We start from the raw sequence: 115,343 nt of genomic DNA on the forward strand, positions 1-115,343 counted from the left end.
CCCTCGGCGATCTTCTTGCTCATGATGGAGCTGGCGATCAGGGGGATGGATTCCACCGTCCCGGTCACGTCACGCAGCGCGTAGAGCCGTTTGTCGGCGGGCGCCAGGTCGGCCCCGGCCGCGCACACCACGGCCCCGATCCCCGGATCCGCCAGGATCTCCCGCATGCGCGCGGCCGAAAGGTCGGCCTGCCAGCCCGGAATCGCCTCCAGTTTGTCGAGAGTGCCGCCGGTGTGCCCCAATCCGCGCCCGGACAGCTGCGGCACCGCGGCCCCGCAGGCGGCGACCAGCGGGGCCAGCGGCAGCGTGATCTTGTCGCCGACCCCGCCGGTGGAGTGTTTGTCCACGGTCGGGCGGGGCAGGTCGGTGAAGTCCATCCGGCTGCCGGATTCGATCATGGCGGCGGTCCAGCGCGCGGTCTCCCGGCGCGTCATCCCGCGCAGCAATATCGCCATGGCCAGCGCCGACATCTGTTCGTCGGCTACCTCACCGCGCGTGAACGCGTCCACCACCCAATCGATTTGCGCGTCGCTCAGCTCGCCGCCGTCGCGCTTGGCCCGGATCACGTCCACCGCAGAGTGCACACTCACCCCTCCACCCTGGCACGCCGCGCGCTCCCCCGTCATGCGCGGCGCGGCGGAAAGGACTACAGCTGCCCGGCTTCCAGGTCCTCGGGCCCGAAGTAGTCGGGCAGCAGCATCTTCAGCGGGGTCGGCCCGCTGCGATGGTCGACGAGCAGGTCGGGTCCGCCGTGCTCGAGCAGGATCTGCCGGCACCGTCCGCAGGGCATGAGAATTTCGCCGCGCGAGTCGCACACCGAAACGGCGATCAAGCGCCCCGCTCCGGCGGAAATCAAGTTACCGACCAGTACACATTCGGCGCAGAGGCCCAGTCCGTATGAGATATTTTCCACATTGCAGCCGCTCACAACGGCGCCGGAGGAAGTGAGAGCGGCCGCCCCGACGGGGAATCGGGAGTACGGTGCATACGCTTTCGACATTACTTGTAAAGCGTTGTCGCGCAAGGTGTTCCAGTCAATTTCGGACATATCAGACCATCCTCCCGAGGACGCGGGGCAACCCTTGCGCATACCTTCGCACACTGTGTGAAAAATCAGGAAAGGCAAACCTAAGTCGGTCAATTTTCGGCCAACGAGCGGCACGCCGAATTAGTTCCCCCTACACGCGGGGATTAGAGTCCTCCTCAGATCGGTTCAGGTACCCGAATGCGGGCCTGCAGCACTGCCACTGGATTTTCGATTCCACGTGTGAGCAGGTGTTATCGACAGTCCAACGGCTCCGCGGCCGGATCTGACCGGGTCCATCAACGACGTTGGAGGCACCGCACTCTATGACCACGCTAGAAGCTCCGGCCAAGCCGAAGCGCAGCCTTTACCGTGGCGACCCCGGCATGTGGTCGTGGGCGCTGCACCGCATCACGGGCGTGACGATCTTCTTCTTCCTGTTCGTCCACGTACTGGATACCGCGTTGGTGCGAGTCAGCCCGGACACCTACGACCGCGCGATCGAGACCTACAAGAACCCGCTGGTCGCCCTGATGGAGATGGGTCTCGTCGTCTGCGTGCTGTTCCACGCGTTCAACGGCATTCGCGTCATCCTCGTCGACTTCTGGTCGCAGGGCCCGCGTTTCCAGCGTCAGATGCTGTGGGTCGTGCTGACCCTCTGGATCCTGATCGCGGGCGCCGGCATCGGCCGCCAGCTCTTCTACCTGCTGACGGAGCACTGACATGACCGCACCTGTTCTCGGTAAGTCCTACGACCGCCCGGCCAGCCTCGACGCCCCCCGCGCGCCCCGCCGCGCGAGCGGCAGCAACTTCGAGAAGTACGCGTGGCTGTTCATGCGCGCCTCCGGCCTGCTGCTGGTGTTCCTGGTCATCGGCCACATGTTCATCATGCTGATGATCGACGGCGGCGTGCAGCGCCTGAACTTCGCCTTCGTGGCGGGTCGCTGGGCCTCCCCGTTCTGGCAGATCTGGGATCTGAGCATGCTGTGGCTCGCCCAGCTGCACGGCGGCAACGGCCTGCGCACGGTCATCGACGACTACGCCCGCAAGGACTCCACCCGGTTCTGGCTGAAGACCCTGCTGGTCGTCTCCATGATCCTGGTCGTGGTCACCGGCACGTACGTCATCTTCACCTTCGATCCCAACATCAGCAGTTAGGAACAGGCCACCTCGCATGAGTGAATCCCGACCGATTCAGGAGCACCGCTACGACGTCGTCATCGTCGGTGCCGGTGGCGCTGGAATGCGTGCGGCGATCGAGGCCGGTCCTCGGGTGCGCACCGCCGTCCTGACCAAGCTCTACCCCACCCGTTCTCACACCGGTGCGGCGCAGGGCGGCATGTGCGCCGCGCTCGCGAACGTCGAAGAGGACAACTGGGAGTGGCACACCTTCGACACCGTCAAGGGTGGCGACTACCTGGTGGACCAGGACGCCGCGGAGATCATGGCCAAGGAGGCCATCGATGCCGTGCTCGATCTGGAGAAGATGGGCCTGCCGTTCAACCGCACGCCCGAAGGCAAGATCGACCAGCGGCGCTTCGGCGGCCACACCCGTGACCACGGCAAGGCGCCCGTGCGGCGCGCGTGCTACGCGGCCGACCGCACCGGCCACATGATCCTGCAGACGCTGTACCAGAACTGCGTCAAGCACGACGTGGAGTTCTTCAACGAGTTCTACGTGCTCGACCTGATCCTCACCGAGGGCTCCAACGGCCCGATCGCGACCGGTGTGGTGGCCTACGAGCTGGCGACCGGCGAGCTGCACGTCTTCCACGCGAAGTCGATCGTGTTCGCCACCGGCGGCTCGGGCCGCATGTACAAGACCACCTCCAATGCCCACACCCTCACCGGTGACGGCATGGCGATCGTGTTCCGCAAGGGCCTGCCCCTGGAGGACATGGAGTTCCACCAATTCCATCCGACAGGTCTGGCGGGCCTGGGCATCCTCATCTCCGAGGCGGTCCGCGGCGAGGGCGGCATTCTGCGCAATGCCTCCGGCGAGCGCTTCATGGAGCGCTACGCGCCGACCATCAAGGACCTGGCGCCGCGTGACATCGTCGCGCGCTCCATGGTGCTCGAGGTGCGCGAGGGCCGTGGCGCGGGTCCGAACAAGGACTACGTGCTCATCGACGTGACCCACCTCGGCGAGGATGTCCTGGAGGAGAAGCTCCCGGACATCACCGAGTTCTCCCGCACCTACCTGGGCGTGGACCCGGTCAAGGAGCCGGTGCCGGTCATGCCGACCTGTCACTACGTGATGGGTGGCATCCCGACCCGCATCCGCGGCGAGGTGCTGCGCAACAACACCGATATCGTCCCGGGCCTGTACGCCGCCGGTGAGTGCGCCTGTGTCTCCGTGCACGGCGCCAACCGTCTCGGCACCAACTCGCTGCTCGACATCAACGTGTTCGGCCGTCGCGCCGGCATCGCGGCCGCCGAGTACGCGCAGCGCGCCGAGTTCGTCGACATGCCGGAGAACCCGGCGCAGATGGTGCAGGACTGGCTGGCCGGTCTGCTCTCGGATCACGGCAACGAGCGCGTCGCCGACATCCGCACCGATCTGCAGAACTCCATGGACGACAAGGCCGGTGTGTACCGCACCGAGGAGTCGCTGAAGTCCATGCTCGAGGAGATCCAGGTGCTCAAGGAGCGCTACTCGCGGATCACCGTGCAGGACAAGGGCCGTCGCTACAACAGCGACCTGCTGGAGGCCGTCGAGCTCGGCTTCCTGCTGGAGCTGGCCGAGGTGACGGTGGCGGGCGCGGTGAACCGCAAGGAATCGCGCGGCGGCCACGCCCGCGAGGACTACCCGGATCGCGACGACGTCAACTTCATGCGCCACACCATGGCGTACAAGACGAGCCCGGAGCTCATCTCCGAAATCCGTCTCGACTACAAGCCGGTCGTGCAGACCCGTTACGAGCCGATGGAGCGTAAGTACTGATGACTGCCACACTCGACCAGGCGGCTCCGCAGAAGCCGGCTCCGGTGCCGGACGGCTCGACCATGATCACGGTCAAGGTCGCCCGCTTCAACCCGGACGACGACAAGGGCGCGCACTGGGACGAATTCAAGGTGCCGGTGCTGCCCACCGACCGGTTCCTGAACGTGCTGATCTACATCAAGTCCTACCTGGACGGCACGCTCACCTTCCGCCGCTCCTGCGCCCACGGCGTCTGCGGCTCGGATGCCATGCGCATCAACGGCGTCAACCGTCTGGCCTGCAAGATCCTCATGAAGGACATGCTGCCCAAGAACGGCAAGGACATCACCATCACCGTCGAACCGATCCGCGGCCTGCCGCAGGAGAAGGACCTCGTGGTGAACATGGAGCCGTTCTTCGACGCGTTCAAGGCGGTCAAGCCGTACCTCATCACCACCGGCAACGAGCCCACCTACGAGCGCATCCAGTCCCAGCACGACCGCGCCCGTTTCGATGACACCACCAAGTGCATCCTGTGCGCCTGCTGCACCACCTCCTGCCCCGTGTACTGGAGCGACGGCAGCTACTTCGGCCCGGCCGCGATCGTGAACGCGCACCGCTTCATCTTCGACAGCCGTGACGAGGGCGCCCGCGAGCGCCTGGACATCCTGAACGACGTCGAAGGCGTGTGGCGCTGCCGCACCACCTTCAACTGCACCGACGCGTGCCCCCGCGGCATCGAGGTCACCAAGGCGATCCAGGAAGTCAAGCGCGCCCTGCTCTTCGCGCGCTAGCCAACTCTCGGGACTCTCAGGGGCGCAGGCCCCTGAAACCCCTGGGTCGGCGGGCAGATTCGCCCGGACAACCGAAATACGCTGACCGCCCGCAGCTTCGGCTGCGGGCGGTCTTTCGTATGCCGGGCGCCTTTCGCGTGTCGGGCACACTGAATACAGAGATCGAGAACGAGGGGGAGTCGATGGTCGCCCAGGGTCGGCGAACGAAAGCTGGTTCATGGCTGCGTATCACGGTGGCCGGGGTGCTGCTGGCCGCCGCCGGATGCGAAAGCACCGATGGTAAGAGCGATTCGGGAATGAATCTGTATTACGAGCAGGAAGTGCATTGGGGGTCCTGTGCCGGATTCTCCGGTGAGAAGGAGCTTTCCGCGGCGGGGATGCAGTGCGCGAAGGTCACCGTACCGGTGGACTACGAGAAGCCCGGGGGCGCTACGGCGCAGATCGCCGTCTCGAAATTGCCCGCGAGTGGGGCGAAAGTCGGTTCGCTGCTGACCAATCCGGGTGGGCCGGGCGGGCTCGGGCTGGCGTCGATTCCGGTGTTGCTGTCGAAAACGGCGGTGGCGCAACGCTTCGACCTGATCGGGGTGGATGTGCGCGGGCTCGGGTCTTCCACACCGAAGGTGGTGTGCCATACGCCGGAGGAGACCGCGGCCGAGCGGGTGGATCTGGATATCGACTACTCCCCCGCCGGGATCGCGCAGACCGAGCGCGAGAACCAGGACCTGGTGAACCGGTGCGTGGAGCGGACCGGGCTGGATTTCCTCGCACATGTCGGAACCGCCGACGTGGCAAGGGATTTCGATGTCATCCGGGCGGCGCTCGGTGACGAGAAGCTGAATTTCTACGGCGGGTCCTACGGGACGCGGCTCGGCTCCACCATCGCCGAGCTGTTTCCGGCGCGAGTGCGGGCCATGGTGCTCGACGGCGGAGTGGACCCCAATGACTACATGGTCGATCCCGTGACCTATCTGGCGGGCTTCCAGCACGCGTTCGAGGCGTACGCGGCGGACTGCGCGAAGACCGCCGACTGCCCGGTCGGCACGGACCCCGCGCGGGCTACCGAAAGGTTCCGTGCGCTGGTGAATCCGCTGATAGAACACTCGGTTCCGGCCGGCGGCGAGCGCACCCTGGGCTATGCGGACGCGGTGATCGGCGCGAAGGGCGCGCTGTTCAGTTCCCAGAGCTGGCCGGCGCTCACCAAGGGATTGACCGAACTGAGCCGAGGCCGCGGCGACCTTCTGATCCGGCTGTCCGACGTGTTCTTCGATGGCGGGGCCGTCGAATTGGACCTGAACCAGGCGGTGCTGTGCCGCGAGGACAAACGGATCACCGATCGCGCGGCCGCCGCCGACCTCGACCACCGGATCCGCGCCGCCGCACCGATATTCGACGACGGACATGCGCCGGGCGATCAGGCTCCGCTGGACGTCTGCGGACTGTGGCCGCTGCCGGTGACCGGGCAGCCGCACGTCCCCGATGTCACTGGCCTGCCGAAGGTCGTGGTGGTCGGCGTGACCGGCGATCCGGCGACGCCGTACGCGGGCGGGGTGAAGCTGGCGCAAGCGCTCGGAGCGTCCATGGTGACCTACCAGGGCGTGCAGCACGGGATCTACGGTCAAGGTGTGGCGTGCGTCGACGATCCGGTGACACGCTATCTGGTGGATCTCACGCCGCCGCCCGCCGATCTACACTGCCCCGCACAGCAGTAGCGGATCCGCTCCCGCCCCGTCCTCCGGTTCCGGGCACCATGGACCGGACCAGGATTCGAGGGGGAGCCGATGATCGAAGAGCACGATGGGGCCGGACGACCCGGCCGGTCGCGTGCGACAGCCGCGAAACCGTGTGCGTTGGGGACGAGATGGCTGCGGCTGTGCCTGACGGCGCTCCTGTTCTCGGCCGGATGCGGAATCGTGGGCGGCGCTTCGGATTCGGGGTTGGAGCGGTTCTACAGCCAGCACGTCGAGTGGGGGTCGTGCGACGGGTTCGCGGGCGCGCAGGGGTTGGCGCAGTGGCGGATCACCTGTGCGCGGATCACCGTGCCGCTGGATTACGACGATCCCGGGGGCGCTACAGCGCAGATCGCGGTGTCGCGGGCGCCGGCCTGGGGGCAGCGCATCGGTTCGCTGCTGACCAATCCGGGCGGGCCGGGAGGGGCGGGGCTGACCCGGCCGCTGCTGCTCGCGCCGACCGCCCTGGCGGAACAATTCGATCTGATCGGCATCGATGTGCGCGGGGTGGGCGCGTCGACGCCGAAGGTCATGTGCCGCACCGCCGAGGAATTCGCGGCCGAGCGCAATGACGCCGACCTCGACTACTCCCCCGCCGGTATCGCCGCCACGGAGCAGCGGCGCAAGGACTTCGTCGCGAAGTGCGTGGAGCGCACCGGAACCGAAGTGCTGTCCCATATCGGCACGATCGAGACGGCGCGGGACATGGATGTCATTCGCGCCGCGCTCGGCGACAAGAAGCTGACCTATCTCGGTTCCTCGTACGGCACCCGCATCGGTTCCACCATTGCCGAACTCTTCCCGGATCGCGTGCGCGCCATGGTGCTCGACGGCGGCATCGACGCGACGGCCGACATCGACGACGCGGAACGCCGCCCCGCGGCCATGCAGCGCGCGTTCGACGCCTACGCCGCCTGGTGCGTGAAATCCCCGGACTGCCCGCTCGGGTCCGATCCCGCCCGCACCACGGAAACCTTTCGAGCCCTAGTGAATCCGCTGCGCGAGCATCCGGCCGCCGGCGTGGGCCGCACCCTCGGCTACCGCGATGCCGTGGATGCGGTGAAAGTGCTTCTCTACAGCCCGGTTTCGTGGCAGACCATCAACGCGGGACTGCGCGAGCTCGCAACGGGCCGCGGCGACACCCTGTTGTACTGGGCCGATTTCGCCGCCACCGGCACCGCCGACCGCGATATGCAGAAGGTGGTGCTGTGCCGCGAAGAGCACACGCCCACCGACCGCGCCGGGGCCGTCGAGCGCGATCGCAAGACCCGCGCCGCCGCCCCCGCCTTCGACGACGGCCGCGCCACCGGCGAGGTGCCCTTGGACGCCTGCGCTTTCTGGCCGCTCCCCGCAGACCGCCTCCCGCACACCCCGGAGATCTCCGGCCTGCCCAAGACGGTCGTGATCGCCGCGACCGGAGATCCGGTGGCCCCGTACAACGGTGGCATCGCCCTGTCCGAGCAGCTCGGCGCGGCGCTCATCACCTACGAGGATTACCGGCACGGCGTCGTCGGCGTCGGCTCCACCTGCATCGACGAGACCGTCACCCACTACCTGACCGTCCTCACCCCGCCCCCGGCCGACCTGCGCTGCCCCGCCGCCTGACGGGGTTCGACGACATCGCCCGTCGCGGCGTCAGGACGAGGAATCCCGATGCGGGGCAAGCGATTCCCACGACCAGGTGAGGGTTCCGGCGGCAAGGTCGGCGACCACGCCGTCCACCCAGCGCAGTTCGGCTTCGGCGATGGCGCGCAGGTATTCGTCCTCGAGTACGACGACCCGCGGGAGATTCATCTGCGCGGCCTGAGCGGCGTCGGCGTCCATCTCATCCAGTTGGGCGCGTAGGGATTTCGCGCGGCGTTCGAGTTCGATGCGGGCTCCGCCGGGGCCGAGGAGCATGACGAAGGACAGGGCGGCGGGGAACTCCGGGAATTCGTTGCGGGGCTTGGCGATCATGTCGGCCAGCCAGGTGCCGCAGGCGGCGCGGCCGGCGTCGGTGATCTCGTAGACGGTGCGTTCCGGGTACTGCTGGTCGCGGCCGGTTTCACGGACGGCGACCAGGCCGGCGTCCTGCAAGCGGGCGATGGTCTTGTACAGCTGGGCGCGCTGGCCGACGTTCACGACCTTGTCCTTGCCCCATTCCTTGATGCGCCGCTGGATGGCATAGGGGTGCATGGGCTCGAGGTGCAGGATGCCGAGCACCGCCATGGCGAGCGGTGAGCTCTTGATCTGCGTCTTGGCCTGCGCCGATGCCGTCATACCCCCATCCTACTAGGTTGCGGACAACTAGATTCCCATAAACTAGTTGCTTCGAAACTAGTTCATATGCCACTATTGATGAGCAGGCGAACTCGACCACACCGCATCCGAAAGGACCGAGGCCATGAGCACCACCACCCCCGTCAAGATCCACACCGATCACGAGACCACCAAGCACCTGGGCGACTGGACCGCCGCCGACCGCTTCGACGTGAAGGCCCGCTACGGCTCGGCCGTCATCGACCTCCGCTCGCCGCGCATCGCCGGCGAGGACGAGATCGTCATCCACGCGGACCTCGACCACGCCATGGTCAAGCTGCTGGTTCCCGACGACGCCGTCATCGACCAGTCCGAGCTGGAGTGGACCGGGCGCGGCCGGGTCAAGGACTTCGCCCGGCCGAAGGCTGCCGCGGGCCGCGTCATCCGGCTCACCGGCACCGCCAAGACCAGCGAGTTCCGGGTGCATCGCGCCGGAATCGCCGTACTGTCCGCGCTTTTCAGCCGCGAGTTCTTCGAGGACGCCAAGCGCGCCCGCAAGGAAGGCCGCACCCCGACGCTGGTCGACCCGGCCAACGCCCCGCGCTGATCCCGGCGGCGGAACGGATTCGGCTGCAACCGATTCCGGGTCGAAGACCGCAGCAGGCGCTCGGAAATGAAGAGCCACAATGAAAGCCGCTCGCGTCCGATGACGCGGGCGGCTTTCGTTCGCCGCCGGACCGCACCGCCACCTCCGGCGCATCCGCCGTCGACAGCGCTGGCGCTTCCAGGCACGCCCCATCCACCTCACAGCGCTTCAGCCGCCCGCCGATGGGTACACCCCCAACGGTGCTGGGGCGTAGCGTGAGGTAACCAGGGCCTACCTATCGAGAGGAGGCCCGGTATGGAACCCGCTGATCTGATCGTGGTCGGCGCCTCGGCCGGTGGTGTCGAAGCGCTGCGGGAGTTCGTGCGCGGCCTGCCCGAAGATCTGGCCGCCGCCGTCCTGGTGGTGCTGCACATGCCGCCACGCGGCGTGAGCGCGCTCGCCCCCATTCTCGGCCGGTCCGGCCCCTTGCCCGCGGTACCCGCCGGGGACGGCATGGTGCTGGAGCGGGCGCGCATCCACACCGCCGTGCCGGACCACCATCTGCTGGTACGCGACGGCCGTATCCGCTTGTCGCGCGGCCCTTCCGAGAACGGGCACCGGCCGGGCGTGGACGCGTTGTTCCGTTCGGCGGCGGTGGAATGGGGCCCGCGGGTGGCCGGCGTGGTGCTGTCGGGTTCGCTGGACGACGGCACGGCCGGGCTGATGCTGGTCAAGCGCCAGGGCGGGCTGGCCGCGGTGCAGGATCCGGAGGAATCGCTGTATCGCGGGATGCCGGCGAGCGCGCTGGCGCACGTGGCGGTGGATCTGGTGCTGCCGGCGGCCGAGCTCGGCGGAGCGCTGGCGGAGATCCTGAAGCAGCGCCGGTCGGTGCTGCCGCCGCCCCCACTGTCCGAACTGGACCGAATCGAGGCCTATATCGATGCCGGTTCCCACACCGGCCGGAACGGGGTGGAGGCAATGGCGACACCATCCGGATTGACCTGTCCCGACTGCAGCGGTTCGCTGTACTCGCTCGCCGACGGCCTGCGCTACCGCTGCCGCGTCGGCCACGCCTGGTCGGCCGAAGCCTTGCTGACCGAACAGGACCTGGAGGTGGAGAAGGCGCTGTGGACGGCGCTGCGGGCGCTGCAGGAGAAGCAGCAGCTGGCGGAGCGAATGCACGACGATGCCAGGCGTTTCGGCGATTCGGCCCTGGCCGCGCGCTTCGCCGATCAGGGGTCCGAACACGGCCATGCTGCGGAAGTCATCCGGAAGCTGCTGGTCGGGCGTGGAAACGAGCGGCCGGGCTAGTACGTTATGCCTGTGGACCAGGAAAACCCGCCCCGCCCAGCGCACGGCTTCGAGGAGATCCTGCAGTACCTCAAGGAAGCCCGTGGTTTCGATTTCACCGGCTACAAACGCAGCAGTCTCATGCGCCGGGTGGACCGGCGGCTGTCCCAGCTCGGCGTGGAGGACTACGTCGAGTATCTGGATGTGCTGCAAGCCAATTCGGACGAGTTCGTGGCGCTGTTCAACACCATCCTGATCAATGTCACCGGCTTCTTCCGCGATGCCGACGCCTGGGAGTACCTGCAGACCCAGGTGGTGCCGACCATGCTGGCCGAACGCGGTCCGGAGGAACCGGTGCGGGTGTGGTGCGCGGGCTGCGCGTCCGGCGAGGAGGCGTACGGGCTGGCCATCGTGCTGGCGGAAGTGCTCGGCATCGACGAGTTCCGGCAGCGGGTGAAGATCTACGCCACCGATGTGGACGAGGAGGCGCTCACCACCGCCCGGCACGCGGTCTACAGCGAGAAGGAAGTGCATCCGCTGGGGCCGGATCTGGTTCAGCGCTATTTCGAACCGATCGGCGGGCGCTACTCCTTCCGCAAGGATCTGCGCCGCTCGGTCATCTTCGGCCGCAACGATCTGGTGCAGGACGCCCCGATCTCCCGCATCGACATGCTGGCCTGCCGCAACACCCTGATGTACTTCAATGCCGAAACCCAGACCAAGATCCTGGACAAGTTCCATTTCGCCTTGGCCCCACGGGGAATGCTGTTCCTCGGCAAGGCGGAGATGCTGCTCTCGCACAGCCGCATCTTCGATCCGGTGGACCTCAAGCGCCGCGTCTTCCGCAAGGTGCCGACCTCGCGGGTGGATGTGGGATCGGTGTTCGGTCGCGCGCTGGTGCCCGACCGCCGCGAGATGGATCAGGTGGAGACATTGCGGAGCATGGCCTTTTCGACCGGCCCCGTCTCGCAGGTGGTGCTGAACGGCGACGACGTGGTGGCGCTGGCCAACCAGCAGGCGAAGCATCTGTTCGGGCTGACCGATCGCGATATCGGCCGTCCGCTACGGGATCTGGAGCTGTCCTACCGTCCGGTGGAACTGCGCGGCTACATCGATCAGGTGCGGACCGAGCGGCGGGCGCTGCGCATCAAGGACATCGAATGGCAGCGCGGGCCGGGCGAAGTGCTGGCCTTGGAGGTACATGTGAGTCCGCTGGTGGCCGACGATATCGCGCTCGGGGTGTCGCTGGTCTTCCACGATGTGACGGCGACCCGGCGGCTGCTCACCGAGCTGAATCGCGCCAATCAGCAACGCGAGTCGGCGTACGAGGAGTTGCAGTCCACCAATGAGGAGCTGGAGACCACCAATGAGGAACTCCAGTCCACGGTGGAGGAGCTGGAGACGACGAACGAGGAACTCCAGTCCACCAATGACGAGTTGCAGACCATCAATCAGGAATTGCGGGAGCGCAGCAGCGAACTCGACGAGGTGAACGAGTTCTTCGCCGCCGTGATGAGCTCGTGGCCGGCCGGTGTGGCGGTGATCGACAGCTCCATGCGGATCGTGGTGTGGAACAGCGGAGCCGAGAACCTGTGAGGCATGCGTTCGGACGAGGCGGAAGGCGAGCATCTGCTGAATCTGGATATCGGATTGCCGGTGGCCGAACTGCGTCCGGTGGTGCGGCCCGCGCTCAGCGATCCGAACTATCACTGCGAGATCAAGCTGGACGGGGTGAACCGGCGCGGGCGCAGCGTGACGGTGCGGGTGGTGTGCACCTCGCTGCGCGATCGGTCCGGCGCCGCCACCGGAGCGATCCTGGTCATGGAACCGCTCGGCAGCGGAGATGCGGAAACCGCTACGGCGGCAGGGAATTGAGACCGTGCAGGTACCGGCGGCGCGGGCCGGCGGCCAGCACCGCCCACACCACCTTGCCGGTCGGCCAGCGCGGCGTGCAGCCCCAGGCGCCGGCCAGCCGGGCCACCACGTGCAGGCCGTAGCACCGTGACGAGCCGGGTGCGGGCTCGCGCAGCACGGCTTCGCGCGGGTCGGAGTCGGCCACCGCGACGGTGAACAGGCCGGAGCGATATTCCAGCCGCACCTGTATATCGGCGGCGACCCGGCTGTGCAGGAAAGAGTTCTCGACCAGTTCGGTGACCACCAGCAGGGCGTCGGCGCGCACCTCGGCGAGCTCCCAATGCGCGCAGGTCTCCTCGACGAAACGGCGCGCGAGCTGGGCGCTTTCGGCGGTCGGCGGCAATTCGATACCGCTGCGCCGGCGCACCGGCGGATGACCGAGCGTCGCGAAGGCTTCGGTCAGCGAACTGTAGACCGGTACGAACCGATGCAGGGCGGTGTGGCGCAACCTGGCACACCGGTCTGGGTCCTTGGCGACCAGCACGATGGGCACGCCTGGCCAGTCACCGACTCGCATCCAGGCGCTGGAGAAGGCGGTCAGCAGCGGCTCGGCGCGTATGACCAGCTCGTCCAGTACGACGATCACCGCCCGCGGCTCGTCGACGGTGAATTTAACCAGGTCATCGGTGAAATTCCGATAGACAGCCGAGTTCAGCTCACCGCGTGGCGTGACGACCGCGCAGCCCCATAACTCCAATCGATCCCACCGGATCTCCGGCCCACCCAGCACTTGCCCCACCACATCACTCTCGCGTACCGCTTCGCGACTGCCCGCGAACGCCGTTGTCGCGCGGGCGATTCCGGTAAATCTCACCGTCGACTGCACCGAAAGGATCACTCCGGGTGCATGCGGTTCACAGTAAGGAGATACCCACCCGATCGGCCCACAACCGGAATTCGCCCGATAACGCCGGTCTCGGCCGCTCGTACGCGCAGTGCACAGTCGCCGGCCGGAGTACCGCCGTCACCGGCTCGCACCGAGCCGCCCAGCTAGACAAATTGTCCAGCTACACGGGGGTTTGTTGTCGCGATCACATTACGGTGCTTGCATCGAGGTATGTTCACCGAAGCTCAGCTGTATTCTCCGGTCACCACAGGGGCCGACGGCGATGTCACCGTGCATCTGAGCGACGAGCATCCCGGTGTGCACGACGCCGACTATCGCGCCCGCCGCAATGCGATTGCCGCTCTCGCCCTGGGCTACCGAGCCGGCGAACCGGTGCCGCGGGTCGAATACACCGGCGAGGAACAGGAAGTGTGGCGGATCGTGTCCGCCGAACTGGCGCGCAAACGCGCGAAATACGCGTGCGCCGAAGTGATCGAGGCGGCGAACCGGCTGGGGCTGCCCGCCGATCGCATTCCGCAATTGGACGAGGTGTCGGCGAAACTGGTGCCGCTCACCGGCTTCCGCTATGTGCCGGCCGCCGGGCTGGTGCCGCTGCGGGAGTTCTTCGGCTCCTTCGCCGACCGGGTGTTCCATTCCACCCAGTACATTCGCCATCATTCCGCGCCGCTGTACACGCCCGAACCGGATGCGGTGCACGAAATCCTCGGGCACGCCAATCAATTGGCGAGTCCGCGGTTCGCGGCGCTGTACGAGACCGTGGGCGCGGCGGTCGCCCGCCTCACCTCCGACACCGCGCTCAAGTTCCTGGCCGACGTGTTCTGGTTCTCGATGGAATTCGGCGTGCTGCGCGAACACGGTGAAATCCGTTGCTACGGTGCGGGCCTGCTGTCCTCGTACGGCGAGATCGAGGAATTCCGGGAGGCCGAACTGCGCCCGCTGAACATTCGCGAGATGGGCACCCGGGTCTACGACATCACGCACTATCAGCCGGTGCTGTACTGCGCGGAATCCATCGGCGAGATCGAGGACGTGGTGGGGGCGTTCTTCGAATCCATGACCGACGACACGGTGGCGGAGCTGACCGCGACCGCCTAGAGCGGCATGCCGGCGGCCAGGAAATCGATCACGCGCAGGATCTGGTCGCGGTCGAAGGTGAGCGTCTGCGCGGTCAGCGCGCCCAGCATCGCCCCCGTCATGGCCCCGGCCATCGCCCGGATCTCGAAATCGTCCGGGCTGCGGCCCAGGCGCTCCGCGGCGATGCCCGACATGAGCTCGATATTGCGCTCGAGTTCCCGGGCCATGGCGCCGCGCAGTTCCGGCACCGAGTAGACCAGCGCCATCCGTTCCCGCTCGAATTCCAGTTCCGCGGTGGTGATCTCGTCGAACGCCTCCACGATCGCGGCCCGCACGGCGGCGATGAGCGGCAGCTCCCGTGGCTGCGTGGCGATGGCCCGGACCATCAGCGGATCCAGGTCGTCGGCCAGCACCACCTGTTCCTTGGACGGGAAGTACCGGAAGAAGGTGCTGGGCGAGACCTCCGCGGCCTCGGCGATCTGCTCGACGGTGGTCTCGCCGTACCCCTGTTCCCGGAAGAGCCGGAACGCCTCGGTGCGGATGGTGCGCCGGGTGCGTTCCTTCTTCCGTTCCCGCAGGGTCGGCTTGTGCCGCCCCGCGGGTTCCACGGTGATCTGGGGATTGGACTCAGCCGGCATGCACTGATTCTGCAACATCGGTCTCGGACTCCGGTGCGACCGGCCGGCGGGTGAGCAGGGCGGCCAGCACGGTGGCCGCGAGGCAGATGGCCGCGCAGACCCAGAGCATGGCGCTCATACCGTCGAGAAACGCGCTCTGCACGTGGTGCAGCACGGCGGGATCGCCGAGCTTACGAGCCACTCCGACACCGGCATTGACGCCGTCGGCGATCGGATCGTGGTTCAGCTCGCCCAGGCTCGAGCGGTACTGCGTGGACAGCACGGTCCCCAGCACCGCGACGCCGATGGTGCCCGAGGCCTGCCGGAGCGCCTGCAGCAGTGCCGATCCCGAGCCGGCGCGGTCGGCGGCCAATTCACCCATGGCCAGGCCCATGGCGGCGGGCATGACGAATCCCATGCCGAATCCGAGCAGGGCGATGGCGAGCGCGGCGAACCAGTACGCGCTGTCCACGGTGATCAGCGCGCCCAGCCCCAGCCCGATGGCCAGCAGCGCGAAGCCGGTGGTGAGCACGACCCGCAGCCCGGCCTTGGGCAGCACCTTGTCGACCACCCGGGAGCCGATGGCCAGACCGCCGATGAGCGGCAGCAGCCGCAATCCGCTGCCCAGGGCGTCCGCGCCCAGCACCGCCTGGAAGTACTGCGGCATGGTGAAGAACAACCCGAACATGGCGAAGTTGACGATCACCGAATAGACGGTCCCCCAACGGAATCCGGGTGCGGCGAAGAGACCGACGTCGATCAGCGGATTGGCCGAGCGGCGCTGCCAGAGCAGGAACCCGCCGAGCACCAGCACCCCGGCCGCCACCGCCGCCCAGCCCGCGCCATCGCCCCAGCCCTGCTCGCCCAGCCGGATGAAACCGTAAGTGAGCCCGAGCATTCCGGCCGCGGACAGCACCACGCCCGGCAGGTCGATGCGGAAGTCGTTGTCGCTGCGGGATTCCGGCACCAGCAGCGCCACCGCGGTCGCGCCGATCACCACCATGGGCACATTGAGCAGGAACACCGAGCCCCACCAGAAGTGCTGCAGCAGCCATCCGCCGACGATCGGCCCCAGCGGCAGCCCGATGGCGGTGGAGGTGATCCAGATGGTCAGCGCGCGCTGCCGCTGCGCCGGTTCCGGGAACAGCCCCGGCAGCACCGCCATCGACAGCGGGATCATGGCCGCGGCCGCCACGCCGAGCACCACCCGGGCGGCGATGAGCTGTCCCGAGGAGGCGGCGAAGGCACAGGCGAGCGAGGCCGCGCCGAACACCAGCAGCGCCCCGAGCAGGAACTTCTTACGCCCGTAGCGGTCGCCGAGCGCGCCCGCGGGCAGCATGACGGCGGCCAGGGCCAGGGTGTACGCGCTGCTGAACCACTGCAGCGCGGCGGTGTCGGCGTGCAGGTCGACGGCGAGGGTGGGCAGGGCGACGGTGAGCACGGTGACGTCGAGGCCGATGGTCAGCATGGCCACGGCCAGCGCACCGAGGGCCAGCCAGCGGCGCACTCCGGGATCATTCATGACAGTTCCAATCAAGTGATGGTAACTAGATAATGAGAGAGTCTCTCATTTGCTACACGCTGTCAATTCTTGACGCGACATGAACCTTGCAGCCTGCTAACGTGCACCGGTCTGTTTTTGAATTACGGGACCCCGCAACGGGTCTGGGAACACGAGGCTCCAAATGACCGCTGAAGCAACCGAATCCGCCGCCACCCCCCTGCACCTGCAAGGACGCGACGCCGTCATCGCCGCCGCCGCCCCCGAGGACTGGCGGGAGGGCGCGCCCGATTACCACTTGAGCGCGCAGGTGATTCCGGTCGAGCGCAGCACCCAGCACGCACCCGATTCGCTCGAGCACATCGTCGAAGAACTCGTGAAGGTCTTCGAGATGGAGGTCTCGCACAAGAAGGACCCCGCCAAGTGGGTCTCCCTGGTGGCCGAGCACTACCGGGGCCGGGTCAACGGCGGACCGTGGCAGGACGCCGAGGAATTCGCCCGCATCGGCTCCTACAACATCCTGATCGGCGAGAACCCCTTCTACGACGTCGCGGGCGAGACCTTCGAGTCCTCGCACGACATCTTCCACACCGCCTTCCCCGGCGGTTTCTTCTGGGAGGTGCTGGAAGTGCTGGCCGGCCCGCCGACCGTCACCTTCAAATGGCGGCACTGGGGTCGCTACACCGGCGAGTACAAGGGTCACCAGCCGACCGGGGAAATGATCGAGATGACCGGCATCACCATCGCCAAGGTCTCCGACGACCTGCGCATTCTGGAACTGGAGCACTTCTACGACAACAACAAGCTGCTCGGCCCGCTGGCGCACGGCTGCCCGGTCCAGCACCAGAGCTGATCACACCCGCGAGGCGGGCCGCATTTAAGCTCATGATCGATGAGCATCCGCAGGAGTAACCGCGCCTCGCTTCGCATCGCCGCCGTGGTGGCGGTGGGCCTGTCCGCCCTCGCCGGCGGGTCGATCGCATCGCTACCCGGTGCGGCGCACGGCCAACCGTCCACCACGACAACGCCTTTCACCACGCCGAACACCGACGGCTGCCCGCAGAAGACCGCGCCGCCGCCGCCCATCGACGCCTCCGAGGTGCCCGCGCCCGGGCAGACCGCGCCCGCCGCGCTGCCGGTGCCGAGCACGCCGATCGGCGGCAAGGAACTGGGCGGCTGCGGACTGGTGCTGCCCAAGGGCGCGCCCGCGGTGCCGGAGGGCATCTCGGCCACCGCGTGGATGGTGTCGGACCTGGATACCGGCAAGGTCCTGGCGGCCAAGGATCCGCACGGACGCTACCGGCCCGCCTCCACCATCAAGGTGCTGCTCGCGGATGTGGCGCTGCGGGTGCTGGATCTGAACAAGACGGTGACCGGGACCCAGGAGGACGCGGACGCCGACGGCACCCGGGTCGGCATCGGGCCGGGCGGCAAATACACCAACCGGCAGCTGTTCCAGGCGCTGATCATGGCGTCCGGCAACGATGCCGCCCATGCCATCGCGGCCCAGCTGGGCGGGGACGAGGCCGCGGTGGCCAAGATGAACGAACGGGCGAAAGCCTTGCAGGCGTTGGACACTCGCGCCGCGACACCGTCCGGGCTGGACGGGCCGGGGATGAGCACCTCGGCCTACGATCTGTCCACGATCTTCCGCGACGCCATGACGCTGCCGCTGTTCGCCGAGCTGATCCACACCGAGGAAGTGCAGTTCCCGGGGTATCCGGCGGATCCGAAGAACCCCGAGGACAAGGATCATCCGGGCTATCCCATCGCCAACGACAATCACCTGCTGTTCGAGTACGACGGGGCGATCGGCGGCAAGACCGGGTTCACCGACGACGCCCGGCAGACGTTCGTCGCGGCCGCGCAGCGCAACGGCCACCGGCTGGTGGTCACGCTGCTGAAGGCCGATGTGCGGCCCTTCCGGCCGTACGAGCAGGCGGCGAAGCTGCTCGATTACGGCTTCGCGCTGCCGTCCGGGAGCAGCGTGGGCACGCTGACCGCAGCCGGGACCAAATCCAGCGCCGCGCCGGAAACCAATGTGGCGCTTGCCAGTCCGCCGCAGTCGACCGGCGGCGAGGCCAGCGGGCCGAGTTCGAGCCACGGCGATCTGCGGGTGACGCTGATGGTCGGCGGCGTTATTTTAGTGGTCGTTTTACTGGCCGGCGCGCGGCGGCTGAATCGGCGCCGCTGAGGTTGTCATACCGTCCGGCACGGTTCATTGGTTTGCCGTTGGTAGGTCATTGGTGGCCGCTCGCACAGTGATGACAAGCCCGAACAGGCCCGTCACCCACAGGAGCAGAGCAATGAAATCCACCACCCAGACCCGCCGACTGGTTACGTTGGCGGCCACCGCGATCGCCTTCGGCGCCATCGGAGTGTCCGCGTCGGTGGGCACCGCCGCCGCCGGCCTGGCGTCCGCGCCCATGCCGCGCACCGCCGGCTGGAATATCGACAATGTGTCCGGCGGCTTCACCGCGCCGGTCCAGGCGACCGAGCCCGACAATGCCACGCCCAGCCCGGTGGCCGCCGGCGCGGACGGGGTCGGCGCGACCTCGACCCCGAGCATGACCGGCCGCTGAGCCTCAGCGGCGGCGTCGTGCCGAAACCAGCGCTCCCGCAATCGCTCCCGCACCGAACAAGGCCGCACCCGCGCCGGCCGTGAGCCCCGGCCCCGCCACCCGGGGTTCGATCACGGCCGGAGCGGGCGGCGGAATATCCGCGGGCACTTCGTTTTCCGAGGCCGTGGCCGCCCAGGCGGTGGCGAACAGGATGATGCGGGCGGTGATGTAGCTGAACACCATGAGGCCGATGATCGGGCCGAACACCGCGCCCGCCGGGCCGGTGACCACCGATTTCAAGATGATCGAGGCCAGCTGCTTGAACGCCTCGAAGGCGATGGCCGCCATCAGCGCCGCCCGCGCGGCGCTGCGGAAGGTGACCGGATGGCGCGGCATGCGAGCGATGATCCACACCAGCACCGCCCAGTTGGCGCCGATGGCCAGCAGCAGCGACAGCAGCGTGAGCAGCAGTGTGATCCAACCGGATTCGGCGATATCGAACTTCTTCAGCAGGGTGCGGATGAGGCCGCTGGAGGCCAGCACCGACAGGCCGAGCGAGACGCCGATGGCGAAGAACAGGCCCACCAGCGCCAGCAGATCCGACAGCTTGCTGACCACGAAATTGCGTTCCTTGGCCGGCTGATCCCACTGCTCGGTGAGCGCGGCGCGCAGGTTGGCGATCCAGCCCAGCCCCGCGTACGCGCCGGTGAGCAGGCCGATCACACCCACCCCGGTGCGCGATTCCACCGCCTGGTTGATCAGATCGTTGACCGAATCGCCCGCCGCGCCCGGAATGTTCTCGACGATCTTGTTCTGAATGTCGGTGAGCCACTCCGGGTTTCGCGCGAGCACGAAGCCCGCCGCCGCGAAACCCACCATCAGCAGCGGGAACAGCGACAGCACCGTGAAATAGGTGATGCCCGCGGCGTAGTAGTCACCACGCTGCCGCTGATAGCGGCCCGCCGCGCGCACCATGTGATCGAGCCACGGCCGGCGCTGGATCTGATGCTCGATCCACGCCTTGACCGACCCGACGACCTTGCCGAACAACCCGCCCACCTTCCGCACTTCGGCGCGGCGGGCGACCGGATCAGCGGGCCAGGAACCCGACCCGGTCGTACACCTGCGCTAGCGTCTTCCCGGCAACCTCCCGTGCCCGCTCCGCGCCGGCGGCGATGATGCGGTCGAGTTCGCCCTGGTCGGACATGTATTCTTCCACCTTCGCGCGCAGTGGGGTGACGAACTCCACCAGAGCGTCGGCGGTATCCGACTTCAGGTCACCGTAGCCTTTACCGGCGTAATCCTGTTCGAGCGTGACGATCGGGGTGTCGGTGAGCGAGCTGAGGATCACCAGCAGGTTGCTCACGCCCGGCTTGGTCTCCGGGTCGTACTTGATCTCACGCTCGGTGTCGGTCACCGCGGAGCGGATCTTCTTGGCCGAGACCTTGGGATCGTCGAGCAGGTTGAGCAGGCCGGCATCGGTATTGGCCGACTTGCTCATCTTCGAGGTGGGATCCTGCAGGTCGTAGATCTTGGCGGTGCCGGTCGTCATGTACGGCTCGGGCACCACGAAGGTCTTCTTGAAACGAGTGTTGAAGCGCTGCGCCAGGTTCCGGGTCAGCTCCAGGTGCTGGCGCTGATCCTCGCCGACCGGCACCAGGTTGGCGCGGTAGAGCAGGATGTCGGCGGCCATCAGCACCGGGTAGGTGAACAGGCCCACGGTCGCGTTGTCCGCGCCCTGCTTGACCGACTTGTCCTTGAACTGGGTCATCCGGCTGGCCTCGCCGAAGCCGGTGATGCAGTTCAGCACCCAGGCCAGTTCGGCGTGCTCGGGCACCTGCGACTGCACGAACAGCGTCGACTTCTTGGGATCCACGCCGAGCGCGAACAGCTGCGCCGCCGAGATCTTGGTCCGCTTGCGCAGTTCCTTCGGGTCCTGCGCCACCGTGATGGCGTGCAGGTCCGGAATGAAGTAGAAGGCGTCGTAATCGTCCTGCAGGCGCACCCAGTTCTGCAGTGCGCCAAGGTAATTGCCGAGGTGGAACGAATCACTCGTCGGCTGGATCCCCGACAGGACCCGCTGCTTGCGTTCGGCGGCTGGTACAGGACTCGACATGCCCCGATCTTCGCATGTGGGCTAAGCGGAGTGTCGATCCACCCAGTTGCGCGGGTCCACTCCCGGCATGCTCGGCTTGCCGGAGCCGACGAGCCGCTGTTCGCGGCGGGTGGCGAGCTTGTAGAGCGGGTAGCTGGGGCCGGTCATCGGAGCGTGCAGCGGGTTGCCGACCAGGGGCGGGGACAGGTGGGCGGTGCGGACGGCGCGGGCCAGGGCACGGAAGGCGACCTCCTCCTTGATGCCCCAGGTCAGGTGGTACATCTCGCGGACGCGTTTGGGGAGGCTGCCCTGGACCAGCAGGGCGAAGCCGGACATGGCCTGCTGGACGGGGGCGGGTAGGGGGTGGGCGACCTGCTGGCCCATGAGGTAGCCACCGACCAGTCGGGCTTCTTCGGTGAGGAACGGTTCGTCGGAGGCCAGGTAGCCGTCGAAGTACTCACGGAATTCGCGATAGGTGGGCGGGGCGGCTTCGCGGGGCATGCCGAACAGCTCACCCCATCGGATGTAGTCCTGGTACAGCCCTTCACGTTCCGTGCCGGTCAGTTTGCGCACCAGCAGGTCGTGCATGACCTCGGCGGAATCGAAGGTGAAGGCCATGGTCATGAACATCAGCTGCGGGTCGTGCGCGGAGTAGTCCGTGCCCGCCGGATTCCGCTCGCCCGAGTCCTCGGGCAGCTTTCCTTGCACCGGCGCGTGCCGCTTGCGCGTGAACGCCCGCGCCCGATCGGCCTCCTCGCGCGTCCCCAGCGATACCGCCTCGAACATCCGCCCGGTCAGCGCGAGCCGGGTGTACGGCGTGGTCCGGTGCTGGGTGTTCTCGGCCGTCCCCACGTACAGCAGCGGATGCACCGCCCCGATGACCAGCGCCCGCTGCCCGTAGGTGAGCCCCACGGCCCGCCGGCGCATGACGCGCCTGATCATCGAATCCTCGCCGAAATAGCCGGCCTGTGCAGGCATCGTTGCCTCCCGAGAACACCGTGTGATGCAGCCCACCACATCTGAAAGACAGAGTCCCCCACGCTCCCCCAATCTGGCAACCCCTACTACCAGAATCGCTGCCGTGCCAGAATCGATCCGTGACCGGCCAACGGACCTACGGCGGCATCTCCGCCGAAGAACGCCGCACGCAACGCCGCGCGGCCCTGCTCGACGCCGCCCTCGACATCCTCGGCACCCAGCCCCTCGAGAAGCTCACCGTCGCCGCCCTCTGTTCCGGCGCGGGCCTCAACGAGCGCTACTACTACGAGAACTTCGACAGCCGCGAAGCCGTCCTGTCCACCCTCTTCGACACCATCGCCGAAGAACTCGCCGCCGCCCTGATCGTCGCCGTCCAATCCGCCCCCGCCGACACCCGCGGCAAAGCCCACGCCGCCATCACCGCCGGCATCCACGTCCTCACCGACGACCCCCGCAAAGCCCGGGTAGCCCTCCTGGTCACCTCCGCCACCCCCGAACTACGCACCCGCACCGCCCACACCATTCGCGCCTTCGCCAATCTCGTTGCCGCCGAAGGCATCGACTTCTACGGCCTCACCGACACCACCCCCTCCCCCACCATCACCTTCCGCGCCACCTACCTCGTCGGCGGGCTCGTCCAAACCCTCACCACCTGGCTCCAGGGGGACCTCCCCATGACCCGCGACGAGCTGATCGCCCACACCACAGACATTTTCGTACTCCTAGGCGAGGACTCAGCACGGCAATTGCAGACCCCGGATCAGCGTCACGCGCCGGGAGGTCCACACCCGGGCCACGGCGCGCGGGTGACGTAGATTCGTCAGTCATGACAGAGAACCGCGACTACGCGCCCGGCACGGTGCGGTACCGGTGAAGGTTTCCCCGAAGCTGCGCGCATGGTTGTTGCTGGGCGTCGCGGTGGCCATGCTGCTGGTCGCCGTCCTGGTTTCACGGGGCGGTGATCACAAGGACTCCGATGCCAAGAGCGGGCCGGTGGCCGCCTCCACCACCACCGCGCCGAAACCCGGTGGCGCCAGGCCCGATTCGACTACGACGGTCAAACCGGGCGGCAATGCCGTCGATACCAGCACCCTCGCCCGCGCGCCCGGCGTCCCCGATCGCGCCTACCAGACGCTGATCGAGATCGACGCGGGCCGCTGGCCGGATTCCGCCAACGCGCCCGGCACGCAGGGCGGCGAGACCTGGATGAATCGCGATCGCACCTTGCCCACGCAGGACGCGTCCGGCAAGAAGATCACCTATCAGGAATGGGACGTCAACCCGAAGCGCCGCGGCCAGACCCGCGATGCCGAACGCATTGTCACCGGCAGCGACGGCACCGCCTGGTACACCGGCGACCACTACAAGACCTTCACGAGGATGCGCTGATGCCCAAGCCCATGCCGCTGTCGCAGTTCCTCTCCGCCCCGGCCGTTTCCGCCGCGGCCGCCGTACCCGCGCCGACCCTGGGCGTGCTGCCCGTCGGCGCGGCCGAATTCTCCGGCGTGCGCAGCCGCATCCCCGCCGACTACCGCGCCCGCGAAGTCCGCGGCCGGCGCATGCGCACGGTCGCGGAGGTCTTCGACGAGTTCGCCGCCGCGTTCCAATTCCCCTACTACTTCGGCGAGAACAAGGACGCCTTCGACGAATGCCTGCGCGATCTCGATGAATTCATCGGTTCCGCGGCGGGATACGTGGTCGTCGTCCGCAATGCCGCGCTGCTGCTGGACGAGCAGCCCGAGGACCGCGACTGGTTCGCCGAGGCGATGGCGGATGCGGCGGCCGCCTGGGCCAAGCGGGGCATCGCCTTCCGGGTGGTCCTGCAGGATGCCGTCCCGCCCGGTCTCGAGGCGGTCCCGCTGACCCTCGACGCCCCGTCCGCCTGACCCGCCAAGATCAGGAAATTCACCGAAATCGGACTGCATTCGCGCGCGGTCCTCATATAGTCAGGCCGTGCTAGAACCTGTTGCAGTTTCGCTGCTCAGCCGTCGAAAACTCCTGATGAACAGCGCTTTTCTGCTGGCGGGCGGTCTCTCCGCGACCTCTTGCGGTCCCGCTCCGGCGCTCGGCGAGACAGCTGCTTCCGGCACCATCGTCTGGCGCTACGGCTTGGAGAACGAACAACTCCGGGCCCTGCGCTACAGCAAGGGAGTCGTACTCGCCGACACCGGCACGGGCATCACCGGCATAGACGCGAAGACCGGCAAGAAGCTCTGGCAGGCGACGATCGCCGGGCCTGGTATCGACCGCCACGCGTTCATCGCCGAAGGCACCCTCTACCTGTGCGGCGCCGAACCCGACGGTGAGCGCGCCATCGCCCTGGATGCGGTTTCCGGCCAACGCAAATGGACCTTCGACGCCCCCGCCGACACCGCCCTCATCGGCATCCACGGCGTACGCGACGGCATCGCCCACCTCTTCACCCTGAACCGCGCCACCGCCCACCACGAAATCCTGGCCGTCGACACCACCACCCGCGCCATTCGCTGGACCGCGCCCTGCCCCACCGACAACACCGCCCTCCACATCCCCGCCACCGGCGCACTGATCTACAGCTCGCGCGAAAACGGCGGCGACCTCATCGCCTTCGACACCGAAAACAACGGCGCCACAGTCTGGTCCAAACAAGACGACCCCACCGCCGCCGCGACCACCATCGCCACCGGCCTGGTCGCCGGCGCCATCCTCGCCACCGACGGCTCCCGCATCGTCTCCGCCCTGGACCCGAAAACCGGTGCCCCCCTCTGGAAAACCCACGAACTAGCCACCCCCGCTGACACCCTGTTCGCCGACGCCGACGCCTACTACCGCTGCGACGGCACCAAACTCCAGGCCCTCCGCCCCGGTCCCGAAGCCGCCGTCCTATGGACCCTCACCGTCTCCGACAGAGCCGAAGCCCGCAACGCCACCGCCTACCTCACCTCCGGAACCTGCTACTTCCTGGCCGCGAACACCCTGCGCGCCATAGACGCCCGCACCGGCAACCCGCGCTGGTCCCGCACCATTGACACCCCGGCCCCCGCCACTCCCTTCACAGTCGGCGAAACCCACTGCTACCTCGGATCCTCCTCCGACCCAGCTACTTCCGGCCTGATCGCCATCGCCCGCTGACCAGCCGTCCCGCCATGCCGGCGCGACATCGGATTCCCGTGCTCAGCGGGTGATCACGTGGATCTTGTGGTTGTCGATCGCGTACACGCGGTGGGTGATCGGGTCCAGGGCCAGGGTGGTTATGCCGCCGGCTTCGCTGCCTGTGGCGAAGACGATCGACGTGGTGCCGGTGCCGGTTCGGGAATCCAGTACTCGGACCAAACCTTTGGTGCCGGTCGGGTCGGTCTTCGCATAGGTCTGTTCGATCGTGTAGACGGTGTGGTCGGTGGTGTCGACGGTGATTGCCCAGGCGGATGGCGACAGTGGCAGGGTGGAGCGGAGGGCGCCGGTCTCGGTGTCGATGGTCTTCAGGTATCGGAATTCGTCGGCGAGCGAATTCTCGTCGCCGATCGCGTACAAGGTGCTGGTCGTCGGGTCGAGGGCGAGGCCGCGAACTCGGGCGCCGAATGGGATCGTGGACTTCACGGTCATGCTCACGGGGTCGATCACGTGAATCGGTGTGCGACGTTCGAATCCGACGTACAGCGCGTGGGTGGTGGGGTCGATGGCGAGGTCGCGGGCCTCCATGGGGACGGTCACGCCGCCGATGACGGTGTTCGACGTGGTATCGATGATCCTGATCGCATCTCGTGGGTCCGATATCAACCGGAAGCCGATCTCCACGGCGTAAAGGCGGTGGGCCGCGGTGTCGATCGCCAGCCGCCATATTTGCTCGGTGAACGGGATGGTGGTGGTGACGGCCTTCGTATCGATGTCGATCACGTTGATCCGGCTGTCGGAACCATCGCTGCGGCCACTGGCCACGTACAGCTTCCGCGCGGCCGGGTCGAGCGCGACGCCGGCCGCGTTCCCGACGACCGGAATAGCGGCGGTAGCCTGGCCCGTCCGTGCGTCGATGAACTGGACCACGCCATCCCACCTGGCCAAATATGCGATATCCGCGTAGACGACGGCGGTGTCGGTGCCGTCTTCGATCGGAAAGCTATTGCGCAGGACCGGTGTGGCCGCGACCGCGTTGCTGTCGTGAAAGTTCCGGAACAGCAGCCCGGACGTCGCCAGCAGCACCGCGACGACAGCCGCGGAACCGAGGACGATCGCTCGCCTGCACCCGGTTCCGTCGCCGTCGAATTGCCTGCCCATCAGCCGTAACGCCTGTTCCGGGAATAGTCTTCGCGGCAGCGTGATTCCGTGCGTGCCGCGTGCCCGCAGATACACCGTTCCGCCGATGGCGAAGAAGTCGCGGATCCGGTCGTAGGCGATCACTGTCGTTCCGGTCACCAATTCGACCTCGAGCGAATCCCGCAGATAGCGAACGGTCATCACGGCTCCGGGCGACGCGTATGCCATGACGCGGCGATTCCGCAGAAACATTTGCACGACGGTCAGCAGCAATCCGATCACCACCGTGACTGCCAGCAGACCGAAATACAGTTCGATCAGGTCCAAAACCCAAGCGTCGGAACGACTGGCGGCGGCCACCACATTGAAGATCCGCCGTCCCATCAGAATCAGCGGAACCGCCGCGACGAAACCCAGTCCGGCCGGTGAGCGCCACCGCGCCACCGCCGCAGTCCGGCTCAATCGCAATCCCGACTCCGAATCCGCCACCACCGCAGCGGAAAAGAGCACGTCGTCCATCGGCAATGAGGGCGCTTCCTGCGATGTCCGGCCCATGACCCCCCTATCGGTACTGCTCGACTACCAGGGACGAAGCCTATCGGTCCCCACTTCGGTTGGCCCGCACCACCATCCATCGATATTGCGGCATCGGCAAGCGGTCCCATAGGTTGTCGATGCCTGTCACTCGTGTGAGTGGCGGGACTCGATCCGGAGGTAATTCTCGATGTTCGTCAAATTCCTGGCAGCCGCGGTGATCGCCACCGGCGCAACGGCAGCCCTTACCGCGACCGCCGGCGCCGACGCGCTCACCGACGGCCCCTACGCCAACTACGGCGACTGTGCCGCCGCGGCGCAGCAGGCGGGTTACTCCGACTCGGGCTGCCATCTCGGCCAGGGCCCGCAGGCCGGCAACTGGTACTTCTACAAGACCGGGGGCACCGGAAGCAGCAGCGGCAGCTGATCACGGCGAGGATGCTGCGGACGCAGCCCGCAGCATCCTCGAAAGCGGTTCACCGGTACTGAACCGTCACCGGGGCGTGGTCCGACCAGCGCTCGGCGTAGGTGGCGGCGCGCTCCACCACGGCTTGTTTGGCGCGGGTGGCGATTTCACCGCGGGCAAGCTGGTAATCGATGCGCCATCCGGCGTCGTTGTCGAAGGCGCGGCCGCGGTAGGAGTGCCAGGAGTAGGGGCCGGGGACGCCGGAGTGGAGTTCGCGGACCACGTCCACGTAGCCGGCGGCGAGCATCGAGGAGACCCAGGCGCGTTCGCCGGGGAGGAAACCGGCGTTCTTGAGATTGCCTTTCCAGTTCTTGATGTCGAGTTCGGTGTGGCCGATGTTCCAGTCGCCGCTGATGACGAAATCGCGGGTGATGGCGGTCATGCGGGCGCCGACGGCGTCGAGGAAGCGGTATTTCTCGTCCTGCATGGGGGTGTCGGCTTCGCCGGTGTGGACGTAGACGCTGGCCACGGTGAGATCGCCGAAGTCGGCTTCGATATAGCGGCCGGTTTCGGCGAATTCCGCTACCGGGGTCCAGGTTCCGTCGACGTCCGTGCCGACGCCGATGCGGACGGCTTCGGGTTCGCGGCGCGAGAGGATGGCGACGCCGGCGCGGCCCTTCACGCCGGGTTCGGCATGGCTGAGAATCCAGCCGGCATCCAGGGCGGGAGCCAGCGCGCTACGCGTTTGCTCGTCGGTCGCGCGGGTCTCCTGGAGGCAGATGAAATCGGCTTCGGTGGCCGCTAGCCAGGGGAGCAGTCCTTTGCCTGCCGCCGCACGGACCCCGTTCACGTTGACTGTACTGAGGATGTTGGCCACCCTACGACCGTACAATGCGGTCATCCACACTTCTCCGCGGACATCGAGGTCCAGGAAGGGGTGACGACGATGACGTCAGGCACCGCTCAGCCCACACCCCCGCTCGCGCCCACGAAGGCGATTCACATCGGGTCCGGAGACCCGCTGCTCCTGTTGCACGGGTTCATGATGTCGCCGCACTGCTGGGAGCAGGTGGCGCAACGCATGGCCGGGCATTGCGAGGTGTTCGCTCCGGCGTTCACGGGGCATTGGGGCGGACCCGATTTCGAGGGCTGGTATCTCGATGTCAGTACCCTTGCCGACCGGGTCGAGGACCAGTTGGACGAATTGGGCTGGCGGACCTGCCATATCGCCGGCAATTCGCTCGGCGGCTGGGTGGGGTTCGAACTGGCCCGGCGCGGGCGCGCCCGCACGCTCACCGCTATCGCGCCGGCGGGCGGCTGGCAATCGCCGTCCGTCACCCAGTTCCGGATCGGGGCCAAGTTCCTGTCGCTGGTGCCGTTCGTGGAGATCGGCAAGCATCTGCCGCACGCCATCGCGTTCAGCGCGCCGGTGCGGCAGGCGGTGGCGATGATCTTGAGCAAGAACACCGGCAATGCGCCCCGGCGCGCCATCGAAGCGGCCATCACCTCGGCCATGAACTGCAAGGCCATGCTGCCGATGATCGCCGGTTCGGTGCGGTATCCGGCGTTGGAGGACCTGTCCACGCTGAAAACGCCGGTGCGGCTGCTCATGTGCGAGAACGACCGGGTGATCCCGAATCGGGTGTACGCGCGGCGGTTCCTGGAGGAGCTGCCGGAGTGGGCGGATCGCATCCTGGTACACGATGTCGGGCATGTGCCGATGCTGGAAGCGCCGGACCGGATCGCGACGCTGATCGCTGAGCACGTGTACGCGAGCCGGACTCGGCTGCGGGCGGTCTGACCTTCGCGGCATTCGGCATCCCGCCGGAATCAGCCCACCGCGTCCCGCGGCGGAATCACCTTGCGGTCGACGAAATCGGCGATCAGCGCGGCGATTCCGTCCGGGTCGTCGAGTTGCGGGCAGTGCCCGGCGTGCGGCAGTACCGTCAGTTCGCTGTCCGCGAGCCGGGCGTGCAGGTCGCGGCTCGCCTGTACGGGAATGATCCGGTCGCGCGCACCGTGTACGACGGCCACCGGGCAGCCGACGACGAGTTCGGGATAGCCGGCCACCGTCTCGTGGGCGAAACGGGTGGCGTACTCCGCCAGCCAGGACAGTTCGGACATGGTGCCGTACTTGGCGGCCCAGATCGCGAGCAGTTCGCGGTCCGCCGTGCGAGGGCGGCCCCACAGCAGATAGCGACCACCCGTGGTGATCACGCGGCGGACCAGTGGCGCGGGTACCGGCAGGCGTCGCAGCGCCCGGGCGGCGCGGGGTGCGATGCGGCCGCGCGCGAAACGGGCCAGCCAGTCGCGGGAGAGAATCGGCTCGTCCAGGGCGACTATGCCCGATACCGAAGCGGGGTGGCGTCGGGCGGCCCGCAGCGACATGGCGACGCCGAGGGAATTCCCCACCAGCACAGCGGGTCCCGTGGCGGCGAGCAGGCCGTCCACGAAATCGTCGAGCTGCGGCAGCAGCGGACCGGCGGCGAAGGGGTCGGCGCGGCCGAAGCCGGCGGCATCCACCGCCAATGCGGTGCGATCGCGCCGCGCCAATCCGGCGAGCACACCGCGCCAGGTATCGGCGTCGTCGGCGAAACCGTGCAGCAGCACGATCGGCAGGCCACGGCCGTCGACCCGCAGCGCGCGGGTGCGAGTGCGACCGTAGGTGACGAGTTCTTCGGTGACTCCGGCGGATTCGCCGTTCATAGGTGACGGCATTGTCACTCCCGTTGTGCGAGAAGATATTCGGCGAACGAGACGACTGCCCGGCCGATCAGGCGTACATCGCCTCGATGGCGTCGGCGTAGGTGGCGGCGATCGGCTTGCGGCGGAGCTTGCCGGTCGGGGTGAGGTGGGTGGTGCCGGGCTCCCAGCTCTCGCCGATCACCGTGTACTTCTTGATCTGCTCGACGCGGGAGAGGGTGGCGTTGGCGGCGTCGATTCCAGCTTGAATTTCGGTGCGCACCAGCGGATTCACCGCCAGTTCGGACAGCGATCGATCGGTGACCCCGTGTCGTTCGGCGAAGGCCGCTGCCGCGTCGGGATCGAGGCAGATCAGCGCGGTGTTGTAGGGACGGGCGTCGCCGATCACCGCCACCGGTCCGGCCAGCGGGGTGGCGACGGCGATGGCGTTCTCGATATTGGCGGGCGACATGTTCTTGCCCGCCGCGTTGATGATGAGTTCCTTCTTGCGGTCGACGATCGAGAGATAGCCGTCCGCGTCGAGGGTTCCGATATCGCCGGTGTGCAGCCAGCCGTCGGCATCGACGGCGGCGGCGGTCTGTTCGGGATCGTTGCGGTAGCCACGCATTACATTCGCCCCGCGCACCAGCACCTCGCCGTCTTCGGCGAGCCGGATCTCGGTGCCCGGCAGGGCGGTGCCGACCGTGCCGATGCGGATCCGGCCCGGCCGGTTGACCGTGGCGCCCGCGGTGCATTCGGTCATGCCGTACGCCTCGCACACCGTAATGCCCAGGCCCAGTACGAATTCCAGCGCCTCCGGGGCGAGCGGGGCCGCGCCGGTCACCCCGAGCCGCACCTGATCGAGTCCCAGCCGGGTGCGAATGCGCGACAGCACCAGACGATCGGCGACGGCGTATCGCAATGCCGGCGCCGCTCCGGGTGTCCGGCCCGCCGAAGCCAGCCGCGCCCGCGCCCGCCCCACACCGATCGCCCATTCGGCCAGCGCTCGTTTGACGGGGCTGGGCTCCGCGGCGATCTGCGCTTCGATGGCCGCTTTGACCTTCACCCAGATACGCGGCACGGCAAGGAAAACCGTGGGCCGCACCTCGGTCAGGGTCGCGATCGCCTGCTTGGGGTCGGACAGCGTCGTCAACTGCACGCCTTTGAGCAGATTGCCGTAGTGCGCGAACCATCGGTTGGCGGCGTGCGCGTCCGGCAGGTACGAGATGACCCGGTCCCGCCCGTCGACCCCGCCGAACTCCTCGACGATGCGGGCATTGGCGAGGAAGTTGGCGTGGGTCAGCTCCACCCCCTTGGGCGGGCCGGTGGTTCCGGAGGTGTAGACGATGGTCAGCAGATCATCGGGACGCACTGCGCGCCAAGTGCTTTCGAAGTCGAACTCCGCAGCCGGAGCGGCTTCCACCGCGTCCAGTCCGATGGTCCCGTCGAGCGCGCCGTCGACGCACACGATGTGCTCGACCTTCCCGCCCAGCCCCTTGGCCGCCAGCACCACCGGCACGAACTGGCGCTCGCACACCACGATCCGATTGCCCGCGTTCCCGAACAGGTAGGCGAGCATTTCCGCCGGATTGGTGTTGTACACGGAGAACGGCGTCGCCCCCGCGTGCAGCACGGCGGTATCCACCAGATGGAACTCCGGACGATTGGTGAGCATGATCGCCACCGTGTCGCCCGGACCGACGCCGAGTCCGGCCAGCCCGGCGGCAATGGCGCGCACCCGCCGCGCGTACTCCCGCCAGGTCACCGTGACGCCGCCGCCCGCGTCACGCAGGGCGATGGCATCGGGATCACGGGCGGCGGTGATTTGGAAAGCGTGGCACAGCGTGGCCGGCTCCGAGGTCACGGGCGGTGACTCCGTTTCGTGAGAGATGTTGTGGTTCGGTGGTTCTCGTCCCCTACTGCGCCAGCAGCCCCTTGGCCACGTGCGTCACCTGGATCTCGTTGGAACCCGCGTAGATCATCAGCGACTTGGCGTCCCGGGCCAGCTGCTCGACGTGGTACTCGGACATGTACCCGTTGCCGCCGAAGAGCTGCACCGCGTCCATGGCGACCTCGGTGGCGATCTCCGAGCAGTACAGTTTCATCGCCGAGGCCTCGGCCAGCGTCGGCGGCTTGCCGGCGCGGGACCGCTCCAGGGCCATGAACACCATGTTCTGCACATTGATCCGCGCGACTTCCATCTTGGCGAGCTTGAGCTGCACCAGCTGGAAGCGCCCGATCTCCTGACCCCACAGCTTGCGGGTCTTCGCGTATTCCACACAGCGCCGGTGACATTCGTTCACGATGCCCAGCGCCATGAACGCGACGCCGATGCGCTCGGCGGTGAAACTCGAACGGGCGCTTTCCCGTCCGTCGCCGCCCTTGTGCTCCTCGGTCTCCCCCAGCAGCCGGTCCTTGCTCAATCGCACATTGTCGAAGAACAATTCGCCGGTGGGCGAGGCGTGCAGGCCCATCTTCTTGAACGGCCTGCCCTGGGTGAATCCCTCCATGCCCTTGTCGAGCACGAAGGTCAGCACCTTGCGATCGCGTTTGTCCGCGCCGTCGCCCTCGTCGAGCTTGGCGTAGACGATGACGGTGTCGGCGTAGGGACCATTGGTGATGAAGGTCTTCTGGCCGTTGAGGATGTAGTCCTCACCGTCGCGCCGCACATAGGTCTTCATGCCGCCGAAGGCGTCAGATCCGGAATCCGGTTCGGTGATGGCCCAGGCCGCGACCTTCTTCATGGTCACGATATCGGCCACCCAGCGTTCCTTCTGGGCGAGCGTGCCGCGCCCGAGAATGGTGGTGGCGCCGAGACCGATGCTCACGCCCATGGCGGTGACCAGGCCCATGCAGACCCCGGACAGTTCGCTGACCAGCACCGCCATCAGCGATTCCTGGCCGGAGAAGGCGCCGCCGTCGCCACCGCCGGACTTCTTCTCCGGCAACGGTTCTCCCGCGGCCAGCGCTTCCTCCCGTTTACGCTGCTTTGCGAGCAGTTTGGTGACCGACTCCTCCCCCAGGGCGTCGATCCCGAACTCGCCGAACAGTTTCCGGATGATCGGGTACGGCAGCATCTCGCCGCTGTCCAGGGCATCCAGGTGCGGCCGGATCTCCTTGTCGATGAACCCGCGCACCGCGTCGCGGATCAGTTCATCGGTCTCGGACCATTCGAACATCGTTGTTCTCCAACCTGATTCAGGGCAGGCGCGCGCCGATATCGTCGACCGACCACGGGCCTTCGGTTTCGATGGTCTTCACGTCGTGCCAGCCCGCCAGTTCCGAGATGGCGCCGCCCTGCACCGCGAACACCTTGCCGGTGATCGGGCACTTCTCGGTGGCCAGGTAGGCGACCAGCGGGGAGATATTGGCCGGGCTGAAGGCGTCGAACTCGCCTTCAGCCAGGCCCGCTTCCTGCGCTTTCATCATGTCACCCATGCCCGGCGTGGCCAGCGTGAGCCGGGTACGGGCGATCGGCGCGATGGCGTTCACGCGCACCCCGTAGCGGGCCAGTTCGTCGGCGGCGACCAGGGTGAGCGCGGCGATACCGGCCTTGGCGGCGCCGTAGTTGCCCTGCCCGGCATTCGGCACGGTGGTGCCGGACGCGGAGGCGGTATTGATGACCGCGGCACTGGGCTGATTGCCCGCCTTGGACTGTTCCTTCCAGTACCCGGCGGCATGGCGCAGCACGGCGGCGTGGCCCTTGAGGTGCACGGCCACGACCGCGTCCCACTGCGCCTCGTCCATGCCGGCGATGAAGGCATCGCGCAGGATGCCCGCGTTGTTCACCACCACGTCCAGCCGGCCGAACTCCGAAACCGCCTGGTCGACCAGGTTCTTCGCGCCCTGCCAGTCCGCCACGTTGTCGGAGTTGGCGATCGCCCGCCCCCCTGCGGCGGTGATCTCCGCGACGACCTCGTGCGCGGGCCCGCTGTCGGCGCCCACCCCTTCGTTGCTGCCGCCGAGATCGTTGACGACCACGGCCGCGCCTTCGCGGGCGAACAGCAGCGCGTGCTCACGCCCGATGCCGCGGCCCGCGCCGGTGATGATCGCGACCCGTCCCTCGAGTGCACCCATGAATATCTCCTCGATAAAGAATCAGTCGGCAATGACGGCCAGGCCGTCGCCGAGAACTACGTCGTCACCGCGCACGGTGCGGAAGGCGTAGGTGGTTTCCCCGCCCTTGCTGCCGGTCACCCAGATCTGGGTCTCCAGGTCGTCACCGGGGAAGACCATCTTGGAGAACCGGACGGCGAATCGCTTGAGCCGCTGTACATCCGAGCCACCGACCGTGGTGAGCACGCCCCACGAGGACATGGCCATGGTGCACAGGCCGTGCGCGATGATGCCCGGCAGACCGGCGTCCTTGGCTACCTGCTCGTCCAGGTGCAGCGGCACCGGATCGCCGGACGCCGGGGAGTACCGGTACGTCTGATCCAGATCGACGTGCGCCGGAACAGTATGCTGTGCAGGCGATTTCGTCAGCTCGGCGTCCAGCCGGTGCGCGGGGGCGCTGTCGCCGACCTGCTCACCGATATCGATATTGCGGAAGAACGCGGTCAGGTACTGCTCGTTGACCAGTTCCCCGTCCTCGGCCCGGCATTCGATGAGAATGGTGATGGTGGAGCCGTTCGGCTTGCCCTCGTACCCGATGGCCTTGGCCCGCGAGACCAGCTGATCACCGGGCCGGATCGGGCGGTGGAAGTGGAAGTCCTGCTCCCCGTGCACGACCCGGCCGAAGATCTCCATCGGCACCACTTCGAGCACCGGCATCATCATGGCCTCGAAGACCGGGACGATGCCGAAGATCGGCGGCGCCACTTCGCCTTTGAGATGCGCTTCGATGGGGTCGTTGGTGGCGGCGGCGTATTCGGCGATGCGCTCCGCGGTGACCTCGAACCGTTCCTCGTCGCTCCAGACGTTCAGCCCGGCGGGATCGAAGCGAATGACCTTGTCGGTCATGGGTTTTCCCTTCGCGATCAGGCCGCGGTGGCCAGGGCGTCGAGGGCGGTGAGGGTCTTGTCGAGCTGGGTCAGCCCGTCCTTCTCGACGGCCTTGCCGAGCGCGCCCTTGATCAGCGCGCCCTCGAAGTCACCGGAGACGGAGAACTTCGAGCCGCTGCCCTCGGGGGCGATGTCGAAACCGAACTGCACCTTGACGCCAGCCATGCCGGTGCCGCTGAGCACCAGGCGATTCGGGGTGTCGACGCTCTCCACCACCCACTCGATCTTGTTGGCCATGCCGAGCATGAGGATCTTGGCGGTCAGCTTGGCGCCCGGGGCGAGCACGGCCGGCGGCTCCTCCATCCAGCGCTCGTGGATGGAGAACCACTTGTCCCAGGTCTGCGGATCGGAGACGACGGCCCACAGGGCGTCGGGGGTGGCGGTCAGTTCACGGCTGGCTTCGATGTGGCCCATGATGTGCCTCTTTCTTCGGCGGCGGATAAGGATTGAGGGATTCGATCAGCGGTCGGCGCGCTGGTAAGCGGTGACGACGGCCGCGCCGCCGAGCCCGATATTGTGCTGGAGGGCGGCGGTGACGTCGTTCACCTGCCGCTTGTCGGCGGTGCCGCGCAGCTGCCAGGTGAGTTCACTGCACTGCGCCAAACCCGTTGCGCCCAAGGGATGTCCCTTGGAGATGAGCCCGCCGGACGGGTTCACCACCCATTTGCCGCCGTAGGTGGTCTGGCCCGCGTCGATGAGATGACCGGCCTCGCCCTCCTTGGCCAGGCCCAGGGCCTCGTAGAGCAGCAGTTCGTTGGCGGAGAAGCAGTCGTGCAGCTCGATGACCTGGAAGTCCTCGGGGCCCAATCCCGCCTGCGCGTACACCTTCTCGGCCGCTTGCACGTTCATGTCGTAGCCGATGAGGTTCTTGGCCGAACCATCGAAGGTGGACTGGAAGTCGGTGGTCATGGCCTGGCCGACGATCTCCACCGCCTGCGCGGACAGGTCGTGGCGGTTCACGAAGTCCTCGGAGGCCAGGATGACCGCGCCCGAACCGTCGGAGGTGGGCGAGCACTGCAGCTTGGTCAGCGGGTCGTAGATCATGCGCGAGCCCAGGATGTCGTCGAGCGAATACTCGTCCTGGAACTGCGAATACGGGTTGTTGACCGAGTGCTTGTGGTTCTTGTAGCCGATCTTGGCGAAGTGTTCGGCGGTGGTGCCGTACTTCTTCATGTGCTCACGGCCGGCCGCGCCGAACATCCACGGGGCCACCGGGAACAGCACCTCGGAGATCTCGGCGAGGGCCATGATGTGCTTGGCCATCGGCTGCTCGCGGTCGTCCCAGGTGGAGCCGAGCGAACCGGGCTGCATCTTCTCGAAGCCCAGCGCCAGGGTGCAGTCGGCGAGACCGCCCCGGATCGACTGTGCCGCAAGGTAGAGCGCGGTGGAGCCGGTGGAGCAGTTGTTGTTGACATTGACCACCGGGATGCCGGTCATGCCCAGTTCGTAGACCGCGCGCTGGCCGGAGGTGGATTCGCCGTAGACGTAGCCGACGTAGGCCTGCTCGACCTCGCGGTAGTCGATCCCCGCATCGGCGAGGGCCTTGGTCCCGGACTCGCGCGCCATATCGGGGTAGTCCCAGTCGCTGCCGTCTTCGTTCTTGCGCCGCCCCGGCTTTTCGAACTTCGTCATGCCGACGCCGACGACGTAGACCTTGTTCGTCATCGAACTCCCTCAGGTTCAGGGTCGGTCCCCCTGGACCGAACAGAAACAAACATACAAAGCTGTATGTAAGTACGCAAGAGGGCGGCCGGGACTCTCAGCTTTCCGGGCGTGGCGGCGGCCGGAGGTAGTTGTGTCGATACATACAGTCGGCGTTGTACGTTTCGCGCACACGAAAAAGCCGCCGGGACGACATCCCGGCGGCGCTCGGCGCGGCGACTATTCGGCGTTAGGCCCCAGGCCAGGCACGCTTCCGTCGGCAATCCGGCGCAGGTGCGCGGCGGCCCGCTTCCAGCGCCGCTGCGCGCGATCGGGATCGGGAGAGACGAAGTTGGACATCAGAATTCCGCGCATGACGTCCATGGCGGTGTAGACCAGATCGCGAGCTTCCTTGCGCTGCATGGCATCCGGCACCAATTGCGCCACCGCGACCAGCACCGCGTTGTTGACGAACGGCTCGACCTTCTCCATCTCGGCAGCCAGCAGCGGGTCGGTACGCCCCGCCACCCAGAGTTCGATCGCCGCGATGAACAGCGGCCCCTGATGCAGCTCCCACATGAAGTCCAATGCCGCGTCCAGCGGATTGTCGCCGGTGCGCACCCGCTCCAGCTCCTGCATCGCCGCCTGGGTGCGCCGCTGCGCGAGATGACTGATGGCCGCCACGACCAGGTCCGTCTTGGAGCCGAAATGATGCACCTGCGCACCCCGGGTCACCCCGGCGCGCTCGGCCACCCGCGGCGTGGTGGTGCCCGCGTACCCGTACTCCACCAGGCATTCGATGGTGGCGTCGAGCAGGCGCACCCGCATCTCGTTGCTGCGCTGCTCCTGCGTGCGGCGCTGCGGTTTCGAGACGGCGGACCTGGTCATGCGACGATCTTACACTTACATACAGTCGTGTATGTTCACGCCTCGTCAGTTCTCCGAGTTGTACTCACAGGCGTCGCAGGTCCACCCCGCATCGGTCCGGACACAGTCCTGCAACCGGATCATCGGATTCCCGACCGTCTGCTCGCACTGGGTGGCGCAACTGTTCAGATCGGACCCGCAACTTACCGGGTCCGCGGAGGCCAGAGCGGGAATCGTCAGGGAGAACAGTACGCCGGCAGCGGCCACGGCAATACGAATGATCTTCATTTTCGGGTCCTTTCGCAGCGAGGGCATCGCCTCGGACAGGCGAGCACACACGATCGGCCGATCGAAAGTCAGCCTAACAATGAGATAGCCGGGATTTTGCTAAGGTTCGCTATCGATTTCCGCGACCGGAACGTGAGGAAACGCCGCAGTGCGGGGCCCCTCCGTCGTCTACCATGATCGCGTCGCGGTCGGGGCAGGGCGCGGCGGATCGACCGGGGCCGGGTAGTCATGAGCGTATTGGCCGGAGTGCCATTGCATTCCACCGTGATCGCTGCGCTTCGCACTGCGAGCCAACGAATCTCGCACTCCATCGATACCCGCGACCTCCTGGTAGCGCTGATGCGCGTCGACGAATCGGCGAACTGGTCGCGAATTCGGCTGCACGCCGGTGATATCGACGCTATCGCGGGGAAAGTCGCGCTGGATCCGCTGAATCGCAGCACGGCTGACTGGAACGGCACCCCCGTCACCGGCAGCTGCGCCGCCGCCCTCGACGTCGCCGCCCGCCTGGCCGGGCATTACAACCTGTGGCCGCTACCACCCGGCATGCTGGCGCTCGGCTTGGTAGCCGACGAATCCAGCTCCGCCGCACAGGTTCTCGGCAACGACCTGGGACACGGCGAACTGCTGCGCCTCATCCAGGACGAGGTGCTCGGCGTCGCGCTCCACGGGCTCGACGCCGTCCTGCCCGCGATGGTGGCGGCCGCGCGTGAGACTGCTCGCCGACGGCCCGCGGCGATACGGCCACCACAGCAATATCCGGTCGCACAACCGGCTCCGCCACCACCGCCGATTCCGGCCCAGCCACAACGCCCGGTGCCGGTGGGGACGCCCGGTCGCCTGTACTGCCGGGTGTGCGGATCAACGCCGGCCGTGCAGGTCGGGTTCTCCGGCCATCAGGGCTTCCTCATCCGCATGGCGTTCCTGTCGGTGACGGGCCCGTTCTGCCGGGATTGCGGACTCGCCACCTATCGATCGATGACCGCGAAGACCCTCTGGCAAGGCTGGTGGGGGCCGCTCTCGGCATTCATCAATCCCATCGTGGTGCTGTCCAATGTGGTCAGCGAGCGGGCCGTGCTGCGACTGCCGCCGCCCATCCCGGGCGCCCCCGGCATCCCGCTGGATCCGGGCAAACCCGTGCGGCGGCGGCCGAGCGCCATCGCCGGCATGCTCGCCCCGTTCCTGGTCGTCGCCGCCGTCGTCACGAATATCGAATTGCACGAACGCGCCCCTGATCACGCTCCGGCCGCGGCCGTGACGAAAACACGCGAGACGAAAACATACGACGTGAACCGTGCACAGGTCGGCGACTGCCTCGATGTCACCGCCTCGGGCGTCGTGGCCGACGCCGAGAAGGTTTCCTGCGCGGATTCGCGTGCGCGTAGCCGGGTCATGGCGCGGCTACCCCAATCAGCCGACAGCACCGAGTGCTCGGCGCGCGGGGCGGCGGGCTACTACCGAACCGCCGACGCCCTCCTGTGCCTGCGGAAGTGGTGAGGCGGGCAGGCATCATCAGCCGGGATGCTCGTCGTCAGTCCGTCAGGCCGAGGGCGGCGAAGACCCGGCCACGCACCTCCTCGACCGATCCCACGCCGCAGACCCGGCGCAGCAGGCCGCGGGCTTCGTAGAAGGGCAGCAGGTCGGCGGTCATCGTGCGGTAGGTGGCGATGCGGTCGCGGACCACGTCCTCGCGGTCGTCGGCGCGGTGTTCGAGTTCGGCGCCGGCCGGTGGGGGGTTGTATTTCAGGTGGTAGATCCGGCCGGTGCGCTTGTCGATGCGGCGGAGGACGGCGCGTTCGATCAGCAGGTCTTCCGGAATGTCCAGGGCGACAACCGCATTCAGGGTGAGGTCGTGCTGGGCGAGGACGGTGTCCAGGCCGGCCGCCTGGGGTGTGGTGCGGGGGAAGCCGTCGAGCAGGAAGCCGGGTGCGCAGTCGGGTTCCTCCACGCGCTTCGCCACGAGTGCGAGCACGACCTCGTCCGGCAGCAGACCACCGGCGGCCATCAGATCGATGTGCTCCGGCGCCAGTTCCCCCGCGGCCTTCGCCGCGCGCAGCATGTCACCCGTGGAGATCTGCGGAATCCCCAGCCGTTCACAGAGGAATGCCGCCTGCGTGCCCTTGCCCGCGCCGGGCGGTCCCACCAAGACGAGTCGCATGATCACACGGTACGACGGGGCGGGGCTGGCAGGATGGTTGGATGACGAAGCTGACCAGGAAGCAGATCGCCGAGGCTGGGCTGGACGGGTGGGTTTATGTGCCGGGCGGGTTGCAAACCCGGATTCGGACAAAGGATTTCGCGGGCGGGCTGGCCGTGGTGAACGCGATCGGGGCGGTCGCGGAGGAGCTGGATCATCATCCGGATCTGAATTTGCGGTACGGGTTCATCGATGTGCGATCCAGCAGCCATGATGTGGGCGGGGTGACCGAGCGGGATGTGCGGCTGGCGCGCCGGATCTCCGTCATTGCCGCCGAGGCCGGGGCGGTGCTGGAACCGGAGCGGGTGTCGCGGTTGGAATTGGCCCTCGATACGCCGGATCGGGCTGCGGTGCAACCGTTCTGGGCCGCCGTGTTCGGGATGGAACTCCCGTCCGGGGCCGCGCTCGCGGACGAGATCTCCGATCCGGCCGACGCATTGCCGACCGTGTGGTTCCAGCAGTCCGGGTCCGAGGAACCCCGGCAGCGGTGGCATCCGGATATCTGGATCGAACCGGCTCAGGTACAGCCGCGCCTGGAAGCAGCGCTCGCCGCGGGCGGCGAGTTGGTCAGCGACGAGGCCGCGCCGAGCTTCTGGGTGCTGGCCGACCCGGAGGGAAACCGGGTTTGCCTGTGCACCTGGCAGGATCGTGAACCGCCGCAGAGCTAGGCGGATGCCGCGCGCCGGGCGAGGGTCACGGTGACCGTGAAGAGCAGGACGCCGAGGATCGCCAGGCCGGTGCCGACCAGTGCGGGCGCGGTGTAGCCGAGTCCGGCGGCGATGACCAGGCCGCCCAGCCAGGCGCCCGCGGCATTCGCGATATTGAGGGCCGCGTGGTTGAGGGCGGCGGCCAGGGTCTGGGCATCGTGCGCCACGTCCATCAGGCGGGTTTGCAGGGCCGGGCCCAGTGCCGCGCCGGACGCGCCGACGAAGAACGCCGCCACCGCTGCGGTGAACGGATTGTGCGCCGCCGCAATGAAAGCGGCCAGGATGACCACCATCGAGAGCAGGGCGGCGTACACCGAGCGGTCGACGCCGCGGTCGGTGAGGATGCCGCCCAAGATATTGCCCGCCACCATGCCGAGACCGAACAGCATGAGCACGATCGGGACCAGGCCGAGGGACATGCCGGCCACATCGGTGAGGGTGATGTAGGTGTAGACGGCGAACATGCCGCCGAAGCCGACCGCGCCGACCAGCAGGGTCAGCAGCACCTGCGGGCGGCGCAGCGCGCCGAGTTCGGTGCGGGGATCGGTGAGGACGATGCCGGTGAGCTCCGGCACGAAGCGCGCGATGGCGGCCACCGTGGCCAGACCGATGACGGCGACCACCACGTAAGCGTCCCGCCAGCCCAGATGCTGACCCAGCCAAGTGGCGGCGGGAACGCCGACAACGTTGGCGGCGCTCAGACCCAGCATAACTGCGGCAACCGCTTTGGCCCGTTGCCCCACCGGCGCCAGCGAGGCCGCGGCCAGCGACGCGACGCCGAAATACGCGCCGTGCGGGAGGCCCGAGACGAAGCGGGCGGCGGTGAAGGTCAGGAAGGTCGGTGCCACCACCGACGCGGCATTGCCCACGGTGAAGGCCAGCATCAGCACCATCAGCAGGCGTTTGCGCGGCACCCGGGCGCACAGCGCGGCGATCACCGGGGCGCCGATCACCACGCCGAGCGCGTACGCCGAGACGGCATGCCCGGCACTCGGTTCCGAGACGCCGAAGGTCTTCGCGATATCCGGCAGCAAACCCATGGTGACGAATTCGGTGGTGCCGATGCCGAAACCGCCCAGCGCCAGCGCCAGCATGGCGGGGATATGCCAGCCGCGCTGTCGCACGACCGGCGTGGCATCGGACGCGGTCATGGTGGGCGCGGCGGCCTCGGAAACTGATTTCGGCACAACCAATCGCAACACCGGAGCGAACCCGCCCGAAACCCCCGAACGCGGTGATCTCACTCACCACGCGCCGATCTTCGTCACGTCCGGGCGGGTTACCGGGCTCGCTCACTCTGCCGCGAGCCGCATCCGGCTGACCAAGCGATGACAAGCCGTGGCGGCCGCCACCTCCCCCGTCTATCCGGCGGCGGCGTTCGCGACCGGGTAGCTGGAGCGGAAGGTCGCGGCGGGGTCGTATTTGCTCTTGATCTGCTGTAGGCGGGTCAGGGTTTCCGGGTCGAAGGCGGCCGCGGCGGATTCGCCGGAATCCAAGTAGGTCAACGGTTTCCGGCCGGACAGGTGCGGGCGCAGGGCGGCGGTGACGGCGTCCTGGCGGGCGGAGACCACGGCGGTCAGTTCCGGGGTCGGGATCGGGCCGAGGAGGGAGAGCAGGTAGGGCTCGTGGATGCCGGCCGCGCAGCCCGCGTCGGGGGCGGGGCGGGCGATCGCGCCGCCGAGGTGGCGGAGCTGGGCCAGCGCGAGCGGAGCGGGGGTGCCGCCGGGGGCCACGGCATCGAGCAGGGTGGCGGCGGTTTCGGGGGCGAGGTCGGTGAGGAGTTCGCCGCGGATGCGGGCCGGGGTGGGAGCGGTGGGTTCCATGCAGATGGAACCGATCTCGGTGGGCAGCAGCGGGCGGCGGGTGTCCAGCACCAGGCCGGGCACCTCCTCGAACCAGCGCAGCGGCGAGGTGACCGCGCCCTGGGCCAGCACATCGATCGCGACCATGGCGCTTCCGCGCAGCAGTTCGGGAAGCTGTGGGAAGGGCGGGAATTGGATGACGGTGTACCAGATGCTCAGGCCCTCGGGCGCTTCCACGGTGGCGCGGCGGAAGGCCGCCAGCACCGCTTCCGCCTGCTCGCTCGGCCACAGCATGCGACCGCCGGACAGCGAAACCGCTTCGAACAGTTCGAGTTCCAGCTCCGTGACGAGCGCGAAATCACCGCCGCCGCCACGCAAGGCCCAGAACAGGTCTGGTTCGGAGTCGGCACTCACCCGGGTCCGGACGCCGTCCGCGGTGATCACCTCGAACGCGCGCACCGTGTTCGCGGCGTACCCGTGACTGCGCGCGAACCAGCCGAGGCCGCCGCCGAGCGTGTAGCCCGCCACGCCCACCACATCGGAACTGCCCACCGCACCGGTCAATCCGCGTTCGGCCGCCGCGCCCAGCACATCCAGCCAGGGCATGCCCGCGCCGATCCGGGCCGTCCGCTCCCGCGCGTCGATCTGCACGCCCTGCAAGGCGCGCGTCTTCACCAGAATCGTCCCGTCGGCCGCGGTGGACGCCCCGTGCCCGGTGGTCTGCGTGCTCACCGCCAGCCCCGCCCGGCCCGCACACCGCACCACGGCCGCCGCGTCATCGGCATCCGCGACCTCGACCACGGCCACCGGCTGCTGCGCCACCGCCACATTCCACGGCATCCGAGCCTGCTCGAACCCGTCCTCCCCCATCGCGACGACCCGCCCGCGCACCGCACTCCGCAGCTCGTTCCCGATTCCCGTCATCATTCCTCCTCCGATACACCGTTCCCCGCACCGGTTTCCCGGTGGACGATGCACATCCACGACCGCACATGCCGATCGGCATGCCGGGCAAGCACTTCCGGCCAGCCGTCCAGTAATCACCCGGCCACCCACCCCGCGTTAACCGCGCCCGCCAGCTACTCCCCCGCCATCTTCACCGCGCCCCGATGACCGTTTCATGATCACGCCCGCAACCGCCCCCGGAAACCAGTTCGGGCACCCGCCCACCCACCGGATTCGGTGGAGGCAGGTGCCCGTGCGGAGCGCGGCGGAAGGATGGTCATGGCCGGGACGGTAGTCCCGGCCCCCATCGTTCGCCGCTGCGGCGCTGTTCACGTTGCATCAGCGCAAGCTCCGGACCCAGTTCGGCCCGTCGCCTTCGGCTCCGGAACGCCTCCACGTCCCGTCGCCCCCGAGCAAGCCCTCGCAGCTCACTCAGGTCGTAGGTGAGACCTCACGGCCTCACCCCAGTTTCGGAGGCGAGACCTCATGCCTCCATCCCGGTTCGAGACCGACGGCGCTCCCTGGTTTCCGGGGCAGAACCTCACGGTTCGTCCACGGTTTCAGGAGCGCGACCTCACATCTCTCCCTGGGGTTTCAGGGGCTTGCCCCTGAGAATCACTTCTTTCCCGCTGAAAGCGGGGCTCAGCGCAGCTCGCGCGCCAGGTTGGCGTCCAGCACGCCGAGGAATTCCTCGGTGGTCAGGTAACCCTGGTCCCCGCCGACCAGCAGCGCGAGGTCCTTGGTCATCTGCCCGTCCTCGACGGTCTTGATGACGACGTCCTCGAGGGTCTGCGCGAAGCCGATCACCTCGGGGGTGTTGTCCAGCTTGCCGCGATGCGCCAGACCACGCGTCCACGCGAAGATCGAGGCGATCGGGTTGGTGGAGGTGGGCTTGCCCTGCTGGTGCTGACGGTAGTGCCGCGTCACGGTGCCGTGCGCCGCCTCCGCCTCACAGGTGCGGCCGTCCGGGGTCAGCAGCACGGAGGTCATCAGACCCAGCGAGCCGAAGCCCTGCGCCACGGTGTCGGACTGCACGTCGCCGTCGTAGTTCTTGCAGGCCCAGACGTAGCCGCCCTCCCACTTGAGCGCGGAGGCGACCATATCGTCGATCAGGCGGTGCTCGTAGGTCAGACCGGCCGCGTCGAACTCGTCCTTGAACTCGGTCTGGTACACCTCCTCGAAGGTGTCCTTGAACATGCCGTCGTAGGCCTTGAGGATGGTGTTCTTGGTCGACATGTACACCGGGTAGTTCTGCTGCAGGCCGTAGTTCAGCGAGGCCCGCGCGAAGTCCCGGATGGACTCCTGGAAGTTGTACATGCCCATGACCACGCCGCCGTCTTCCGGCATGCGCACGACCTCGTGCTGGATCGGCTCGGAGCCGTCCTCGGGCGTGAAGGTCAGGGTGACGGTGCCCGCCTGGTGCACCTTGAAATCGGTGGCACGGTACTGGTCACCGAAGGCGTGGCGGCCGATGATGATCGGCTTGGTCCAGCCGGGAACCAGACGCGGGACGTTCGAGATGATGATCGGCGCGCGGAAGATGGTGCCGCCGAGGATGTTGCGGATGGTGCCGTTGGGCGACCGCCACATCTTCTTCAAGCCGAATTCCTCGACTCGCGCCTCGTCCGGGGTGATCGTCGCGCACTTGACGCCCACGCCGTGCTTCTTGATGGCGTTCGCGGCGTCGATGGTGATCTGATCATCGGTCTTGTCGCGGGCTTCGATGCCGAGGTCGTAGTACTCGAGGTTCACATCGAGATACGGATTGATCAGCTTGTCCTTGATGAACTGCCAGATGATCCGGGTCATCTCGTCGCCGTCGAGTTCGACGACGGTGCCTTCAACCTTGATCTTGGACATGGATCTTCGTGTCCTCCTAGGAAGGTGGTGCTCCCATTGCACGGCCGGTGAGCACCGCTTGTAGCGGACCCCAGCTGTTCAACAGACAACGTATACGCCCGGCGCCCGGCCGGGGGCCTCTGGTACCAGGTCCACGTCCGATGTGGCGTCAAGCATGACAAGCGTACTGCTGGTCCCATCCTCACCGCGCGGCCAGCCCCCGCTGTGCGGGAACGTGCCCTCAGTTACTCGCAAGTAGGGTGCAAGTGACCCAGCCCACTGTTTCCAGTATGCCGACCGAAACCACCGGGCCCGACCTGCTGGGTATGCGCCTCGCCCACCGGGCCATGCTCGCCGACACCCAGCGCCTGTGCGAACTCACCCGCGACATCGCCGCCGGGCGCGCCGACTGCACACCCGCACGCGCGGCCGCCATCACCGATTACCTGCTGCTGCTCTGCGACAGCATCCACCATCATCACAGCATCGAGGACGAGGTGCTCTGGCCGCTGCTGCGCGGCACCGGGGCGGTCGACGTGCGCGAACTCGAGGACGATCACGCCCAGCTCGACCCGATCCTCGACGCCGTCCGCACCGGGGCCCGCGCATTCGCCCGCTCCGCCACCGGTTCCGCCGCCGTCCTCACCGGCCGCCTCTCCCAACTGCACGCCCTGCTCGCCGAGCACATCGCAGACGAGGAGAAAACCGTCTTCCCGGTGATCACCGGCTACCTGGACGCGAAGCAGTGGAGCACCGTCGAAGCCGCGGCCAGGAAGGGCGCGAAGATGGGTTTCGAGTTGCCCCGCATGTTCGCCATGTGCACGCCCGAGGAGTGGGAGCGCGCCACGGCCGAGGGCGGGCTGGTGCTCACCCTGATGCTCCGCTGGTTCGGGCGATCGCATCGCCGGCGCGAAGCCCTGATCGCCGGGGACTGATCGAGGGGTGAGCGGGAACCGGCTGCGGCGCACGCCCGCAATCGGTTTCCGCTTCGTTCAGGCCGGGAGGGCGGCGAGCTGGTCGGCGATGCGGGCGTTGAGCTGTGCCGCTTGGAGGCGGTGCGCGGCAGCGGCGACGGGATCGCCGAGCGCGTCGGCGAGTTCCGCCAGGATCGTGTCCATCGGGCCGTAGACCACCGAACCGGTATCCAGGCCCGCCATGGTGCCCGCGCGCGGCAGCATGTCCCGATAGCAATCGCGCATGCCGTCGAGGTCGTTCAGCCGGAGGGCCGCCCGAGCCCGGAATACCACCATGACCGACCAGTAGTGATCCCGCTTGATCGGCCCGGCCTGCTCGAAAACCGCTCGCGCGCGGTCGTTTTCACCGGCGTCCAGCAGCGCGACGACGTAGGGATGGACCAGGACGCCCGGGGCGGCCGCGTGGAAACGACCCATCGGTTCGACCAGTTCGGACAGGTCGCCGCGCGCCCAGCCCAGCACCATGGCGGCGGCGATCATGAGTTCGGCGCCGTTGGCCGTCCCCGACGCCACCATATCGGCGCTGCACTCGGCATAGATCCGCTCGGCGGCGGCCAGATCGCCGCGCAGGATGGCCAGCACCGCCGAGAACGTCGACAGCACGGTGAGCAATTGCCGCAGCTGTCCACCCGTCGCGCATTCCAGACCGCGCTCGGCCTCGTCCCGCGCTCGCGCCAGATCGTTCGCGCCGCACGCGATCAGGCAGCCCAGAAAGTGCGCGACCGCTTGGAATTCGACCAGCCCGGCCGCGCCGGCGAGCGACCGGAGTTCCGTGGTCAGCGCTTCCCGCTCGTCCCACAGATCCGGCCCGAGCGCCAGGAACGCCCTGGCATTCAAGGCCGCGCACAGCAATTCGGCATCGCCGAGCGCTCGCGCGGTGGCGAGCGCCTCGGCCGAGGCCGCGAACGCCAGCGGATCGTCGTCGCCCTCCACCTCGAACACCGTGGTGATCAGCAGGCGCACCCGGGTCGCGGGCGGCAGCGGACGGTCCAGCGCCGCCGCCAGCGCCCGGACCATCCGCTCGTCCGGGAGGCGTTTGTCCCGCGTACCCCAGATCAGCGGCGACCGCCAGGATCCCAGCGCCGCCGCCATCGGATCGCCGACACCCGGTCGCGCCGCGGCCAGCCGTTCGGCCACCGCCAGCGCCTGCTCGCGCAAGCCCCGGGCGGCGGAGTCGTCGCCCCGGTAGGCGAGTGCATTGACCAGGGCGCACATCGACTCCAAAATGCCCGCGACGGCTTCGCTTTCGAGCCCGGCGGGCAACCAGGACGGACCGGAATCGCCGCCGGAGCCGGGCACCGGTGCGGCGGTAGAAACTGTCTCGCCCGCGACCCGATGACGATCGACCAGCCCAGCGGTCAGAACCGTCTCGCCCGCGGTGCGGTGGTGATCGGCCGGCGTGAGCGCGGGCGGCAAGGCGGTCAGATATCCGGCGAGCACGTACAACTCGAGAACCGCGCGCCACAGTGGTTCGGCGTCCGGGAATTCGCGGCGCGCGCCGGCCTGTAAGGCGGCGGCGCGCGCATAACCCAACGCTTGCAGCGCATTCGCGGAGTTGGCTCCGACGAGGGCGTGATGGGCGAGCGCGTCGAGATCGGGCGCGCTCGCCCGCTCCGCGACTGCCAATGCCGTCCAATGCATGCGAGCCCGCCGCAACGCCGGAATCCCCGCATAGACGGCGTCCCGGGTCAGCGCGTGCCCGAATCGGATCCGCCCACTCCGCTCGATCCGCAACAGCCCCGACACGACGGCGGTATCGACCAGATCGACCAGCGTCTCCTCGTCCTCACCGCTCAGCTCCAGCAGCGAGTCGAAGTCCGCCCCTCCACCCCAGACCGCCAGCAGCCGCAGCAACCGAGCCGCCGCCGCGGGCAGCCGGGCGATCCGCCGCAGCAGTACATCGCGCGCCCCCGCCGGCACGGCGAGCAAATCCCCCTCCGCCGCGGCGAGTTTCGCCAGCTCCGCCACGAACAACGGATTCCCGCCGGTGCGATCCCGCACCAATTCCACGGTCCCGTCATCGATTCCGTGTAAACCCGCGGCCTCGGCCACCACCCGCACCGCCGCGGCGTCCAGCCCCGTCAGCTCCAGCCGCCCGGCCGTCGCCGCCGCCAGCGCCGCCGAAGTCCCCCGCACCTCCTCCCCCGCCTCCGAACCCCGCATGGTCACCACGAACAGCACCGGCAGCCGCGCGGACCACGCCACCACCTGCCGGAGAATCTGCAGTGTGGCGCTGTCCGCGCGATGCGCATCCTCGAGCACGACCACGACCGGGACGGCCTCCGCCGGATCGGCGGTGGTCAAGCAATCCGCCACGGCGCGAGCCAAACCGAACGGAGTGGGGTGCGCCGCGAGATCGGCGTTGCCGCCGCCCAATTCGTCCAGCAATTCCATCCAGGCCCAGGCGGCGGGTGCGCCGTCCACCTCGGGGCAGTGACCGATGACCACGCGCCAGGCAGTGGCGGCCAAATGCTCGGTGACGGTTCGGACCAGGGTGGTTTTGCCGGCTCCGGCTTCGCCTTCGAGCCACACCAGGCGGCCGTGCCCGATGGCCGCTTCGTTCGCGGCGGCGAGCAGCGCGGCGCGTTGTCCGGGGTAGCCGACCGGCGCGGAGGAGGTTGCCGATCCCGCTGTGCCGGTGCCGGATTCGGCAAGGTGTGCCGACGTGACGCGACCCGGATAGGAATTCGCAGTCGCATCGATCGCGGGAGGCGGGGGCGAGGGAAGTGGCAGGGTGAGGGACGGGTCGTGGGCGAGGATGGCGGCTTCGAGGTCGCGCAAAGGCGGGCTGGGGTCGACGCCGAACTCGGTGTTGAGAGTGGCGCGGAGGGCGCGGAGGGTGGCCAGGGCCTCGAGCTGGCGGCCGAGGCGGTACTGGGCGAGGGCCAGGAGACGAACGGCGGCTTCACGTTCGGGGTATTCGTCGACGAGGCGGCGGAGACTGGCGGCGGCCTCGTCGGGGCGGCCCAGGGACAGGGCGGCTTCTGCTCGTTGTTCGACGGCGGTCCGGCGCAGGTCGGTCAGGCGGGCGATCTCGGCCGCACTCCAGACGGTATCGGAGTAGGGGGCGTAGGCCGGCCCGCGCCACAGGGCCAGGGCCGCGTCCAGGGTGCGATGGCGGGCGGCGGGGTCTGCGGTCGCGGTGGCGGTCGCCATCAGCTGGTCGAAATGCCAGGCGTCGACGGACGAAACCGGCAGGCGCAGGGCATATCCCGGCGCCTGGGAGACCAGGATGCGAGCCGGAGCGCGGGGCGACCGCTCCGGTTCGAGGGATCGGCGCAGGTACGAGATGTGCGCCTGTAACGCACCGGATGCCTTCGGCGGCGGTTCGCCCTGCCAGAGGTCTTCGATGAGCCGATCGACCGAAACCACTTCGCCCCCGGCCGAAACCAACCGCGCCAGTACCGCGCCCTGCATCGGCCCGCGCAGTACGGCGGTCCGGCCGCCGACCGATACCCGCAGCGCGCCCAGCACTTCCACCAACACCACGGGTGGTACATCGGCGGGATCAGTGCATTCGCTAACAGTGCGAACGACCAGCGCGGGCCCGGTATCGCGACCGCCGGATCAGTTCCGCAGCGCGCGCACCCCGGAGGCGGCGAGGACGAGGCCGACCGCGATAGTCCCGGGGATGATCCAGAAGCCCTCCGCACCCGGCAGCGCTTCGGCCGCCGCCATGGCGAATACGGCCAGGATTATCACCGCGGCGGCGGGGCGGCCGAGCAGTGGGCGCGGGGCAGCGAGGGCGCAGGCGGCCAAGAGCAGGAAGCCGAGCAGGAAGGCCGCGGCGAGCGGGCCGTTCACCGGGAGGGCCGCGTCTTCGATGGCGGTCTGCTCGTGGTGGGACAGGCGCGGGGCGACGAAGGCCTCGTGGTACGCGCCGACCGGAATGGCCAGGGTCAGGCCGACATAGAGCAGGGCGCCCGCGAGCGTGGACACCCTTGCCACCCAGCCGGTTCCAGGACGATCCGAAGCCGGCCGCACGTCCGCCGGGGCCGGAAGCACTCCCGTGTGCGCACGCATACCGACGGGCGAGTCGGCGTGCGGTCCATGCTGCTCGACGCCGAACGTTTCGGAAGCCGTTGGGGACGAGTGTTTTCCGGCGAACCGCCAGGCGGCCGTCACGAGAGGCAGGCCGACGGCCATGAGGACGGCGCCGGCGCTGAAGGTCAGGTGGGCGGCGACCCAGGTCGGGGCGTGTTCGGCGGTTTCGGAGTGTTCCAGCGGGTGCAGGCCGTTGCCGATCGCGAACAGCACGCCGCCGGCGATCAGTGCGGCGGCGCGCGGCCGGAGGTCTCGGTCGGCCACGGTGGGGGCCGTCGTCATCGTCATGGGCACAGGATCGGTGTGCGGTATTCACCGCGACTTGCGGCCGACTTGCGGCGGGCGGCCGGATTGCCCGGCGGCGGTACGGAATCCGGCGCGCCGACCGAGCGGGAGTACGGGTCCGGGCCCGCCGCGAGGTGCGCGGCGGGCCCGGAGCGGTGGGTCAAACCGCCACGTGCACCTGGTGTTCGGGTCCTTCCAGGAGGTTCTCCGGCTTGTCCCGGATCATGAAGGCGATGATCGGGATGCAGGCCAGGAAGAAGCCCGCGCCGATGTAGAAGGCCACGTCGTAGCTGTGGATGGCGGCCCGGGCGACCACATTGTCGATGGTCGGGTGGTTGCGGGCGTAGCGTTCGGCCGCCTGCACCGAGAGAGTGGTCAGCAGTGCCGTGCCGATGGATCCGCCCACCTGCTGGGCCGCGTTGAGCAGGGCGCTGGCGACGCCGGAATCCTTCTCCTCCACCTGATGCAGTGCGGTAGCCTGCATGGCCACGAACAACCCGCCCATGCCGAGGGCGATGAGGATCATGGCGGGCAGCAGGCTGGCCGCGTAACCGTCCCCGAATTCGAGCTGCGCCAGGTAGATCAGGCCCGCGGTGCCGAGCACCGCACCGGCGAGCATGATCGGGCGCGGGCCGATGCGCGGCAGCAGGGTGCTGGCGATACCGGCCGACACCACGATGCCCGCGGGGAACGGCAGGAACGCCACGCCCGCCTTCAACGCCGAGTACCCGAGCGTCATCTGCAGGTAGAAGCTGAGATTCAGGAACATGGCGAACATGGCGATGGGCACCAGCAGCGCCACCAGGAACGAACCGCCGCGATTGATCTCACCCGGAATGCGCAGCGGCAGTAGCGGATCGGCGGTGCGCGCCTCGATCACCACGAACGCCACCAGCAGCGCGGAGCCGGCGATGAGCAGGGCCAGGGTGCTGGCCGCGCCCCAGCCGTCCGAGGCGGCGCGGCTGAAGCCGTAGACGATCGAGATGAGGCCGAGCGTGCCGGTGACCGCGCCGGGCAGGTCGTAGCCGCCGGTGCGCGGCGCGGGCACGTCCTTGATCACGAAGGCGAAGGCCCCGGCCAGGGCGAGCAGCGCGATGGGCGCGTTGACCAGCAGGCTCCAGCGCCAGTTGGCGTATTCGGTGAGCGCCCCGCCCGCGATCAGGCCGATGGCCGCGCCACCCGCCGACACACCCGCGAAAACGCCGAAGGCCCGGGCGCGTTCCTTGGCTTCGGTGAAGGTGATGGACACCAGCGACAGTGCGGCGGGCGCGAGCAGTGCGCCGAACGCGCCCTGTAGACCGCGGCCCGCGAACAATTGCCCGGCGTTCTGCGCCAGCCCGGCCAGCGCCGACGCCCCGGCGAAACCGATCAGGCCGATCATCAGGATGCGGCGGCGGCCGAGGTAGTCGGCGAGCCGGCCGCCGAGCAGCAGCAGACCGCCGAAAATGAGCGTGTAGGCGGTGAGCACCCACTGTTTGTCGCCGTCGCTGATGTGCAGGTCCTGCTGCGCGAACGGCAGTGCGATGGTGACGATGGTGGCGTCCAGCACCACCATGAGCTGCGCCATGGCGATCACCGCCAAGGCCCACCAGCGTCTGGAATCTGTTGTCCCGCCGACGTTTTCGCCGGTCTCGAGTGTTGCCGTCCCAGCGGACATGAGCCTCTCCTCAGGGTTTCGAACAGCTGCGACCATCGTGGCACCAGCCGACATTTGTCGTCAAGAGAAAAATGTCTGAGTGCGACACTTGTCGGAAGAAGACACCATCGCCCGGGATCGGTCTAAAATGGGCCCATGTTCGACTCGTCAACGCTGACCGCGCGCCCGGGCCTGCGCGAACGCAAGAAGCAGCAGACCCGAACCCGGATCATCGACGTGGCGCTGAACCTGTGCGACACACAGGGTTTCGACGCCACCACCGTCGAGCAGATCGCCGCCGAAGCCGACGTCTCGCCCCGCACCGTGAACCGGTACTTCGCGAGCAAGGAAGACATCGTCATCGCCCCGATCGAGGACTGGGGCCAGGCACTCGCGGAACAATTGCGCGCCCAGCCGGTCACCGGCAACGAGCTGCAAGCCCTGCTCGACGCCTTCCTGCTGGTGGTCGAGCAGATCCTGGGCGGCGACAATCCGGTGCCGTTCCGCTGGTTCCAGCAAATGCAGCGCGTCACCCGCGACAATGTGGCCGTGCGCGCCCAGAGCCTGGAAGCCGCCGACACCAAGACCCGGGCCATGGCCGAGGTGCTCGCCGAACGGCTGCGGACCACCCCCGACGCCGCACCGGTGCGAATGATCGCGGCGACCTGGCACAGCATCGTGCGCGTGGGCATGGAGTGCGAATTCGACGCCGATTCCGAGTTCCCGGACTGCACCACGGCCGGTTCCGCCCGTCAGCTGGCCGATAATGTGCAAGCCGCCTACGACGAATTCGTCCGGGTCTGCGCGACTCCGACTGTGGCCAGCCCCACTTCGGAGACCGCCGCCGCATCCCGTTAGAATCTCGCAACAGGTCAAGAGCATCAGCGCCAAGCCCCGGCTCGCTGATCGGCAACCCTCCAGCTGCGGTGGGGTGCTCCGGGTGAAGACCGGGCGCTCGACGGCCGAGCGCAAGCGCACTGTAGGAGGTCTACCGAAATGTGTTGTTGTCGAAGCCTATTCGCCTCCCGATAACGTCAGAATTCCGCCATTCGGCGACCTTGTTTTTTTGGAGCAGCACATGAGTGACTCGACCGCGCCCATCGACCCTGCCGCCTGGTCCTTCGAGACCAAGCAGATCCACGCCGGTCAGGCCCCCGATCCGGCCACCGGCGCGCGCGCCCTGCCCATCTACCAGACCACTTCGTACGCTTTCCGCGACACCGACCACGCCGCCGCGCTCTTCGGTCTCGCCGAGCCGGGCAATATCTACACCCGCATCATGAATCCCACCCAGGACGCGGTGGAACAGCGCATCGCGGCCCTCGAAGGCGGCGTAGCGGCGCTATTGCTGGCCTCCGGGCAGGCGGCGGAGACCTACGCGATCCTGAACCTGGCCCAGGCCGGCGATCACATCGTCGCCAGCCCGCACCTGTACGGCGGCACCTACAACCTGCTGCACTACTCGCTGCCCAAGCTCGGCATCGAGGTCAGCTTCGTCGAGGACCCCGACGATCTGGCCCAGTGGCAGGCGGCGATCCGGCCGAACACCAAGGCTTTCTACGGTGAGACGGTCGCCAACCCGTCCAGCTCCATCCTGGATATCCCGGGCATCGCGGGCGTCGCGCACGCCGCGGGCCTGCCGCTCATCGTGGACAACACCGTCGCCACCCCGTACCTGATCCAGCCGCTCGCCCAAGGCGCGGACATCGTCGTGCACTCGGCCACCAAGTACCTGGGCGGCCACGGCGCGGCGGTCGCGGGCGTGATCGTGGACGGCGGCAACTTCGACTGGACGGTCAAGGACGCCGACGGCGTGTCGCGGTACCCCGGCTTCACCGTCGCCGATCCGAGCTATCACGGCGTGGTGTTCGCCGATCTCGGCGCGCCCGCCTTCGCGCTCAAGGCCCGCGTGCAACTGCTGCGCGATCTCGGCGCGGCCGTGTCGCCGTTCAACGCCTTCCTGATCGCCCAGGGCATCGAGACCTTGAGCCTGCGTGTCGAGCGGCATGTCGCCAATGCCCGAGCGGTGGCGGAGTTTCTGACCCAGCAGGCCGGCGTCGAGAAGGTCTACTACGCGGGCCTGCCCAGCTCCCCGTGGTTCGAGCGCGGCAAACAACTGGCACCCAAGGGTGTCGGCGCCATCGTGTCGTTCGAACTGGCCGGCGGCGTGGACGCGGGCAAGAAGTTCGTGGACGCGCTGGTGCTGCACAGCCATGTCGCTAACATCGGTGATGTGCGTTCGCTCGTCATCCACCCGGCCTCCACCACCCATTCCCAGCTGACCCCCGAAGAGCAGCTCGCTTCCGGCGTCACCCCTGGTCTGGTGCGGTTGGCCGTGGGTATCGAGGGCATCGACGACATCCTGGCGGATCTGCGCGCCGGTCTGACGGCGGCAGCGTCTTGACCGTGAGCATCGAATCCAGCACCTCCCGTCCGGCGGCCGAGCTCCTGCTCCCGCCGCCGGACGGGACGCTCGGCAGCATTCACATCGGGGAGGTGGCGCTGGAGAACGGCGCCGTCATTCCCGAGGTGAGCCTGGCCGTGCAGCGGTGGGGCGAACTGTCGGCGAACGCGGACAATGTGGTGCTGGTCGAGCATGCGCTGACCGGCGACTCGCATGTGGTGGGCGGCGTGGACGTGCATCACGCCCAGCCCGGCTGGTGGGACGGCATCGTCGGACCGGGTGCGGCCATCGACACCCGGGAATGGTGTGTCATCGCCACCAATGTGCTGGGCGGCTGCAAGGGCAGCACCGGGCCGGCCTCGCTGGCCGCGGACGGCAAGCCCTGGGGCGCACGGTTTCCCGAGATCTCCATCCGGGACCAGGTGACCGCCGAGGTCCAGCTTTTCGACCTGCTCGGCATCGATCACCTGGCCGCCGTCGTCGGCGGGTCCATGGGCGGGATGCGGGTACTGGAGTGGATGGTCGGCCATCCCGACCGGGTCGGTTCCGCGCTGGTGCTCGCCGTCGGGGCGCGCGCCACCGCCGATCAGATCGGCACCCAGACCACCCAGATCGCCGCCATCCAGGCCGATCCGGACTGGCAGGGCGGGAACTATCACGGCACCGGGCGCACGCCCATGACCGGGATGGGGATCGCGCGGCGCATCGCGCACCTGACCTACCGCACCGAGTTCGAGCTGGACCATCGCTTCGAGAATCACGCTCAGGGGGACGAGAACCCTTGGGAGGGTGGGCGTTACGCGGTGCAGAGCTACCTGGAGTACCAGGCCGACAAGCTCAAGTCGCGTTTCGATCCGGCCACCTACGTGCTGCTCACCGAGGCCATGAACCGGCACGACGTGGGCCGCGGGCGCGGTGGCGTCGAGGCGGCGCTGGCGGCCACGCCGGTGCCGTGCGTGATCGGCGGCGTGGATTCGGACCGGTTGTATCCGCTGCGGACCCAGCAGGAGCTGGCCGATCTGCTGCCCGGTTGCAAGGGGCTGGAGATCGTCCGCTCGCGCGACGGGCACGACGGGTTCCTGACCGAGACCGAAGCGATCGGCAAGCTGATGACCGAGACCATGGATCTGGCGCGCGCGGCCCGGGCCGAGCGCGCCTGATCGCACCCTTTGAGCGGATTGACCGGCGCGTCCCAGGTGTCGTGCCTGTTTCATCCGAATTGTCCTGAGCCGCTGCCGGTTTCACCCAGATGACGCCTCCGTAACCAGCGGCCCGGAATTTGCGCGTACCGCGCCGCGCCGCCGTAATGTGTCAGACATGCCAGCAGCATTCGATGACATGGATCTCCGCGACCTCGTCGACCTGCTCTCCGACGACGAGCAACGTGAACTACGCCCGGCGATATTGCGGGTGCTGAACCGCCTACCCGCGCAGGAAGTGCTTCGCCGCGAGTTAGGACGCCGGATGGCGCGAGTCTGACGCACCCGATATCCGAGATCCGCTAGCCCCCCGAATCCGATAACCCCCGTGGTGGGTCGCCCGGTGCGCCGCCCACCACCACGTCCCGCCGTGCGCTAGGTGACGCCGAGGCTGCTGATCGTCGCGGCCAGCGCGATGATGGCACTGCCCAGCACGGTCAGCCAGATCACATCGAACGGCTTGCTGCGCACCGCCAGCAGCCCCACCCGCTCGGTCGGCAACACCATCCGCAGCGCCGCCGCCAGCAGGGTCGCGCCGCCGAAGAAGAACGTCCCGCGCCGCCAGCGATCCCAGGCCAGGAACACCACGGCCACCACCATCACCGCTGCGATCAACAGCATCGGCAGATTGTCGCGCACGAACTCACCGAATCGGCTGCTCCGGCTCGCGGGGGCGGCATGGGCTGGGCTCACGGGGCGAGTCTAGCCATCACCCGGCCACCGCACCGCCCGCCCCGGCCTTCTGAGATGCTGTAGCCCGTGTTCCATCTGGTGTTCTTCGAGCCGCGCATCCCACCGAATACCGGCAATGCCATTCGCCTGGCCGCCGGTACCGGTTGTCAGCTGCACCTGATCGAACCGCTCGGTTTCGACCTGTCCGAGCCGAAGCTTCGCCGCGCCGGGCTGGACTATCACGATCTGGCGGTGGTCACCGTGCACGAGAACCTGGCCGCCGCATGGGATTCCATCAAGCCGGAGCGGGTGTTCGCCTTCGCCGCGAGCGCCACCACCCGCAGCACCGACGTGGCATATCGCGAGAACGATGTGCTGTTGTTCGGACCCGAACCGACCGGCCTCCCCGAAGAGGTGCTTACCGACCCTCGCGTCACCGACCGCGTGCGCATCCCCATGCTCCCCGGCCGCCGCTCCATGAACCTGTCCAATGCCGCCGCCGTCGCCGTCTACGAAGCCTGGCGGCAGCAGGGGTTCCCGGGCGCGGTGTAGCCACTCAGTCGGCGATCTCGAAGCGTTTGAAGCGGGAAGTGGCTCCGGCGGTGAGGATTACGGTGGATTTGGGGACGCCGAGGTGGGCGGCCAGCAGGTCGATGGCGGCCTTGTTGGCCTTGCCTTCGGTGGCGGGGGCGCGGACGTAGAGCTGCAGGGTGCCGTCCTCGAGGGTTTCGACGAGGGGGCCCTTCTTGCTGTTGGGTTTGATGGTGGCCCGGATGACGGTGGGCACGGGGCTCCCTTCTGCGGTGGACGAGTCATTGTCGCGCGGGGTCAGCGGAAGTCGCGGGAGCGGGCCTCGATGCGCAGATCCATGCGCTGCAGGTGGTCGGCGACGATGGTGACCGCGCCTTCGGCTTTCTGCACGCGGCCGCGGACCAGCAGGGCGGGGGCGGATTGGGCGAGGCGGCGGTAGCGGGCCCAGAGTCCCACGGAGCACACCACATTGACCATGCCGGTCTCGTCCTCCAGGTTGAGGAAGGTGACGCCGCCGGCGGTGGCGGGACGCTGACGATGGGTGACCGCGCCGCCGACCAGCACGCGGGTGCCGTCGCGAATGTCGAGCAGGTGGGCGGCGGGGACCACGCCGAGGGCGGTCAGGCGGTCGCGGAGGAATTCGGTGGGATAGCTGCCCGGGGAGACGCCGGTGGCCCAGACGTCGGCGGCGGCCAGTTCCAGATCGCTCATGCCGGGCAGGGCGGGGGCGTCGGTGACCGCGCCGGTGCCGGGGAGCCGGTCGGGACGTTCGCCCGCGGCCGCGCCGGCCGCCCAGAGGGCTTGGCGGCGGGTGATGCCGAGGCTGCCGAGCGCGCCCGCGGTGGCCAGCGATTCCGCCTGCGGGACGGTCAATTCCACGCGGCCGGTGAGATCGGTGAACGAGGTGTAGGGGCCGTGCAGTTCGCGGGCGTCGACGATGCGGTCGGCCAGTTCGGTGCCGATCTGCCGGACCGCGGCCAAGCCGAGGCGGATCTGCAGGCCGCGCGCTTCCAAGGTCGCCTCGGCCAGACTGTGATTGATGTCCGGGCCGTGCACCACCACCCCGTGCCGGCGAGCATCGGCGACCAGCGATTGCGGGGAGTAGAAACCCATCGGCTGGGCGCGCAGCAGGCCCGCGCAGAACGCCGCCGGATGATGCAGCTTGAACCACGACGAGTAGAACACCAGCGAGGCGAAACTCTGCGAATGGCTTTCCGGGAAGCCGAAATTCGCGAAGGCGTACACCTTCTCGTAGATGCGGTCGGCGATCTCGCCGGTAATGCCGTGCAGGTCGCGCATGCCCCGGTAGAAGCGTTCCCGCAGGCGCTCCATCTTCTCCGGTGAACGCTTGGAGCCCATGGCCCGGCGCAGCTGATCGGCTTCGGCGGCGGTGAAGCCGGCGATATCCACCGCCATCTGCATGAGCTGTTCCTGGAACAGCGGGATGCCGAGGGTGCGTGCCAGTGAATTCTCCAGGGCCGGATGGTCGTACACCACCTTCTCCTGCCCGTTGCGGCGGCGGATATAGGGGTGCACGGAACCGCCTTGAATCGGTCCGGGGCGGATCAGCGCCACCTCCACCACCAGGTCGTAGAAGTTGCGGGGCCGCAGGCGCGGCAGCGTCGCCATCTGGGCGCGGGATTCGACCTGGAAGACGCCCACCGAGTCGGCGCGGCACAGCATGTCGTACACGGCCTGTTCGGTGAGGTCGAGCTGGAACAGTTCGACGGTCTCGCCCTTGTGCTCCTGCACCAGGTCGATCATGTAGTGCAGGGCCGACAGCATGCCGAGGCCGAGCAGGTCGAATTTCACCAAACCCGCTGCGGCGCAATCATCCTTGTCCCATTGCAGGACGCTGCGCCCGGCCATGCGCGCCCATTCGGTCGGGCAGACATCGGCGATGGGCCGGTCGCAGATCACCATGCCGCCGGAGTGAATCCCCAAATGCCTCGGCAGGCCCTCCAATTCACCGGCCAGCGCCAGCACGTCACCGGGGATGCCGGTGTTCTCCTCCTTCGCGACGCCGCTCCACCGGCTCACCTGTTTGCTCCAGGCATCCTGCTGACCGGGCGAAAACCCCAGCGCGCGAGCGGCATCGCGGACCGAGGAGCGGCCGCGATAGGTGATCACATTGGCCACCTGCGCCGCGTACTCGCGCCCGTATTTGGCGTAGACGTGCTGGATCGCCTCCTCGCGCCGATCCGATTCGATATCCACATCGATATCGGGCGGCCCGTCCCGCTCCGGCGCCAGGAAGCGCTCGAACAGCAGTTTGTTGGCGACCGGGTCCACATTGGTGATGCCGATGGCGTAGCAGACCGCGGAATTGGCCGCCGAACCCCGGCCCTGGCAGAGGATGTCGTTGTCCCGGCAGAAGCTGACGATATCGTGCACCACCAGGAAGTAGCCGGGAAAACCCAGTCCGGCAATCACTTTCAGCTCGTGTTCCAGCTGCTGATACGCCTGCGGATTACCGGCGGGCGGGCCGTAGCGCCGGGCCGCGCCGGTCATGGTCAGCTCCCGCAGCCAGGAGTTCTCGTCGTGCCCTTCCGGCACGTCGAAGGGCGGCAGTTTCGGCGCGATCAGGCGCAGGTCGAACGCGCATTCCCGGCCCAGCGCAACGGCATTCGCCACCGCCTGCGGGCTGGCCGCGAACAGCCGCGCCATCTCCGCCCCGGACCGCAGGTGCGCGCCGCCGGTGGGCGCCAGCCAGCCCGCCATCTCGTCCAGGCTCTGCCGGGCGCGAATCGCCGCCAGCGCCATGGCCCGGCGGCGTTGCGGGGGCGCGGCGAAATGCGCGCCGGTGGTGGCGAGCACCGGCAGCCCGACCCGGTCGGCGACCGCGATCAGCCGGGCATTGCGCTCGTCGTCCTCCGGGATCCCGTGATGGGTGAGCTCCACGCTCACCCGCTCCCGCCCGAAACGCTCCACCAGCTCCAGCAATTCGGCCTCGGCGGCGGCTTCGCTCTGCTGCAGCGCCTGCCGCACGGTGCCTTTGCGGCAGCCGGTGAGAATCTGCCAGTGCCCGCCCGCCGCCTCGGTCAATCGATCCAGGTCGTAGCGCAGGATGCCCTTCTCCCCCGCCGCCATGTGCGCGGCGGCCATCTCCCGGGACAGCCGCCGATAGCCTTCCTGCCCGCGCGCCAGCACCAGCAGGTGCGGACCGGCCGGGTCGGGTGCGCCGGTGCGCGGGGCGGAATCGGTCCAGGCGGAGCCGCCCGGTTCGAGCAGGGCGGGCTGGGCGTTCCCCCGATCGGCGCCGGAGTTGCGTTGACCGGCTTCGGAATCCGCCTCGGGCAGATCGCGCCGGCCGCCGCGCGGCTGGGTGACGGCCGCACGCCGGCCGCGACCGCGGGGCGCCAAGTGCGCGCCCGGGCGGGCGGCGGTGCCGAGGGACAGTTCCGCGCCGAAGATGGTCGGCATACCCCATTCGCGGGCAGCTTCGGCGAAGCGGACGACGCCGTAGAAGCCGTCGTGATCGGTGAGGGCGAGAGCCTCCAGACCCAGGCGCACCGCTTCCTCCACGAGTTCCTCGGGCTGGCTCGCGCCGTCGAGGAAGCTGTAGGCGGAGTGGGTGTGCAGTTCGGCGTAGGGCACGACGGGTTGCGCGGGCCCGTGCAGTTCGCCCGCCTGATACTTCTCCCGCTTGCGCGACCACGCCGGGCTGTCGCCGCCGTCGCCGTCGATCTCGCGCCGGGCGGGGTCGGGCCGTCCGGACAGGACGCGCTCCATTTCCGCCCAGGACGGCGGGCCGTTGTGCCAGCCCATGACGCACCTCCTCACCCACGACAGCCGACCGATCAGTATCGAACATACATTCGAGACCGAGAGGTCTCTACAGCGAGGTGGGCCGGACTGCTCGGCGTGTCGCGGGAATTCATGCGTGCGCCGCCGTCGAGGTGACACCCGGCACAAAGCCGGATCTGGCCGGTGAACTTACTTTGGAGTAAGTTCTAGGCAACTCATCCTTCAAGGGAGCAGCGATGACAGATACGCCCGCCGCCAATGGCTCCGGTTACCTGGCCCGCCGGCGCGCCCGCCGCGACCTGACCGGCAAGCACGTGCTCATTACCGGAGCTTCCTCCGGCATCGGCAAGACCGCGGCGTACGCGGTGGCCGAGAAAGGCGCGACGGTCATCCTGCTGGCCCGGCGCGGCGACGAACTGGCCGCCGTGGTCGACAAGATCAACGCCAATGGCGGCAAAGCACACGGCTATCAATGCGATGTCACCGACGCCGAATCCGTGGACCGCGCCATCACCCTCATCCTCGACGAGCACGGTCACGTCGACATGCTCGTCAACAATGCGGGCCGCTCCATCCGCCGCGCCGTGCACCGCTCCACCGATCGCATGCACGACTTCGAAAGGACCATGGCCGTCAACTATTTCGGCGCGGTCCGCATGACCCTCGCCCTGCTGCCGCAGATGCGGGAGCGCAAAGACGGTCACATCGTGAACATTTCGAGCGCCGGCGTCCAGGTCGCCACCCCGCGCTTCGCCGCCTACCTCGCCTCCAAGGCGGCACTCGACAAGTTCGCCGAGGTCACCGCGGCCGAAATGCTCGCCGACAACGTCACTTTCACCACCATCCACATGCCGTTGGTGCGCACCCCGATGATCACGCCCAGCGGTGACCAAGGCGCGCCCACGCAGTCGGCGGAATGGGCGGCGGCGCTGATCGTGCGCGCGCTCACCGAACGCCCCCGCCGCATCGACGTCCCGCTCGGCACCCTCGCCGAGTACGGCAACTTGGTCGCGCCGGCCATCAAGGAGCGGGTGCTGCACCGGTACTACCGCGCGAACCCCGATTCGGCCGCCGCCAAGGGTGAAGCGGTCGAGCCGACCACGCCCGTGGAAGCCGTTGCACCGAAACGCCGCCGGCGTCAGGTGCCGCCGGCCGTCCGTGTCACCGGTACGGCGTTGCGCCGCGCGGCGCGATTGGTGCCGGGAACCCACTGGTAGCCCGCTGATTGGAGTTTCGCTCCACTTTCGGCCGGATGCTGTCGGGTTCCCGACGGAGGGGCGGTGAAAGTGGAGCAAAACTCTGATCCACCCATGGACACCGAATTGACCGATAGGTAAATTACCCACAACTCAATTCGATGGCAGGAGGCCGCAGTGGCGACTCGATCTTGGTGGGGCTGGGGCACCGACGCGGGCGCGATCACCGGGAATGAGCGGGCACGGCTGCTCTCGCGCGTGAAAACGCTACTGCCGCAGGCCGAACTGGCGGACCATCAGCCGCCGGAACTCGCCGACCTGGCCTTGCCCGCTCCGCGTATCGCCCCGCCCGCGACATTGGCGGCATTGTGCTCGACCGAACTCACCGATCGCGCGGCGCATGCGCACGGCAAGGCATTCCGTGATGTAGTGCGCAATCTACTCGGGCAGCTCGACGCCGTCCCCGACCTGGTGGCACGCCCGGAATCGGAGCAAGACGTCGTCGATCTGCTCGACTGGTGCGCCACCGCGGGCTTCGCCGTAATTCCTTACGGCGGCGGCAGTTCCGTCGTCGGCGGCGTCGAGCCGCGGCAATTGCACGACGCCTACCCAGGTGTGGTGACGCTCGACCTCGGGCGGCTGGATCGAGTACTCGAAGTCGATCGCACCAGCCGCGCCGCGCGCATTCAAGCGGGCGTGCTCGGCCCGGCGCTGGAAGACCAATTGCGCCCCGCCGGACTGACTTTGCGCCACTTCCCGCAGTCCTTCGAGTTCTCCTCACTCGGCGGCTGGCTGGCCACGCGGGCGGGCGGGCATTACGCCACCGTGCTCACCCACATCGACGATCTGACCGAATCATTGCGGGTGGTAACGCCTTCCGGGGTGAGCGAATCGCGACGGCTGCCCGCTTCCGGGGCCGGACCGTCGCCGGACCGGCTGTTCCTCGGCTCGGAAGGGACGCTCGGGATCATCACCGAGGCGTGGATGCGATTGCAGGACCGGCCGCGCTGGAAGGCCGGGGCGTCGGTGCTCTTCGACGATTACGCGCGCGCCGTGGACGCCACCCGGGCGATCGCGCAGTCCGGGCTGCGGCCCGCCAATTGCCGATTGCTGGATCCGGTCGAGGCGTTCATCAATGCCGGGGCCGACGCGGCGGGCGGCGTGCTGGTGCTGGGCTTCGAATCGGCTGCGGTGCCGGTGGATTCATCGCTCGAAGCGGCGCTGGAGCTGTGCCGGGAATTCGGCGGCAAAGCGCAGCTGTCCGCCGATACGGTCACCGAGGGTGAGCAGGCCGCCGACACCTGGCGGTCGTCGTTCCTGCGGATGCCGTATCAACGTGACGCCCTCGCCGCGCACGGCATGATCGTGGAAACCTTCGAAACCGCCTGCACCTGGGATCGATTCCCGGCGCTGCGCGAAGGCGTGCTGCAATCCGCCTACGCCGCAATGGCATCGGCGGGCGTGCAAGGCGTGGTGACCTGCCGGTTCACCCACGTCTATCCGGACGGTCCCGCGCCCTACTTCGGCATCTACGCGAGCGGCCGCTGGGGCGCCACCGTCCAGCAGTGGGACGAGATCAAGCAGGCGGTGTCGGAGGCGCTGCTCGCAGGCGGCGGCACCATCACCCACCATCACGCGGTGGGGCGCGATCATCGGCCCTGGTACGACCGGCAGCGGCCGGACGTGTTCGCGGCCGCGCTGGACGCGGTCAAGACCCGTCTGGACCCGGCCGGGATCCTCAACCCCGGCGTGCTCATCGACCGCCGATAGGGTTGACGCATGCCGGCCGCCACCGCCGCGGGAGCCAAAGGGACCGCGGGAACCAAGGGAGTCGCCCGCCCCGAACGGGAGGCGCAGATCCTCGATATCGCCACCGATCTGTTCGGGCGGCACGGGTACGCGGGGGTCTCCGTCGCCACGGTGGCGGCCGCCGCCGGCATCTCCAAACCGCTCATCCACACCTACTTCGCCAGTAAATCCGGACTCTTCATCGCCTGTGTGGAACGGGTCGGCAACGAACTCGCCGCCGCCATCGAAGCGGTCCTCGCGGGCAGCGACGCCGACCTGAGCATGGCGACCGCCACCCTGCGCGCCATTTTCACCACGCTCGAAAAGCGCCCGCACGGCTGGAATGTCGTCTTCGATCGCACCGTGCCGGAAGACAGCGAAGCGGCGGCGGCCGCCCGAGCCGTCATCGACCGCATACAGGGCCAGGGCGCCCGCGGCGTCTCCACCGTCCTCACCGCCGCGGGATTGCGCGACCCGCTGGACGCTTCGGCTCTCACCCGCGTCTGGATCAGTTCGGTTACCGCCCTGGTGAACTGGTGGCTGGAACATCCCGACCAGACCGCCGAGCAAATGACCCAGCGCAGCGCCCGCCTCGTCGCCGCGATCAGCGCGCCTGGCTGACAACGCCGTGCGCATCAGGAAGATGCCGAAGCACTCCTGAACGCTAGGGCCCGGGAGGCTGCCGCTTCCCTGCCCGCAGTTCCCCGCACACGACTCCCGACCGCGGCTTCTCAGCTGCCGCTCCCCACTGGATCAGGCCTGAACGCTAGGGCCCGGGGTGGCTGCCGCTTCCCTGCCCGCAGCTTCCTGCGCGTGACTTCTGACCGCGGCTTTGCCTGCCACCGCTCCCCCACGGGATCAGGACAGTGGACGGACCGTGTCGGCGACTATCGCGGTGGCGGGTTTGGGGGATGCGCCGCAACTGGCTTGGCGGGGAGCGTGCGCTTCGGTGCGGGCGGTGACCAGCCAGCGGCGGCCGTCACGGTGGGTGACCACGGCCGCCCCGGCGAAGTTGGCGGGATCGTGGTCCGGGACGGTGCCGGCCGCGGCGGCGGTGACCTGCAGGGCGTCGATGCGGGTGGTGTCCGCCGTAGGTGCGGTGGCATCGCCGGTGCCCGGCGCACCCGCTGCCGGCGAATCGGGCTCGCCCGCACTCGGATTCCTGGCGGTCGCCGAGCCGTAGTCATCGGATTCCGGGGTGTGGCTGGTGTAGTCGTCGTCGGCGAGCCGTTGGCGGACAGCGATTTCGGCGACCTGTTCGACGGGGGTGTGGTGGCTGCGGCCGCGGAAACCGGTGAGTTCGAGTTCGCCGCGGCGGGCGGATCGAACGACTCGGGTGGCCGAATCACCGTTCAATCGGCCGTAAGTCAGTCCGGTGGGCAGCACCACCAACGCGGGGGCGAAGCGGTGGCCGCCGGTGTGTGAGCACTCCCAGACCTGGTCGGGGAATTCCTCGGCCAGCCGGGCGGCGATGGGGCGGCCGAGCAGCGCGCAGCATTGGTCGCGTTTGCCGTGCGCGCAGACGAGGACGAGCGGATCTTTCACTGCCACACCGAGTCCCGGCGCGGGGCCGTTGATCAGGTGCAGGTCGATGTCGAGGAGTTCCTTCAGATCGGTGATGGCGATCCGCTCGCACCACGACCCCTCCGGCCGCGAACTGGCCAGCAATACCGTTCGGATGCCGGTGAATTCATTGCGCCCCGGCCGCCGGATGAGCGTGGGCCGCACCTTCGCGGCCTTGGTGCGCGCGGCCAGTTCGGCGGTGATCTCGGGCCCGAGCACTTCGTCGCCGATCACATCGCGCCCCCACGCACCGGGCTGTTCCACGCACAGCCATCCGGTGACCTGGGTCGCGCTGCCGGGTAGTGGAATGTCCTGCGCCGCCGCCGAACACGGCAGCCCCTCGAACTCCGTCACAGCGGCTTCCCGTCGATCAGATTCCGGATCATCCGCTCCAGCCGCCGCGCCCGCGTCTCCGGCCGGGCCGCACTGCTCAGCTCATAGCCGACGGTGTAGCGCGACAGCGGCGGCAAGGTCTCGAAGAAGGCCGCGGCCTCGGGATGTTTGGCCAGCTCGTCCAGGAAGTCCTGCGGCACATCGCGTTCCTCGGCATTGCTCCACCGCCCGTCCGCCTTGGCCTGATCGATCTCGGCCTGCCCGGCGGGATGCATGAGCCCCTGCGCGATGAGCTCCTCGGCGACCGCGGTGTTCCGGGTCGTCCACGGGCTGTTGCGCCGCCGCGGCGTGAACCCCTGCAGGGTGAATTCGTCATCGGCGCGGCGGGCTTGCCCGTCGATCCAGCCGAAGCACAGCGCCTGCCGCACCGCCCCGTCGTACCCCAGTGATTCGACGCCGGGATCCTTGGCGAACTTCACCCAGATGCCGTCCACGGCGGCGTGGTTGGCGGCCAGCCAATCCCGGAACGATCGTTCATCCGGGAAGAACAGGACCGGGCGCTCGAGTGCGGACACAGCATCACTGTAGAAGGGCGCAAATCGCCTGCGTGCGGCGGTCGTGGCATTTCACCGCGCGGCCGGTCCGCGCCGGAAAAGCGCGACCCGGCGGACCGCTGCGCCGGGCAGGTCAGTGGCCCAGGAAAGGCAGCACCGCGGCCTCGAATTCGGGGTAGCGATCACGGTGAATGCTGTGGCCGCAGGTGAAGGCCCGGACCGTGCAATCGGGCAGAGCGGCGCACAGCAGCTCCAGTTTCACCGGATCCACCATGCCGCCCGGCCCGCCCCGCAGGAACAGCGTCGGCGCGCTGATCTCGGCCAGCCCCTCCCACCATTCCGGATACGGTTTGCGGAACTGCTCGAGCGCGGTCCCGGTCATGGTGCGATCGAAGGCCAGCACGGCGCGCGGATGCCGCAGCAGGCTGGTGGTGGCGTGCCACAGTTCCGGCACCGACGGCAGCCGGCGGGTGAAGGTGACCTGTTCGTCCCCGGACCGCAGCGGCAGCGGCTGCTCCTCGATCACCAAGCGGCGCACCAGCTCCGGCCGTTGCATGGCCACCCAGGACACCGCGTAACCGCCGAGCGAATGCCCGACCAGATCCACCCGGCCGAGTTCGAGGCGCTCGCACAGGCGCAGCACATCGGAGCCGAACTCCGGGAAGAGATACGAATCGGCGTGCCCGCTGCGGCCGTGCCCGCGCAGATCCGGAATGATCACCCGCCGCCCCCGGCGCACCAGCCGCGCCGCGAACCGGTCCCAGGTGTGCCCGTCCCCGCCCATCCCGTGCACCAGCACCACCGGCGGTCCGGAGTGCCCGGTCCCCGCCCCCGAATCCCGGTAGGCGATCCGCGCGTCCCCGAACGCGACTTTGCTGACCGTCGACTCCACGAAGAACCAGCGTACGGACCGCCCCGCCGGCCCGCCGCAGGATGTGCGCACCGCCATAAACCCGCGACCTGCGCGAAACAAATCGGACCCGCGAAATTCCCGGCCATGCTCGGCATGCACTCGGACGCCGGGGGCGAAGGGCGGTGCGCTCGGAGTGCTTCGGGACGGCGGGTCCGCGTGGCAGTGCACTCGGAGCGCCTTCCGGACGACGGGTCCGCGTGACAGTGCACTCGGAGCGCCTTCCGGACGACGGCCTACTCGTAGAGACCTTCCACATGCCAGGTGTGTTGATAGCCGAGCAGCAACAGGACCCGGCGGCGGTGGTGTTCGTCGGCCTCGTCCAGTTGTACCTGGGCGCGGGCGGCGTAGCCGTGTGGGAGGTGCGGGCTCCACCAGCGGTCGTCCAGCGGCCACGGGCCCGCCCAGGCGGTCAGGTGCCAGGAGCTGCTGCCCCAGTGCAGCCGGGCCGGGTCAGCGGTGAACAGGCCGCGGTCGCTCACCCACACCGGGGAGCCGTCGGCGGCTTCGAGCCGGACCTCCGGGCGATTCGCCAGGATCATGGCCGGTGCGGGTTCGGGGAGGCGGCCGGGCCACGGCTGGGCGGGATCGGCGGCGGGCACCGGTTCGTCGCCCAGATTCACCATGGTGATGCGCTCGCCCGGCCCGCGGCCGCCGCTGAGCACGCCCATGCGCACGGCGTCGCCGCCCAGCAGGCCCTGCACCCGGATCAAAGCCCGGCGCGCCCGCTCCTCGTCCTCGCCGACCCCGCCCCACAACCCGAGCTGCAGCGCGCCCGCCGACACCACTTCGATCGGCTCCAGCCGCAGCAGCGTGATCGCGCCGCGCTCGTCCCATTCTTCGTGCGCCGCATCGAAATCCGCATTCGCTCGCGACTCCGCGCCGCGCCCGAAGACACTGCCCGCGCCGGGGCGCACGCCGATGGACTCGGCGCGGGAACCGCCGGGCGTCGTATCGGGAGCAGCGCCGGAGGTCGAATCGCGCGCTGCGGCGGGGGGCGGGGTGCGCCCGGTGGAACGTCGGGCGCGGCTGTCACGCAGGGCGCGGCGGGTGAGCCAGCCGTCGAGCTGCCAGCGGATGCGGTCGGCGGTGCTGTCCGGGGTGAGGGGTTCGGCGCAGCGCCAGATGCGGGAAAGCTGTTCTCCCGTCTCGGTTTCGGCGTAGATGGCCAGGCGGGTGCAGGCCACCGAGGCGGCGGAGAGGCGCTCGTGCAATCGGGTGGCGAGGCGGCGGCCGGCGAAGGCGGCCATGTCCACGCGTTCGATCGCCGGATCGCAGCGGTCCTGCACCGTCAGATCCGGTGACGGCGGGCGGGCCGAGGGCGGGCGTTCGGGTTCGGCGCGGGCACACCGGTGCGCGGCAATGGCATCCGCCCCGAATCGCGAGGACACCTCGGCGGGGGTGAGCCGCGCGAAGTCCCCGATCCGCCGCAGCCCCAGCCGCCACAGCAGATCCACCAGCTCCTGCCGCTCGGGCCCGGCCAGCGAAGACTCCCCCGCCAGCTCCGAAACCGGCAGCGGAGCAAGGAATTCCGCACCCGCACCGGCGGGCACGATCCTCGCGTGCCGGGCCGCGAACACCGCCGTCGACAGCTCATCGGCGATCCCGATCTGGCATTCCACCCCCACCGCCGCCACCGCGTCCACCAGCCGTTCGGCCGCCGCCTCCTCCGACCCGAAGAACCGCGCCGCGCCCCGCGCCGTCAAAGCCAGCACCCCCGGCCGCAATACCTCCACCCCCGGCACCGTGGCGTCCACCGCCGCCACCACCGGCTCGAACAATCGCGCGTCCCGATCCGGATCCGCCTGCGCCACCAGCAGATCCGGCACCCGCCCCTGCGCCTCCCGCCGCCGCAACCCCCGCGTGATTCCCTCGGCCCGCGCCACCGCCGAACAAGCCACCACCCGATTGGCCGAGAACACCGCCACCGCCCGCGTCACCGGCACCCCCGCCTCGGCCCCCGCCGCCACCGCGGGCCAATCCGGGCACCACACCACCAGCACCCGCGACCGCGCCTTCACACCTGCTCCATCCCCACGGCGCCACCGCCTGTCCGAACCGAAACCCGCTGCCCTACAACCCGATACCGCCCATCCGAACGCCTCCGGAACGGTCAGGAGACCGCATGACGGTTCAAGGTGAGGGACTGCGGGCCGGAATTCGTGGCCACCCATTCGACGCGGCCGTTGCCCGGGGCGAGGTTCAGTTCGCCGCGGCGGGGCTGGGTGGTGCGGCCGCGGATGGCGACGTCGAGGCGGACGGTGCGCAGGCGGCCGCAGCCGCGACCGAGGCCGGTGTAACCGGCGACGCGGGTATCGATGCGCAGCGAGGGTCCGGCCCAGGCGCCGCCGGTGACGACGAGGGTGGAGTTCTTGCCGCGGGCGCGGGCGGCGAGCACGCGGGTGCGGGCGGCGGGGACGGAACGCCCGTTCAGGTCGAGGACGACCAGGTCCAGGCCATCCAGCAAAACCGAGGCTACTTCCAAGGGGTCGGAGCCGGGGTCGGAGATGACGGCCAGACGGTCCAGGCGGGCACCCATTTCGACGGCGGCCAGCAAGCCCAGGCGCGGCAGACCGACCACCGCGGCATGCCCGCCGGCGCCGGTCACGGCGGCCAGCAAACCGGCGAGCAGGGAATTGGTGCCCGCGTACTCCACGACCGAGCCCTTCGCCAAACCACCGTCCGGCAACAGACTTTCGAGCGCGGCCGGAACCGGCAACGACTCCCGCCGCAACTCTTCCGCCGCCGGTACGCGGGCTGCCCGCTCCGCACCGCGCGCCGGTACGGCGGCCATGCGGCGGCGCAGCTCCGCCAGCTGTTCCTGCCTCGCCTCGCCTGCCGAACCCATCTATCGACCACCTCTCCCGATGAACGGACCCCATTTGGACGGAGAATCAGCACCGCTCCAGCTACTTGAATACTAGAACATACGTTCGACTCCTTGCCACAGTAGAACTCGAGCCCGGGCGCGCGTCAAGGGGCAGTGGCGCAAACGACGAGTTTCGAACCAGGCCAGTCAGGATGGTTTTCCGCTACCCTGCACCCTTGTGACCGAACGCGCCCGTCCCATCGTCGGCCCCGATTACCTGGTCGCCGGCCGCTATCGCCTCCAGTCGAAGCTCGGCGGCGGCGGTATGGGCGCCGTCTGGCTCGCCACCGACCGCCTGCTGCATCGCGATGTGGCCATCAAACAGGTGCTCACCACCGCCGGACTGAGCGAGGAAGAAGCTCACGAGGTCCGCAGCCGCATCATGCACGAGGGGCGGGTGGCGGCCAAGCTGTCGCACGAGCACGCCATCGCCGTGTACGACGTGGTGCTGGAGGCCGGTGAACCCTGGCTGGTGATGGAGTACCTGCCCTCGCGCAGTGTGGCCAAGGCGCTCTCACTGGCCGACGCCCTCTCCCCCATCGAGGTGGCGCAGATCGGCGCGCAGGTCGCCGACGCGCTGGCCGCCGCGCACGCCGCCGGCATCGTGCATCGCGATATCAAGCCCGGCAATATCCTGGTCGCCGATCGCGGTGACGAGGTGGGCATGGTGAAGCTCAGCGACTTCGGCATCTCCAGCGGGGCCAACGACACCTCCGAGGAGATCGGCGACGTCATCACCGGCACGCCCGCCTATCTGCCGCCGGAGGTGGCGCGCGGGGCCCGGCCGACCACCGCCAGCGACGTATTCTCGCTCGGCGCAACGCTGTACACCGCCATCGAGGGGCAGCCGCCGTTCGGTTTCGACGAGGACAGCAATGTGATCGTCGAGCGCGCCGCCATGGCGCAGATCATTCCGCCGCAGCGCAGCGGGCCGCTCACCGAAGTCCTGCTGCACATGATGGAGCCCGCGCCGCAGCGCCGACCCACCATGACCGAGGCGCGCAATGAAATCCTCACCGCCGCCTTCGGTCCCGGGACCGCGCCCTACATTCTCGGCGCGCCGGTGCGCACCGAGGACGGCACCATTCCGGCCTGGGCGGCGCGCAATTCCGCGGCCGGTCTGCGCAGTCCCAACTCCAGCCCGCTGCCGCGCCCGCAGCGCACACCGACCGCGGCTCCGGCTGCCCCGCAACGCAAATCGGGCGGGTTCGACCTGTCCAAGCTGGGGCCGAACGCGGGCCCGCTGGCGGTGGCGGTCGGCCTGCTCATCGGCCTGCTGATCATTATCGTGATCTTGGTTGCGCTGTAGAGCTTCTCAGTCGATGCGACGGCGGTGCGCCCAGCGGGTGAGCGCATTGCGGTTGGACTGCTGGGTCTTTCGCAGCACGTTGGAGGCGTGCGTCTCGACCGTCTTCACCGAGATGAACAGGGTCTCGGCGATCTCGCGGTAGGTGTAACCGCGGGCCAGCAGGCGCAGTACCTCCAGCTCACGCGGGGTCAGCGAATCCAGTTCGGGGTCCAGCGGCGGTTCCGGCACTTGCGATTTGCCGGTGAAGGAATCCAGCACGAACCCCGCCAGCCGCGGGCTGAACACCGCGTCGCCGCCGGACACCCGGCGAATCCCGTCCGCCAGTTCCGGACCCGAGATGGTCTTGGTGACATAGCCGCGCGCCCCCGCGCGAATCACCGCGATCACATCCTCGGCGGCATCGGACACGCTGAGCGCCAGGCACACCGGACCCGATTCGATGCCCTGCAGCACCGCGACCCCGCCGCCGTCGGGCATGTGCACGTCCAGCAGCACCACATCCGGTGTCATCGCCTTGATCCCGGCGATGGCCTCCGCGACCCCGCCCGCCTCGCCGACCACCTCGATATCGGATTCCCGGCCCAACTCCGCCCGCACTCCCGACCGGAACACGGCATGGTCGTCGACCAGAAAAACCCGGATGCTCAACTACCTCTCCTCACTGACGAACCGGACCCACCCCATAGGTATCACCGTTTCACAGCGGGGCGGCGTCTTCGGGGATGTCGTTCTGCGCGACCAGGCGGTCGTCCTTGCCATCCTTGCGCGGCATGATGATTCGCACCTCGGTGCCGCGGCCCGGGGCGGAGTCTATCTCCACGTGCCCGCCGCGCCGCTCGATCCGGGCGTGAATGGATTTGGCCAGGCCCTGCCGGTCGGCTTCCACCGTCTTCGGGTCGAACCCCTGGCCCCGATCGCGCACGAAAATGCTCACCTGATGCGGTTCCGCCTCGGCGAACAGGTCGATGGCCGGCACCCCGGCGTGCTTGGCCGCGTTCACCAGCGCCTCCCGGGTGGCGCCCAGCAGCGCGGTGAAATGCTCCTTGGGCAAACCGGTTCCGCTGTCGTCGACATCCATGGCCACATCGCCCACGGTCACCGGCGTCACCTTCACCCCGTGCTGATCCTCCACCTCGCCCGCGATGGTGCGCAGCGCCGCCGCCAGACTCGACTCCTGCGCGGGCCCGGCGTCGTCGAACAGCCACCGGCGTAGCTCGCGTTCCTGACTGCGCGCCAGCCGCACCACTTCCTGCGGATCGTCGGCCTGGCGCTGGATCAGGGCCAGCGTCTGCAGTACCGAATCGTGCAGGTGCGAGGCGATCTCCTCGCGTTCCTCGTTCCGGATGCGCGCCGCCCGTTCGGAATTGAGCGCCCGCACCATGCGCAGCCACAGCGGCACGGTGAGCAGCCCCGCCCCGACCAGGGTCACCGCGACCGCCAGCAGCGCCGACCCGAGCGAACTCAGATCGATGCGCGCCAGCACCACCACGCCCAGCCCGACCACGATCAGCGTGGCCCCGCCGACGATCCGCGCCCAGGTCACCACCGACGAATCCGCCGGCAGCCCGAACACCGAACGTGGTCCGTCCGCGTCGAATTCGCGCCACACCAGCGCCACGCCGACCGTCACCACGATGATCGGCCCCACCACCTGCGCGGCCGTCCCGTTGAACACCCACGCCATGGCGACGGCCAAACCCATACCGAGCAGCGCCAGCCCGATGGCCTGCCGCCGCTCCGCCGGACTCGGCTTGGCGCTGTCCATGCCGCCCGGCGTGAAGATCCACAGCAGCCCGTACGCCACCACTCCGGCCCCGGCCAGCGCGGCCAGCAGCACGAACGCGATCCGCACCTTGAAGACGTCGACCCCGAGATGATCGGCGAGCCCGCCCGCGACCCCGCCGACGATCCGCCCACCGCCCCGCCGCACCAGCCTCGGCGGCAGCGGCCCCGCTTCCACCGCACGCTGGGGCTCGAACGCCCCGCGGGCAGGGTCGTATAAGGGCGCGGCCGGGTACATGCCTTCGATATTGGCACGCCGGACCGACACCCGGGCATCCGGAAACACCCGGATTCCCACCCTGAGACCGGGCCGGATCGTCGTGATTCCTGTCCGGTCCGGACAGCCCGGCGGTCCCCGGGCGTTTCCCGTTCGACCGGACCGGAGAAGCCGGAGCAGCGTTTCTACCAGCGGTTTTCCACGCATCCACAATCTCGCGAGCTCGTCCGGCGCTGATCGCGTCCATAGATTTCTGCTCAGCGACCGCTACCGCAGCGGCGCACACCGGTTCGGGGAGGAACCAGCATGATGATCAAGACCGCTATCGCCGCCGCACTCACTTCGACGGGGCTGTTGTTCGGAGCTGCCGGAGGCATCGCCCCCGCCGCGGCGGGCGAACTCGCACCGCACGAGAAGACGGTCGCCGCCCCCAACGGCATGACCGCCGTCGTCGGCCACCGCGACAACTCCGCCTGGTCGGTGACGCCCATCAACTGGATGCCGACCAGTCGCGAGCTGTACCTGAACAACACCGCGTACGGCAGCGTCCAAGGCGGCACCGGAAAGATCAAGACCGGCTTCTTCGTCGGGTGCGCCATCGACCTGGACGTGAAGTTCACGATGAACGCCTCGATCGGCGGCAGCGCCGGCGCCACCCTCGGCGCCAGCCTCGGCAGCTCCGGCCTGATGCCGTCCGCGACCCTCAGCATCGGCCCGACCGTCACCGGCAGCATGGGCGTCTCGCTGACCCTCGACGAGGGCAAGTACATCGAAGTCAAGGGCGGAGAGAAGCCCCTCCCCGCCGCCGGCACCGGCTACATCGTCGACCGCGACATCCACGCCACCATCGACAACTGCGCCGGACCGGTCACCGTGAAGGCGTACACGATCATCGAGGCGACCTCCCCTGAGGCCGACGCCACCGAGTGGGTGATGGGTGATCCGGCGGTGCTGTGATCGGCGCCGGCTCGAAGTACCAGCTACAACTACGCCCTTCGATACGAGAATGCCTGCCGGCCATGCCAGTTACGCCGATGCCGCCTCCGATCCGACATCGGCTCCGCCCGGACATTAGATTCAGTTCATGCTCGCGGGGGATCGAACACACAGTGCCGACGGTGATGAGATCCGGATCCTCTCGCCCCGCGCGCTTTTCGCGCAACGGTTTGCCGAGTTGTATGCGGCGGCGGGGAATCCGACGCTGCGGCGGGTGGCCGCGGCGACCGAAGCGAGAATGCGGGCGGCGCAGGGGAATCGGGCGGGGGCTGCCTCGGCGCAACGGATCAGTGATTGGAAGGCCGGGCGGAATGTGCCGGCGCGGTTCGAATCGCTGTTGCCGGTGGTGCTCACGCTGGTCGAGGCGGCGCGGAAGGGCGGGGCGGCGCTGCCTCGGGAGTTGGCGGATCCGCAGGGGTGGCAGCGGCTTTGGCGGGCCGCTACGACGTGGGATCCGGAGGAGGAAGCCGAATCCGCGTGTCCGTATCTCGGATTGGCGGCGTACGAGCGTGCGGATCGCGCGTTGTTCTTCGGGCGTGACCGAGCCGTCGGTGAGCTGGTCGAACTGGTCGGCGGGGCGAGCGGGATCGTCGTGGTGGTGGGGGCTTCGGGGGCGGGGAAGTCGTCGCTGCTGGCGGCCGGGGTGGGCGTGGCGATGGCCGCGCGACGGGTCATCGGTATCACGCCCGGGGAACAGCCGCGGGCACGGCTCGCGCAAGCCTTGGCGGAGAGCGGCGAGGACGCGGACCGGCTGTTGATCGTCGACCAGTTCGAGGAGCTGTTCTCGGTCTGTGCCGATGATGCGGAGCGGCAGGGGTTTCTCGCCGAGTTGAACGAAATCGCGTGCCGGGCCGACGATCCGGTCGGCGTGCTGGTGGCGCTGCGTGCCGACTTCTACGCACAGTGCTTGAACTATCCGGTCCTGCGGGATGCCTTGGAGCAGCGCAGTTATCCGCTCGGCCCGTTGTCGCCCGATGAACTGGCGCTGGCGATCTCGGGCCCGGCGCGAGCCGTCGGAATGGAGCTGGAAGCCGGGCTCGAGGAGCTGATCGTCAGCGAATTGCGCGGCGCGGGAGACCATCACGATGATCGCGCCTATGATCCGGGCGCGCTGCCGCTGCTGTCACATGTCATGGCCGCGACCTGGCAGCATCGGGAAGGACGGCGGCTCACCATCGCCGGGTATCGCAAAGCCGGCGGCGTGGTCGGCGCGGTGGCCGAGACCGCCGAACGAACCTGGAGCGAGTTGTCGCCCGCACAGCAGGCGGCGGCGCAGGAGATCCTGCTCGGACTGGTTGCGGTGGGACAGGATTCGCGCGACACCCGTCGCCAGGCCGATCGGGCCGAGCTGTTGCGGCGGGCCGCCGATCCCGAAGACGTCACCGCCGCACTGGAAGTCCTCGCCCGCGCCCGCCTGATCACCCTCGACGCGGATCTCGTCACGCTCACCCACGAGATCGTGTTGTCGGCCTGGCCTCGCCTGCGGGGCTGGATCGACGAGGATCGAGTGGGATATCTGATGCGGCAGCGGCTGGAGACCGACGCCGCCGAATGGGCTGCCCAGGACCGCGATCCGTCGCTCTGCTATCGCGGGACCCGCTTGCGCAACGCCGGCGAGGTCCTGGATCGGCGATCCATCGGCCCGCTCGCCGCGGAATTCCTCGCGGCATCCGAAGCGGCCGCAGCGCGGACCGGGCGGCGCTCCGCCCGGGCGAAGGCCGCATCGGCTTTGCTCGGCGTGATCCTGCTGATCACCGGGTTCGCCGCATACTCACAGAATCGAATCGCCGATCAACGCCGGACCGACCAGGACTTCGCGGCCGTCCTGACAGCCGCCGATCAGGTGCAGGACAGCGATCCCTCGCTGGCCGCGCAATTGAACCTGATCGCTTGGCGAATGCGGCCGGACTCGACCGCAGTGCGCTCCAAACTGCTACTGACACAATCGAACCCACTGGTCAGCGTGACCGCCGCGCATTCCCGGCAGATCACGAAACTCATCGCGCAGCGGGGCGGTTCGCTGCTGGCGTCACTGGCCGAGGGCGGTGAACTCAGGGTGTGGGACCGCGGGGACGCACTCCGTCCCCGGGCACTGGGGCAACCGCTGCGCGGCGTCGGTGACATGGCGATCAGCGCGAACGGCCGGCTGCTCGCCACGGTCGAATCGGAAGCGGTGGCGAACCGCGCCATCACCCTGTGGGACCTGTCCACCCCGGCGACTCCCCGCTCCCTCGGCACACTGCCCGGGCTCGGGGAATTCGGTCGCGCCCGAGTCGAATTCGCCCCGGACGGCCGCACTCTGGCCGTGCTCACCTTCTCGAAACTCATGTTCTGGGACGTGAGTACGCCCGCCGCGCCGGTCGTCCGCGCGATCCGGCCGCTGCCCGATCAGGCCGCACTCGGCACCATCGGCGGAATCCGGTTCAGCCCCAACGGGAAACTGCTCGCGCTGAGCGACAACAGCGAACACGGGCGCGGCGTGAACCAGCTCTGGGAGGTCAGCGACCCGGCCGCGCCGACCATCGTGGCTCCGGAACTGGGCGCGCCGTTCGGCGTCGCCGAGGGTGCGCTCGCCTTCAGCCCGGACGGCTCGGTGCTGGCGATCGGCGGCGGCGACGACCGCATCCCGCCCACCGGCAAACAGGAACCCACGGTGCGGCTGTGGGCAATCGGCGATCCGGCGCACCCGCGGCTGCTGTCCGCATTGGAATCGCCGAGCTATGCGATCAGCGCGCTGGACTTCGCGCCGGACGGCGACACCCTGGTGACGACGGGCAACCGTGGCTCCACGCTCTGGAACGTGACCGATCCCAGCGCTCCAGCGCAACTGGACAGCAGGCTCTCCATGCGTCCCGCGACATGCCATTTCGACCGGCTGACCGCTCCGTGCACCGGCGGGCCGTCCGCCGTCGCCTTCGGTGCCGACGGCCACACCGTCACGGCCGGTGGCAACAGCGGTGATCTCCAGGTCTGGTCGCTGGCACCAGCTGTACTGTCCGCGAACTCGGGTTGGAATCCGGCCCCGGTCTTTTCCGGCGACGGCACCCGAATGGTCAGCCACGAGCGTGACGGCGCCTCCACGCTCTGGGACCTCGGAGACCCGCTGCATCCCACCAGAATCGGCAGCTTCCCCGGCCGACCTGCCTTCTCGTGGCTGAACACCGACGGTACGCGAATCATCCGCTCGGAGTTCGAGTCGCAGACCCTGCGCGTACTCGACAGCTCGGATCCTTCCCGCATCCGGTCCCTCGGCGAGTGGCGTCTGCCGGCCACCGAAACCCGCGGATTCATCGCCTTCAGCAATGACTATCGCAGCGCGGTTTCCGCCGACCGCGACACGCTGCAACTGTGGAATCTCGCCGATCCGACCACCCCGCGGCCGCTCGGCGTCCGCTTCGCCGGGGACATCGATCAGCAGCAGCCGGTCTTCGGCCCGGACGGCAAGACCCTCGTCATGCGGGGCACGACACTCGACGCTCAGCATCCGGAGTTCGTGGCCACGCTGTGGGACATCGCCGATGCCGGTCTCCCACGGCAGGTCGCGGAGCTTGTCAGACAACCCGCGGTACAGATCAATTTCGTGGCCATCTCACCCGATGGACGCACCATGGTCGTCACCGCCAACGAAGCCGTACAAGTCTGGGATATCGGTGATCCTGGCCGGCCCGTCCGGCTCGGCGCGGCGATCACCATGCACACCTTGCCGATCCAACCGGTCGGGTTCAGCGCGGATTCGCGCACCTTGGTCACCATCGGCGTCGACGGGACCGTACAACAACTCGACTTGGCCGATCGATCGGATCCCGAGCTGGTCGCCGTACTGCGATCGACCAAAAGCAATTCGTGGACAGCCATGCTGGCGCCCGATGGCCGCCATTTGGTTATGCCCGCGGCGGACGGCGCGCTGCGTTACTGGGACCTCGACGAACAACACGCCATCGACCGCATTTGCGCGACCACGGGGAATATGTGGACCGCGGAACTGTGGAAACACTATCTCCCCCAACTCCCCTACTCCCCACCCTGCCGCTGACCGGCCGAATGCAATTCAGGTGATTCTTCAGGGTCAACCCTGATGCGCCTGAGCTGGGCGAGCCGCCACGATGGGGAGCATGACGAAGACGAGCGACTGGTCCCCGAACACCGGCCGGGCCGGCTTCTCCGAGCAGCTGCACGAATTGTGGCGCACCAGGCCGGTGCGGTTGCCGCAGCAGGGGCCGATCGCGGGGGTGGCGACCGGGTTCGGGCGGCGGTTCGATGTGGATCCCGTGGTGGTGCGGGTGGCCTTCGTGGTTTCGGCGCTGTTCGGCGGGGCGGGGATCGCGCTGTATCTGATGGCGTGGTTGCTGCTGCCGCAGGCGGGGGACGAGACTTCGGCGGCGGAATCGCTGTTCGGGAAGGGACAGAGTTCGCAGAATTCGTCGCGGACCATTGTGCTGATGGTGGCGTTGGGGATCGTCGTCAGCACGATGGGGCCCGTCGGGGTGGGGCTCGGCGGGTCCGGGGCCATCAGTTTCGCGCTCATGCTGGCGGGCTGGTGGCTGTTGTATCAGCGGCAGCCGACGGCGCCGGCGGGGTATCTGGAGGCCCCCGCCGACAGCGCCGTCGGCGGGCCCGTGACCAATCCCTGGTGGACCGGATATCCCGGTACCACACCGTCTTTCGAAACCTATGGGCCGTACACGAAGCTGCCGGATCATTACGAGCCGGAGCCCGTCCAGGGCAATGCGGTCACGTTCGAGACGGAGCGGCCGACCGAGGTCATCGAGCCGGCGCGCACCGAACTCGACAGCACCACCGTGGTTTTGAAGAAGGAAGAGAGCGCGGCCGAGCCCGCCCCCGATCAGGAGCCTGATCCGGAACCCGAGAAACCGGAAACGCACGAAACCGTGCACCTGACGAAGGAAATCACGGTGGAGAGCACCGAAACCGCTGTCCTGCACAAGATTCCCAGCACGCTGGACCGGCCGTACAGCCCGTACGGCCCGGCCCCCATCTCCCCCGATTTCGGCCCCACCCCACCCGGCTGGGACCCGCTCGGCGTCGCACCGATGGCCTGGGATCTCCCGGAACCCGCCGCGCCCGTACAGAATCCGGTACAGACGGCCGCCCCGCGCAAGCCGCGGTCCCGGCTGACGCCGATCACCATCGGGCTGGCGCTGCTGGCCGCGGCCGCCGCGGGGTCGGTCGCTGCCGCCGGGGTGGACTGGATGACGCCGGGCCGGATCGGGGCGGCGGCGCTGGCGGTGGTGGCGCTCGGGCTGATCGTCGGCGCGTTCCTGCGGCGCGGTTACGGGCTCATGGTGATCCTGGCCCCGCTGGCCGGGTTCGTGATCCTGTCCTCGCTGGTCGGGCCGATCCAGTTCGATCAGGGTTCGATGGGCGACCGTACCTGGTCCGCCGTCACCGCCGCCGACCTGCAGCCGGAGTATCACCTCGGAATGGGTTCGGCCACCCTCGATCTCAGGCAACTGGCGCTGACCGAGGACCGCACGGTCAAGGTGTCGCTGGGTATGGGCGAGGTGCGGGTACTGCTGCCGGAGAACCTGCGGGTGCGCACCACCTGTGAGATCGGCATGGGCGACAACGCCAATTGCAAGGAGGGCATGTCGGGGCCCGCGACGGGTCCGGTCCTCAATCTCGATATCGACGTCCGGATGGGCAATGTGGAGGTGAATCGTGGCTGACAACAAGACTTCTCGGCGTCCGCCGTTCTCGCTGCTCCTGGCGGGACTGCTCGGACTGGGCGTGAGCGTCTGGGCTTTCATCGGCCCGCACTTCTGGCCGGTGTCCGGCGGACTGTCGCTGGGCTGGATCGTGGTGATCGCGGCCATCGTGGTAGGGATCGTGCTGGTGCTCTCGCCCCGCAAACCCCGCGAGTAGAGACTTCGCCGTCACCGACCTCCCCCCAACGGGACGGCGAAACGCCTTCCACCGGAAGGCAAGAAGGCCCCGCACACCGGGTGTGCGGGGCCTTCGCTATGTCCTCGGGAGGTTCACTCCCATTCGATGGTGCCCGGCGGCTTGCTCGTCACGTCGAGCACCACGCGGTTGACATCGGCCACCTCGTTGGTGATGCGGGTGGAGATGCGCTCCAGCACCTCGTAGGGCAGGCGGGTCCAGTCCGCGGTCATGGCGTCCTCGGACGAGACCGGGCGCAGCACGATCGGATGACCGTAGGTGCGGCCGTCGCCCTGCACGCCGACGCTGCGGACGTCGGCCAGCAGCACCACCGGGCACTGCCAGATCTGCTTGTCCAGCCCGGCGGCGGTGAGCTCCTCGCGGGCGATGGCATCGGCCTGGCGCAGCAGCTCCAGGCGTTCGAAGGTCACCTCGCCGACAATGCGGATGGCCAGACCCGGACCCGGGAACGGCTGGCGCGCAACGATTTCCTCGGGCAGGCCGAGCTCGCGGCCGACGGCCCGCACCTCGTCCTTGAACAGCAGACGCAACGGCTCGACCAGCGCGAACTCCAGGTCGTCCGGCAGCCCGCCGACATTGTGATGGCTCTTGATGTTCGCGGTGCCGGCGCCGCCGCCGGACTCCACCACGTCCGGGTACAGCGTGCCCTGCACCAGGAATTCGACCTTGGTCTCGCCCTGTTCGCCGACCACCTCGGCCACCGCGTCCTCGAAGGAGCGGATGAACTCGCGGCCGATGATCTTGCGCTTCTCCTCGGGATCGGAGACGCCCTTGAGCTCGCCCAGGAACTTGTCCACCGCGTCGACGGTGACCAGCTTGGCCCCGGTCGCGGCGACGAAATCGCGCTGCACCTGCTCGCGTTCACCGGCGCGCAGCAGCCCATGATCGACGAACACACAGGTCAGGCGATCGCCGATGGCCCGCTGCACCAGCGCCGCGGCGACAGCGGAATCGACGCCGCCGGACAGCCCGCAGATGGCGTGGCCGTCGCCGACCTGCTCGCGCACCTGCTGGATCAGCGCCTCGGCGATATTGGACGCGGTCCACGCGCCCGGAATGCCGGCGATCTCGTGCAGGAAGCGGCTCAGCACCTGCTGGCCGTGCGGCGAATGCAGCACCTCCGGGTGGTACTGCACACCCGCGAGCTTGCGCGCCCGATCCTCGAACGCCGCGACCGGCGCGCCCGCGGAGGTCGCGGTGACCTCGAAACCGGCGGGGGCGTCGGTGACCGCGTCACCGTGGCTCATCCACACCGGCTGCCGGGTGGGCAGGCCACCGTGCAGGATGCCGCCGTCCACGCTCAGCTCGGTGCGGCCGTACTCGCGAGTCCCGGTGTGCGCCACCGTGCCTCCGAGCGCCTGCGCCATGGCCTGGAAGCCGTAGCAGATACCGAACACCGGCAGCTCGAGATCGAACAGCCGGGCGTCCAGCTGCGGCGCGCCCTCGGCGTACACGCTGCTCGGGCCACCGGAGAGAATCACCGCGGCGGGATTCCTCTCCGCGATCTCCTCCACGGTGATGGTGTGCGGCACCACCTCCGAGTAGACGCTGGCCTCGCGCACCCGGCGCGCGATCAGTTGGGCGTATTGCGCGCCGAAGTCGACGACAAGGACTGGTCGCTGGGTTTCTGCCACCGAATCAGTCTAAAGAGCGACATAGAACACACGAGCCCCGGTACTGGATCCAGCGTTCCACTGGCGACAACTGATTTCGCTCCGATCGGGGTAACTCGCCGGGGACGCCCGAAATAGGTTCGCTCCGAACCGCCGGCACGCGTGCCCGACTGATAACGGCTCCGTGCCGCGCGCAGAAGTCGCGGAGAGGCGGGACAGTTTGGACCTCCACCGGGCCTGGCGCACACCGGCCTCGGAAGCGGTGGCGGTCGGCCCGAACGGTGGAGGCGAAGGGACGGTATCGGGCCGCGTCCGCACGGCAATAGGGCATTCCGACCCTAGGCGGCAAAACCCTCGGCCCGCGCCCGGGGTGGCCCGCAGCGGGGCGCACGATAGCGGGCGTGCCCGCCGGGCGATAGGGGATGCCGCCCCGCGCCGGGGGGAACTCCGGCCCCGGTACGGCGGGTCCACTGACACCGGGTGTGTCGTCAGGAGGAAAGCGGAGGTTTTCGTCAGAGGGTCTGGCTATTCTCTAACTCGTGCCATTCGCCCGTGCGATCGACGCCGAGATCCACTACGAGGACAGCGGGGGCGAGGGACCGGTAGTACTGCTGGGGCACGAATTCCTCATGGACCGAACGATGTTCGCGTCGCAGCAGGCGGCACTCACCCCCGAGTTCCGGCTCGTGACCCCCGATGCGCGCGGGCACGGCCGTACCCGGGACGAGGGGCTGCCGTTCACCTACTGGACCTGCGCCCGCGACGAGCTCACCGTGCTGGATCAGCTCGGTGTGGAAAGAGCCGTGCTGGGCGGTACCGCCCAGGGCGGCGCCATCGCGTTGCGCGCCGCCCTGCTCGCGCCGGATCGTGTTGCGGCACTGATACTTATCAGCACCGAGGCGCACGAGCCCACGCCCGTCGAACAGCTCAATGCCCGGCGTTTCCTGGACAAGTGGCACGAGGACTCCTCCCGGCCCGCGCTGGCCGCCTTCCTGGCCCACCGGCTGCTCGGCGCGGACGAGCGGCATCACGCGCAATGGGTGGCGCGCTGGCTCGACCGCGACCCGCATGCCACCGAGATCGCCGCGGGCGCCCTGCTCGGCCGCGACGCCATCCTGGACCGACTAGCCGAAATCACCTGCCCCGCACTGGTAATCCACCCCACGCTGGGCGGCGTCCCGCGAGCCCACGCCCGCGAACTCGCCGACCGGCTGCCGGGTGCCCGCTACCTGGAGATCGAGGGCGCACGCCAGACCGTCAACCTCACCCACCCCGCGCTGATCGACACCGCCCTCCGCGAATTCCTGCGCGAACCGGCGGTCACCCGCGCCCTGGCCTCCCCCTCCACCCGGCTCTGGTCCGGCGAAATCCCCATCCGCACCACCGATCCCGTCCCGCCGACCGTCGAAATCCCACGCAGCTCGGCACAATCGCCCGAGAACATCGAAATCCCGCGCTCCCCAGCCCGATCCCCACACGACAGCGGCCGCTGACGCCTGAACCGCGCGTCCGGTCCACACCGCGCCGGGCTGAACACGTCGTCCTCGCGACGACTACGGACTGCGGGACGTCAGGGCCCCGCACGCGGCTCGGGTTCGCGGGCTGTCGACTGCGCACCCGTGGCGGTCGGCCACGGCCCGGCAGCCGCCCCGGAAACGGCTCGACCCCGCCGCGGCACGCGGCGGGGTCGAGAAACAGTGCGGGCAGCCTCAGCCGCGCACGTTCAGGCCGACCTTCTGGAATTCCTTGAGATCGCTGTAGCCGGTCTTGGCCATCGAACGACGCAGGCCGCCAACCAGGTTCAGCGAACCGAACGGATCGTTGGAGGGCCCGTTGAGGACCTGCTCCAGCGGCACCCGCTCCTCCGAGATGGCGTAGGGCAGCAGCGAACCGCGCGGCACCGACGGATGCGCCGCGGCCGACGGCCAGTACCAGCCGCTGCCCGGCGCTTCCTGCGCCAGCGTCAGCGGCACGCCGAGCATGACCGCGTCCGCGCCGCACGCGATGGCCTTGGCGATATCGCCCGAGGTGAGGATCTGACCGTCGGCGATGACGTGCACGTAGCGCCCGCCGGTCTCGTCCAGGTAGTCCCGGCGCGCCGCGGCGGCATCGGCGATGGCGGTGGCCATCGGGACGCCGATGCCGAGCACCTCACCGGTGGTGGTGGCGCCCTGCATCGAGCCGTAGCCGACGATGACGCCGGCCGCGCCGGTGCGCATCAGGTGCAGCGCGGTGCGGTGATCGGACACGCCGCCCGCGACCACCGGCACATCCAGCTCGGCGATGAAGGTCTTGAGGTTCAACGGTTCTCCGTCGCCCACGTGCTCGGCGGAGATAATGGTGCCGTGCACGACCAGCAGGTCGATACCGGCCTGCACCAGGGCGGGCGTCAGGGCGCGCGCATTCTGCGGGCTCACCCGGACCGCGGTGGTGACGCCGGCGGCGCGCACCTCGGCGACCGCGGCGGCCAGCAGTTCGGGCTGCATCGGCGCGGCGTGCAGTTCCTGCAGCAGCGCGATGGCGGGCTCGGTGCCTTCCTTCTCCGCGGTCTCGACCAGCTGGATCAGCTTGGCCTCGACATCGGCGTGCCGGGCCCACAGCCCCTCACCGTTGATGACGCCGAGCGCGCCCGCCTTGCCCAGTTCGATGGCGAAGCGCGGCGAGACCAGCGCATCGGTCGGATGGGTCAGGAACGGGATCTCGAACCGGTAGGCGTCGAGCTGCCAGGCCACCGACACCTCTTTGGACGAACGCGTCCGCCGCGACGGAACGAGCTCGATATCGTCCAGTTCGTAGGTGCGCCGGGCAGTCCGGCCCATGCCGATCTCGACGAGGTCGCGCATTGTTCGTTCAGTCCTCTCGGTGTTTGATTGCCCGCGGCCGCGCCGCGAGTGAGCCGCAGTGCGGTGGAGGCGGTCGCGGCCCCGGTCAGAGGCTACTCTCTCCACTCCGCCGAACAGCGGAGCGCTCCGCTCCTCCGCAGCACGGAGTCCGGAGCCGTTCGCTCTCCGCGTCGAGGCGGAGGTCCATCGAGCCGCGGTCCGGATCGAGCGTCTCCATGGATCCGAACCGCCGCCCGCGAACCTCCGGGCCTCGGCTTGCCGGGAACCGTCCCGGCAAGCCGCCCATCCGCTAGCGGGTGGTGTAGTTGGGCGCCTCGACGGTCATGGTGATGTCGTGCGGGTGCGATTCCTTCAGGCCGGCCGCCGTGATCTGCACGAACTGCGCGGCCTGCAGGTCGGTGATGCCCTGCGCGCCGGTGTAGCCCATGGCCGCGCGCAGACCGCCCACCAGCTGGTGGATGACCTGGTCCAGCGGACCGCGGAACGGCACCCGGCCTTCGATGCCCTCGGGCACCAGCTTCTTCTCCGACAGCACGTCGTCCTGGAAGTAGCGGTCCTTCGAGTACGACTTGGCCTCGCCGCGGCCCTGCATGGCGCCCAGCGAACCCATACCGCGGTAGCTATTGAACTGCTTGCCGCCCACCAGGATCAGCTCGCCCGGCGATTCGGCGGTGCCGGCCAGCAGCGAGCCCAGCATGACGGTGGACGCGCCGGCCGCGATGGCCTTGGCGATATCACCGGAGTACTGCACGCCGCCGTCGGCGATGACCGGAACCCCGTGCGGCTTGCACGCGGCCGTGGCCTCGAGGATGGCGGTGATCTGCGGCGCGCCGACACCGGCGACCACGCGGGTGGTACAGATGGAGCCGGGGCCCACACCCACCTTCACCGCGTCCACGCCGGCTTCGACCAGCGCCAGGGCGCCGGCGCGGGTGGCGACATTGCCGCCCACGATCTGCACGCGCTCGCCGACCTCGGCCTTGATCTTGGTGACCATCTGCAGCACGCCGGACTGATGCCCGTGCGCGGTATCGACGATCAGCACGTCCACCCCGACATCGGCGAGGGTCATGGCGCGCGCCCAGGCGTCCTCACCGACACCGACGGCGGCGCCGATCAGCAGTCGCCCGTCGCGGTCCTTGGTGGCGTTCGGGTACTGCTCGGTCTTGACGAAGTCCTTGACCGTGATCAGGCCGCGCAGCTTGCCGCTGCCGTCCACGATCGGCAGCTTCTCCACCTTGTGGCGGCGCAGCAGGCCGAGCGCGGCCTCCGCGGTGACGCCCTCCTGGGCGGTGATCAGCGGCGCCTTGGTCATCACCTCGGCGACCTTGCGGTTCTCGTCGACCTCGAAACGCATATCGCGATTGGTGATGATGCCGACCAGATTGCCCTGCGCGTCCACCACCGGCAGACCGGAGATGCGGTACCGCGCGCACATGGCGTCGACCTCGGCGAGGGTGTTCTCGGGGCTGCAGGTGACCGGATCGGTCACCATGCCCGCCTCGGAACGCTTCACGGTCTCGGCCTGCGAGGACTGCGCCTCCACCGACAGATTGCGGTGCAGCACACCCATTCCGCCCGCGCGGGCCATGGCGATGGCCATGCGCGCCTCGGTCACGGTGTCCATGGCGGAGCTCACCAGCGGCGTGCGCAGGGTGATGTCGCGGGTCAGCTTGCTCGAGGTGTCCACCGAACTCGGAATGAGATCGGACGCCGCCGGCAGCAGCAGCACATCGTCGAAGGTGAGACCCAGCATCGCGATCTTGTTCGGATCGTCGCCGCCCGTATGAGGGCGGCCGTTGTTTCGTTCGCCCGTCACGGGACTGCTCATCGGATCGACCCCTCCTGGACCTAAGTCCTCGTTCTCCGGCCCGGTACCCCGGCGAACGAGTGGATGAATGACAATGCCGGAAATTCCTACCCGGCTCTTGGTCAACCATGGTATCGGTCGCATGATTCCGGATCGCACCCACGCCCGGGAGTCCGCGCCGGTAGCTTCCGCCGGTGTGCGCGCGGCCACCGCGCGCTGTAGCGTGCCTCCTCGGACACTGCGTAGTCCTACTCATACGGCGCTGTGTGCTTTCACACTGGGACACTGTGCGCTTCGCCACCAGCGAAGTGGGGGCAAATGGGCGTCAGCGCTGGCGCGGAGGGGTGTTGTCTGCGTACCGTGGACCTGTGCGTGACCATCTACCACCTGGCTTGCCGCCGGATCCATTCGCCGGAGACCCCTCCGACCCGTCGGCCGCGCTCGATGCCATCGAGCCGGGGGAACCGCTGGATCCTCACGAGCGTCTAGCGGTCGAAGAGGATCTCGCCGACCTCGCGGTCTACGAGGCGCTGCTGGCCCATCGCGGAATTCGCGGGCTGGTCGTCAGCTGCGAGGACTGTCGGCAGGATCACTACCACGACTGGGACATGTTGCGCGCCAACCTCCTCCAGCTACTGGTGGACGGCACGGTGCGCCCGCACGAACCCGCCTACGATCCGACTCCCGAGGCGTACGTCACCTGGGACTACTGCCGTGGATATGCCGATGCCTCGATGAACGAGGCGTTGCACGGCGACGGGTTCGACGGGTTCGATCTCTGATCGCGACCGTTACCCGCTGAAAACGATTACGGGCCTGCGTCCCTCACGGAACGCAGGCCCGGTTTTTCGTGTCCGGAGCAGACGAATGCGGCACACCGCCGCGAAGGCCGTAGTGCCGCAAATGAACCGATCGCCGGATCGGCGATCGGTTCACGCGTCGTTATCGCAGCCGCGCCCGGTACTCATCGAGTCGCGCCCGGAGCCGGGAAGTTCGGCATCGTGATGCCCGCGGTCGGCAGCGTGTTCGGCTGCGTCGCCGGCAGCGTCGGAATGCCGGCCGTCGGCTGCTCCACCGGCGGCTGGGTGGCGGGCTGGCCGCCACCTGTTCCGGTACCCGGATTCGCGGTCGGGACCGCGGCCGTCGTGGTGACGACCGGCCCGCCCGTCGGCACGGAAGGCTCCGACGGTTCGGTCGCCGGCTGCGACGGCTGGGTATTGGGCTGGGTCGGGACGGTGGTGTGGCCGCCGGTGCTCGGACCGCCGGTGCCCGGTTCCGGAGTGACACCCATGATCGTCGGATCGGGGGTCGCGTTGCCGCCCGTGGTGGGCGCCGTGGGCGCCACCGTGACGTTCGGCTGCGTGGTCACCGCGGGCTTGCCGGTGCTCGGTGTCGACGGCGTCGTGGTCGCGGACAGCGTCGCCTGCACCTCCGGCGGCAGCTTGACCAGCAGGGACTGCCAGCGCTCGAGCAGATCGTCCTTCTTGCCGCTGTCGTTGACCTGGCTGGCATTGGCCTGCGCCCGCTCCATGACGGCGGCGGCTTCCTGCGGCTTGCCCGCTTCGATCAGCTTCTGCGCCTCGATCAGGTCGCCGTCGGCCCGCGCCACCACGGTGGTCTGGGCCTGCTCGCTGAACACGACCTCCTTGATCCGCCACAGCGGATCGCCGGGTGCCGCATTGTAGGAGAACGCCGTCAGACCGCCTATGACCAGGGCGATGGCCGCCGCCGCACCCAGAATGGGCCGCACCAGTCGTAGTCGCCCACCGGCGTGAGCATTGATACGCGCGGTGCGCGCGCCGATCTCTTGATTGACCGCGGCGACGATGGTGTCCAGGTCGGGTCCGGCCGGCATCGGCTCGGCCACGATCTCCGCTCGCCAGTTGGCCAGCAATGCGGCCAGCTGATATTCCTCCGCGGTGCCCGTCTGCACGGGACCGTCGCCGGAGATGGCGTCGATCAGCGCATCGTCGCGGCGCACCGCGGCGATGTCCACCGGCCCGGTGTCACCGGACGCCTCGGCGTAGGGACCGCTGTTCTGCGATCCAGGTCGCGCCTTCCAGTCGCCCCGACCGCGCTCGCCATCCCTAGCCATACATTTCACCTGCCCTCGCCACTTGAGACTTGAGTTTCGCGAGTGCCCGGTGCTGGGCGACTCGTATAGCACCTGCCGTACTGCCCACGGCAACTGCGGTTTCTTCTGCCGACAGACCCATGACCAGGCGAAGGATCAGGATTTCTCGATGCTTTTCCGGAAGCGTCGCCAGCAGAGCGTTCATCTGCCGGCTGGTTTCGGATTCGAGAGCTCGCTGCTCCGGTCCCTGGTCGGTGGATATGACATCCGGTACTTCGGCCATGGCGTCCGCCTTGTTACGGGCGGAATTTCGATGAGCGTCGGCGACTTTGTGCGAGGCGATGCCGTACACGAAAGCCATGAACGGCCGGCCCTGGTCCTGATAACGCGGGAGGGCGGTCATCACGGCCAGACATACCTCCTGCGCCACGTCGTCCGCGGAGAGCGATCCACGTTCGGCGGAACCGATGCGCGCACGGCAATACCGCACCACCAAGGGGCGGATGCTCTCCAGTACCTGGGCGAGCGCAGACCGGTCGCCCTGCGCGGCGGCAGCGACGACTGCGGGATCCAACTCCTCACCCGTGTTGTTCATCGTCAGAGCTGTTCCTGGCGTTACGAGTGGCACTTCGCCGGAGGGGCGGTGCTTCCGCGGAGGGGCGGAACGCGTCAACAATAGCGGCTGACTCATTCGAGACAGGTGTTACGGGGTCACTCTCGGGGACGATTCAGGGACCTCCCGGAGAACACTCAGGGTCGCGCGAGATGATCGGCGGCCGAACGGAATCGCCCGCCCCTAGTAGCCAGCAACCGTTCGGTATCGGCTGCGACGGCCGCACCGTCACCGGCCGGATCGATGCCCGCGCGCAGCATGGCGCAGGCCCAGCGCAGCGGTCGCAGCTCGAATTCCGCGCATTGCGAATCGACTTCGGCGGCCAATGCGCGGGCCCGGTCGAGATCGCCCGCCACGGTGGTCGCGGCGGCCAGCAATAGCCGGGATTTCACCCGGTGACGCTGCGACGGCGCGCGTTCGGCCAGCGCCAGCGCCGCTTCGGCGTGTCCGACGGCGGGATCGGGATGTGCCCGTTCGCAATCGGCGAGCGCGCCGGGCGCGGGCGCGGCGATCAAACCGGATCCCGGTGCCGACAGCGCGGTTTCGGCACTCACCCAGTGCAGCCGGACCCGCTGCCGCCACGCCGTGCCCGGATCCGGGAGATGAACATCGAGCTGCTGGCGGCAACGTTCGAGCAGCCGGGCGGCAAGGGCCGGGCGCGCGGTGCCGAGCGCGTCCGCGGCCAGGCCCGTCAACGCATCGCAAACCGCCTCGGCACGAGCCGCTTCCAGCGCGGGGGTGACGGGGGTGCGGACCGGGCCGGGCAGCACCAGGGCGGCGGCCCGCCCATCCGAGACAGCGGCGTAGCTGTGCCAGCCGAGTTGGCGCAGCAGGGAGCCCTCGGTGCTGTGGGTCAGCGAGCGCAGGACCGGATCGGTGGTGGCGCGGCGGGCGCGGCGGAGTTCGGCGCGGGCCGCGGCATAGTCCCCGACACCGCCCAGGGCGACGGCGCGCAGCCAGGATTCGGCGGGATTCGCGGGAGCGGGCAATCCGGTGGCAGCTCGCTCGGGGGTGGCGCCGAAGGCGGTGGCGGCGAGCACGGAGTTCACTTCGGGCACAGGCACAGCCGCACTGTAACCAGTGCCGCTATCGGGCATTCACGCCGCCATAGCATAGATCGCCAGCTATCCCGCAGCATTCACAAGCGGCATTGTGTTTCCACTCGGTAAATCTGTGCTCGCTATCGGCTAGCACGCCCGTAAGAAATTCGTATGGCGTTTCGCGCTATTAACCTGCGCGCCTCGGAGTGGCCATCTCTACCCTACTCAGTGCGCAGGGCGCAATGCTCGAGATCACTCGGGCCCATGGTGGCGCATAGCCGACATTGATCGCATTCGAGTTCGAAAAGCAAGTTCTACCTGGCCTTTTCGCCAGTCCGATGGGCTATGACTGCGACCCTGGGCTCCTGGGCAACCGATCAGTATCACCACAGTGGGGGTACTTTGTAAATAGAGAGGATGTTAATTCTCTAATGCGCTGGTATTTGGATCGCCGCGGGACAAACTATTGACTCGATTTCGTTCCCCGACCTAACGTACGTCATCGTCATCGTCGGTGCCGTGCGAAATTGCGGCAGCGGCGAAGTGCGATCGCCGGGTGCCGGCGATGCGGCCCACTGTTAGCCACAAGCACCGCTCGACAATGCCGACGAGCTCGCACCATAAGGAGTTCACATGCCTATGCCGACCCACCTCCCTGGTCCGAACGCCGATGTCTGGGATTGGCAGATGCGTGGTAGCTGCCGGGGCCAGGACTCTTCGGTCTTCTTCCACCCGGACGGCGAACGCGGCCGCGCCCGTTCGCAGCGCGAGATGCGCGCCAAGGAAGTCTGCCGGGCCTGCCCCGTGCTGCTGCAGTGCCGTTCGCACGCGCTGAAGGTGAGTGAGCCCTACGGCATCTGGGGCGGAATGTCCGAGACCGAACGCGAGATGCACGCCCGCCGCAACCGGCGCCGGGTAGTGGCGTAGGGCGCGGGGAGCCCGATCAGAAGCGCAGACCGTCTTGTGACGGCTGTGCACCACCGAGGCGATCGGGGCGCACGGTGCTCGTTACCGCTGAACACAGCGGTGTGATTTGCAATTTCCTCCCATCCGTGCGCCCCGGCGCGCCGAATGTCTAGCAAACAACCGGCACTGCTCCGGCAGCGATCGGTTGTGACCGGCAAGGCCTGGCGTGCGTCGGCGTGTCTCTCGGATCACGATTCGGGCAAGTCGGGACAAAACGGAAAATCGCTGTGCGACAGTCGTTTTGCCGATACCCCCCATCGAGAGGAGGTCATAGCGGCACGCTACCCTCGTGGCCGATGACACAGAACGGAGCGTTGTGACAACGCGGCCGCCGGCCGCAGAGGGCGACTCGTTCCAGAGTTCGAGGAACGAGCGGGTGGCGACGCCCGACTCTGCGATCACGGCACGCGCAGCCGAAAGCCTCGAACTCGCCGCACTTCTCGAACGCTGCGGGCAGTCGGATCAGCAGGCGTTCGCCGAGCTGTACGACCGCACCAGCGCTCGGGTGTTCGGCCTGGTCCTACGCGTCCTACACGATCCCGGTTACGCGGAGGAGACGACCCAGGAGGTCTATCTCCAGATCTGGCGTACCGCAGCCAACTTCGATCCGGCCAAGGGCTCCGCGGTCACTTGGCTGATGACGCTCGCCCATCGCCGCGCGGTGGATCGCGTGCGCGCCGAGCAGGCCCATGCCCTGCGCGAAGTCGCCTACGGCACCAGCACTCTCGGTAACGAATTCGACGAAGTCACCGAAGAAGTGGGTCGACGGCTCGAGCAGCAGGCGGTCCTGGCCGGTCTGGCCACGCTGACCGAGACGCAGCGGGAAGCCATCTCGCTCGCTTACTTCGGCGGCCGGACGTATGCCGAGGTAGCGGCGTATTTGGGCGTAGGATTACCGACCGTTAAGTCCCGTATTCGGGATGGACTGACACGACTCAAGAAAAGTTTGGGAGTGACGTGAGATGAACGAAAGCCAGATCGATCTCGCGGCCGCTGTCGCGCTCGGATCGATCGGCGACGAAGATCAGCGCGCAGTGGCGGAGTTGCTCGACACCGATGACCCGGTACTGCGCGCCGACTTCAACCAGGAAGTGCAGCAGACCCGAGAAGTCCTCGCCCAGTTAGCTTCGACGGTGGCCACCGCGCCGCCGCCCGCCCTTCGCGACCGTCTCCTCGCCGCCATCTCCACCGACCCGGCGCCGTCCACCGCGATCCACCACTCGCCCACCGCTTTCCGGCAGGGAAACGGCCGCAGCACCCCTTCGCTACGAGACTGACCTCGCCGCATCGCCGAGGTTTCGGTCGACCGCCCGGTCCGTTCAACCGCTCCGGGCGGGAGCGGATTCATTAGCGAAAGTAACAAATTTCGATGGTCGATCGACAGCCTCCGCAGAGCACGGAATTCGTGCTCGCGTAGAGGAGATTGATCGAATTGCAGACCATCGGTACTCACGGATTCCTCGGCATCACGGCACGGGCCGTCATCGCCGGCACCCTCCTGCTCGCTCCCCTGGCCGTTTCCGCGCCCGCGCTCGCCACCCCCTGTCAGCCGTCCGATCTCAGCTGCAACGGCGGCTACGGCGCGGACGGATACGACTCCTCGGGCCGTGACCGGTCCGGCCGGGACCGCAGCGGCTACGACAGCGGCGGTTACGACTCGTTCGGCCGCGATCGCTCCGGGTACGACCGCAGCGGTTACGACACCTTCGGCCGGGACCGGTACGGCTACGACCGCAGCGGGTTCGACTCGTTCGGCCGGGACCGCTTCGGCTACGACCGCAGCGGCTACAACCGGCAGGGTTACAACCGATCCGGATACGACCGGGAGGGCTTCACCGCGAACGGCTGCGCCCAGGACGGCAACGACCGGCCGGAGGCGGATCACGCCGCGTGCGAGGAACTGCGCAACAAGCCGCGGGTGTCCACCGGCAGCTCGTAAGCCGGACGCCGAAATGACAAGGCCCCTGGACGGATTCGCTTCCGGGGGCCTGCCGCGTTCCCGACCGCACCGCGCCGCCGAAATCGCTTGTGGCCGACTGCTAGGTTGGGGACCGGACACATCGGGTGCGGGGGAAAGCTGTGATGGCATTGCGGGCATTGCGCGAGTTCGTCGCGGCCGAAACCGAACAGGCGGAGATCGATTCGTTCACCGGCGGGCACGGCATCCTGCTGCCGCCCGAGGTGCGGGCCGAGATCGCCGAGATCCAGTCCGGCAGCACCCGCGCGGAACTGACCGCCGGCGTCGTGTCGCTGCGCAATCTCATGCCCGGCGCGGACCTGTTCCACACCGCGCTGCTGGCCCTGCTGTGCGGCACCATGGTCGAGAACGGAGCCGATCCGGGGGCGGCCATCGACGCCACGCTGGAGCTGCTGGTGCGCCAGCTGGACGCCCTCGCCGAGGATCCGGACGAAACCACCCGCGCCGCGAGCCGATTGGCGATTCCGGCGGCCATGACCATGCTGTGCCGGTCCAAGGAGACCCGCAAGCGCTGGCGGGCGCACCCGGAGGTGATGGAACGGCTCGACGATCTCGAGCACAGCGAGCTGGTGCCGTTCTTCCTGCGCGAGGTGTTCACGCTGCACGACGATCTGGATGTGCTGGTGCTGGACCGGAACAATCGGCGCGCCTTCGAATTCCGGCTGATCGGGATGCGGGATCGGCTCTATCACGGGTATGCGCTCCTGCAGGACGCCTTGCTGCGCCATACCGGGCCGGGATATCTGAATGCCGAACCGGTCGATCCGGCGGCGGTGCGATATGCGCGCAATCACGGTCTGACGCCGGAGGATTACGCGGCGGCGCCGAAGTTGCTGGATTATCAGCGCTTCAATTTCGCTCCGCCGGGATTCATGTTCATGCCCGGGTCGGCATCGCCGGCGGAACTGCCGGTATTGGACGGCACACCGCTGCTCCTCGTGGAATCCAAGGGCATGCACCTGCAATGGCGGCCCTCGAACATGTATCCCGTGGTGCACGAAGCCCTCGAGGCCTCCTGCGAGCTGGTGCGCGAGCTCGATCGCGAGCAAACCGAGGGCCTGCTCGGCCGCCTCGGGCTCTGAACCCCCGCCGGAACGACAAGGCCCCCGGACATTTCCGGCGTCTGGCCCGGATGACGAAGCCCCCGGACGGTCACCCGTCCGGGGGCTCGTTCAGCTACCCCGCGTCACCGCGGCGGCCGCTCGCTCAGTGCGAGTGCCCGTGGTGGCTGTGCTCCGGCTCCTCGGCCGGCTTCTCCACGATGGCCGACTCGGTGGTCAGCACCATGCGCGCCACCGAGATGGCGTTCTCGACCGCGGAACGGGTCACCTTGACCGGATCGATGACGCCCTCGGCGACCAGATCGCCGTAGGTCAGGGTGGCGGCGTTGAAGCCGTCCTTGCCCTCGGTGACCTTGGCGACCACGACCGCGCCGTCGACGCCGGCATTGGTGGCGATCCAGTACAGCGGGGACAGCAGCGCCTGGCGCACAACCTCGACGCCGACCGCCTCGTCGCCGGACAGCGAGTCGCGCAGCGCGCCCAGCTGCGCTGCGGCCTGCACCAGCGCGGTGCCGCCGCCGGAGACGATGCCCTCGGCGACCGCGGCCTTGGCGGAGGACACGGCGTCCTCGACCCGGTACTTGCGCTCCTTGAGCTCGGTCTCGGTGGCCGCGCCGACCTTGATGACGGCGACGCCGCCGGCCAGCTTGGCCAGGCGCTCTTCCAGCTTCTCGCGGTCCCAGTCGGAGTCGGTGTTCTCGATCTCCTTGCGCAGCTGGGAAACCCGCGCGTCGATGGCGTCCTGGGTGCCCGCACCCTCGACGATGGTGGTCTCGTCCTTGGTGACGACCACGCGGCGCGCCTTGCCCAGCACGTCCACGCCCGCCTCGCGCAGGGTGATGCCCAGGTCCGGGTTGATCACGGTGCCGCCGGTGACGATGGCCAGGTCGTCCAGGAACGCCTTGCGGCGGTCACCGAAGAACGGGGCCTTGACCGCGACGACCTTGAGGGTCTTGCGGATCGCGTTGACCACCAGGGTGGACAGCGCCTCGCCCTCGATGTCCTCGGCGATGATGACGACCGGCTTGCCGGACTCGGCGATCTTCTCCAGCAGCGGGAGCAGATCGGGCAGCGAGCTGATCTTGTCGCGGTTCAGCAGGATCCAGGCGTCCTCCAGGACGGCCTGCATGGTCTCCGCGTCGGTCACGAAGTACGGGGACAGGTAGCCCTTGTCGAACTGCACGCCCTCGGTGATGGCGACCTCGGTCTGCAGACCCGAGGACTCCTCGATGGTGACGACGCCGTCCTTGCCGACCTTGGTCAGCGCCTCGGCGACCAGGTTGCCGATCTCCTCGTCCCGCGAGGACACGGTGGCGACCTGCGCGATGGACTTCTCACCGGAGACCGGGGTGGCGGCGGCGTGCAGGGCGGCGGCGACCGCGTCGGCGGCCTTGCTCATGCCCTTGCCCAGCACCATCGGGTTGGCGCCGGCGGCGATGTTCTTCAGGCCGCCCTTGATCAGCGCCTGCGCCAGCACGGTGGCGGTGGTGGTGCCGTCGCCGGCGACATCGTTGGTCTTGGTGGCGACGGACTTGACCAGCTGCGCGCCCAGGTTCTCGAACGGGTCCTCGAGATCGATGTCGCGGGCGATGGTCACGCCGTCGTTGGTGACGGTCGGGCCGCCGAAGGCCTTGGCCAGCACCACGTGCCGGCCGCGCGGGCCGAGGGTGACCTTGACGGCGTCGGCGAGCTTGTCGACGCCGCGCTCCATGGCCCGACGCGCCTTCTCGTCGAACTCGATCTGCTTTGCCATGTGTTACCTACTCCTGAAATGAGTTGGGGGAGAACGCACTCCGCCCCGGGCCGGAGCTGATGTACAGCGGCGACGCCGGGGCGAGAGTTGGTCGTTCCCTACTTGGTGACGACGGCCAGCAGGTCGCGCGCCGACAGGATCAGGTACTCGCTGCCGTTGTACTTGATCTCGGTGCCGCCGTACTTGCTGTAGATGACGACGTCGCCTTCCTTGACGTCCAGCGGGATGCGCTTCTCGCCGTCCTCGTCCCAGCGGCCGGGGCCGACGGCGATGACGGTGCCCTCCTGGGGCTTCTCCTTCGCCGTGTCGGGGATGACCAGGCCGGAGGCGGTCGTCGTCTCGGCCTCGTTGGCCTGGACGAGGATCTTGTCCTCGAGCGGCTTGATGTTCACGCTCGCCACAGTGAGCCCTCCACTTTCAGGGGATTCTTCTCGTCCGAAGCGGTTGCCTCGGACGCACGGTTTCGGTCTGACCGACTCTGTGCAATCAGCCCCGTCGTCGCGGGTGCCGGGACTCCTGCGCAGAAGTCGTAGCTGGCACCTGAGCACAACAACCAGTGCCGACTAGCACTCTATACATGTGAGTGCCAGCGCTCAAGGGCGGGCTCTGCTACCGCGACTGTACTTACAAATGCAATAGCGCAGGACAACCGGGTAATCCCGCTGGACAACGCGACTCGCCGGGCGACCGGGCAGGGATTCTGAGGGCTTCCAAAGAAATCCGAAAATCTGTAACGTTCGGATAACGGATTGTGACACTATTGACGACGGCCGCGCGGCAGACCCGATCGGACCCCGTCAGCGCACCGCCGAGAGTTACATAAACGCTTCACCCCGCTAACTGTGCGGCATCGTCCGTGCAGGCATGAGACGAGAGCAAGACCGCAGTTGATCACCGGCTGGTCCCGACGCCCCATCGGACAAGGGTCCGGCCTGATCCGTAGCTCGGAGTCGTCCGTTACCCGCAGGATGCCTCCGCAGTCCGTTCGAGATGGCCGGTTACACCGGGGCCATCCGCTCGAAGGGAGGTGAACATGCGAACATCCCTCGGCATATCCGCCGGGAGCGAGGTGGTGTGCTCGGCAACCGTCGCCACCGCGCCCAACGGCGCCCAGCACTTCGACTACCGGGTCGTCACCGCCGACACCGCCCACTCCGATCTCGGTGATCTGGTGGCGTCCTCGATCGAGTTGATGACCACCCAGATTCCGCGCGAGACCGTGCATCCGGTCGGCGCGCACCCGATCTCCCGCAACGGCGCGCATGGCGATCCCGAACCGAGTCCGCCCGGCGAGATCGCAGTCGCCTACCGGGACCGGGAACAGGCCCAGATCATCCGCTCCGCCATCGGCCGCCAGCGCCACAATGTGAAGCTCATCCCGGAGAGCACCGCGGCGCTCGCGTTCCTGCGCCACACGGGCCTGCTGGACCGGTACGAGACGGTCGCCATCATCGACCTCGGGGCCACCGGCGCCACCGTCACCGTGGCCGACCACGCCGACGACACCGTGCTGCGCTCCGAACGCACCGGCGTGGTCAGCGGCAACGCCATGGACGAGCTGATCCTGCAGCACCTGCTGGACTGTCACCTGGCCCGGCGCGGCACCCGCCCGAACCGGGGCATGCTGCTCAATCGCAGCCGCGCCGCCAAGGAGCACCTGTCCATCGCGCCGGCCGTGACCATCGACCACGTGGCCGGGCAGCCGCTCAAGCTCACCCGCGTCGACTTCGACGAACTCGTCGCCGACCTGCTACGCGAGCTGGCGGTATTCGCCCGCGGCGTGTTCGCCCGGGCCCCGAAGTTCCCGGAGGCCGTCGCCGTGCTCGGCGGGGGCGCGAACACCCCGGCCGTGCTGGACAGCCTCGAAAAGCAGCTCGACGTACCGGTTTTCACCGTTCCGGAACCGGAATCGGCGATCGCCAAGGGTGCGGCGCTGGTCGCCGACACCACCACCCCGGCCACCTTCCAGGTGATCAACAGCCTGGGTGCGGACGCGCCGGTCGGCACCTTCACCAAGCTCGCGGGCACGCTGGCCGGGGCCATCGTGGTGGTGGGGCTGATCGTGGGCTACGGGATCAAGGAGATGATCCCGGAACCGCAGGGCACCAACTACTCGCCCACCACCACCGGCGCCACGGTGCCGGTGAATCCCAGCGCGCCGACCACGCCGCCGCTCACGCCGACCACCGCCGGGCAGACCCGCGGGACGGTCAAGAACACCGTTCCGTCCACCGCGCCCTCGACCGGGCCGAGCGCCGCCCCCAGCGGTAGCCAGACCACCGCTACGACCGTCCAGCAGCCGCCGCTGCGGCCGGATCCCGATCTGCCGCAGATTCCCTTCCCGGCGGACCTCCCGCGCATTCTGGGGCCGCTGCTGGGCACCCCGCTGCCGACCACCACCGAGAGCAACACCGGCGGTTCCACCACCACCGGCACCACCGCGCCGAGCACCACCGCGCCGAGCACCACCAACCGGGCCAATACCGGATCCGGCGGGGGCGGCACCACCACCCTGGTCCGCCCGACCGACTGAATCACCGCATCTCACCGCGACCGAGGATCGATCCCCCGGTCGCGGTCGTATGTCCGGGGCCTGCCCGGCGTGTCGTTCATCCAGGCCCCTTCATCCCCGGCCCGGATCGCCCGCGCTGTGCCACAGTCGAAGGATGGACGATTTCTACGGCAGCAGGGTGGATGCGCTCGAGGAGATCTGGGAAGTATGGGCCGAGCTCGGGGCGGGGCTCGACGAGAAGCAGTGGCGGACCGAAAGCCGTTGCCCGGGATGGGATGTGGCGGCCTGCTACGCGCATCATTCGCTGATGCCGGTCGCCTTCGACAGTCAGGTGGAACTGCCGGAACCCGGCGCGGTCGGCCGGGTGTACACGGCGGCCGAGGCGCTGCGGGGTTTCAACGAACCGGACGGCCTGGCCCATACGCTGGCCGATACCGTCGCGGATCAGGCTGCCGCGCAATCGGTTTCGGTCGAGCCACAGGAGCTGATCGACCGATTCCGGATTCGCGGGGCGAACGCGGTGCGCAAACTGCGCTCGGCGCCGCCGACGGTGGTCGCGCCGTGGGGTTCGACCGGACGCATGATCACCCTGAACGAAGGGGTGCGAATCGTGTTGCTGGAAGCCACGATTCACCTGCTGGACGTGCTGCGCGCCCTCGAACTCCCACCCGAACTGATCCCCGCCCGCGCGCTCACCGAAACCACCGCACTGCTCGCCGAGATGGCGCCGGCCGTCGACTTCATCGAAGCAGCGTCAGGTAGGACAACGGCCTCGCCGTTCCCGATCCTGCGCTGACGGGGCGCTGGTTCAGATGCGGCTGACCGAGACCGGGAGGCCCGGGTCGGTGGCCACCGTGAGCTCCGAAGGCGGTGCGCCACCGGCGATCACGTGCGCGCCCAGGGTGGCGATCATGACGCCGTTGTCGGTGCACAGCCGCGGCTTGGGCACGCGCAGGGTGATACCCGCTGCGGCGCAACGCTCCTCGGCCATCGAGCGAATGCGGGAGTTGGCGGTCGCGCCGCCGCCCAGCACCAGCGTGTCCACGCCGACATCCTGCGCGGCGCGCACCGCCTTCATGGTGAGCACATCGGCCACCGACTCCTGGAACGACGCCGCGATATCCGGGATCGGCAGGTCCCGGCCCTCGCGCTGGGCGGCCTCGACATAACGCGCCACCGCGGTCTTCAACCCGGAGAAGGAGAAGTCGTAGCGCGGATCGCGCGGACCGGTCATCCCGCGCGGGAAGTTGATGGCGTGCGGATCACCGTCCGCCGCAATGGAATCCAGCACCGGACCGCCCGGATATCCGAGCCCGAGCAGCCGCGCCACCTTGTCGAACGCCTCACCGGCGGCATCATCGACGGTGCTGCCCAGTTCGGTGATGGGCTGCGCCAGATCGGTGACCTGCAGCAGATGCGTGTGCCCGCCCGACACCAGCAGCGCCACCGCCGGCGGCATCGGCCCGTGCTCGAGGGTGTCCACGGCGACGTGCCCGCCGAGATGGTTCAACGCGTAGAACGGGATATCCCACGCCGCCGCATACGCTTTCGCGGCGGCCACGCCGACCAGCAGCGCCCCGGCCAGTCCGGGGCCGATGGTCACGGCCAGCGCGTCCGGCTTGGCGATGCCCGCCGCGGCCAGCGCCCGGCGCATGGCCGGCACGATCGCCTCGAGGTGCGCGCGCGACGCGATCTCCGGCACCACGCCGCCGAAACGCGCGTGCTGATCCACGCTGGAGGCCACCTCGTCGGCGAGCAGTTCGCAGCTGCCGTCCGGCAGCCGCCGCACGATGCCGACTCCCGTTTCGTCGCAGGAGCTTTCGATACCCATGACGATCACGACAAGACCTCCGTCGTCCCCATCGAAGATCCGTTGACGTCCTGCGGGAACCCGGCCACCGCGGGCTTGCGCATGGTGTACGCGTCCGCGCCGCTGGGCTGGTAGTAGTTCTTGCGCAGCCCGATGATGTGGAAACCGTGCTTCTCGTACAGCGCGATGGCGGCCGCGTTGTCGGTGCGGACCTCCAGGAACACCGGCCCGCCGCGCTTCCCGGCCTCGGCCAGCAGCGCCTGCAGCAACAGGGTGCCGATACCGCCGCGATGCAGATCCGGATCCACCCCGATGGTATGGATCTCCGCCTCCGGATGCTCCGGATCGCCCAGCAGCGCGATACCCGCGTACCCGAGCATGCGATTGTCCGCATCCCGCGCGGTGATATAGCGATTGTGCGGTCCGGCCAGCTCCGACAGGAACGAAACCTCGTGCCAGGGATCGTCTTCCGGGAAGAGCACCTGTTCGAGCTGCGCGCAGCGGGTCACGTCGGACGGCCGCATCGGTTCGATGCGGAGGGTCATCGGCCCACCTGCGCGTAACTCTTCTCCACGGCGTCCGGGCGGCGCAGATACAGCGGCACCAGCGGCTCCGGCGCGGTGCCGGCCAGCAGCTCGCGGGCGGCGCACCGCACCAGCCCGGCCGGGGACGGCGTCTCGACCGGCAGCACCGGCAGATCGAAATAGTCGACGTGCGAAGCGGATCCGGCGATCAGGTTGGCGGTGCCCTGATCCAGATCGGCGGGCTTGCTCACCTCGGGGCCCTCGACCCGGCCCTCGGCGCGATAGCGCGCCCAGTACACCTCGCGGCGGCGGGCATCGGTGACGACCAGCAACTCGACCGGTTCGTCCTGCACACGGCCCGCGATATAGGTCTCGGTATCGGCGGCGATGGCGTCCAGGCTGCACACGCCGTACACCGGCACGCCGAGCGCGTCACCGAACGCGGCGGCGGTGGCCATGCCGACCCGCAGACCCGTGAACGGTCCCGGTCCGATCCCGGCGACCACGGCGTCGATGTCCGCGCGGGAACGCCCCGACTCGGCCAGGCAGGCCAGGATCTGCGGGGTCAGCACCTCGTTGTGCGCGCGAGCGTCCACGGTCACTTTCGTGATGACCGTGGTGATTCGAGGAGTCGTCCCGGGGTCCGCCGGTTCCAGTTCCACCAGTCCCGCCGTGACAGCGGGCGTCGCGGTGTCGACAGCCATAATCAACATGATTCCCTCAACAATACCGGGACCGTCTCTCCAGGATTTACGCGCACACCCGAGCGGTTTCTCCTGGAAACGCGACAGCAGATCTCGCGAGAATCGGGGTAACTCCCCGGGTACGCCCAAAATTGTTTCGGCACTCGGCCGTTGTCCGCATCCATTCGGGCGACGGCCGTCAGTTGGGCGCTGAATTCGCGGGGAGGCGGATCAGCCTGCGGCTGCTATCCATTCCCATTCGACGGTGCGGATATCTGATTCGGGTTCGCGGCGGAGCTGGACTCGTAGATGGCGGTCGGTCAGGTGTTCTGCGACACCCAAACCCCATTCGACCACCACTACGGCGTGATCCAGGTCGGTGTCCAAATCGAGGGCGTCGAGTTCGTCGAGGTCGCCGCCGAGGCGGTAGGCGTCCACGTGGACGAGGCCGACGGCGCCGGGATGCGGGCCGGGGCGGTGCTGGCGGGCGATGATGAAAGTCGGTGAGCTGACCCGGCCTTCGACGCCGAGGCCGGCGGCGATGCCGCGGGTGAGGGCGGTTTTGCCGGCGCCGAGGGGGCCGTCGAGGATGATCAGGTCGCCGGCTTGCAGGTGGGCGGCGAGTTCGCGGCCGAGGGCTTCGGTGTCCTCGACGGTGGCCAGCAGGCGGTGGCCGCGGGCGTCGATCATCGGGTGCCGCCGATGTGGGTGCGCAGGACGCGGCCGCGGGGAGCGCAGACCACTTCGTAGTTGATGGTGCCGAGGGCGGTGGCCCATTCGTCGGCGTGCGGCTGGTGGGGTTCGGCGCCGAACAGGACGGCGGTATCGCCGACGGTGATGCCGGCCGGGTTGTCGCCCAGGTCCACGACCAGCTGGTCCATGCAGATGCGGCCCACATTGGGATATCGCTCACCACCGATCTCGACGGTGATGCGGCCGCTGAGCGGACGTGGGACGCCGTCGGCGTAACCGGCGGGAATCAGGGCGACGGTGGTGTCGCGGTCGGCGTGCCAGCGGTGGCCGTAGGAGACGCCCTCACCGGCGGCGACCTGCTTCACCAGGGCGATGCGGGCGCGGAAGGTCATGGCGGGACGCAGGCCGAAATCGGAAATCTCCGGCATCGGCGACAGGCCGTAGATGGCGATGCCGGGGCGGATCATGTCGAAGGCCAGGTCCGGGCGGGTCAGTGCGGCAGCCGAATTCGACAGGTGCACCAGTTCCGGCGGCAGGCCGTGCGCTTCCGCGGCGGCGACGTATTCGAGGAACCGGTCGCGCTGCATATCGGTAGCCGGATGCTCGGGCTCGTCGGCGACCGCGAGATGCGAGAACAGCGCCCGGAATCGCACGGTCTGCTCGCCGACCAGCTGCTTGAGCAGTTCCAGCACGCGCGGGAACTCGGTCACCGAGGTGCCGTTCCGGTTCAGCCCCGTGTCCACCTTCAGCGAAACCGTGGCTTGCCGCCCGAGCCGCCGCGCCGCCTCGGCCACCGCCTCCAGATGCGCCACCGACGACACCGCGACCTCGATATCGTGCTCGATCGCCGCCCCGAAATCCGCGTCGGATGCATTGAGCCAGCACAGGATCGGCGCGGTGATCCCCGCCTCCCGCAGCGTCACCGCCTCCGCGATGGTGGTGACCCCCAGCTCCCGGGCCCCCGCCGCCAGCGCGGCCCGGCCGACCTCCACCGCCCCGTGGTTGTACCCGTCCGCCTTCACCACGACCATGACCGCCGCGCCCCCGGCGTGCTCCACCAGAATGCGCACATTGTGGGCGATGGCATCCAGATCGACGAGCGTCTCCAACTGCGGACCGGCGTTGTTCACAATCCCGATCCTGCCATCCGCGCCGACGCGATACGGATCACACCCGCTCCGAACCGAACCCTGTTTTCCATGTGACTCCCAGCCGCCGGCCCCGCATTCCCGGATCGAAAGCCGACCCCGAGAGCCTACTGAGCACCGGGCACACCCGAACCCGCAATGGTGAATACCAACGGTTCACACCCACGTCCCATCCGTCTGCCCCACTCGATCGAGCGGGGACACCACCTGCGAGAACACCGAGCGGACACCTCCTACGGACAGCAGCTCTTGGGGGCGGACGGCAGCGGGTGGCGCAGTTCTTGGGGTGGACGGCAGCGGGTAGCGCCAACTCTAGGGGCGGACGGCAGCGGGTAGCGCCAGCTCGCGCAATGTGGCAATAGCGGCGCGCACGTGAGCGAGCAATGGGGAGGCCGAGATCGGGGCGCCGGCCGTGGTGTCGGTGTGGGCGGCCAGGTTGGCGGCGAGCGCGTGCACGCGGGCTGCGGCGGCGGCGGACCAGGCGGGGTCGCGGCCGGCGGCGAGCAGCGCGCCGATGATTCCGGAGAGTACGTCCCCGGAACCGGCGGTGGCGGCCCACGAACCGCCCGCCTCATTGACCAGCACCGGCCGGCCGGGCGCGGCGACCAGCGTGGCACGCCCTTTCAAAAGCACTGTCACCTGCCAGGATTCGGCCAGCTCGCGCACCGCCGTCACCCGGTCGGGGCCGGGCTCGTGACCGGTCAGCCGGGCGAACTCGCCCGCGTGCGGCGTGAGCACCGTCGGCGCGGTGCGCGTCTTCAGCACGCTCGGGTCGGCGGCCAGCAATGTCAGGCCGTCGGCATCGACCACGACCGGCAGATCTGTGGCGAGGACTTCCATGAGCCGATCGCGCGCTCCGGCATCGGTACCCGCCCCGGGCCCGAACACCCAGGCCTGTACCCGGCCGGTCTCCGAAATACTCGGCGCGGCAATGATTTCCGGAAAGTGCGCGAGGACCTCCGCGGCCCCGGTCCCCGCATACCGCACCATGCCGGAGGTCGCGGCGACCGCCGCCCCGGTACACAGCACCGCCGCGCCCGGGTACGTCGCGCTTCCAGCGCACACCCCGGTGACCCCCTGCGTGTACTTGTCGTCACCCGCGCCGGGCACGGGCCATTCCGCACCGATCGATTCCGGATCCAGCGCGGCGAGCCCCGCCTCGCCCAGCCGTAATCCGATGGGCACCAACCCGATCCGCCCGCAATACGGCACGGCCAGGGCATGCACCGGCTTGTACGCCCCGAACGTCACCGTCACCGCGGCCCGCACCGCAGGCCCCACCACCGCCCCCGTGTCCGGATCCACCCCGCTCGGCAGATCCACGGCGATGATCGGCGCCCGCACCGCCGCAACGAGTTCCGCCGCCCCGGGCCGCAATGCGCCGTGACCGGAAATCCCGACGATCCCGTCGACGACCAGGTCCGCGGCACGGAGCGCCGCCGCCGCGTCACCGCCGGTCACATCGGTTCCCTGATCAGATATGCCACCAAGGTCCCCGGCGGCGCGAGATCGGGAGTCGCCGCGCCCATCCAGGATTCGGCCGCCGGTGCGGCGGAGTGCGGCCAGTCCGGCGGGATGGGCGCGATCCGGCGACAACAGAATGGCGGTGACGGCCACCCCGCGCCGGCGCAGGAACGAGCCCGCCCAGAGAGCATCACCACCGTTGTCGCCGGAGCCGACGAGCAGGGCGACGCTACGACCCGCTACTCCGCCGGTACGTTCGCGGAGTTCACGCGCGACCACCTCCGCCAGCCCGAAAGCGGCACGGCGCATGGGCATTCCGTCCGGGACGCGGGTGAAAAGTTCGGCCTCGGCCGCGCGCACTTCGCCGGCCGTGAAATATCCGCGCACTGTCGGCTCGCCTCCTATTTGCGGTCGGTCAGGCGGACCACGAAACGCAGCCCGGACCAGATGTCGTCGATGGCGATCCCCTTGTTGTCGACCAGCCCGGACGCCAAACCGTATTGCTGGACGATGCTTTCGCTGAGATCGGTGGGAACCCCGCTCGCCTTCTTGGGCCAGGCCAGCCAGAGCCCGCCCGCCTGGGTCATCCGATCGTGCCAACCGCCGAAGCCGCGCACCAGGGCCGCACGATCGGGACAGAAGCCGACGATCACTTCGTAGCTCCCGCTCCCCACGCGACGGTGCACCTCGACTCGCTCAGGCAGCTCGCCGAGCTCGAACCCGGGCGGTTGGTTCGCCAGCAGCACTCGATCCCCGGCTTTGATACCGAGCTTGCGAGGTAGCGGCGTGCCCGAGTAACCGGCCATCCCGCCACGATATCCGCCGGGCGTCCGGCATCGCGGGACCGTCCACGTCGAATCCGCGCGAACGAAGCAGATGCGAGCGCAGATACGGTGGCAATCCATTGCCGTGGTGGACTTCTCGGAGCCGTCGAGGCGGTCCGGCCGGGGAACACGGACCGCGCCCGTCCCGGGTTGCGGACCACGCCATCCAGCAGTTTGCGGATCACGCCCGTCCGGGGGTTTGCGGACCACGCCCGTCCGGCGGTTGCAGATCCCGCGGGCCGGTCCGGGCATGGTGCCCGTCCTGGTGACCCGGCGCCCCTTCGCGACCGCGGACGCCGACTTCCCCGCGGTGCCCGCGAATGGGCCGCTAACCACGGGGGTTACGCTGGCGGCCATGCCGATCCGACGCAATTCGCCCGCCCGTGCCCTGTTTTTGGTGACCTTGGTGGCGGGGGCGTTGGCGGTCGGCGGGTGCGGGTCGGATTCGTCGAAATCGGGGGCGAGTTCGTCCACGGCGGCGACCAGCGCCACGACCACGCCCGCCGGGCCGCGCCCGGCCGCGACCACCACGGTGAATGTCGACGATATGAAGTTCTCGCCCGCGAACCTGACCGTGAAGGTCGGGGACACGGTGCAGTGGAAGTTCTCCGACAAGGCTCCGCACGCGGTGCAGGGGATCGGGGATGCGGCGATGGGGATCAACAGCCCGATCATCCGCACCGGCGAGTGGAGCTACACCTTCACCACGGCGGGCACATTCCGGTACCTGTGCCCGCTGCATCCGGAGATGAAGGGTGCGGTCACCGTCGAGCAGTAGGCCGAAACAGGTTCGGCCACCGCACTATTCGACGGTGACGGACTTGGCGAGATTGCGCGGCTTGTCCACGTCGTACCCGCGCGCCTGCGCCACCTCGGCGGCGAAGATCTGCAGCGGCACCGTGGACAGCAGCGGCTGATACAGCGTTGGCGCGGACGGGATCTCGATCAGATGGTCGGCGAACGGCCGCACCGTGTCGTCGCCCTCCTCGGCGATCACGATGGTGCGCGCCCCGCGGGCCTGGATCTCACGGATATTGCTGAGCAGTTTGGAGTGCAGCACCGCGCGGCCCTTCGGCGAGGGCATGACGATGAACACCGGCAGCCCGTCCTCGATGAGCGCGATCGGCCCGTGCTTGAGTTCACCGGCCGCGAACCCCTCGGCGTGCATGTACGCCAATTCCTTGAGCTTCAAAGCCCCTTCGAGCGCGACCGGGTATCCGACATGGCGGCCCAGGAACAGCACGGTCGGTTCGTGCGCGAACTGCCGCGCGATCTCCCGGATATGCGGAGCCTGTTCCAGCACCTGCGACACCAGCCGCGGCATGTCCTCGAGCTCGGCGTACTCGCGCGCCACCTCGTCGGGGTATTTGGTGCCGCGCGCCTGAGCCAGCGCCAAACCGACGAGGTAGTTGGCGGTGATCTGCGCGAGGAACGCTTTGGTGGAGGCGACGCCGATCTCCGGACCGGTGCGGGTGTACAGCACGGCGTCCGATTCGCGGGGAATCTGCGCGCCATTGGTATTGCAGATGGCCAGCACGCGCGCCTTCTGCTCCTTGGCGTGCCGCACGGCTTCGAGCGTGTCGGCGGTCTCCCCGGACTGCGAGATGGCCACCACCAGCGTGGAACGGTCCAGTACCGGGTCGCGGTAACGGAATTCGCTGGCCAGCTCCACTTCCACGGGCAGCCGCGTCCAATGCTCGATGGCGTATTTGGCCAGCAGCCCCGCGTGATACGAACTGCCGCACGCGACTACGAAGACCTTGTCGACCTCGCGCAGTTCCTGATCGTGCAGGCGCTGCTCATCGAGAATGATCTTGCCGTCGGCGAAATGCCCGATCAGCGTGTCGGCCACCCCGGCCGGCTGCTCCTCGATCTCCTTGAGCATGAAGTAGTCGTGGCCGCCCTTCTCGGCGGCGGCCAGATCCCAGTCGATGGTGAACGGCCGGATCCGCACGCCCTCGGTCGCGCCGTGGAAATCGGTGACCGTGTAGCCGTCGGCGGTGATGACCACGGCCTGGTCCTGGCCGAGTTCGACTGCCTCGCGGGTGTGTTCGATGAAGGCGGTGACATCGGAGGCGATGAACATCTCGCCCTGGCCGACACCCACCACGAGCGGGGTGGAGCGGCGGGCGGCGACGATCGTGCCCGGATGGTCGGCGTGCGTGAAGACCAGGGTGAACGCACCCTCCAGCCGCCGCACCACCGACAGCGCCGAGGCCACGAAATCGCCCGCGGTGTCACCGGCGGCGTAGGCCCGGGCCACCAGGTGCACCGCCACCTCGGTATCGGTGTCGGAACCCAGTTCCACCCCGGCGGATTCGAGTTCGCGGCGCAAGGGCACGAAATTCTCGATGATGCCGTTGTGCACCACCGCCACCCGCCCGGTGCGGTCGCGGTGCGGATGGGCATTGCGGTCGGTCGGCGCGCCGTGCGTGGCCCACCGGGTGTGTCCCATGCCTGTCGAACCGGCGAAGCGGCCCGTCCCCGCTTCGGCGAGTTCGGCTTCCAGGTTCGCCAGGCGGCCCGCCTTGCGTTCCACGGCGAGTCCGCCGGCGCCGTCGAGCACGGCCACCCCCGCGGAGTCGTAGCCGCGATATTCCATGCGGCGCAACGCGTCCACCACTACGCCGAGGGCTTCCCTATACCCCACGTACCCCACGATTCCGCACATGGGTCACCAGCCTAACCGGGAGGTGCGGGCCGGCGAATTCGAAGGGCACCGGCACCCGGGCGAAACACCCGAACCTTGCTGCGATCGGATAAGTTCGTCTCCGTGTCGGCGTCTGTGAAATCGCTCCTGAGCACCCTGACAGCCCGCGGCCCCCATGAGGTGCTGCGCGGCAATCTCGGCATCGCCGGGCAGCCGGGGGTGGTCTTCACGCCCACGAAGGGGCTGAACCTGCCCGCCGTGGCCTTCGCGCACGGCTGGCTGGCCAGTGCCGCGAACTACCGGCGAACGCTGGAACATCTGGCCTCCTGGGGTTATGTGGCGGCCGCGCCGGACACCGAACGCGGACCCATTCCGTCGCACCTGAACCTGGCGACCGATCTGCTGACCACGCTCGACATCTGCACCGGGGTGCGGCTGGGCACCGGCGAGATCAGCGTGCACCCGGACAAATTGACGCTGGCCGGGCACGGCATGGGCGCCGGTGCGGCCGTCATCGCCGCCTCGCAGCGTGAGGTGGCCGCCGTGGCCGCGCTCTACCCCGCCCCGACCGCCCCCTCCGGCGAGGCGCTCGCACCCGGCATCGACACGCCCGCGCTCATCCTGGGCGGCGGCGAGGACATCGGCTCGGTCAGCTCGAACGCCGTCCCGCTCGGCGCCGCCTGGGGCGGTCCCGCCGTACTCCGCTCGGTCGACAAGGCCACCCACAACGGCATGGTCGAGGGCCGCCGCGCCCTGGCCGCGCTCGGCGCCGGCAAGCACGAAGCCAAAACCGAACGCCTCACCCGCGGCCTGCTGGTCGGCTTCCTCAACTACACCGTCCTCGGCGACAAGAAGTACAAGCCCTTCGCCGACCCGGAAGCCCTCATCCCGCACACCCAGATCGTCGATCCCGAAGCCGTGGAAGAGGAACCGGAGCAGCCCCAGAAGCTCCCCGTCCTGCAACTGATCCAGGCCCTCCGCAAGTAACCCACCCACCCGAACACCCCTCACGGCGGCACCGCCCCGGGAATCTCGACCCCCGCATCGGGAATCTCGATCACCTCACCGCCGTCCCCGGGCGATACCCCCTGCCCGCGCTCCGGAAGCGGCGGCTGCCACGACTCCGGGAGTGGCGGCTGAGCCTGCCCCGCATCAGGGAGCGACGGCGCACCCGGCCCAGTTCGCGGCGACGGACCGATCCCGTCGCCCGCAGCACCGTCTTCGCCGGGCGGCGAACACATTCCACCGCCGGGCTGCACTCCGGTCATCCCGGCGCCGGGCGCGGACTGGTCCGGCGGTACAGGCGGCGGTTCCGCTGTCCCCGCCGACTCGTCGATGTCCGGGGACACCGGTACGTCCCGTGGCTCAGCAGCAGGCGAAGGCACATCCCCCGGTGGGCAGGCGTCCCCGGATCCGCTGGAGTCGCCGAGGCCACCGAAACCACCTGGCTCGCGAGATTCCCCGGCTCCACCGGAACGGCCTGGCTCGCAAGCGTTCTCGGGACTCCCGGAGCGACCGGGCTCGCAAGCGTTCTCGGTACCACCGGAGCGACCGGGCTCGCAAGAACCCTCGGGGCCGGCGGAGTAACCGGGTTCATCGAAGTCACTGGGTTCGCAGGAAGCACCAGGTTCGCGGGACTCTCCACCGGCTGTCGGCGGTGGGCAATCCGAGCCTTCGGCTGAGTCCGGTCGGCCGTCGGTGTCGGGGGTGGGACCGGAACCCGTTGGGATCGGGGGCGAATCTGCTTGCTGGCCTGCCGAATCGGCTGCGCCGTCGGGCGGCTGTGTGCTCTCGGTGAGGACCGGGATGCCGTGTTCGTCGAAGCTGAGCGTGTAGGTGTGTGAGCCGCCGGTCTCGTCGGTGACGGTCAGTCGCAGTTCGCCGTCCGGGAGTTGTTCGAGGGTGAAATGTTTTCCGGCCAGGTCGAATTCGGACTTGTGTGCGGTGCTGCCAGGATCGGTCTCGGATTTCGGTGCTTCGGGTGCGGCCGACAGCGTGTCCGAGTCCTTGTCGTCGCTGCCGGGGACGAGCGATCGGAGTTTGGTGAGGGTGTCGGTAATGCCCTGCTGGACTGCGGATGTCAGCGATTCGAGGCCGCTGCTCAGGGAGCGTGCGGTGGTGGCGCTTGACGGCGATGCGTCTCCTGTTGTCGCGGGGGCGGTTTCGGGTGTTGTGCCGGTTGCCGATTGCGGTTGGGATCGCGGTTCCGGGTCGGCGGACGGAGTTGTTCCGGGCGCCGTCGCCGGAACGGATGAGTCACTACCTGTTCCGGAGTTCGGCACGGCTTCGCGGCCTTGCGCAGTCGTTCCCGAGTTCGGCGCCGGTTCGCCGCTGGGCCCGTGAACCGCTTGCCCCGGCGCGGCCGACGGGGCGTACGACTGCGGTGTGACAGGCCAACTCGGCTGTGCCGGTGCCGAACTCCCGCCCGAGGGGGCGGGACAGCCCGGCGGGATCGCGCTCGGTCCGGCCGTTTCGATCGGCGGTACGGCGATGTCGCGAGGGCAGGGGAAGGGCAGTTCGACCACTTCGTTCAGGGCTGCGATCACGCTCGCGTAGTGCGTTTCGAAGGCGGCGTCGGCGGTCGTGCACGCGGTGGTGAACAGGTCGAGTTTGCGTTCGACGTCGGGACGGAACGTGTCTGTCAGCCACGGATCGGACTGGTCCGCTATCAGCGTGTCGATGTCGTCGGGAGATTTGCCGCCGAGTGTGAGTTCGACTGCACCGTCACCTGTTCGCGGCAGCAGGGCGAGCGTGGCGTGCGCTTTGGCGAGTACCGCTTGGCGGAGGGGTTCGGCAACCGCACCGAGTGCGTCGGTGGCCGTGCGGGTGGCGTCGAGATCGGCCCGGGCACGGCGCAACTGGGCATCGACCATCATGAGGGCTTGGTCCCCGGTGCCACCGATCCATGCGGCCGTGAGGTCGCGCGCCACGGTTTGTTCCACCTGCCATTGGGTTTCGGCGTTCTCGAGCGCCTTCGCCAGCTCGGCGCGGGTGGCGTCCAGCTTCGCGAGATCGGTGCCGCGTTGTTCGTCGTACGCGGCCTGCAAACCGGGCAGGGTCGCATTACGGCAGGGCCCGAACGCCTCCTCGTACAGCGGCAGGAAGTGCTCCCAATACTGCAAACCCGGTGCGCCGTAATCGAGGATCTCGTCGATCGTCTTACCGGCTGGGTCGAAGGTCATGGGTGCACCCCCGAGACGGCGGCGGCCCGGGTGCTGTCGATCCGGTCGTATTCGGCTGCCGCACGGTCGAATACGTCGGCGGTCGCGGATACCGACGCGGCCCAGGCGTGCAGGCAGCCGGCGATGCGTTCCAGCCCGTGATGCACCGCCGAACCTTGCGGCGCATAGTTCCGCCCCGCCTCGTCATTGCCGATACCGAAGGCGTGCTCGCCGACCCGGTTCGACTGCCGCCCCAGCGTGGCGGCGGCCTCGCGCAACATCGTGGCCGCACCGCGCAGCGTCTCGGTACTGACTCCGAGCACGTCGGATCCGCCCATCCCTCCCCCTCATTCGAACTCCCCCGCCGGACTACTTGCCCAGGCGTCCTTCGTCGGTGCGCACCCATTCGGTGGTGCCGTCCGGATGATGGTGGAACTCCCAGGCCGCGTAGTCGCCGCCGGTGTCCACCACGGTCACGTGGTCGGCGTAACCGTCGTGATCCAGGTCCGTCCACACATGCATGGTGTGATCACTGTTGGTGGTCACCGTGTCGAGCCGGCCGTCGCCGTCGATGTCCTGGGTCGGATGCTCTAGCTCCACCGCGCCCAGCGCGCCGAGTTCCGAATGCGCGTCGAGATTCGGCAGGTCCAAGCCCGGCAGATCACCCGATGTGACCATGTGCGCTCCTCCGCAGTGACGTGGCTTTCATCCTGTCACCCGCATCGGCCGTCCGCAGCCGCTTGATACCGAATGTGGATAACTCCGGTCCCTGTGAACAGCACGCACGCCGGCCCGAAGCGTTGAACAATATGGCGTGTGCGGGAGTTCGCGCCGGGCCACGAGGTAGCCGGATACGTCATTCACCGGCGGATCGGCGGCGGTGGCATGGGCACGGTCTACCTCGCCGCCCACCCGCGCCTGCCCCGGCTCGTCGCGCTGAAACTTCTCAATCCCGCCCTCACTGACGATCCGGCCCTCTGTGCCCGGTTTCTGCGCGAGGCGGGCAATATCGCGCGTCTCGACCATCCGAACGTGGTCACCGCCTACGACCGCGGCCAGGACGGCGAACAGCTCTGGATCGCCATGCAGTACATCGAGGGTTCCGATGCCGGCACCCTGCTGCGGAAACAGCCGAATATCGACATGGACCGTGCGGTACGGATTCTTGCCGAAGCGGCCAGAGGATTGGACTACGCGCACGCCAATGGCATGCTGCACCGCGACGTGAAACCCGCGAATATCCTGCTGGGAGAACCGCGTCCGGGCCACGGGCCGCTGGAGCGCGTGCTGATCGCCGACTTCGGCATCGCCAAATCCCTGGAGGACACCGCCGGGCTGACCACCACCGGCACCATCCTGGCCAGCTTCCCCTATGCCGCCCCGGAACAGCTCGATCCCGCCGCCGAACTCGACGAGCGCACCGATGTGTACGCCCTCGGCTGCACCTTCTACCACCTGCTGGTGGGTGCGCCGCCGTACCCGGGCACCTCCCCCGCGCACATGATCAGCGGACACCTCTACGCGCCGATTCCCCAGCCCAGCAAGGAGACCCGGGGCCGGGTCCCCGCCGGATTCGATGCCGTCATCGCCAAGGCGCTCGCCAAGAACCGCGACGAGCGGTACGAGAGTTGCGGCGCGCTCGCCCGCGACGCGGAACGCGCCCTGGCGGAGGGTGACGACGCGGCAACCGTAGCGGTGCGGCAGTCCCCCGTACCGACCTGGCCGACCACGGCGGAAACCGAGCTGTACCCGCTCGCCGCACCCGCGGCGCTCGAATCCGAACGCGGCGGGGCGGAAGCCACACCGGCCATCCGCCGAGCAGCACCCGCGGCAGACTCCCCACCGGCCACCCGCCGACCCGAACCCGCCACGGGAACCGCATCGTCCATCTCTCGACCGGAACGGGCGGCGGCACGCACGCACTGGAATACCAAGCGCACCAAATGGATAGCGGCCACAGCGGTCCTGGCGGCCGTCGCGACCCTGATCACCGTCCTGGTGGTGCAATCCAGGCACCAGGGATCGGACGCGCCGACCGAGCACGGCGCGGCAACCGTCACGCAGTCCGAAATCACCACCCAGAGCGGTTGGCAGGGTTCGGCATTGGCCGTCGACTCCTCCGGGAACCTCTACATAGACGGCAAAACGGCCGGCGTCGTCCAATATCCGTACGGCGCGCCCCCACCGGTCGAGAAGCTGACTCCGCAGAGCACCTACCCCGACGGCATCGCGGTGGATGCGAACGGCGCCATCTACGTGTCGAACAGGTCCACCGCGAAAGTGGTCAAATACGAACCCGGTTCGACCACGCCGATCGACGTCCCCGTGGGTGCGGCCGCACCGACCGCGCTCACCTTCGATCAGGCGGGCACGCTCTACATCCTCGACGGCAAGCGCGTGCTGAAACTGGAGTCCGGCGCCACGACCGCATCCGAACTGCCGACGCCTGGAATGCCCGACAGCGCCAACGACATAGCGGTCGACCAGTCCGGTGCGCTCTACCTGACCTGGGGCGCGCCCGGCGGCATACTGAAATGGGCCGCCGGCGCGACCGAACCGACCGTGCTGTGGAGCATCGCGGGCCGCTCCGGCACCACCATCGATACCCCGGGCGCCGATCTGAACTTCCCGCACGGCATCGACGTCGACGTCAATGACGCCGTGTATGTCGCAGACGCCCTGCAACGCGCGGTATTCCGCCTCGACGCCGGCGGCACCCAATGGCAGCGGGTGCCCATCGAAGGCCTCGGTTATCCGCAGGCGCTCGCCGTCGACCACTCCGGCACGATCTACGTCGGCGACAACGATCGGATCGTGCGCTACAGCGGATGAGCGAATCAGCGCTTCGGAATCACCAGCCACAGGATCAGGTAGAGAATGAACTGCGGTCCGGGCAGCAGGCAGGACAGGACGAAGAGCAGGCGGACGAGGGTGGCGTTCCAGCCGAGGTATTCGGCGAGACCGCCGCAGACGCCCGCGATCCACTTGTTGCTGGTCGAGCGGGTGAGGCGGCGGGTGCTGGTCGGTGTTGTCATACCTCCACTCTCCGCGTTCCGGCCCGCCCGCACATCGGTCCCCTGACCCATTCCGACCCTGAACTTCGGGAGGGGCGGGGTCAGGGTGTCACCCTGAGCAGGGCAGAATCGCCCTGGTGAGCACCACTCTGCAGGCGCGCGGACTCGCGGCCGGACACGGCGAACGGACCCTGTTCAGTGACCTCGATCTCGTACTGGCGCCGGGCGATGTGATCGGGCTGGTCGGGGTGAACGGCGCGGGCAAGTCGACGCTGCTGCGCATCCTGGCCGATGGTGACGCCCCGGAAGGCGAGATCACCCTGAGCCCGCCGGACGCGACGGTCGGGTACCTGGCTCAGGAGCCGGAACGCCTCGAAGGCGAAACCGTGCTCGAATTCCTGCGGCGGCGAACCGGAGTCGCGACCGCGCAGCAGACCATGGACGCGGCGGCCGAACGGCTGGCCGAGGGCGGCGAGGACGAGTATTCGCCGGCGCTGGAACGCTGGCTGGCCCTCGGTGGCGCGGATCTGGAGCAGCGGGCCGAGGAGATCGCGGCCGAACTGGGGCTGGCCGACAGCCTGCCGCACGGCCTCGAAACACCGATGACCGTCCTGTCCGGCGGTCAGGCGGCCCGTGCCGGGCTGGCGTCGGTGCTGTTGTCGCGCTTCGACATTCTGCTGCTGGACGAGCCCACCAACGATCTCGACCTCGACGGCCTGGCCCGCCTGGAGCAGTTCGTGACCGGGGTGCGGGAGCCGCTCATGGTGATCAGCCATGATCGAGAGTTCCTGGCCCGCACCGTGAATCGGATCGTGGAACTGGACCTGGCGCAGCAGCAGGTGGGCGTCTACGACGGCAGTTACGAGTC

Annotated in this window: 104 protein-coding genes, 1 pseudogene and 1 riboswitch (2 of these 106 only partly in view); of the genes and pseudogenes, 48 read left to right on the top strand and 57 right to left on the bottom strand. The window is 68.6% G+C overall.

Annotation, left to right across the window (positions count from 1 at the left end):
• Positions 1–626: the 5' end (the start) of a thymidine phosphorylase gene (locus LTV02_RS26030; protein ID WP_408639261.1), read on the bottom strand. Its footprint begins 703 nt before the window's first position; the window shows 626 of its 1,329 coding nt (coding positions 1–626); its start codon is at positions 624–626; its stop codon lies beyond the left edge, outside the window.
• A 20-nt stretch (positions 627–646) separates the two neighbouring features.
• A complete protein-coding gene (locus LTV02_RS26035) occupies positions 647–1,048 on the bottom strand; it encodes a cytidine deaminase (protein WP_233034475.1) in 402 nt (133 codons plus the stop codon).
• A gap of 302 nt (positions 1,049–1,350) precedes the next feature.
• On the opposite strand from LTV02_RS26035, the gene sdhC reads away from it, so the two are divergent.
• The 6 genes from sdhC to LTV02_RS26065 all read left to right on the top strand — a co-directional run bounded on the left by sdhC (position 1,351) and on the right by LTV02_RS26065 (position 8,073).
• Positions 1,351–1,746, top strand: coding sequence for a succinate dehydrogenase, cytochrome b556 subunit (gene sdhC / locus LTV02_RS26040; RefSeq protein ID WP_084535632.1), 396 nt, complete (start codon positions 1,351–1,353; stop codon positions 1,744–1,746).
• A 1-nt stretch (position 1,747) separates the two neighbouring features.
• Complete coding sequence (locus LTV02_RS26045; protein ID WP_067720639.1) at positions 1,748–2,182, top strand: succinate dehydrogenase hydrophobic membrane anchor subunit; 435 nt, start codon at positions 1,748–1,750, stop codon at positions 2,180–2,182.
• A 34-nt stretch (positions 2,183–2,216) separates the two neighbouring features.
• Entirely contained in the window at positions 2,217–3,968 is a 1,752-nt protein-coding gene (gene sdhA, locus LTV02_RS26050; RefSeq protein WP_067720655.1) for a succinate dehydrogenase flavoprotein subunit, read from the top strand.
• Complete coding sequence (locus tag LTV02_RS26055; RefSeq protein WP_233034476.1) at positions 3,968–4,741, top strand: succinate dehydrogenase iron-sulfur subunit; 774 nt, start codon at positions 3,968–3,970, stop codon at positions 4,739–4,741. Before sdhA ends, LTV02_RS26055 begins: the two co-directional genes overlap by 1 nt.
• 182 nt (positions 4,742–4,923) lie before the next feature.
• The gene (locus LTV02_RS26060) at positions 4,924–6,450 is read left to right on the top strand and encodes an alpha/beta hydrolase (protein WP_233034477.1); all 1,527 of its coding nucleotides are present in this window, start codon (positions 4,924–4,926) and stop codon (positions 6,448–6,450) included.
• Positions 6,451–6,519: 69 nt separating this feature from the next.
• Positions 6,520–8,073 carry an alpha/beta hydrolase gene (locus tag LTV02_RS26065; RefSeq protein ID WP_233034478.1) on the top strand — a complete coding sequence of 518 codons (1,554 nt, stop codon included), beginning with the start codon at positions 6,520–6,522 and terminating at the stop codon, positions 8,071–8,073.
• Positions 8,074–8,103: 30 nt separating this feature from the next.
• On the opposite strand, the gene LTV02_RS26070 is transcribed toward LTV02_RS26065, so the two are convergent.
• The gene (locus LTV02_RS26070) at positions 8,104–8,727 is read right to left on the bottom strand and encodes a PadR family transcriptional regulator (RefSeq protein WP_233034479.1); all 624 of its coding nucleotides are present in this window, start codon (positions 8,725–8,727) and stop codon (positions 8,104–8,106) included.
• Between the two features lie 124 nt (positions 8,728–8,851).
• On the opposite strand from LTV02_RS26070, the gene LTV02_RS26075 reads away from it, so the two are divergent.
• The 3 genes and pseudogenes from LTV02_RS26075 (at position 8,852) to LTV02_RS26085 (ending at position 12,457) form a co-directional block, all read left to right on the top strand.
• Positions 8,852–9,313: a hypothetical protein gene (locus LTV02_RS26075; protein WP_233034480.1), complete on the top strand. Its 462-nt coding sequence runs from the start codon at positions 8,852–8,854 to the stop codon at positions 9,311–9,313.
• Positions 9,314–9,607: 294 nt separating this feature from the next.
• The gene (locus tag LTV02_RS26080; RefSeq protein WP_233034481.1) at positions 9,608–10,603 is read left to right on the top strand and encodes a chemotaxis protein CheB; all 996 of its coding nucleotides are present in this window, start codon (positions 9,608–9,610) and stop codon (positions 10,601–10,603) included.
• A gap of 6 nt (positions 10,604–10,609) precedes the next feature.
• Positions 10,610–12,457 (top strand): annotated as a pseudogene (locus LTV02_RS26085) (CheR family methyltransferase).
• On the opposite strand, the gene LTV02_RS26090 reads toward LTV02_RS26085, so the two are convergent.
• Positions 12,438–13,310, bottom strand: a complete 873-nt coding sequence (locus LTV02_RS26090) for an ATP-binding protein (protein ID WP_233034482.1) — start codon at positions 13,308–13,310, stop codon at positions 12,438–12,440. The pseudogene LTV02_RS26085 and the gene LTV02_RS26090 sit on opposite strands and share 20 nt — an antisense overlap.
• 243 nt (positions 13,311–13,553) lie before the next feature.
• Between LTV02_RS26090 and LTV02_RS26095 the strand changes: the two genes are divergently transcribed.
• Positions 13,554–14,438 (top strand): phenylalanine 4-monooxygenase, encoded by an 885-nt coding sequence (locus tag LTV02_RS26095; protein WP_233034483.1) that lies wholly within the window; start codon positions 13,554–13,556, stop codon positions 14,436–14,438.
• Here LTV02_RS26095 and LTV02_RS26100 read toward each other — a convergent pair.
• Both LTV02_RS26100 and LTV02_RS26105 read right to left on the bottom strand, forming a co-directional pair.
• Positions 14,435–15,055 (bottom strand): acyl-CoA-like ligand-binding transcription factor, encoded by a 621-nt coding sequence (locus LTV02_RS26100; RefSeq protein ID WP_233034484.1) that lies wholly within the window; start codon positions 15,053–15,055, stop codon positions 14,435–14,437. The two genes, LTV02_RS26095 and LTV02_RS26100, sit on opposite strands and share 4 nt — an antisense overlap.
• Positions 15,045–16,556 (bottom strand): MFS transporter, encoded by a 1,512-nt coding sequence (locus tag LTV02_RS26105; RefSeq protein WP_233034485.1) that lies wholly within the window; start codon positions 16,554–16,556, stop codon positions 15,045–15,047. Before LTV02_RS26105 ends, LTV02_RS26100 begins: the two co-directional genes overlap by 11 nt.
• Before the next feature lie 163 nt (positions 16,557–16,719).
• Here LTV02_RS26105 and LTV02_RS26110 point away from each other — a divergent pair, with 163 nt between their 5' ends.
• The 3 genes from LTV02_RS26110 (at position 16,720) to LTV02_RS26120 (ending at position 19,117) form a co-directional block, all read left to right on the top strand.
• Positions 16,720–17,388: an ester cyclase gene (locus LTV02_RS26110; protein WP_067720663.1), complete on the top strand. Its 669-nt coding sequence runs from the start codon at positions 16,720–16,722 to the stop codon at positions 17,386–17,388.
• A gap of 39 nt (positions 17,389–17,427) precedes the next feature.
• Entirely contained in the window at positions 17,428–18,729 is a 1,302-nt protein-coding gene (locus LTV02_RS26115) for a D-alanyl-D-alanine carboxypeptidase family protein (protein ID WP_233034486.1), read from the top strand.
• Between the two features lie 112 nt (positions 18,730–18,841).
• The gene (locus LTV02_RS26120; protein WP_233034488.1) at positions 18,842–19,117 is read left to right on the top strand and encodes a hypothetical protein; all 276 of its coding nucleotides are present in this window, start codon (positions 18,842–18,844) and stop codon (positions 19,115–19,117) included.
• Positions 19,118–19,120: 3 nt separating this feature from the next.
• On the opposite strand, the gene yhjD is transcribed toward LTV02_RS26120, so the two are convergent.
• From yhjD to LTV02_RS26135, 3 genes are read right to left on the bottom strand one after another with little or no spacing between them, the layout of a single operon-like run.
• Complete coding sequence (gene yhjD, locus LTV02_RS26125) at positions 19,121–20,146, bottom strand: inner membrane protein YhjD (RefSeq protein WP_233034490.1); 1,026 nt, start codon at positions 20,144–20,146, stop codon at positions 19,121–19,123.
• 40 nt (positions 20,147–20,186) lie between these two features.
• Positions 20,187–21,212 carry a tryptophan--tRNA ligase gene (gene trpS, locus LTV02_RS26130; RefSeq protein WP_067720666.1) on the bottom strand — a complete coding sequence of 342 codons (1,026 nt, stop codon included), beginning with the start codon at positions 21,210–21,212 and terminating at the stop codon, positions 20,187–20,189.
• A gap of 21 nt (positions 21,213–21,233) precedes the next feature.
• Entirely contained in the window at positions 21,234–22,169 is a 936-nt protein-coding gene (locus LTV02_RS26135; RefSeq protein ID WP_233034492.1) for an oxygenase MpaB family protein, read from the bottom strand.
• Positions 22,170–22,288: 119 nt separating this feature from the next.
• On the opposite strand from LTV02_RS26135, the gene LTV02_RS26140 reads away from it, so the two are divergent.
• The 4 genes from LTV02_RS26140 (at position 22,289) to LTV02_RS26155 (ending at position 25,280) form a co-directional block, all read left to right on the top strand.
• Positions 22,289–22,984 (top strand): TetR/AcrR family transcriptional regulator, encoded by a 696-nt coding sequence (locus tag LTV02_RS26140; protein WP_233034493.1) that lies wholly within the window; start codon positions 22,289–22,291, stop codon positions 22,982–22,984.
• Between the two features lie 55 nt (positions 22,985–23,039).
• Positions 23,040–23,558, top strand: a complete 519-nt coding sequence (locus tag LTV02_RS26145; protein ID WP_233034494.1) for a ribonuclease domain-containing protein — start codon at positions 23,040–23,042, stop codon at positions 23,556–23,558.
• Positions 23,558–24,055, top strand: coding sequence for a barstar family protein (locus tag LTV02_RS26150; protein WP_233034495.1), 498 nt, complete (start codon positions 23,558–23,560; stop codon positions 24,053–24,055). Before LTV02_RS26145 ends, LTV02_RS26150 begins: the two co-directional genes overlap by 1 nt.
• A 67-nt stretch (positions 24,056–24,122) precedes the next feature.
• The gene (locus tag LTV02_RS26155; protein WP_233034496.1) at positions 24,123–25,280 is read left to right on the top strand and encodes an outer membrane protein assembly factor BamB family protein; all 1,158 of its coding nucleotides are present in this window, start codon (positions 24,123–24,125) and stop codon (positions 25,278–25,280) included.
• Between the two features lie 42 nt (positions 25,281–25,322).
• Here the strand turns inward: LTV02_RS26155 and LTV02_RS26160 are convergent, their stop codons facing one another.
• Positions 25,323–26,918 (bottom strand): YncE family protein, encoded by a 1,596-nt coding sequence (locus LTV02_RS26160; RefSeq protein WP_233034497.1) that lies wholly within the window; start codon positions 26,916–26,918, stop codon positions 25,323–25,325.
• A gap of 205 nt (positions 26,919–27,123) precedes the next feature.
• Here LTV02_RS26160 and LTV02_RS26165 point away from each other — a divergent pair, with 205 nt between their 5' ends.
• The gene (locus LTV02_RS26165) at positions 27,124–27,360 is read left to right on the top strand and encodes a hypothetical protein (RefSeq protein WP_233034498.1); all 237 of its coding nucleotides are present in this window, start codon (positions 27,124–27,126) and stop codon (positions 27,358–27,360) included.
• A gap of 49 nt (positions 27,361–27,409) precedes the next feature.
• Here the strand turns inward: LTV02_RS26165 and LTV02_RS26170 are convergent, their stop codons facing one another.
• Positions 27,410–28,216 (bottom strand): exodeoxyribonuclease III, encoded by an 807-nt coding sequence (locus tag LTV02_RS26170; RefSeq protein WP_233034499.1) that lies wholly within the window; start codon positions 28,214–28,216, stop codon positions 27,410–27,412.
• A gap of 69 nt (positions 28,217–28,285) precedes the next feature.
• Here LTV02_RS26170 and LTV02_RS26175 point away from each other — a divergent pair, with 69 nt between their 5' ends.
• A complete protein-coding gene (locus LTV02_RS26175; RefSeq protein WP_233034500.1) occupies positions 28,286–29,140 on the top strand; it encodes an alpha/beta fold hydrolase in 855 nt (284 codons plus the stop codon).
• Positions 29,141–29,169: 29 nt separating this feature from the next.
• Here the strand turns inward: LTV02_RS26175 and LTV02_RS26180 are convergent, their stop codons facing one another.
• From LTV02_RS26180 to LTV02_RS26220, 9 genes are all read right to left on the bottom strand, one after another.
• Complete coding sequence (locus tag LTV02_RS26180) at positions 29,170–30,057, bottom strand: alpha/beta fold hydrolase (RefSeq protein ID WP_233034502.1); 888 nt, start codon at positions 30,055–30,057, stop codon at positions 29,170–29,172.
• A 55-nt stretch (positions 30,058–30,112) separates the two neighbouring features.
• The gene (locus LTV02_RS26185; protein WP_233034504.1) at positions 30,113–31,885 is read right to left on the bottom strand and encodes an AMP-dependent synthetase/ligase; all 1,773 of its coding nucleotides are present in this window, start codon (positions 31,883–31,885) and stop codon (positions 30,113–30,115) included.
• Positions 31,886–31,937: 52 nt separating this feature from the next.
• Positions 31,938–33,200: an acyl-CoA dehydrogenase family protein gene (locus LTV02_RS26190; protein ID WP_233034505.1), complete on the bottom strand. Its 1,263-nt coding sequence runs from the start codon at positions 33,198–33,200 to the stop codon at positions 31,938–31,940.
• Between the two features lie 19 nt (positions 33,201–33,219).
• Complete coding sequence (locus tag LTV02_RS26195; RefSeq protein WP_233034506.1) at positions 33,220–34,098, bottom strand: SDR family oxidoreductase; 879 nt, start codon at positions 34,096–34,098, stop codon at positions 33,220–33,222.
• 21 nt (positions 34,099–34,119) lie between these two features.
• On the bottom strand, positions 34,120–34,983 hold the full coding sequence (locus tag LTV02_RS26200; RefSeq protein ID WP_233034507.1) for a MaoC/PaaZ C-terminal domain-containing protein: 864 nt from the start codon (positions 34,981–34,983) through the stop codon (positions 34,120–34,122).
• Between the two features lie 17 nt (positions 34,984–35,000).
• Complete coding sequence (locus tag LTV02_RS26205; protein WP_067720680.1) at positions 35,001–35,438, bottom strand: type II toxin-antitoxin system Rv0910 family toxin; 438 nt, start codon at positions 35,436–35,438, stop codon at positions 35,001–35,003.
• A 45-nt stretch (positions 35,439–35,483) separates the two neighbouring features.
• Entirely contained in the window at positions 35,484–36,689 is a 1,206-nt protein-coding gene (locus LTV02_RS26210; RefSeq protein ID WP_067720681.1) for a lipid-transfer protein, read from the bottom strand.
• Positions 36,690–36,905: 216 nt separating this feature from the next.
• Positions 36,906–37,553, bottom strand: coding sequence for a TetR/AcrR family transcriptional regulator (locus tag LTV02_RS26215; protein WP_233034508.1), 648 nt, complete (start codon positions 37,551–37,553; stop codon positions 36,906–36,908).
• A 45-nt stretch (positions 37,554–37,598) separates the two neighbouring features.
• Entirely contained in the window at positions 37,599–37,820 is a 222-nt protein-coding gene (locus tag LTV02_RS26220; RefSeq protein WP_233034509.1) for a hypothetical protein, read from the bottom strand.
• A gap of 264 nt (positions 37,821–38,084) precedes the next feature.
• On the opposite strand from LTV02_RS26220, the gene LTV02_RS26225 reads away from it, so the two are divergent.
• Complete coding sequence (locus LTV02_RS26225) at positions 38,085–39,317, top strand: LppU/SCO3897 family protein (RefSeq protein WP_233034510.1); 1,233 nt, start codon at positions 38,085–38,087, stop codon at positions 39,315–39,317.
• A 34-nt stretch (positions 39,318–39,351) separates the two neighbouring features.
• Here LTV02_RS26225 and LTV02_RS26230 read toward each other — a convergent pair whose 3' ends face one another.
• Positions 39,352–39,978, bottom strand: a complete 627-nt coding sequence (locus LTV02_RS26230) for an adenylate kinase (RefSeq protein ID WP_233034512.1) — start codon at positions 39,976–39,978, stop codon at positions 39,352–39,354.
• Positions 39,979–40,019: 41 nt separating this feature from the next.
• On the opposite strand from LTV02_RS26230, the gene LTV02_RS26235 reads away from it, so the two are divergent.
• Entirely contained in the window at positions 40,020–40,685 is a 666-nt protein-coding gene (locus tag LTV02_RS26235; RefSeq protein ID WP_233034513.1) for a 4a-hydroxytetrahydrobiopterin dehydratase, read from the top strand.
• Here LTV02_RS26235 and LTV02_RS26240 read toward each other — a convergent pair.
• The 3 genes from LTV02_RS26240 to LTV02_RS26250 form a co-directional block, all read right to left on the bottom strand.
• A complete protein-coding gene (locus tag LTV02_RS26240) occupies positions 40,682–41,875 on the bottom strand; it encodes an MFS transporter (protein WP_233041713.1) in 1,194 nt (397 codons plus the stop codon). The two genes, LTV02_RS26235 and LTV02_RS26240, sit on opposite strands and share 4 nt — an antisense overlap.
• 210 nt (positions 41,876–42,085) lie before the next feature.
• Entirely contained in the window at positions 42,086–43,450 is a 1,365-nt protein-coding gene (locus tag LTV02_RS26245; protein WP_233034514.1) for an FAD-binding oxidoreductase, read from the bottom strand.
• 663 nt (positions 43,451–44,113) lie between these two features.
• Positions 44,114–45,331 carry an NADP-dependent isocitrate dehydrogenase gene (locus tag LTV02_RS26250; RefSeq protein WP_067544012.1) on the bottom strand — a complete coding sequence of 406 codons (1,218 nt, stop codon included), beginning with the start codon at positions 45,329–45,331 and terminating at the stop codon, positions 44,114–44,116.
• A 269-nt stretch (positions 45,332–45,600) separates the two neighbouring features.
• Between LTV02_RS26250 and LTV02_RS26255 the strand changes: the two genes are divergently transcribed.
• A complete protein-coding gene (locus LTV02_RS26255) occupies positions 45,601–46,245 on the top strand; it encodes a hemerythrin domain-containing protein (protein WP_233034515.1) in 645 nt (214 codons plus the stop codon).
• Positions 46,246–46,302: 57 nt separating this feature from the next.
• On the opposite strand, the gene LTV02_RS39340 is transcribed toward LTV02_RS26255, so the two are convergent.
• From LTV02_RS39340 to LTV02_RS26270, 3 genes are all read right to left on the bottom strand, one after another.
• Positions 46,303–49,773 carry a BTAD domain-containing putative transcriptional regulator gene (locus LTV02_RS39340; protein WP_269821560.1) on the bottom strand — a complete coding sequence of 1,157 codons (3,471 nt, stop codon included), beginning with the start codon at positions 49,771–49,773 and terminating at the stop codon, positions 46,303–46,305.
• A 78-nt stretch (positions 49,774–49,851) separates the two neighbouring features.
• Positions 49,852–50,616 carry a hypothetical protein gene (locus LTV02_RS26265; protein ID WP_233034516.1) on the bottom strand — a complete coding sequence of 255 codons (765 nt, stop codon included), beginning with the start codon at positions 50,614–50,616 and terminating at the stop codon, positions 49,852–49,854.
• Positions 50,617–50,773: 157 nt separating this feature from the next.
• Positions 50,774–52,270, bottom strand: coding sequence for an MFS transporter (locus tag LTV02_RS26270; protein ID WP_233034517.1), 1,497 nt, complete (start codon positions 52,268–52,270; stop codon positions 50,774–50,776).
• A 135-nt stretch (positions 52,271–52,405) separates the two neighbouring features.
• On the opposite strand from LTV02_RS26270, the gene LTV02_RS26275 reads away from it, so the two are divergent.
• The 4 genes from LTV02_RS26275 (at position 52,406) to LTV02_RS26290 (ending at position 56,132) form a co-directional block, all read left to right on the top strand.
• Entirely contained in the window at positions 52,406–53,107 is a 702-nt protein-coding gene (locus LTV02_RS26275) for a TetR/AcrR family transcriptional regulator (protein WP_233034518.1), read from the top strand.
• 12 nt (positions 53,108–53,119) lie between these two features.
• Positions 53,120–53,230: riboswitch (SAM riboswitch) on the top strand.
• A gap of 97 nt (positions 53,231–53,327) precedes the next feature.
• Positions 53,328–54,653: a bifunctional o-acetylhomoserine/o-acetylserine sulfhydrylase gene (locus LTV02_RS26280; RefSeq protein WP_233034519.1), complete on the top strand. Its 1,326-nt coding sequence runs from the start codon at positions 53,328–53,330 to the stop codon at positions 54,651–54,653.
• Complete coding sequence (gene metX, locus LTV02_RS26285; RefSeq protein ID WP_084535656.1) at positions 54,650–55,813, top strand: homoserine O-acetyltransferase MetX; 1,164 nt, start codon at positions 54,650–54,652, stop codon at positions 55,811–55,813. The genes LTV02_RS26280 and metX overlap by 4 nt, the downstream gene beginning before the upstream one ends.
• A 157-nt stretch (positions 55,814–55,970) precedes the next feature.
• Entirely contained in the window at positions 55,971–56,132 is a 162-nt protein-coding gene (locus LTV02_RS26290) for a hypothetical protein (RefSeq protein ID WP_233034520.1), read from the top strand.
• 95 nt (positions 56,133–56,227) lie between these two features.
• Here LTV02_RS26290 and LTV02_RS26295 read toward each other — a convergent pair whose 3' ends face one another.
• A complete protein-coding gene (locus LTV02_RS26295; RefSeq protein ID WP_067720699.1) occupies positions 56,228–56,473 on the bottom strand; it encodes a DUF3017 domain-containing protein in 246 nt (81 codons plus the stop codon).
• A gap of 138 nt (positions 56,474–56,611) precedes the next feature.
• On the opposite strand from LTV02_RS26295, the gene LTV02_RS26300 reads away from it, so the two are divergent.
• Complete coding sequence (locus LTV02_RS26300; protein ID WP_233034521.1) at positions 56,612–57,076, top strand: tRNA (cytidine(34)-2'-O)-methyltransferase; 465 nt, start codon at positions 56,612–56,614, stop codon at positions 57,074–57,076.
• Between the two features lie 4 nt (positions 57,077–57,080).
• On the opposite strand, the gene LTV02_RS26305 is transcribed toward LTV02_RS26300, so the two are convergent.
• Together LTV02_RS26305 and LTV02_RS26310 are read right to left on the bottom strand one after the other, a co-directional pair.
• Positions 57,081–57,311 carry a DUF167 domain-containing protein gene (locus LTV02_RS26305; RefSeq protein ID WP_233034523.1) on the bottom strand — a complete coding sequence of 77 codons (231 nt, stop codon included), beginning with the start codon at positions 57,309–57,311 and terminating at the stop codon, positions 57,081–57,083.
• A gap of 41 nt (positions 57,312–57,352) precedes the next feature.
• Positions 57,353–60,823 (bottom strand): error-prone DNA polymerase, encoded by a 3,471-nt coding sequence (locus tag LTV02_RS26310; RefSeq protein ID WP_233034524.1) that lies wholly within the window; start codon positions 60,821–60,823, stop codon positions 57,353–57,355.
• 215 nt (positions 60,824–61,038) lie between these two features.
• On the opposite strand from LTV02_RS26310, the gene LTV02_RS26315 reads away from it, so the two are divergent.
• From LTV02_RS26315 to LTV02_RS26325, 3 genes are all read left to right on the top strand, one after another.
• Positions 61,039–62,019, top strand: a complete 981-nt coding sequence (locus LTV02_RS26315; RefSeq protein ID WP_233034525.1) for an SDR family NAD(P)-dependent oxidoreductase — start codon at positions 61,039–61,041, stop codon at positions 62,017–62,019.
• A gap of 156 nt (positions 62,020–62,175) precedes the next feature.
• Positions 62,176–63,768 carry an FAD-binding oxidoreductase gene (locus LTV02_RS26320; protein ID WP_233034526.1) on the top strand — a complete coding sequence of 531 codons (1,593 nt, stop codon included), beginning with the start codon at positions 62,176–62,178 and terminating at the stop codon, positions 63,766–63,768.
• Between the two features lie 9 nt (positions 63,769–63,777).
• Positions 63,778–64,407, top strand: coding sequence for a TetR/AcrR family transcriptional regulator (locus LTV02_RS26325; RefSeq protein WP_233034527.1), 630 nt, complete (start codon positions 63,778–63,780; stop codon positions 64,405–64,407).
• Positions 64,408–64,644: 237 nt separating this feature from the next.
• On the opposite strand, the gene LTV02_RS26330 is transcribed toward LTV02_RS26325, so the two are convergent.
• The 5 genes from LTV02_RS26330 to LTV02_RS26350 form a co-directional block, all read right to left on the bottom strand.
• On the bottom strand, positions 64,645–65,685 hold the full coding sequence (locus tag LTV02_RS26330; protein ID WP_408639423.1) for a sucrase ferredoxin: 1,041 nt from the start codon (positions 65,683–65,685) through the stop codon (positions 64,645–64,647).
• A 14-nt stretch (positions 65,686–65,699) separates the two neighbouring features.
• Positions 65,700–66,257, bottom strand: a complete 558-nt coding sequence (locus LTV02_RS26335) for a YdeI/OmpD-associated family protein (protein ID WP_233034529.1) — start codon at positions 66,255–66,257, stop codon at positions 65,700–65,702.
• 112 nt (positions 66,258–66,369) lie between these two features.
• Positions 66,370–67,128: an alpha/beta fold hydrolase gene (locus LTV02_RS26340; RefSeq protein ID WP_233034531.1), complete on the bottom strand. Its 759-nt coding sequence runs from the start codon at positions 67,126–67,128 to the stop codon at positions 66,370–66,372.
• A 254-nt stretch (positions 67,129–67,382) separates the two neighbouring features.
• Positions 67,383–69,167 carry a DNA polymerase Y family protein gene (locus LTV02_RS26345; RefSeq protein ID WP_233034533.1) on the bottom strand — a complete coding sequence of 595 codons (1,785 nt, stop codon included), beginning with the start codon at positions 69,165–69,167 and terminating at the stop codon, positions 67,383–67,385.
• A gap of 92 nt (positions 69,168–69,259) precedes the next feature.
• Complete coding sequence (locus LTV02_RS26350; protein WP_067711633.1) at positions 69,260–69,994, bottom strand: hypothetical protein; 735 nt, start codon at positions 69,992–69,994, stop codon at positions 69,260–69,262.
• Between the two features lie 199 nt (positions 69,995–70,193).
• Between LTV02_RS26350 and LTV02_RS26355 the strand changes: the two genes are divergently transcribed.
• Positions 70,194–71,324, top strand: coding sequence for a serine/threonine-protein kinase (locus LTV02_RS26355; RefSeq protein ID WP_233034535.1), 1,131 nt, complete (start codon positions 70,194–70,196; stop codon positions 71,322–71,324).
• Positions 71,325–71,330: 6 nt separating this feature from the next.
• Here LTV02_RS26355 and LTV02_RS26360 read toward each other — a convergent pair whose 3' ends face one another.
• A complete protein-coding gene (locus tag LTV02_RS26360) occupies positions 71,331–71,966 on the bottom strand; it encodes a response regulator (protein ID WP_157762194.1) in 636 nt (211 codons plus the stop codon).
• A gap of 55 nt (positions 71,967–72,021) precedes the next feature.
• A complete protein-coding gene (locus LTV02_RS26365) occupies positions 72,022–73,344 on the bottom strand; it encodes a PspC domain-containing protein (protein WP_084534925.1) in 1,323 nt (440 codons plus the stop codon).
• 285 nt (positions 73,345–73,629) lie between these two features.
• Here LTV02_RS26365 and LTV02_RS26370 point away from each other — a divergent pair, with 285 nt between their 5' ends.
• The 4 genes from LTV02_RS26370 to LTV02_RS26385 all read left to right on the top strand — a co-directional run bounded on the left by LTV02_RS26370 (position 73,630) and on the right by LTV02_RS26385 (position 80,202).
• Complete coding sequence (locus LTV02_RS26370; RefSeq protein WP_233034537.1) at positions 73,630–74,280, top strand: MspA family porin; 651 nt, start codon at positions 73,630–73,632, stop codon at positions 74,278–74,280.
• 127 nt (positions 74,281–74,407) lie between these two features.
• Positions 74,408–78,352: an nSTAND1 domain-containing NTPase gene (locus tag LTV02_RS26375; RefSeq protein WP_233034538.1), complete on the top strand. Its 3,945-nt coding sequence runs from the start codon at positions 74,408–74,410 to the stop codon at positions 78,350–78,352.
• A gap of 79 nt (positions 78,353–78,431) precedes the next feature.
• Positions 78,432–80,006 (top strand): PspC domain-containing protein, encoded by a 1,575-nt coding sequence (locus LTV02_RS26380; RefSeq protein WP_233034539.1) that lies wholly within the window; start codon positions 78,432–78,434, stop codon positions 80,004–80,006.
• Positions 79,999–80,202, top strand: coding sequence for a hypothetical protein (locus LTV02_RS26385; protein WP_233034540.1), 204 nt, complete (start codon positions 79,999–80,001; stop codon positions 80,200–80,202). Before LTV02_RS26380 ends, LTV02_RS26385 begins: the two co-directional genes overlap by 8 nt.
• A 113-nt stretch (positions 80,203–80,315) precedes the next feature.
• Here LTV02_RS26385 and guaA read toward each other — a convergent pair whose 3' ends face one another.
• Positions 80,316–81,875, bottom strand: a complete 1,560-nt coding sequence (gene guaA, locus LTV02_RS26390; RefSeq protein ID WP_067711647.1) for a glutamine-hydrolyzing GMP synthase — start codon at positions 81,873–81,875, stop codon at positions 80,316–80,318.
• Positions 81,876–82,393: 518 nt separating this feature from the next.
• On the opposite strand from guaA, the gene LTV02_RS26395 reads away from it, so the two are divergent.
• Positions 82,394–83,347 carry an alpha/beta fold hydrolase gene (locus LTV02_RS26395; RefSeq protein WP_233034541.1) on the top strand — a complete coding sequence of 318 codons (954 nt, stop codon included), beginning with the start codon at positions 82,394–82,396 and terminating at the stop codon, positions 83,345–83,347.
• 216 nt (positions 83,348–83,563) lie between these two features.
• Here the strand turns inward: LTV02_RS26395 and LTV02_RS26400 are convergent, their stop codons facing one another.
• Positions 83,564–84,697 carry a GuaB3 family IMP dehydrogenase-related protein gene (locus LTV02_RS26400; protein WP_233034542.1) on the bottom strand — a complete coding sequence of 378 codons (1,134 nt, stop codon included), beginning with the start codon at positions 84,695–84,697 and terminating at the stop codon, positions 83,564–83,566.
• Positions 84,698–84,986: 289 nt separating this feature from the next.
• A complete protein-coding gene (gene guaB / locus LTV02_RS26405; RefSeq protein ID WP_269821561.1) occupies positions 84,987–86,528 on the bottom strand; it encodes an IMP dehydrogenase in 1,542 nt (513 codons plus the stop codon).
• Positions 86,529–86,875: 347 nt separating this feature from the next.
• Between guaB and LTV02_RS26410 the strand changes: the two genes are divergently transcribed.
• Positions 86,876–87,289, top strand: a complete 414-nt coding sequence (locus tag LTV02_RS26410; RefSeq protein WP_067711659.1) for a DUF5319 domain-containing protein — start codon at positions 86,876–86,878, stop codon at positions 87,287–87,289.
• A gap of 182 nt (positions 87,290–87,471) precedes the next feature.
• Here LTV02_RS26410 and LTV02_RS26415 read toward each other — a convergent pair whose 3' ends face one another.
• The 3 genes from LTV02_RS26415 to LTV02_RS26425 form a co-directional block, all read right to left on the bottom strand.
• Positions 87,472–88,602: an anti-sigma-D factor RsdA gene (locus LTV02_RS26415; RefSeq protein ID WP_233034543.1), complete on the bottom strand. Its 1,131-nt coding sequence runs from the start codon at positions 88,600–88,602 to the stop codon at positions 87,472–87,474.
• The gene (locus LTV02_RS26420; RefSeq protein ID WP_067711665.1) at positions 88,595–89,176 is read right to left on the bottom strand and encodes a sigma-70 family RNA polymerase sigma factor; all 582 of its coding nucleotides are present in this window, start codon (positions 89,174–89,176) and stop codon (positions 88,595–88,597) included. The genes LTV02_RS26415 and LTV02_RS26420 overlap by 8 nt, the downstream gene beginning before the upstream one ends.
• A gap of 155 nt (positions 89,177–89,331) precedes the next feature.
• Positions 89,332–90,258: a hypothetical protein gene (locus LTV02_RS26425; protein WP_233034545.1), complete on the bottom strand. Its 927-nt coding sequence runs from the start codon at positions 90,256–90,258 to the stop codon at positions 89,332–89,334.
• 609 nt (positions 90,259–90,867) lie between these two features.
• Here LTV02_RS26425 and LTV02_RS26430 point away from each other — a divergent pair.
• From LTV02_RS26430 to LTV02_RS26450, 5 genes are all read left to right on the top strand, one after another.
• Positions 90,868–91,161, top strand: a complete 294-nt coding sequence (locus tag LTV02_RS26430; protein WP_067711670.1) for a WhiB family transcriptional regulator — start codon at positions 90,868–90,870, stop codon at positions 91,159–91,161.
• 415 nt (positions 91,162–91,576) lie between these two features.
• Positions 91,577–92,161 carry a sigma-70 family RNA polymerase sigma factor gene (locus tag LTV02_RS26435; RefSeq protein ID WP_067711675.1) on the top strand — a complete coding sequence of 195 codons (585 nt, stop codon included), beginning with the start codon at positions 91,577–91,579 and terminating at the stop codon, positions 92,159–92,161.
• Position 92,162: 1 nt separating this feature from the next.
• Positions 92,163–92,477 carry an RskA family anti-sigma factor gene (locus LTV02_RS26440; RefSeq protein ID WP_233034546.1) on the top strand — a complete coding sequence of 105 codons (315 nt, stop codon included), beginning with the start codon at positions 92,163–92,165 and terminating at the stop codon, positions 92,475–92,477.
• Positions 92,478–92,623: 146 nt separating this feature from the next.
• Entirely contained in the window at positions 92,624–93,139 is a 516-nt protein-coding gene (locus LTV02_RS26445) for a hypothetical protein (RefSeq protein WP_233034547.1), read from the top strand.
• 143 nt (positions 93,140–93,282) lie between these two features.
• A complete protein-coding gene (locus tag LTV02_RS26450; RefSeq protein ID WP_233034548.1) occupies positions 93,283–94,260 on the top strand; it encodes a hypothetical protein in 978 nt (325 codons plus the stop codon).
• A gap of 124 nt (positions 94,261–94,384) precedes the next feature.
• Here the strand turns inward: LTV02_RS26450 and groL are convergent, their stop codons facing one another.
• The gene (gene groL, locus LTV02_RS26455; protein WP_067711683.1) at positions 94,385–95,992 is read right to left on the bottom strand and encodes a chaperonin GroEL; all 1,608 of its coding nucleotides are present in this window, start codon (positions 95,990–95,992) and stop codon (positions 94,385–94,387) included.
• Positions 95,993–96,090: 98 nt separating this feature from the next.
• On the bottom strand, positions 96,091–96,393 hold the full coding sequence (gene groES / locus LTV02_RS26460; protein WP_033086015.1) for a co-chaperone GroES: 303 nt from the start codon (positions 96,391–96,393) through the stop codon (positions 96,091–96,093).
• A gap of 632 nt (positions 96,394–97,025) precedes the next feature.
• On the opposite strand from groES, the gene LTV02_RS26465 reads away from it, so the two are divergent.
• Entirely contained in the window at positions 97,026–98,525 is a 1,500-nt protein-coding gene (locus tag LTV02_RS26465; protein WP_233034550.1) for an Hsp70 family protein, read from the top strand.
• A gap of 133 nt (positions 98,526–98,658) precedes the next feature.
• On the top strand, positions 98,659–99,300 hold the full coding sequence (locus LTV02_RS26470) for a maleylpyruvate isomerase N-terminal domain-containing protein (RefSeq protein WP_233034551.1): 642 nt from the start codon (positions 98,659–98,661) through the stop codon (positions 99,298–99,300).
• Between the two features lie 12 nt (positions 99,301–99,312).
• Here LTV02_RS26470 and tsaD read toward each other — a convergent pair whose 3' ends face one another.
• The 7 genes from tsaD to LTV02_RS26505 all read right to left on the bottom strand — a co-directional run bounded on the left by tsaD (position 99,313) and on the right by LTV02_RS26505 (position 105,632).
• Positions 99,313–100,344, bottom strand: a complete 1,032-nt coding sequence (tsaD, locus tag LTV02_RS26475; protein WP_233034552.1) for a tRNA (adenosine(37)-N6)-threonylcarbamoyltransferase complex transferase subunit TsaD — start codon at positions 100,342–100,344, stop codon at positions 99,313–99,315.
• Positions 100,341–100,859 (bottom strand): ribosomal protein S18-alanine N-acetyltransferase, encoded by a 519-nt coding sequence (gene rimI / locus LTV02_RS26480; RefSeq protein WP_233034553.1) that lies wholly within the window; start codon positions 100,857–100,859, stop codon positions 100,341–100,343. The genes tsaD and rimI overlap by 4 nt, the downstream gene beginning before the upstream one ends.
• Complete coding sequence (gene tsaB, locus LTV02_RS26485) at positions 100,856–101,551, bottom strand: tRNA (adenosine(37)-N6)-threonylcarbamoyltransferase complex dimerization subunit type 1 TsaB (protein WP_233034554.1); 696 nt, start codon at positions 101,549–101,551, stop codon at positions 100,856–100,858. Before tsaB ends, rimI begins: the two co-directional genes overlap by 4 nt.
• A gap of 201 nt (positions 101,552–101,752) precedes the next feature.
• The gene (gene tsaE / locus LTV02_RS26490; protein ID WP_233034556.1) at positions 101,753–102,211 is read right to left on the bottom strand and encodes a tRNA (adenosine(37)-N6)-threonylcarbamoyltransferase complex ATPase subunit type 1 TsaE; all 459 of its coding nucleotides are present in this window, start codon (positions 102,209–102,211) and stop codon (positions 101,753–101,755) included.
• A complete protein-coding gene (gene alr, locus LTV02_RS26495) occupies positions 102,208–103,344 on the bottom strand; it encodes an alanine racemase (RefSeq protein WP_332909534.1) in 1,137 nt (378 codons plus the stop codon). Before alr ends, tsaE begins: the two co-directional genes overlap by 4 nt.
• A gap of 330 nt (positions 103,345–103,674) precedes the next feature.
• Entirely contained in the window at positions 103,675–105,213 is a 1,539-nt protein-coding gene (locus LTV02_RS26500; protein ID WP_233034557.1) for an NAD(P)H-hydrate dehydratase, read from the bottom strand.
• A gap of 14 nt (positions 105,214–105,227) precedes the next feature.
• Positions 105,228–105,632, bottom strand: coding sequence for a hypothetical protein (locus LTV02_RS26505; protein WP_233034558.1), 405 nt, complete (start codon positions 105,630–105,632; stop codon positions 105,228–105,230).
• 373 nt (positions 105,633–106,005) lie between these two features.
• Between LTV02_RS26505 and LTV02_RS26510 the strand changes: the two genes are divergently transcribed.
• A complete protein-coding gene (locus LTV02_RS26510) occupies positions 106,006–106,428 on the top strand; it encodes a cupredoxin domain-containing protein (RefSeq protein WP_233034559.1) in 423 nt (140 codons plus the stop codon).
• A 24-nt stretch (positions 106,429–106,452) separates the two neighbouring features.
• Here LTV02_RS26510 and glmS read toward each other — a convergent pair whose 3' ends face one another.
• Positions 106,453–108,321 carry a glutamine--fructose-6-phosphate transaminase (isomerizing) gene (gene glmS / locus LTV02_RS26515; protein WP_233034561.1) on the bottom strand — a complete coding sequence of 623 codons (1,869 nt, stop codon included), beginning with the start codon at positions 108,319–108,321 and terminating at the stop codon, positions 106,453–106,455.
• Positions 108,322–108,423: 102 nt separating this feature from the next.
• Here glmS and LTV02_RS26520 point away from each other — a divergent pair, with 102 nt between their 5' ends.
• A complete protein-coding gene (locus tag LTV02_RS26520; protein WP_067711806.1) occupies positions 108,424–109,287 on the top strand; it encodes a dienelactone hydrolase family protein in 864 nt (287 codons plus the stop codon).
• Between the two features lie 20 nt (positions 109,288–109,307).
• On the opposite strand, the gene LTV02_RS26525 is transcribed toward LTV02_RS26520, so the two are convergent.
• From LTV02_RS26525 to LTV02_RS26535, 3 genes are read right to left on the bottom strand one after another with little or no spacing between them, the layout of a single operon-like run.
• Entirely contained in the window at positions 109,308–111,482 is a 2,175-nt protein-coding gene (locus tag LTV02_RS26525) for a hypothetical protein (protein ID WP_233034563.1), read from the bottom strand.
• Positions 111,479–111,799, bottom strand: coding sequence for a type VII secretion target (locus LTV02_RS26530; RefSeq protein WP_233034565.1), 321 nt, complete (start codon positions 111,797–111,799; stop codon positions 111,479–111,481). Before LTV02_RS26530 ends, LTV02_RS26525 begins: the two co-directional genes overlap by 4 nt.
• Positions 111,800–111,830: 31 nt before the next feature.
• The gene (locus tag LTV02_RS26535) at positions 111,831–112,139 is read right to left on the bottom strand and encodes a DUF6802 family protein (protein ID WP_067711719.1); all 309 of its coding nucleotides are present in this window, start codon (positions 112,137–112,139) and stop codon (positions 111,831–111,833) included.
• A gap of 138 nt (positions 112,140–112,277) precedes the next feature.
• On the opposite strand from LTV02_RS26535, the gene LTV02_RS26540 reads away from it, so the two are divergent.
• A complete protein-coding gene (locus tag LTV02_RS26540; RefSeq protein ID WP_233034567.1) occupies positions 112,278–114,293 on the top strand; it encodes a serine/threonine-protein kinase in 2,016 nt (671 codons plus the stop codon).
• 5 nt (positions 114,294–114,298) lie between these two features.
• Here the strand turns inward: LTV02_RS26540 and LTV02_RS26545 are convergent, their stop codons facing one another.
• Entirely contained in the window at positions 114,299–114,496 is a 198-nt protein-coding gene (locus LTV02_RS26545; protein WP_067711724.1) for a PspC domain-containing protein, read from the bottom strand.
• A gap of 116 nt (positions 114,497–114,612) precedes the next feature.
• Here LTV02_RS26545 and LTV02_RS26550 point away from each other — a divergent pair, with 116 nt between their 5' ends.
• Positions 114,613–115,343, top strand: partial view of an ABC-F family ATP-binding cassette domain-containing protein gene (locus tag LTV02_RS26550; RefSeq protein ID WP_233034569.1) — the 5' portion only. The gene runs 913 nt beyond the window's last position; only the first 731 of its 1,644 coding nucleotides appear in the window; the start codon lies at positions 114,613–114,615; its stop codon lies off the right edge, out of view.

This window comes from Nocardia yamanashiensis, from assembly GCF_021183565.1.
Taxonomy (GTDB): Bacteria; Actinomycetota; Actinomycetes; order Mycobacteriales; family Mycobacteriaceae; genus Nocardia; species Nocardia yamanashiensis.

Coding starts and splice junctions, on each gene's coding strand:
- LTV02_RS26365 (WP_084534925.1), bottom strand. CDS start 73,344: ATGTACCCGGCCGCGCCCTTATACGACCCTGCCCGCGGGGCGTTCGAG.
- LTV02_RS26370 (WP_233034537.1), top strand. CDS start 73,630: ATGATGATCAAGACCGCTATCGCCGCCGCACTCACTTCGACGGGGCTG.
- LTV02_RS26525 (WP_233034563.1), bottom strand. CDS start 111,482: ATGACCTTCGACCCAGCCGGTAAGACGATCGACGAGATCCTCGATTAC.
- LTV02_RS26270 (WP_233034517.1), bottom strand. CDS start 52,270: ATGTCCGCTGGGACGGCAACACTCGAGACCGGCGAAAACGTCGGCGGG.
- LTV02_RS26110 (WP_067720663.1), top strand. CDS start 16,720: ATGACCGCTGAAGCAACCGAATCCGCCGCCACCCCCCTGCACCTGCAA.
- LTV02_RS26175 (WP_233034500.1), top strand. CDS start 28,286: ATGACGTCAGGCACCGCTCAGCCCACACCCCCGCTCGCGCCCACGAAG.
- LTV02_RS26240 (WP_233041713.1), bottom strand. CDS start 41,875: ATGACCGCGTCCGATGCCACGCCGGTCGTGCGACAGCGCGGCTGGCAT.
- LTV02_RS26315 (WP_233034525.1), top strand. CDS start 61,039: ATGACAGATACGCCCGCCGCCAATGGCTCCGGTTACCTGGCCCGCCGG.
- LTV02_RS26080 (WP_233034481.1), top strand. CDS start 9,608: ATGGAACCCGCTGATCTGATCGTGGTCGGCGCCTCGGCCGGTGGTGTC.
- LTV02_RS26045 (WP_067720639.1), top strand. CDS start 1,748: ATGACCGCACCTGTTCTCGGTAAGTCCTACGACCGCCCGGCCAGCCTC.
- LTV02_RS26095 (WP_233034483.1), top strand. CDS start 13,554: ATGTTCACCGAAGCTCAGCTGTATTCTCCGGTCACCACAGGGGCCGAC.
- LTV02_RS26275 (WP_233034518.1), top strand. CDS start 52,406: ATGTTCGACTCGTCAACGCTGACCGCGCGCCCGGGCCTGCGCGAACGC.
- LTV02_RS26310 (WP_233034524.1), bottom strand. CDS start 60,823: ATGGGCTGGCACAACGGCCCGCCGTCCTGGGCGGAAATGGAGCGCGTC.
- LTV02_RS26160 (WP_233034497.1), bottom strand. CDS start 26,918: ATGGACGACGTGCTCTTTTCCGCTGCGGTGGTGGCGGATTCGGAGTCG.
- LTV02_RS26120 (WP_233034488.1), top strand. CDS start 18,842: ATGAAATCCACCACCCAGACCCGCCGACTGGTTACGTTGGCGGCCACC.
- LTV02_RS26230 (WP_233034512.1), bottom strand. CDS start 39,978: ATGCGACTCGTCTTGGTGGGACCGCCCGGCGCGGGCAAGGGCACGCAG.
- LTV02_RS26295 (WP_067720699.1), bottom strand. CDS start 56,473: ATGCTGTTGATCGCAGCGGTGATGGTGGTGGCCGTGGTGTTCCTGGCC.
- LTV02_RS26220 (WP_233034509.1), bottom strand. CDS start 37,820: ATGAAGATCATTCGTATTGCCGTGGCCGCTGCCGGCGTACTGTTCTCC.
- LTV02_RS26255 (WP_233034515.1), top strand. CDS start 45,601: ATGCCGACCGAAACCACCGGGCCCGACCTGCTGGGTATGCGCCTCGCC.
- LTV02_RS26465 (WP_233034550.1), top strand. CDS start 97,026: ATGCGAACATCCCTCGGCATATCCGCCGGGAGCGAGGTGGTGTGCTCG.
- LTV02_RS26065 (WP_233034478.1), top strand. CDS start 6,520: ATGATCGAAGAGCACGATGGGGCCGGACGACCCGGCCGGTCGCGTGCG.
- sdhC (WP_084535632.1), top strand. CDS start 1,351: ATGACCACGCTAGAAGCTCCGGCCAAGCCGAAGCGCAGCCTTTACCGT.
- LTV02_RS26375 (WP_233034538.1), top strand. CDS start 74,408: ATGCTCGCGGGGGATCGAACACACAGTGCCGACGGTGATGAGATCCGG.
- groL (WP_067711683.1), bottom strand. CDS start 95,992: ATGGCAAAGCAGATCGAGTTCGACGAGAAGGCGCGTCGGGCCATGGAG.
- LTV02_RS26060 (WP_233034477.1), top strand. CDS start 4,924: ATGGTCGCCCAGGGTCGGCGAACGAAAGCTGGTTCATGGCTGCGTATC.
- trpS (WP_067720666.1), bottom strand. CDS start 21,212: ATGTCGAGTCCTGTACCAGCCGCCGAACGCAAGCAGCGGGTCCTGTCG.
- LTV02_RS26135 (WP_233034492.1), bottom strand. CDS start 22,169: ATGCCTGCACAGGCCGGCTATTTCGGCGAGGATTCGATGATCAGGCGC.
- LTV02_RS26545 (WP_067711724.1), bottom strand. CDS start 114,496: ATGACAACACCGACCAGCACCCGCCGCCTCACCCGCTCGACCAGCAAC.
- tsaE (WP_233034556.1), bottom strand. CDS start 102,211: ATGATCGACGCCCGCGGCCACCGCCTGCTGGCCACCGTCGAGGACACC.
- glmS (WP_233034561.1), bottom strand. CDS start 108,321: ATGTGCGGAATCGTGGGGTACGTGGGGTATAGGGAAGCCCTCGGCGTA.
- LTV02_RS26510 (WP_233034559.1), top strand. CDS start 106,006: ATGCCGATCCGACGCAATTCGCCCGCCCGTGCCCTGTTTTTGGTGACC.
- LTV02_RS26250 (WP_067544012.1), bottom strand. CDS start 45,331: ATGTCCAAGATCAAGGTTGAAGGCACCGTCGTCGAACTCGACGGCGAC.
- LTV02_RS26100 (WP_233034484.1), bottom strand. CDS start 15,055: ATGCCGGCTGAGTCCAATCCCCAGATCACCGTGGAACCCGCGGGGCGG.
- LTV02_RS26415 (WP_233034543.1), bottom strand. CDS start 88,602: ATGGCTAGGGATGGCGAGCGCGGTCGGGGCGACTGGAAGGCGCGACCT.
- LTV02_RS26530 (WP_233034565.1), bottom strand. CDS start 111,799: ATGGGCGGATCCGACGTGCTCGGAGTCAGTACCGAGACGCTGCGCGGT.
- LTV02_RS26430 (WP_067711670.1), top strand. CDS start 90,868: ATGCCTATGCCGACCCACCTCCCTGGTCCGAACGCCGATGTCTGGGAT.
- LTV02_RS26115 (WP_233034486.1), top strand. CDS start 17,428: ATGAGCATCCGCAGGAGTAACCGCGCCTCGCTTCGCATCGCCGCCGTG.
- LTV02_RS26205 (WP_067720680.1), bottom strand. CDS start 35,438: ATGGGCCACATCGAAGCCAGCCGTGAACTGACCGCCACCCCCGACGCC.
- LTV02_RS26265 (WP_233034516.1), bottom strand. CDS start 50,616: ATGACGATGACGACGGCCCCCACCGTGGCCGACCGAGACCTCCGGCCG.
- LTV02_RS26450 (WP_233034548.1), top strand. CDS start 93,283: ATGGCATTGCGGGCATTGCGCGAGTTCGTCGCGGCCGAAACCGAACAG.
- LTV02_RS26535 (WP_067711719.1), bottom strand. CDS start 112,139: ATGGTCACATCGGGTGATCTGCCGGGCTTGGACCTGCCGAATCTCGAC.
- LTV02_RS26075 (WP_233034480.1), top strand. CDS start 8,852: ATGAGCACCACCACCCCCGTCAAGATCCACACCGATCACGAGACCACC.
- LTV02_RS26165 (WP_233034498.1), top strand. CDS start 27,124: ATGTTCGTCAAATTCCTGGCAGCCGCGGTGATCGCCACCGGCGCAACG.
- LTV02_RS26505 (WP_233034558.1), bottom strand. CDS start 105,632: ATGGCCGGTTACTCGGGCACGCCGCTACCTCGCAAGCTCGGTATCAAA.
- tsaB (WP_233034554.1), bottom strand. CDS start 101,551: ATGTTGATTATGGCTGTCGACACCGCGACGCCCGCTGTCACGGCGGGA.
- LTV02_RS26245 (WP_233034514.1), bottom strand. CDS start 43,450: ATGACGGGAATCGGGAACGAGCTGCGGAGTGCGGTGCGCGGGCGGGTC.
- LTV02_RS26440 (WP_233034546.1), top strand. CDS start 92,163: ATGAACGAAAGCCAGATCGATCTCGCGGCCGCTGTCGCGCTCGGATCG.
- LTV02_RS26400 (WP_233034542.1), bottom strand. CDS start 84,697: ATGCGCGACCTCGTCGAGATCGGCATGGGCCGGACTGCCCGGCGCACC.
- LTV02_RS26210 (WP_067720681.1), bottom strand. CDS start 36,689: ATGACGAACAAGGTCTACGTCGTCGGCGTCGGCATGACGAAGTTCGAA.
- LTV02_RS26420 (WP_067711665.1), bottom strand. CDS start 89,176: ATGAACAACACGGGTGAGGAGTTGGATCCCGCAGTCGTCGCTGCCGCC.
- LTV02_RS26200 (WP_233034507.1), bottom strand. CDS start 34,983: ATGACCGACAAGGTCATTCGCTTCGATCCCGCCGGGCTGAACGTCTGG.
- LTV02_RS26190 (WP_233034505.1), bottom strand. CDS start 33,200: ATGTTCGAATGGTCCGAGACCGATGAACTGATCCGCGACGCGGTGCGC.
- LTV02_RS26215 (WP_233034508.1), bottom strand. CDS start 37,553: ATGACCAGGTCCGCCGTCTCGAAACCGCAGCGCCGCACGCAGGAGCAG.
- LTV02_RS26470 (WP_233034551.1), top strand. CDS start 98,659: ATGGACGATTTCTACGGCAGCAGGGTGGATGCGCTCGAGGAGATCTGG.
- guaB (WP_269821561.1), bottom strand. CDS start 86,528: ATGAGCAGTCCCGTGACGGGCGAACGAAACAACGGCCGCCCTCATACG.
- LTV02_RS26035 (WP_233034475.1), bottom strand. CDS start 1,048: ATGTCCGAAATTGACTGGAACACCTTGCGCGACAACGCTTTACAAGTA.
- LTV02_RS26070 (WP_233034479.1), bottom strand. CDS start 8,727: ATGACGGCATCGGCGCAGGCCAAGACGCAGATCAAGAGCTCACCGCTC.
- LTV02_RS26055 (WP_233034476.1), top strand. CDS start 3,968: ATGACTGCCACACTCGACCAGGCGGCTCCGCAGAAGCCGGCTCCGGTG.
- LTV02_RS26380 (WP_233034539.1), top strand. CDS start 78,432: ATGACGAAGACGAGCGACTGGTCCCCGAACACCGGCCGGGCCGGCTTC.
- LTV02_RS26150 (WP_233034495.1), top strand. CDS start 23,558: ATGCCCAAGCCCATGCCGCTGTCGCAGTTCCTCTCCGCCCCGGCCGTT.
- LTV02_RS26350 (WP_067711633.1), bottom strand. CDS start 69,994: ATGGGTTCGGCAGGCGAGGCGAGGCAGGAACAGCTGGCGGAGCTGCGC.
- LTV02_RS26195 (WP_233034506.1), bottom strand. CDS start 34,098: ATGGGTGCACTCGAGGGACGGGTCGCGATCATCACCGGCGCGGGCCGC.
- rimI (WP_233034553.1), bottom strand. CDS start 100,859: ATGACCCTCCGCATCGAACCGATGCGGCCGTCCGACGTGACCCGCTGC.
- LTV02_RS26105 (WP_233034485.1), bottom strand. CDS start 16,556: ATGAATGATCCCGGAGTGCGCCGCTGGCTGGCCCTCGGTGCGCTGGCC.
- LTV02_RS26180 (WP_233034502.1), bottom strand. CDS start 30,057: ATGCCGTCACCTATGAACGGCGAATCCGCCGGAGTCACCGAAGAACTC.
- LTV02_RS26280 (WP_233034519.1), top strand. CDS start 53,328: ATGAGTGACTCGACCGCGCCCATCGACCCTGCCGCCTGGTCCTTCGAG.
- LTV02_RS26325 (WP_233034527.1), top strand. CDS start 63,778: ATGCCGGCCGCCACCGCCGCGGGAGCCAAAGGGACCGCGGGAACCAAG.
- LTV02_RS26235 (WP_233034513.1), top strand. CDS start 40,020: ATGACGAAGCTGACCAGGAAGCAGATCGCCGAGGCTGGGCTGGACGGG.
- LTV02_RS26290 (WP_233034520.1), top strand. CDS start 55,971: ATGCCAGCAGCATTCGATGACATGGATCTCCGCGACCTCGTCGACCTG.